Here is a 115,343-nt window from a genome sequence, read left to right on the forward strand (position 1 = left end):
TTCACCACGGCGGGCGGGCTCGCCGCGACCGGGTCCCGCGCCCCGCCGCGGCGGCGTGCTCAGAGCTGCAGCGTCGCCTGCAGGTCGGCCGGGTCCAGGCGCAGGAAGACGTAGAACTCGCCGAACAGGCCGTAGAGGGCGCTGCCCTCGTCGAAGCGCATCTCGTAGACGACGTCGCGGATGCTCTTGAGGTCGCGGGCGAAGAGCGTGACCCCCCACTCCCAGTCGTCGAGGCCGGTGCTGCTGGTGATGAGTTGCAGGACGCGGCCGGCGAACTTGCGGCCGGTGGCGCCGTGGCCCCCCATGAGCCGTTTCCGCTCCTCGAAGGGCAGGGCGTACCAGTTGCGCTGCTCGCCGCGGACCTTGCTCATCGGGTAGAAGCAGATGATCGGCATGTCGGTCGGGAGCTGCGGGTGGACCCGCGCCTCGGCATAGGCGCGCATGCGCGCCGCCATCGCGTCCATGCGCTTCCTGAATTCCGGCGAGTCGGGATCGAGGTGCTGCTGCTCGACCAGCTCCCTGGCCCAGTCGTCGGGGCCGCTCATGTACTCGCTGACCTCGGACATCGAGAGGAAGGCGTGGACCGGCGTCAGGCAGGTACCGAAGGTGGTGGCGGCGAGGGATTGGCCGAGCTGCTGGACGCGGCGCAGGTCCGGGTGCACGGCCATGTAGCCGACGTCCGCCTTGGCAATCCCCGCCAGCGGGACGAATTGGAGCCCCTCCTCGGCGCCGAGGGCGGCGAGGCGGGTGGTGTACTCCTCGATCGCGGCGCGTCGGGCGTCCGGCGTCAGCGCCTGCCAGCGCCGGCGATCGATGCGAAAGAACTGGTGGACGACCGGCCAGCCGACCAGGTCCTGCAGGGGTTCAGCCATGGCGCGGACGATAGCATCGGATTCCCCGTCGCGGCTATCCGATGAGGGTTCCCAAACCCCGGGGGGACAGCCTACTATGCGGCCCGAAAGGAACGATCACGATGCCGCTCTCCGCCGCCGCGCGCCTGTTCTCGCCGACCGACGCCGACATGCGCGCCGCCGCGTTCACCGAGAGCGCCACCAGCGCGCGGCGGTCGCAGCAGATCCTGATCTACGGCATGGGGCTGGCGATCGGCCTGCAGAGCGGTCTGGTGAACTACGCGCTCTGGCACAAGCCGTCGACCGCCCTGTTCATCGTCTTCGCCGCCCTGGTGTTCGCGGCGCTGATGCAGGTGCTCTGGCAGCGGGTGATGCCGCGCTTCTCGCGCCTCGCGCTGGGGCGGCGCATCGCCGCGCAGACGGCGGTGGCGCTGCTCGCCTTCACGGCGTTGTCCCTGGCGCTGATGGAGCTGCGCGGGGCGCTGCTGTCGCAATCGTCGCTGCTCTCGCCCTACAGCGGTCCCGACGTCCACATCACCATCGACGCGGAAACCATCCGCCGCGCGCCGCTGATCTTCGCGATGATTCCGATCCTGCCGGTGGTCCTCATCTGCGTCGTCGGCTTCCATCAGCACTGGTGGCGCATCGTGCGCCTGCAGAATCGGCAGGAGGCGCTGCGCGAGCTGGCGGTGTCGGCGCAATTGGCGGCGCTGCGGGCGCAGGTCAATCCGCATTTCCTCTTCAACTCGCTCAACTCGATCGCCCAGCTCATCGTCACCGAGCCGCGCAAGGCCGAGGCGTGCGTCGAGCGCCTGGCGGAGATCTACCGCTACCTCCTGCACCGGGCCCATACCGACTTCGTGCCGCTCGCCGAGGAGCTGAGCGTCGCCGAGTCGTATCTCGAGATCGAGCGCGCCCGCTTCGGCGACGCGCTGCGCGTCGAGGAGCGCATCGACGACCGCGCCCGCGATCTGCTGCTGCCGAGCCTGATCCTGCAGCCGTTGGTGGAGAACGCGGTCAAGCACGGCATCTCGCCCAAGGTCGGCGGCGGCCGGGTGACCATCGAGGCGCGGATCGACGACGGCGATCTGCGGCTGGCGGTGCGCGATACCGGCGTCGGTCTCGACGACCAGCGCAGCATCTTCGAGCACGGCGTCGGGCTGCGCAACGTGCGCGAGCGGCTGCTGCGCCTGTACGGCGCCGACTACGCGCCGCAGGTGATCAGCCAGCCGGGCGCGGGGACCACCGTCACCCTGCGCATCCCCGTCGTGCAGGGCAGCGCGTGATGCTGCGCACGGTCGTGGTCGACGACGAGAAGCTGGCGCGCGACCGCCTCTGCGGCTTTCTGCGCGCCATCGACGACGTCGAGATCGTCGGCGAGGCCACGAACGGCCCGGAGGCGGTGGCGCTGATCGAGGATCGGCGGCCGGATCTCGTCCTGCTCGACGTGCAGATGCCGGGCATGGACGGCTTCGGCGTCCTGCGCCAGCTCCGGCACCGGCCGGAGGTCGTGTTCGCCACGGCGTACGACGATTACGCCATCAAGGCGTTCGAGGTGCAGGCGGCCGACTACCTCCTGAAGCCGATCTCGCGCGATCGCCTCTGCGAGGCCGTGCGCCGCATCCGCGACCGCCGGGCGCGCGCCCTCGCCGACGGCGATCTGCAGGAGGCGATGCGAGCCCTGCAACAGCGCGACAAGCGCTACGCGACGCAGCTCACGGTGCAGAAGGGGCGCCAGATCCTGCTGCTCGCCACCAACGACGTCTACTGGTTCGAGGTCGAGTACCGGCTCGTCCATGCCCACACCGCCAGCGAGCGCTTCATGAGCAACTACACGCTGAGGGATCTCGAGGCGCGCCTCGATCCGGAGGTCTTCTTCCGCGCCCACAAGTCGCGCCTCGTCAACCTCCACCACGTGAAGGCGATCGTCCCGTGGTTCGCTGGTCGCTACAAGCTGGTGATGCGCAACCCGGCGGCGTCGGAAGTCGAGCTCAGCCGCGCCCAGGCGCGGGTGCTCCGCCGCCGCATGCAGTGGTGACGGGCGCCGATCGCGGGTCGCACCGGCGGCGGATCCGTTCGCCGTCCCCTTTGGGGGACAAGTTTGACCCAAATAGGGCGAACGCGTAAATGCGTTCAGAAGAACGGGAGCCGAGTGAGCCGCGCGGCCAGGCGCCGGCCGTCGACCGCGACGAATGCTGAATGGTGTCATGGCGGGTGAGCGAGCCCGCCGCAGTGGAACGGCCTGGGCGGCGCGCACCGCCGGCTGCCTCGCCAGCCTCGTGCTCCTGATCGCAGCATCCGGCGCGGGTGCCGGCGAATTGCGGGGCGACGCGAACTGCGACGGGCGCGTCGACGCGGCCGATGTCGACGCCATGATCGCCGACCTGTTCGATCCCCGGGTTGTCTGCGCCGGCGTCGATGCCAACGGCGACGGGCGCGTCAGCGCCGCCGACATCGTCGCCGAAATGGAGATCCTGGCCAGCGTGCCGACCGTCACGCCGGGCCCCGCGACCGCCACCGCGACGGTGACGCCGGTGCGCACGGCGACCGTGACGCCGATCGATACCGAGGTGCCGCCCACCGGCACCGACACGCCGCTGCCGCCGACCGCAACCCTCACCGCCACCGCGACGGCGAGCGTGACGCCCACGGAGCCGACGCCGACCGGGACGCTGCCGACCGCGACCATCACGCCGACGCCGTTCGATACGCCGACCCGCACCCTCTCGCCGAGCGCCACGGCGACGCCGAGCGCGACCCAATCGGCCACCGTCACTGCGTCGACCACCACCGCAGGCACCGCGACGGTAGGCGACAGCCCCACCCGCACCCGCACACCGACCATTACGAAGCGCCCGACGCGGGAACCGACCGTCACCGAGACCCCGACCGACACCCGCACGGCGACGCGGACGCCGACCGCGTCGCGCACCCGCACGCCCACCAACACGGCCGAGCCCAGCGCCACCCGGCGCACCACCGGCACCACCACGCCGAGCGCGACGCCGACCGCGACCCGCACCGCCAACGCCACGCCCGCCACGGCGACGGGCACGCCGGCGCCCGGGACCGCGACCAACACCCCGACGGTGACCCGGACCGCGACGCCGGGCACGCCCGAGGCCGGGACGCCGACCCGCACCCCGACGATCACCCGCACCGCGACGCCGACCGTGAGCCCGAGCCGCACCGGCACGGAGACGCGTACGCCCGCCAACACCCAGACGCCGAGCATCACGCGGACGCCGACGGTGACCGCGACGCCGACCGATTCGCGCACGCCGACCCGCACCGTCACCGCCTCCCGCACCGGGACGGCGACGCGGACCGCGACGCTCACCTTCTCGCCGACGGTCACCCGCACGCCGACCCTCACCCGGCCGCCGAGCCCGACGCGCACGGACACGCGGACGCCGACCGTGACGCCCACCCGCACCGTGACCCGCACGCCGACCCCGACCATTCCGCGGCCGTTCGGGCCGGAGCTCACCTTCTTCGGCATCGCCTCGGCGGACAACATCGTGCGCACGCCGAGCGGCCAGACGGATGAAGGGGTGCCGCTCTACGACTGGCCGACGCAGGCGGGGTTCATCGTCGTCGTCGAGGGCCGTCCCGGGACCAGCAATCGACAGATCAACTTCACCTGCGGCATCATGGACACCGCCCCCTGCACCGATCGGGCGCCGCTCCAGGTGATTGCCAATCGCCCGCTGGGCAACGGCAGCGCCGCGGTGTGCGACACGACGCCACCGAACATCGGGGGCGTTCCCGCGGTGCCGGGACTGGCGTTCGGCCCCGATCAGTCGACGACCAACGCCATCAACGATCTGGCCTGCCGGTTCGACTATCATCCCAGCACCGCCCAGGCCTGCACCTTCGACCCGCTGGGCAACTTCAGATTCGTCGACTCCCGGACCACGGCGCAGTTCTGCTCGGTGCCGGCCATCGGGCAGGAGCTGGCGTTCAAATCCGGCATCACTCGCCTCAAGGTGCAGTTGGTGGACGTCGCCGGTAACGTCGGCAGCATGGCGGAGATCGCGATCCGGGTGCCGTGACGCGACCGCACGGAGGATTCCAGATGCGCGCCATCTTCGTCGCCGCGGCGCTCGCCGCGGCCTTCTGCGTCGGCGTCGCCGTCGCCAAGCAGCCCGGTCCGGTGATCCAGGAGCTGGGGCCGGTGGTCCCGACGCCGCAGCCGTCGCCGAAGGCCGAGCGCCACGTGCGCCTGATCAGCTCGCTGACCCTCGGCAACCGGCCGGACGGCGACACCGTCATCGCGTTCGAGGCGACCGACTTCGGCGTGTCGGACGCCGGCGAGGACACCAAGTACCGCACCATCGCCACCGAGCAGTACACGCTGATCGATCCCAAGCCGGAGGCGCGCGAGCTGCGCGACGAGATCATGCGCAAGCTGCGCGAGCTCGAGAGCGACATGCTGCGCTACGTCGAGATCGCGGGCCCGCCGCGCGTGCGCGACACCGTCCAGTCGCTCGGCGCCGGATCCGTGCGGCCCTGAAAGGGCGGCGCCCGCATCCGGCGTGAAGCGGGCGCCGATCGGCCGAGGACAGGTTACGCCGCGGCGCAACCGCCGAGCGCGTTGTTGACCGCCCGCACCAGCTCCTCGATCGTCACCGCGCCGTCGCCGTTCGGGTCGCTGGCGGGACAGGCGCCCGGCTCGTCGTTGGCGAGCGCGATGTTGACCATCTGGATGAGCTCGTTGATGGCGACGGTGCCGTCGGCGTTGCAGTCGCCGACGCAGCCGATGGGCGTGGCGGTGGCGGTCGCTTCCGGCGTCTCGGTCTCGGTGCCCGTCGGCGTCTCGGTGGCGGTGCGGGTCGCCTGACCGGTGAGCGTCGGGGTCGGCGTGCGGGTGTCGGTCGGCGTCGGCGTCGAGGTCACGGTCGGGGCCGGCGTCTGGGCGCCGCCCACGTAGGCGCGGCCGTACTTGAGCAGATTGTCGAGCGCCTTGTTCATCGAGCTCGGCTGCCCCGGCGTGCAGTAGGTCAGCGTGGTCACGATCACCCGGCCGGCGCCGTAGTTGTACTCGATCCACGTCGGCTGGCCGGTGGCGCCCTGCAGCACCGTGGTGACCCCCGCCGGCAGCCCGTTGAGATCACTGAGGAAGCCGAGCGCGGTCGGATTCCACTGCGTGAATGTCGAGTTGGTGAGGGGGTCGCCGCCGTAGCCCTCGCCGGTGACGTAGGGGTGCAGCAGATTGAGAATGGTCTGCGAGTTCACCTGCTGCGAGGGCTGGCTCAGGTTGACGCCGCCGGGCGCGATGTCGGTGCGCACCAGCGAGCCGCCGCCAGCGACGTTGATCACCGCCAGGCCGCCGAGGCTGACGAAGCGGTCGAGGAAGCCGCCCGGCTGCGACATGTTCTGCAGCAGGCCGTAGTCGCTGTCGCTCAGCCCGGGCGCGACGTACACGCTCAGAAACTGGTTGTGCAGCGTCTCCGCTTCGTTTCCCGGGCGTCCCAGCTCGCCGATCTGCCGGCTGGTGGTGCTGAAGAGCAGCTCGCTGGCGCGCTCTTCGGTGCAGGCCGCGGAGTTGGTGCTGGTCACCACCAGGACGTAGTCGCCGCGCGGCGGGAAGGTGTTGGTCGGGGTCGGCGTCGGTCCGGTGGGGGTCGCCGTCGCCGTATGGCTCGGGGTGAGAGTGATCGTCTCGGTCGGCACCGGGGTATCGGTCGGGGTTTCGGTGACCGTCGGGCCCTCGGGGGTGTCGGTGGCGGTGGCGGTGATGGTGCCGGTGGCCGTCACCGTGGCGGTGGCCGTGGCGGTGCCGGTGCTCGACGGCGTCAGCGTGGCGCTCGGCAGCGGCGTCTCGCTTGGCGTGGCGGAGCTGGTCGCGCTCGCGGTCGGGGTCTGCGACACGGTGGCCGTGATCGTCGGCGTGCTGGTGGCGGTGGGGGTGCGGGTCGCGGTGCCGGTCGGCGTGACCGTGAAGGTCGGCGTGGCGGTGGCGGTCGGGCCGACGGGGGTGTCGGTGACGGTCGGCGTCACCGACGGGGTGAGCGTCCGCGTCGGCGTCGCGGTGATGGTCGGGGTCAGGGTGGCGGTGCTGGTCGGCGGCGGGATCGGGGTCGGCGGGTCGCGGTCGTACACCACCTCGAGCACGGCCTGCGAGATGACGGTGCCCTGGGTGTTCATGGCATGGCGGACGCCGAACTCGCTGGCCGCCAGGTCGGTCGGCGACCAGGCGGCGCCGGTGGCCGGGTTCACTTCGTCGAAGCGGCCGAAGCCGGTGAACGACTGGCCCGGATCGAAGGCGACGTCCGGCTGATCGACCCCGCCGGCGGTGCCGCAGCCGCCGGTGCGGATGAACATGCCGGCGGGCGTGGTGATCGCGTCCTCGTCGCGGGCGCCGATGATGGTCTTGACGCCGAGGATCGGGCCGGTGACCCCGCGCGACATCGCGTCCTGCTGGAAGCAGAAGGTCTGGCGCGCGTTCGAGATCGTCGAGCGAACCCCGGCGGCGGCGACCGGCGGGCGCGGCCGGACGCACGGATACTTCCCGGGCCCGGCGCAGTTCTGCGCCTGCCAGGCGCTCCAGAACCCGTCGGTCGTGGGCTCGAAGGCCACCATGCCGAGGTCGCCCGGCCACATGGTGCCGATCGAGAAGGTGTGGTCGTCCCAGCGCAGCCGCGGCGGGTTGCTCGCCGAGTCGTCGGGGCCGATGCGGATGGTCGTCACCGTGTCGCCGACGCTGTGGCTGCCCGAGGCCTCCTGGACGCCGTTGATGCGCAGGGTAGCCATCCCGACCGAGCCCTGCGCCTGCGCCTGGTACTGGACCTCGAGCTTGGTGTACGTCGGACACGGCGACAGCGGCGTCGTGCTGGTGCCGACGGCGCTCCCGCCGACGTTGAGCTGCAGCCGCGCGTCGGGGAGCAGGTAGAGCTCGACCACCGGCAGTTGCGCCGACAGGCCGAACCAGTTGCGGATGCGCCGCGACCCGGGGCCGATGGTGGACGGGAAACAGGCGTAGATGCCGTCGGTGAACACGCTGGTCGGGGCGCTGAGCGACGTGAACACGTAGCGCGCGGCGCCGGACACCGCCGCCTCGAGCGCGTACTCGCCGGTGCGCGGCTCGCCGGCGTTGCTGGTGACCGCGGCGTTGAAGCCCTGCGGCACCACCGTGTAGTCGCCGGCCCAGCCGCCCTCGAAGCCGTTGGCCCGCACCAGCGAGCGCAGGATCGGCGTCAGCGTCGGGGTCGGCGTGTCGGTGCGGGTGGGGGTGTTGGTGACGGTGGCGGTGGCGGTGGCCGTGGAGGTCGGCGTGCGCGTCGCCGTGACGGTGAATGTGAAGGTCGGCGTCGGCGTGACGGTCGGCGTCGCCGTCACCGTCGGCGTGAAGGTCACCGTCGGCGTCGGCGTCACGGTCGGGGTGAAGGTCCGGGTTGGGGTGTCGGTCGGCGTTGGCGTGATCGTCGGCGTCGCCGTCGCGGTGCCGGTCGGCGTGAACGTCGCGGTCGGAGTGAAGGTCGCGGTCGGGGTGAACGTCGCCGTCGGCGTCGCCGTCGGCGTGCTGGTCGGCGTCGGCGAGGCGAAACCGAAGGTGTCGAAGGCGACCTCGCGCACCACCTGCGTGACCCGGGCGACGCTGCCGCCGGTGAAGACGATCGTCGCGGCGGCGTTCGAGAGGTCGGCGACCGACCACGGCAGGCCGGTCACCGGGTTGTCGTAGTCGATGCGGGTGATGCCGCGGTAGGTGGGGGCGAGAGTGGCGCTCGACGGGTCGGCGAGGCCGCCGCCGTTGCCGCCGCAGGCGAGCGCGTTGGTACGCAGCCTGAGATCGACGTCGGCCGAGGCGCCGGTGGTGCGGGCGACGAAGAGATCCTTGGCGGCGATGACGGTGCCGAAGACGCCGCCCTCGCCCGCCTTCTGCAGACAGAACATCTGCGTCGCGTTGACGGTCGCGGTCGAGACGTACGAGGCATCGCCGTCGGGGGGCTGCTCGTTGGTGCAGGCGACGGCGTTGGCGCAGCCGCCGCCGGTGGTCCACTGCGACAGCAGGTTGGGATCGGCGGTGCCGAGCCGTGGCAACAGACCGGCGATGCGCAACGCGGTGGGGAACGTCAGGCCGTCCTCCAGGCCGTGGTCGTCCCACACCAGGGCGACGGCGTCGCTCTGGCCGTCGTCCGGGCCGATGCGGCTGGCGTCGATCAACGCGCTGGCGAAGTGTTGGCCGCTGCGCCGGTTGCCGTCGACCGTCAGCGCCGCCGAGCCGCCGGGGGCCTTCTGGTACTCGACGAACACGGACGAGAAATCGGGACAGGTCGCGACCGGCGTGCTGGCGCTGCCGATCGGAACGCCGTTGACCGTGAGCACGAGCTGGTTGCTCGGCGTCAGCACCAACTGCGCCACCACCGTGCTGCCGCTCAGCCAACTGCGGACGCGTCGCACGCCCATGGTCGGCGGCGTCTGGACGCAGGCCCAGATGCCGTCGGTGAACGTGCCGACGGCGCTGTCGAGCGCCACCTGGACGTACTCGTTGCCGCCGCCCGCGGCCGCGGTCTGCAGGCCGTAGCGACCGGCGGCGTCGGCGCGATGCGTCATCGACCCCACCGGCGAGCCGGCGCCGACCGCGTAGTCGCCGGGGCCGCCGCTCTCGAAGCCGTTGAAGCGCACCAGTTGCGGCGAGCCCTGGCCGACCGTGGTGCGTGCCGCCACCACCACGAGGGCGAGCGCGGCGCCGGCGCCGAGTCCGAGAGCCAGCGAGCGGACGGCCCCGCGCACGGGGCGATGAACGGGGGCTGTTCGCCGAGCCACTGACGTCTCGATCCGCCGCTCCCAAGCCGGCGAGCACCACGATCGTCGGCGCTTCGTTGACTTGGGGTGCTGGACCCTGATACCCGCTGGAGCTTCTTCATTCAAGCGCGCCAACCTGCATGAAAGTCCCGTCAGTCAAAGGTTTTCACGACATCCTGCCGGGCGAATCGGGGCGCTGGGCGGGGCTCGAGGCGACGGCGCGGCGGGTCTTCGCGCAGTACAACTACCACGAGATCCGCATTCCGATCGTCGAGCGCGCCGAGCTCTTCCGGCGCTCCGTCGGCGAGACCTCGGACATCGTCGAGAAGGAGATGTACGCCTTCGCGGATCGCGACGGCACGCCGCTGACCCTGCGACCCGAGGGCACGGCGTCGGTGGTGCGCGCCTACGTCGAGCACGCGCTGCACGCCGCGGAGCCGGTGGCGAAGCTCTACTACTTCGGGCCGATGTTCCGCCGCGAGCGGCCGCAGCGGGGGCGGCTGCGGCAGTTCTCGCAGATCGGCGCCGAGCTCATCGGCCGCGACGATCCGGCCGCCGACGCCGAGGTGCTGCTGCTGCTGCACGACCTGCTGCGCGATGTCGGCGTCGACGGCGCCGCCGTGCACATCAACTCGCTCGGCGACCGCGCCTGTCGGCCGGCCTATCGCGAGGCCCTGGTCGCCTGGGGCGGCGCGCACGTCGACCAGTTGTGCGCCGACTGCCGCCGCCGGCTGGAGCAGAACCCGCTGCGCCTGCTCGATTGCAAGCAGCCGGGGTGCGTCGCCCTGCGCGACCGCGCGCCACGCATGCTCGACCACCTGTGCGATCCCTGTCGCGCCCACTTCGACCGGGTGCTGGCGCTGCTGGCGGCGCACGGCGTGCGGCCGCACCTGCAGCCGTACATGGTGCGCGGGCTGGACTACTACTGCCGCACCGCGTTCGAAGTGGTGGCGGAGGGCCTGGGGGCGCAGAACGCGCTCGGCGGCGGCGGGCGCTACGACGGGCTGGTGAAGGATCTCGGCGGCCCCGACATCGCCGGCGTCGGCTTCGCGCTCGGCGTCGAGCGCCTGGCCATGGTGCTCGGCGACCAATCGGCGCCCGCGGTCCCGGAGTTCGTCATCGCGCCGCTCGGCGCCGCGGCCGAGGTGGCGGCGGCGACGCTGGCGCACCGCCTGCGGCGCGCCGGCGCGCGGGTCGAGGTCGAGCCCGGCGAACGCAGCCTGAAGAGCCAGATGCGCCACGCCGGCAAGCTCGGCGCGCGCTACGTGGTGCTGCTCGGCGAGGACGAGCTGGCCAGCGGTCGGGTGACCGTGCGCGACATGACGGAGCGCCGCGATCTGCGGCAGGTGGCGGCGCTCGACGGGAGCGCCGAGGAACTGCGTGCCGCGCTGGCTGCCGGGGCGGACGCGGGGGGGATGGAACGACACGCATGACGCTCGATCTGCTCGGCGATTGGCAACGGACCTTCTACTGCGGCGTGCCGCGCGCGGCCGACATCGGCCGCGAGGTCACGGTGATGGGGTGGGTGCACTCGCGCCGCGACCACGGCGGCGTGGTCTTCGTCGACCTGCGCGACCGCAGCGGCGTCGTCCAGGTGGTGTGCAGCCCCGAGCACAGCCCGGCGGCGCACGAGCGCGCCGGCGGCCTGCGCAGCGAGTACGTCATCGCCGTGCGCGGCGCCGTGCGGGCGCGGCCGGCCGAGACGCTCAATCCCAACCTCGCCACCGGGGAGATCGAGATCCTCGCTGCCGAGGTGCGGGTGCTGAACGAGTCGGAGACGCCGCCGTTCCAGATCGAGGACGACAACAGCGTCGCCGAGCAGACCCGCCTCAAGTACCGCTATCTCGACCTGCGCCGACCGTCGGCGCAGCAGAACCTCATGCTGCGCCACCGCATCGCCGCCACCGTGCGCGGCCATCTCGACGAGCAGGGCTTCGTCGAGGTCGAGACGCCGATGCTCACCCGCTCGACGCCGGAAGGGGCGCGCGACTATCTGGTGCCGAGCCGCGTCAACCGCGGCAGCTTCTACGCCCTGCCGCAGTCGCCGCAGCTCTTCAAGCAGATCCTCATGATCGGCGGCCTGGACAGGTACTACCAGGTGGCGAAGTGCTTCCGCGACGAGGACCTGCGCGCCGACCGCCAGCCGGAGTTCACGCAGATCGACATCGAGGCGTCGTTCGTCCAGCCGGCGGACATCTACGCCCTGATCGAGGGCATGCTGGCGCGCGTCCTGGCGCTGCGCGGCATCGAGGTGCCGACGCCGTTTCCGCGCCTCACCCATGCCGACGCGATGCGGCGCTTCGGCAGCGACAAGCCGGACACCCGCTTCGGCATGGAGCTGGCCGAGATCACCGATCAGGTGCGCACCGCCGAGCTGCGCGTGTTCCGCGAGGCGGCGGAGAAGGGCGGCCAGGTCAAGGCGCTGTTCGTGCCGGACGAGGGCAGGCTGTCGCGCAAGGATCTCGATTCGCTGCCCGACGCCGTCGCGACGTACGGCGCCAAGGGCGTCGCCTGGGCGCGCATCAATCCCGACGGCTGGCAGTCGCCGATCGCCAAGTTCCTCGACGACGCGCAGCGGCGCGGCATCGAGCAGGCGACCGGCGCCCGGCCCGGCGGCATCATCCTCTTCCTCGCCGACCAGGCGCGGGTGGTGAACGATTCGCTGTCGCACCTGCGCCTCAAGCTCGCGGCGCAACTCGGCCTGATCCCGAGCGGCGCCAACGCGCTGCTGTGGGTGACCGAGTTCCCGCTCTTCGACTACTCGGCGGAGGAGAAGCGGGCGGTGTCGGTGAACCATCCGTTCACGGCGCCGATGGACGAGGACCTGGAGCGGCTCGAGTCGGACCCGTACACGGTGCGCGCCAAGGCCTACGACGTCATCTGGAACGGCATCGAGCTCGGCGGCGGCAGCATCCGTATCCACCGCCCCGACCTGCAGGCGCGGGCGTTCCGCGTCCTCGGCATGAGCGACGAGGAGGCGCGCGGCCGCTTCGGCTTCCTGCTCGACGCGCTCGCCTTCGGCGCGCCGCCGCACGGCGGCATCGCGCTCGGCCTCGACCGTCTGGCGATGCTGCTCTGCGAGGCGCCGTCGCTGCGCGACGTGATCGCCTTCCCGAAGACGCAGCGCGCGGTGTGCCTGATGACCGAGGCGCCGAGCCCCGTCGATCCGCGGCAGTTGCGCGAGCTCGGCGTCAGGGTCGTGGGGTGAGCCGCTCCGCCGCCGTCGCGCTGGCGTCGCTGCTCGCCGTCTGCGGCTGCGCCAGCAAACAGTTGCCGCATCCACCGCTCTTCGCCCGCGTCGTGGCGGTGCTGCCGTTCGAAACCGCTCCCGGCGCCGATCACGGCGAGCGGCGCGGCGAGGCGAAGGCCGGCGACCTGGTGACCGCGCAGGTCTATCGCTACCTCGCCGACCAGACCACCTATCTCGTCGTGCCCGACGTCACCGTCGTCGATACCCTCACCACGCCGGATCTGCGGCGCGCCGTCGGGCAACAGGATCGCGCCATCCAGCTCGGCCGGGCCGTGGGCGCCGACGGCGTCCTCTTCGGCCGCGTCGATCGCTACGACCAGCGCGTCGGCACCGCCTACGGCGCCAGCAAGGGCGCGTCGGTGAAGTTCCGCATCGGTCTGTTGTCGCCCAAGACCGGCGAGGTGGTGTGGGAGGGCGAGTTCGACGAGACGCAGGAGGCGCTGGCCTCGAACTTCTTCGACTGGTGGATCTTCTGGGGCGGCGGGCCGCGCTGGCTGAGCGCCAGCGAGCTCGCCGGGCTGGGCGTCGACCGCCTGCTCGACGAGTGCCGCGCCTCGCTGACCCCTGACCGCGAGGACGGCGCGGACGAATCCGCGGAGCCGGAGGCGGCGAAGCCCGGCGACTGACCGACGCCGAGGCTCCGCCGCGCCGTGGCGTCGATCGGTCTCCGTCGGATCACGGCTGACGCGCGTCCTCCGCCGGTGTGCCGCTCGCCGGCACGGTCCGCGTCGCCTGGCGCAGATCCTCGACGCTGATTCCCGCCAGCGGCCAGGCGACGAGCCCCTGGCCGATCAGGCTGAGGAACTGCACCGCGTTCAGCACCAGCCCATAGGCGAGCGCATCCGGCCGCGGGACGTCGAACAGGCCGAGGGCCAGGATGCAGGCGTACTGGTAGGGGCCGAGCATGCCCGGCACGTTGGGCAGCGCGGTGCCGAAGCCGATGAAGATGAACACCACCACCGCGGCGCTGAACGGCAGTTGCAGCTCGAAGGCGCGCATCATCACGTAACTGGAGAGGATCGGCAGGAACCACAGCAGCACCGAGACGAGGAAGACCGCGAGCACCAGGCGCGGATTGGGCAGCACCTGCATGCCGGCGACGATGGCGCCGGTGACCCGCTTCACGCCGGCGCCGAAGCGCTCGGGGAGGAAGCGCAGCACCGCGCGGTCGACGAACGCCTCGCCGCGCCAGTAGAGCAGGAGCACCAGTCCCACCAGCGCGGCGGCGCCGACCGCCGGCACCCGCGCGCCGGTGCGGACCCAGGCGGGCAGGTTCTCGATCGTCGTCAACCCAACGAGGATGTAGAGCAGCGTGACCACCGCATCCATCGTCTTCTCGACCACCAGGTTGCCGACGACGTTGGAGAACGACACCGAGGAGCGGCGCGACAGCAGCCACGGGCGCACGACCTCGCCGAGCCGCGCCGGCAGCAGGTTGATCGCCATGTAGGCGACCGCCGTCACCACCCAGAGCCGTCCGAACGGGACGCGCTCCAGCGGCCGCAGCTCGAGCTGCCAGCGCCAGGTGCGGAACACCATGATCAGCAGGCTGATGGCGATCGCCACCAGCAGCCAGCCGGCGTGCAGCCGGCGCAGCGCCGCCGCGAGCTCGTCCAGCGGCACGTTGCGAAAGGCGAGGAAGAGAAAGGCGGCGCTGACCACCAGGCTGAGCGCGACCGTGCGGCGTTGGCGACTGTTCATGGACGCGCCGCGCTTCTACCCCGCAGCCACCACCAGGTCCACGCGCGCTCGCCGCCGCGTAGCCAGCGCGCGCCCCGTGACGATCGCGGCCGCGCGCGGTCGCCGGTCAGAGCGGATCGATCAGCACCCCGGGGTTGAGGATGGCGGCGGGATCGAGGGCATGCTTGGCGGCGCGCAGCGCGGTCGCGAAGCCGTCGGGGCGCTGATGGTCGTACCACGGGCGGTGGTCGCGCCCGACGGCGTGGTGGTGGGTGATCGTCCCGCCGTGCGCGATGATCGCGTCCGCGGCCGCGGCCTTGATCTCCGCCCACTGGCCGAGCTGGCTGCCCGGCCGACTGGGCGCGGCCACGCTGTAGTACGGTGCCGGGCCGTCCGGGTAGACGTGCGTGAAGCGGCAGGTGACGCTGCCGCTGCCGCACACCCGCCGCACCGCCGCGTCGGTGGCGCCCATCACCGCCGCGTGGAAGGCCTCGAAACGGTCCCAGGTGATCGCCGTCTCGAAGGTCTCGCTGATCATGCCCATGGCGACCAGGGCGTCGCGCAGGTAGGGCGCGCCGAGGAAGGCCGAACGCCAGGCGCCGGCGGCGCCCTCGCGCGCGCCGGTGCTCTCCTGGCGGGTGGCGCCGGCGCCCTCGGGCACCTGCCCGCCATGGGCCCGCGCCAGCTCGAGGGCGCGCGCCATCCAGGCGTCCGGCGGGTGATCGGCCGACTCGAAGGCGAGCAGCAGCACCGATTCGGCGCCGCTGCCGGCGCCGTTCAGCATCGCCTCGCCGGCGTCGAGCAGGCGGCAGTTGGCCGGAAACAATCCCGCCTGCGCCACGGCGCGGGCGGCGCGGGCGCCGGCGAGGAAGTCGGCGAAGGCGACCGACGCCGCGGCGCGGTACGCCGGCCGGTCCTGCAGGCGCATCCAGGCCTCGGTGATGATGCCGAGGATGCCCTCGGAGCCGATGAACAGGCGATCCGGGCTCGGGCCGGCGCCGGATCCCGGCAGCCGCCGCGATTCGACCACGCCGCGCGGCGTGACGACGCGCAGCGATTCGACGAAGTCGTCGATGTGCGTGTACAGGGTCGCGAAGTGCCCGCCCGAACGGGTGGCGATCCAGCCGCCCAGCGAGGACAGCTCGAACGACTGGGGATAGTGGCGCAGCGTCAGTCCGTGGGGGCGGAGCTGGTCCTCGAGCGCCGGGCCGAGGACGCCGGCCTGGATGCGCGCGGCGCGCGAGACGCGGTCGATCTCCAGCACGCGGTCCAGGTGTCCGAGATCGATCGACACCCAGCCGCGGTAGGCGTCGCCGCTCGGCCCCTCGACGCCGCCGACGACGCTCGAGCCGCCGCCGTAGGGCACCGCGGCGACGTGGGCGTCGGCACACCAGTCGAGCAGCGCGACGACGTCCGCCTCGCGGCGCGGCGACGCCACCAGGTCGGGCGGGTTGGGATAGTCGCGCGCCAGGGCGCGCACCACGTCGCGGAACGATTTGCCGTAGGTGTGGCCGGCGCGCTGCGCCGGATCGTCGCTGCACAGCGCCGCCAGCGTCGGCGGCGGCTGCAGGCGCGGCGGCCGGAGCGCCAGCTCGCCGATGCGCGGCGGCGGCGACGGCGTCGGCGCCGCGATGCCGAAACGCGCGCCCAGCAGGGCGGCGATGCGCGCCTGCTGCTCGGCGCTCGGCCCCTCGCCCTCGTAGCCCCAGCCCCAGAACTTGCGCGTCCGCGTCGTCATCGCGGTGCTCAGGCGCGGCGGCGCACGCGCGGCCGCGCGCTGCGCGCCGCGCGGCGGCGGACCTTCGTGCACACCGTGCCGATCGTCCACATCAGATCGTGCAGGTAGTAGATCTCGGGATAGATGATGGGCTTGCCGCTGGTCATCAGCGCGCCGCTGATCTGCCGCTCGGGGTCCGCCCAGGTGATGATGTTGGTGAAGCCGAGGTGGCCGAAGGCCGCGTCGGTGTCGGGACCATAGAGGCTGAAGGTCTTGGCGCCGAGCATGAACCCCATGCCATAGCGCAGCGGCAGCACCAGGGTGAGGTCGAGCTCGAGGTAGGACTGCTCCTGGACCGCGCGGCGGATGGTGCGCGGCTCGAAGATGGAGACGCCGTCGAGGGCGCCGCCGTCGAGGAGGAGCTGGTAGAAGCGGCTCATCTCGTTGGCGGTGGCGACGACGTTGCCGGCCGGCACCACCGCGGTGAGGAAGCGCGGGTCGTTGCCGACCTGGATCACCTCCTCGATCGGCAGGCCGAGCGCGCGTTCCAGCAGCGTCGAGAGCGGCGGGATCAGCGGCGGACCGGTGAAGTACGTCCGCGCCACCTTGCCGACGTCGCGCGGCGCGACGCCGTAGCTCAGCCAGCGCAGTCCCAGCGGCGCCTGAATGGTCTCGCGCAGCACGCTGCGCAGCGGCTTGCCGGTCACCCGCTTGATGATCTCGCCGAGGATGAAGCCGCCGGTGATCGCGTGATAGGCGAGCCGCCGGCCCGGGCGCCACGTCGGCTCGGTGTCGCACAGGAGCTGCAGGATGGCGTCCTCGTCCTCGAGCATCTCCAGCCGCATCATCTCGCGTGACAGATTGGGGATGCCGGCGCGGTGCGTGAGCACGTGCTGGATGGTGATCCGGTCCTTGCCGTGGGCCGCGAACTCCGGGATGTACTCGCACACGGGATCGTTCAGGTGCAGGAGCCGGCGCTGGTCGAGGAGATGGACCAGCATCGCCGTCACCGCCTTCGAGGCGGAGAAGATGTTGAACGGCGTCGCCGGCGTCACCGGCACCTTGTCGGCCTGGCGGCGGTCGTGCGGTCCGTTGCCGGCGGCGTAGCCGATGGCGCGATCGATCAGCACCTCGCCGTGGCGGCGCACGCAGAGCTGGATCGCCGGGTGGATGCCGCTGGCGTAGAGGCGCTCGACGGCGCGCCAGATGTGGTCGACGCCGTCGGCGGCGACGTCGAGCGCGCGCGGCGCGGCTTCCGCCTCGCGGTTGATCGCGGTGACGGCGGCCAGATCCGTGGGAACCCGGCTGCGGGTGACCAGCGTCGGAAGGCGCATCCAGGCAGCGGATACCAGGGGCGCCGGCAGTATGCGAGCCGCGCCGGCGGCGAAAAACAACGTCGACAAGGGGCGGCCGATGTGGCAGAGCGAAGCGCATGCGGCAGTCGGCGAGGAGGAGGGGCCGCCGCGGCCGTCGCGCGACGTGGCCGCTGGCGGCGGCACTGGCCGCGCTCGTCGCGGTCGCGCTGGCGCCCCGGACGGCCAGCGCGATGTGCTGCGTCTGCCAGGGGTGCGGGGACGGATTCTGCGTCGATGACATCGGCGACACGATCGCCTGCGCGACGTTCTGTGAGGCGGCGAACTGTCCCGACGTCGTCTTCCAGAGCGACGACACCTGTAGCGGCGGCTGCGACGGCAAGCCGGATCTGCCGACCGCGACCGCCAGCGCCAGCCCCAGCGCGACGGCGACGCGGACCGAGGTCCACACGCCCACCGACACCCCGTCGCCAACCGCGCCGCCGACGTTGACGGCGACCGCGTCCGCGACGGCGGTGCCAAGCGAGTTGTCGACGGTCACCGCCACGGCCACCGCAGCGGGCACGGCAACGGCGACGGTCACCGCGACGGCGACGCCAGCCGAGCTGTCGACCGTGACCGCGACGGCCACCGCCACCGGGACGGTGGCGGCGACCGTGACCGCGACGCCGTCGGAGCTGTCGACGGCGACGGCCACGGCGATCCCGACGGGCACCGCGGCGGCGACCGTGACGGCGACCGCGACGCCGTCGGAGCTGTCGACGGTGACGGCCACGGCGACCGCGACGGGCACCGCGGCGGCGACCGTGACGGCGACCGCGACGCCGTCGGAGCTGTCCACGGTGACGGCCACCGCGACCGCCACCGGCACGGCGGCGGCGACGTTGACCGCGACCGCGACGCCCTCCGGGCTGCCCACCGCGACGCCCTCGGAGTTGTCGACCGTGACCGCCACCGCCACCGCGACCGGCACCGCGGCGGCGACGGTGACCGCGACGCCCTCCGGCACCGGCGCGCCGGCGACCGCGACCGCGTCGGGGACGCCCGCCGCCACCGCGACGCCGCCGCCGACCGGCACCGTCACGCCGCCGCCCACGCCATCGGCATCGCCGACACCGACGACCATCCCCGGCGACTGCGCCGGCACCGGCGTCGTCACCATCTCGGACCTGATCACCGGCGTGAACATCGCCCTCGGCAACCTGCCGCTCAGCGCCTGCCCGGCGTTCGATGTCAACGGCGACGGCCGGGTCACGATCGAGGAGCTGATCCTCGCCGTCAACGCGGCCCTCACCTCGCCGCCGCAGTAGCGCGGCTCAGCCGGGCGGCGCGGATCGGTTGCTCGGCGCCACCGGCACGGTGGGGTGCCGGGCGCTACAGGCGCAGGCCGACCGGCAGGGACTCGTCGAGGATGCGCGCCCGCTCCTGGCCCTCGAGGGGGACGACCTCGCTGACCAGGCGCGCGGCGCGTTCACCGTGCGGCAGGGTTCGCAGGTGCGCGGCGAGGCGATGGCGCAGGCCGTCGTCGAGATCGCGCTCGCGGTCGCCGACGCAGCGGGCCATCTGCGCGACGGCGAAGATGGTGCTCGCCGGACGCGGCCACGGCGCGTCGAGCAGGCGCGCCACCCACGCCTCCACCGTGGCGCGCGGCACGACGCAGTTCAGCGGTCCGGAGAATGGCGCGCGCGCCCCCAGTCGTCCGAGCGCCCAGATCTCCGCCTCGGTCGCTTTGCCCTTCGCCACGACCGGCACCAGGGCGGCGCCGAGCTCCGCCTTCGCCTCCGGCGCCAGGCGCTCGCAGCTCGCCAGCAACTGCCAGTACTCGCGCAGCTCCTGCGGACCGACCAGCGATCGCTTCTCCTTGATGCGCGCCTTCAGCCGCGGCAGCAGGAACGGCGCCGTCTGATTGAACAGCTCCTGCTGTTGCGCCCGGCTGAGGCCGCCGGCGATGCGCTTCCACAGCCCCCACCATTCGACGCGGCATTGCACCGCGCGCGGGAAGCGCATGCCCTGTGAATAGAGCTTCCACAGTTGCTGGATGCGCCACTCGTCGAGCGTCTCTCCGAAGCCGGGGCGGAGCAGAAAGCCGCACAGGTTGAGCCAGCGCGCCTCGTGCTCGGGGCTGGCGGCGCGTCCGGCCGCGCCGGCCAGCAGCGCGTCCCACAGGGCGCGGATCGCCGCCAGCGGCCAGGCGTCCTTGCCGGCGTCGAGCGCCGCCTCGAGCTCGCGCACCAGGGTCACCGGGCTGCGCCCGCCGGCGGCGCCCTCGGGCGGGTAGACGCCGGCGAGCAGCGCCGTGGCCGCCGCCATCCGCGCCTCGGGGATCGCCAGCTCGCTCGCCGATTCCGGCGTCGGCTCGGCGTCCGCGGCGGCGGTCGCATCGCGCAGCCCGAACTGCAGGCGCCAGCGATGGTCGGTGGTCAGCGACCGGCACCACATCTCGAGCGTGCCGATCTCGGTCAGGCCGGCGACCACGTGCACCGGCAGCTCGGTCGCCGCCAGCTTCTTGCCGAAGCGCAGCACGGTGCGGATCGGCGGCAGCTCGGTGAGCGTCTCGCGCTCGGCGCGGACGACACTGCCGGCGGCGTCGCCGAGTCGGGTGCTCGAGGCGAAGAGCGGAAAGCTCACCGGCCGGTTGGCGAGGATGGTGAACCCCGGGCTGGTGATCTCGATCGTTTCGCCCTCGTGCTGGCCGCGGGCCACCAGGCACACCGCGTCCACCGCCGTCGCTGGCAGGTCCGGCGCCGGCGCCAGGCCGAGGAAGAAGGCGCGCGGGCTGCCGCCGCCGATGCGCACGCCGAGGCCGCGGCGCACCAGGCCGTAGTAGGCGGCGCCGCGCGACACCGCGAGGTCGAGGCTGTCGCTCTCGAGGACGCCGAGCGGCCGGCCGCCGTTCCACTGCGCCAGTTGCGCGCACAGGCGGTCGCGGATCACCGCCGGGGTCAGCGCGCCGCCGTTGAAGAGCACGGCGTCCGGAGATCCGAGCGCGGCGTCGTCCGCGCCCAGGTGGTCGCCGGCGTGCTGGGCGAGGAACGCGGCGAGGTGGCGCGTGACCTCGGCCTCGGCGGCGAACGGCAGACCCCACTCCTGCAGCCCGGCGCGCGGCGTGCGGCGCGGCCGCGCCTCGGCGCCGACGAGCGGGAAGAAGCCGTCGAGCACCAGGTCGGCGACCTCGTCGCGGGCGAGCGACGCCTGCACGGCGCCGCCGACGACGGCGCGGCCACGGCCGCCGAGGTGGATCGGCACCGCGGCCGGCGGCTCTGCGGCGAGCAGGCGTTCCTTGGCGTCGCGGCAGAGGTTGGTCAGCAGGTGCCAGCGCTGGCTGTCGAGCTTTTCGCCCAGGCGCGGTTCGAGCAGGCGGGCGAGGGCGACGTCGATGTTGTCGCCGCCGAGCAGGATGTGGTCGCCGACCGCGAGCCGCTCCAGCGCCAGGCGCTCGCCGTCGGGGCGGATGCGCACCAGGCTGAAGTCGGTGGTGCCGCCGCCGACGTCGATCACCAGCGCCAGGTGGTACGGCCGCAGCCGCTCCTCCCACTCCGCCGGGTGGGCGCCGATCCAGGCGTAGAACGCGGCCTGCGGTTCCTCGATCAAGGTCACGCGCGGCAGACCGGCCTGCTGGGCGGCGGCGACGCTGAGCTCGCGCGCCACCTCGTCGAACGACGCCGGCACCGTCAGCACGACGTCCTGCGCCGCCAGCGGATCGTCGGGGAAGCGCTGGTCCCACGCCTCGCGCAGGTGCGCCAGGTAGCGCGCCGAGGCGGCGACCGGCGACACCTTGCGCACGCCCTCGGCCGCGGCCCAGGGCAGGATCGGCGCCTCGCGGTCGACGCCGCCATGGCACAGCCACGACTTCGCCGACGACACCAGCCGCCCCGGCACGCGGGCGCCCTGGGCGCGCGCGTATTCGCCGACCGCATAGTCGCGCGCGGCGTCCCAGGGCAGGGCCAGAGCCCCCGGCGCGACGTCGTGCTCGCCGGCGAGATAGAGAAACGAGGGCAGGGTGGGCCGCTCGCCCACCGCTCCCTCGGCCACCAGTTGGGCGACGTCGAACGAGGCGATCGTCCGCCCGCCCGACCGGGTGTCGACGTACGCCACCGCCGAGTTGGTGGTGCCGAGATCGATGCCCACTATGAAGCGCGCCGCCATAGATCCTCTTTCACCACGGAGGCACGGAGACACGGAGCGCCGTTCAGCCTCCGGGTCTCCGCGGTGAAGACTCGCCCTGGGTTCTGACGTTGAATTCCAGCTTCCACCGCTGACCGTCGCGGCCGACGCACCACAGCTCGAGGACGCCGAGCGCGTTGACATCGGCCTCGAGGTGCACCGGGACGACGGCGCCCTCGTGGCCGCTCCAGTCGAGCGTCGCGTGCAGCGGCGGCAGCTCCTCGATCTCGTCGCCGCTCCAGGCGTCGAGCAGCAGCCCGGGATGGTCCTCGCGGCGGGTCGTCGAGCTGAGGAAGCGGAACTCGGTCGGCTCGCCGACCACCAGCGCCAGCTCCTGCGACGGCAGCTCGACGGCGCTGCCCTCCTCGAGCCCGTGCGGCACGACGCACAGCGCCTTGATCGGCGGCCGCATGCCGGGCACGGCGGGCATCGCGGATTCGATGCCGACGTAGAAGGTGCGCGCGATGCCGCCGCGGATGCGCACGCCGCGGCCGCGCCGCGCCAGGCCGTAATAGGCGGCGCCGCGGGCCACCGCGAGCTCGGGGTCGGCGCCGTCGAGCACGCGCACCGCCCTGCCCGGATACCACTGGCCGAGCACCGACAGCAGGCGATCGCGCAGCGCCGTGGCGCGCATCACGCCGCCGTTGAACAGCACCGCCGTCGGGGCGGCGTCGGCGCTGCGGCCGAGGAACGAGGCGAGGTGGCGGGTGATGGCGGCATCGGCGGCGTACGGCAGGCCGAGCTCCTGCAGGCCGGCGCGGCGCGGCGCCTGCGGCCGATCGCCGAGCGCGCAGGGCGGGAAGAAGCCGTCGACCAGGGCGGTCGTCGCGTCGCCGCGGGCGACCTCGACCCGCAGCGCGCCGCCGACCACCTTGCGGCCGCGGCCGAGGATGGCGACGGGCAGGCCCGGCGGCGGCTCGCTGCCGAGCAGGCGCTCCTTCACCTCGCGGCAGCTCGCCACCAGGGCGCGCAGTTGCCAGGCATCGAGCGCCGTGCCGTCGGCGGCGAGGCGCTCGCGCACGGCGTAGGCGAGGGCGAGATCCATGTTGTCGCCGCCGAGCAGGATGTGCTCGCCGACGGCGACCCGCTCGAGCTGCAGGCTGCCGTCCGCGTCGCGCGCCGCGATGAGGCTGAAGTCGGAGGTGCCGCCGCCGACATCGCACACCAGCAGGGAGTCGCCGACCGCGATCTGCCGGCGCCACTCGTCGCCGGCGGCGGCGATCCAGGCGTAGAGCGCCGCCTGCGGCTCCTCCAGCAGCGTGACCGCCGGCAGGCCGGCGTCCGCGGCGGCGCGCAGCGTCAGCTCGCGCGCCGCGGGATCGAACGACGCGGGCACGGTGAGCAGCACGTCCTGCTCGCCGATCGGGTCCTCGGGGAAGGCCGTGTTCCACGCCGCCGCGAGGTGGGCGAGGAAGCGCGCCGACGCGGCCACCGGCGACAGCGCGGGGACGTCGTCCGGGGCGTTCCACGGCAGCCGGATGCCGTCGCGATCGGGGCCGCCGTACGAGAGCCAGGACTTGGCCGAGGCGATCACCCGGTCGGGCACCTCGCTCGCCCGCTGGCGGGCGTAGATGCCGGCGATCGGCTCGCCCGATCCGCCCTCGGCGGCCGCCGGCAGGTAGAGAAACGACGGCAACTGCGGTGCCGCCTCGGTCGTGCCCGGCGCGGTGAGCTGCGGAATCGGCAGGACGCGAATCTCGTCGCTGCCGTCGAGCGGCGCATAGGCGACGACGGAGTTGGTGGTGCCGAGGTCGATGCCGATGACGTAGCGCGTGGTCAATGTCCCGCCGTCCTGGCCGCTCTACTGGACCTCGACCTCGGCCGGCGCCAGGATCGCGGCGTCGACGCCGGCGGTTTTCGGCAGCGCCACGTGGGTGGCCCGCCAGCCGCCGTGCTGCAGCACGCCCTGGAACGGCGGCTGGCCATGGACGTTGCCGGTGAGACGCACGGCGGCGGGTTCGAAGCCCGATGCCACCTCGACCGTCGCGCCGTCGTCCTCGGGATAGATGCGCGTGATCTCCATCCGTTCGTGCAGCGCCTTGCGGCAGCCGGCGTGGATGGCGCGCACGGCCGCGCCGACCTGCGCGTCGGTGTACGGCTGGATGTCCTCCTCGAGGAAGTCCACCAGGCGTCCTTCCTTCTGCAGCAGCGCCAGCAGGCGCAGGGCGCCCTCGGCCGTGCCATCGGCGGCCCCGCCGGCGCCGGCCGCAGGCGTCGGCGTATCGCCGCGCTGCATGCCGGCCAGGAGGGCGAGGATGGCGCCGACCAGCAGCGGCGCGCCGGTGAAGAACCAGACGAATTGCGGCCGCTGTCCGACCGACTGGCCGATCGAGTGCACGGCCTGCTGCAGGAAGCCCCCCTCGATCGGCGGCGTCGTGCCGGTCAGCTCCTGCACCACCAGCGCATGGCAGAGGATGTTGCCGGCGGCCAGCAGGACGGCCGAGAGCAGGATGACGATGATGAGCAGGGTGCGACCGCGCGCGTTCGACATACGGCGACTCCTCCAGTGCCGAGGTGACAAGCGACTGTGTATAGCCAACCCGCCTCGCCATCTCCATACGGCGGGCCGCTCCCGCCTGTTCCCCGTGCCCGCGCGATGGGGCGGGATGCGCGCCGCGGCGTCCGGTTGCGCCGATGGCTCGGAGTTGTCACACACGACGCATGCCGGAACGCATCGGCATCGACCTCGGGGGGACCAAGATCGAAGGCGTCGTGCTCGACGACGCCACCGGCCAGGTTCTCCGGCGCGAGCGCGTGCCCACCGAGAGCGCCCGCGGCTACGACTACGTCGTCGACACGGTGGCGGCGCTGGTCGAACGCCTGCGCGCCGCGCATCCCGACGCGGCGACGATCGGCATCGGCACCCCGGGGGCGATCTCCAGCCGCACCGGACTGATGAAAAACTCGAACACCGCCTGCCTGAACGGCCGCGACCTGGCCGGCGATCTGCGGCGGCGGATCGGCTCGCCGCTGCGGGTGGAGAACGACGCCAACTGCTTCGCCCTCGCCGAGGCCCGGCACGGCGCCGGGCAGGGGGGCCGGCTGGTGTTCGGCGTCATCCTGGGCACCGGCGTCGGCGGTGGGTTGGTCATCGATGGCCGGCTCTGGTCGGGGCCGCAGCACATCGCCGGTGAATGGGGGCATCACGTCATCGATGTCCAGGGACCGCCGTGCTATTGCGGCCAGCGCGGCTGCGTCGAGGCGCTGATCGCCGGGCCCGCCGTCGAGCGTCGCTATCGCGAGCGCGGCGGCGACGCCGCCGCGATGCCGGCGATCGTGGTGCGCGCCCGCGCCGGCGAGGCGCTCGCCCGCGAGGTGCTCGACGAGCTCCTCGCCCACTACGGGCGGGCGATGGCCAACCTGGTGACCATCCTCGACCCCGACGTGGTGGTGCTCGGCGGCGGGTTGTCGCTGATCGACGAGCTCTACGACGCCGGGCGCGAGGCGGTGGCCCGGCGGGTGTTCAACGACGAGCTGCGGACACCGATCCGGCGCCACCAGCTCGGCGACTCCGCCGGCGTGATCGGCGCGGCGCTGCTGGAGTGACGGGCATCGCGCGGACGGACCGCTCGGGTCAGCCTCGATACGACAAAACACCTTCACCACGGAGGCACGGAGCCACGGAGGGTGCAGCGTGGGAATGGCGGGTGGGCGCGATCCCTATGGCCATTGCTGATGGCGTTGGGGATCTCGCCCCCGAACCCTCTCTTGTCCAGGTTACTCCGTGTCTCCGTGCCTCCGTGGTGAAATGTTTTCGTCAGATCAAGGTTCGAGCAGTTCCTTCGTCGACGGCATGCAGAGGAGGTCGGACTTCAGGACGTCGTAGTACTCGATCGCCTGCACGCCCGGCTCGAGCTTGTTGCGGATCTTGATCTTCCTCGGCAGCTTCAGATCCTCACTCGGTCCCGCGCCCTTGTCGGTGCGGATCTTGTAACAGATGAGATGCGCCTCGGGATTCCGCAGCGGCGCCGGCGTGGCGGTGCCGTTGGTGCGCTGCGATGGATTGCACTCGAGGAACGGCTTGAGGGCGACGACGAACTCCTTGCCGAACTGGTCGATGACCCGCACCGTGCGCTTCGCCGGCTTCGGCTTCCCCTCCGTCGTCTTGATCCGGTAGCACTTGTACGGGTCGATGCTCATCGGGACGTCCGGCGTATCGGTCGGCGAGCTGGTGGGCGTGATCGTCGACGTCCGCGTTGGCGTATTGCTCGGCGTGGCGGTGTTGGCCGGCGTCAGGGTGATCGTCGGGCTGACGCAGAAACCGGTGGCGCCGTTGCAGCTCGCGTTGTTCACGAACACGCCGGGCGTGTTGCAGGTGAACGGGGCCACCACCGGGCCGCAGGCCGGGATGGCCTCGTTCTGACAGCACTGCTTGGGCGTCGGCGTGATGGTCGGCGTGTCGGTGACCGTCGGCGTGTTGGTCACCGTGGCGGTGCGCGTCGCCGTCGTCGTGACGCTGGCGGTCGGCGTGTCGGTCGGCGTCGCCGTGGGGGTGCCGGTCGCGGTCGGCGTGCTGCTCGGCGTCGCCGTGGGCAGATCGCCGGCGACGCTGCAGCCGCCCAGGCAGTCGTCGTTCAGGTCGAACACCACGTTCGGACAGCTCGACGCGGTGCACGCCTGCGTGCAGGCCACCGAGCCCGACACGGCGTCGAGGCAGAAGCCGGCGCCGCAGCCACCGCCGCGGCACACGCAGCACATGGCGCCGACCGGCGGCGCGGCGAGTGTCGCCGCGACAACGATCGCGAATCCGACGAACGCCGCGAGCACGCGCACTGGACGGTTCCGCATGTCTGTCCTCCCGAGCTGTCGCCATCGCAGGCGCGCCGTCCCGTTCACCCCAGGCGCGACTGCCCAGCACTCGACGACCACCAACTGCTGCAACCGGTCTAGGGAGCCGGCACCATGCATGTCAAAGTCGTCAGCGCAGATATGCGGCGCAGCGTATCGCCGACGGCTCGTCGACGTCCATTGCGGGAATTCCCGTATGCCGGCGTCGGCGCCGCGGCGGCCCGCGGACCGCTGACGGCGGGTCGAGACATCAGCACCGGCGATTCATTCTGTTCGTTTCACGAATGACCGAATTTCATTCGGCGGAAGTCTTGAATCCGATTCTGGACTCGACTATCCGAGCACGTACACCTTATGAAATTCGATCTGGAACAGCCCGATCTCGACGAGATCGACCTGCGCATCCTGGCGCTGCTGCAGGAGCACTGTAAGACGCCGCTGGCCAAGATCGGCGAGCGGGTGGGGTTGTCGGCGCCGGCGGTGATCGAGCGCATCAAGAAGCTCGAGGAGAGCGGGGTCATCGTCGGCTACCGGGCGCTGATCGACGCGCGCAAGCTGGGGCACGACATCGGCGCCTTCATCGGCGTGCTCACCACCCATCCGCGCGGCATTCGCGACGTCGAGGAGCAGATCGCCAGCCGGCCCGAGGTGCTGGAGTGCCATCACGTCACCGGCGGCTACACGCTGCTCCTGAAGGTGCGGACGGCGGACACCTCGACGTTGGAGGAGCTGATCAGTCACCTGCGCTCGATCGAGGGGGTGACGCGCACCGAGACGATGGTGGTGTTGTCGACCTTCACCGAGCGGCAGTTGGAGGTGCGGCCGGAGGCGCCGCCGGTGAAGAAGCGGGCGCGCAAGTCGGTGAGCAAGGTGCTGCTGCAGGCGAAATCCACCGGGTGAGAAGGAACGGCACATGGAACGAGCGCTGAAGCGACAGGGGTTGTACGACCCGTTCTTCGAGCACGACGCCTGCGGCGTCGGGTTCGTCGCCAACATCGACGGGACGCGGTCGCACGCCATCATCGAGCAGGGACTGACGGTGCTGCGCAATCTCACGCACCGCGGCGCCTGCGGCTGCGACCCGGAGACCGGCGACGGCGCCGGCATCCTGCTGCAGGTGCCGGACGCGTTCCTGCGCAAGGCCTGCGCGGCGATCGACATCGAGCTGCCGCCGGCCGGCGAGTACGGTGTCGGCCTGGTGTTCCTGCCGCGCGACGTCCAGGAGCGGAACCACTGCGAGCGCGCCTTCGCGAAGATCGTCCGCGAGGAGGGGCAGAAGATGCTCGGCTGGCGCACGGTGCCGGTGGACGAGCGTCACTGCGGGTCCCTGGCGCGCCGGAACCTGCCCGAGATCCGCCAGATCTTCATCGGCCGCGGCGCCCGGACGCCGGACCAGGCGGCGCTGGAGCGCAAGCTCTACGTCATCCGCAAGCGCATCGAGCGGCAGATCCGCGAATCGAACCTGAACGACCGCGAGTACTTCTACGTCCCGAGCCTCTCCGCGCGCACCCTGGTCTACAAGGGCCTGCTGCTGCCGGAGCAGATCCCGGCGTTCTATCTCGACCTCGTCGATCCCGACCTCGCCAGCGCGCTCGCCCTGGTGCACCAGCGGTTCTCGACCAACACGCTGCCGTCGTGGGACCGCGCCCACCCGTACCGCTTCATCGCCCACAACGGCGAGATCAACACCCTGCGCGGCAACATCAACTGGATGCGGGCGCGCGAGAGCCAGTTCGCCTCGCCGCTGTTCGGCGACGACATCCGCAAGATCCTGCCGATCATCGAGCCCAACGGGTCCGACTCGGCGATGTTCGACAACGCCCTCGAGCTGCTCACCCACACCGGTCGCTCGCTGCCGCACGCGGTGATGATGATGATTCCGGAGGCGTGGCAGAACCACGAGACCATGAGCGACGCCAAGAAGGCATTCTACGAGTATCACTCGTGTCTCATGGAGCCGTGGGACGGCCCGGCCTCGATCGCCTTCACCGACGGGACGGTGATCGGCGCCGTCCTCGACCGCAACGGCCTGCGGCCGTCGCGCTACGTGGTCACCAAGGACGGCTTCGTCGTCATGGCCTCGGAGGTCGGCGTGCTCGACATCGCGCCGGAGAACGTCCAGCACAAGGACCGCCTACAGCCCGGCCGCATGTTCCTGGTCGACACCGCGCAGAGGCGCATCATCGCCGACGAGGAGCTGAAGGAGGGCATGGCGGCGCGCCATCCCTACCGCACCTGGGTCGACCAGCACCTGCGGCGGCAGGCGCAACTGCCGACCGCCGCCGAGGCGGCGCCGGCCGCGCCGGGCGACGACCTGCTCACCCGCCAGCAGTGCTTCGGCTACACGCTCGAGGACCTGCGCATCCTCATGGCGCCGATGGCGATCAACGGCCAGGAGGCGGTGGGCTCGATGGGCACCGACACGCCGCTGGCGGTGCTGTCGAACAAGCCGCAGTCGTTGTTCAACTACTTCAAGCAGCTCTTCGCGCAGGTGACGAATCCGCCGATCGACCCGATCCGCGAGGACCTGGTGATGTCGGCGGTGACGACGATCGGCGCCGAGCGCAACCTCTTCGACGAGACGCCGGAACACTGCGCCCAGCTCCGCCTCGAGACGCCGATCCTCACCAACGCCCAACTGGCGCAGATCGCCGCCCTGAACGACGGCGCCCTGCGGGCGGCGCGGCTGCCGATCCACTACCCGGTGCGCCAGGGGGGGGAGGGGCTGCGCGCGGCGCTCGACGCGCTGTGCGCCGCGGCGTCGAAGGCGGTGGCCGACGGCGCCACCATCCTGGTGCTCTCCGACCGCGACATCGACGCGGAGCGCGCGCCGATCCCCAGCCTGCTGGCGGTCGGCGCGGTGCACCACCACCTGATCCGCGAGGGCTCGCGCACCCGCTGCGGCCTGGTGCTCGAATCGGGCGATCCGCGCGAGGTCATGCACTTCGCCCTGCTGATCGGCTACGGCTGCGCCGCCATCAATCCCTATCTCGCGTTCGCCACGCTGGTCGACATGATCCGCACCAATGTCCTCAAGGGCGTCGGCGAGGAGGAGGCGATCGAGCACTACGTCAAGGCGGTCACCAAGGGGCTGCTGAAGGTCGCCTCGAAGATGGGCATCTCGACCATCCAGAGCTATCGCGGGGCGCAGATCTTCGAGGCCATCGGCCTCAACACGGAGCTGGTGGACCGCTACTTCACCTGGACGCCGTCGCGCATCGAGGGCGTCGGCCTCGACGTCATCGCGGAGGAGTGCGCCGCCCGCCATCACCACGCCTTCGAGACCTCGCCCGCGCTCGACGGCGATCTCGACGTCGGCGGCCAGTACCAGTGGCGCCGGCGCGGCGAGTTCCACGCCTACAACCCGGAGACGATCGCCAAGCTGCAGCACAGCGTGCGCAAGGGCAGCTACGCGCTGTTCAAGGAGTACACGCGCCTGGTCGACGACAACAGCCGCGAGATCGCCGCGCTGCGCGGCCTGCTGCGCCTGAAGCCGGGCCGCCCGGTGCCGATCGACGAGGTCGAACCGGCGAGCGAGATCGTGAAGCGGTTCAAGACCGGCGCCATGTCGCTCGGTTCGATCAGCCGCGAGGCGCACGAGAACCTCGCCATCGCGATGAACCGGATCGGCGGCAAGTCGAACACCGGCGAGGGCGGCGAGGATCCGGTGCGCTTCACCCCGGACGCCAACGGCGATCTGCGCCGCAGCGCCATCAAGCAGGTGGCGTCGGGCCGCTTCGGCGTCACCAGCTTCTACCTCGTCAATTCCGACGAGCTGCAGATCAAGATGGCGCAGGGGGCCAAACCCGGCGAGGGCGGCCAGCTTCCGGGCCACAAGATCGACGAGTACATCGCCAAGATCCGCTACTCGACCCCGGGCGTGGGGCTGATCTCGCCGCCGCCGCACCACGACATCTACTCGATCGAGGATCTGGCGCAGCTCATCCACGACCTGAAGAACGCCAACAATCGGGCCCGGGTGAGCGTCAAGCTGGTGGCCGAGGTCGGCGTCGGCACGGTCGCCGCCGGCGTCTCGAAGGCCAAGGCGGACGTCGTGCTGATCAGCGGCTACGACGGCGGCACCGGCGCGTCGCCGCTGACCTCGATCAAGCACGCCGGCATCCCCTGGGAGCTCGGTCTCGCCGAGACGCAGCAGGTGCTGGTGATGAACGACCTGCGCGGCCGCATCCGGGTCGAGACCGACGGCCAGCTCAAGACCGGCCGCGACGTGGTCATCGCCACCCTGCTGGGCGCCGAGGAGTACGGCTTCGCCAGCGCCGCGCTGGTGGCGTCGGGCTGCATCATGATGCGCGTCTGCCACCTCAACACCTGTCCGGTCGGCATCGCGACCCAGGATCCGGTGCTGCGCCAGCGCTTCGAGGGCAAGCCCGAGCACGTGGTGAACTTCATGCTCTTCGTCGCCGAGGAGGTGCGCGAGTACATGGCGCAGCTCGGCTTCCGCACCATCGACGAGATGGTCGGGCGGGTGGATCGCCTCGACGCCCGCGACGCGGTCGAGCACTGGAAGGCGCGCGGCATCGACCTGACCCAGATCCTGCACCGCCCCGAGGTGCCGCCCGAGATCGCCACCCACTGCGTGACCACCCAGGATCACGGCCTCGAGCGCGCCCTCGACAACCAACTGCTGGAGCTGGCGGCGCCGGCGCTCGAGCAGGGCACGGCGGTCGAGATCGCGCTGCCGATCCGCAACATCAACCGCACCGTCACCACCATGCTGTCGGCCGAGATCTCGCGCCGCTGGGGCGAGAACGGCCTGCCGGCCGGCACGATCCGCCTCAATCTCACCGGCTCCGCCGGCCAGAGCTTCGGCGCCTTCATGGCCAACGGCATCGACGTGCATCTCGAGGGCGATGCCAACGACTATTTCGGCAAGGGCATGTCCGGCGGCCGCATGGTGGTGGTGCCGCCGTCGACGGCGACGTTCGTGCCGGAGGAGAACATCATCGTCGGCAACGTCTCGCTCTACGGTGCCACCGGCGGCGAGGTCTTCCTGCGCGGCATGGCCGGGGAGCGTTTCGCGGTCCGCAACAGCGGCGCCACGGCGGTGGTCGAGGGCGTCGGCGACCATGGCTGCGAGTACATGACCAAGGGCCTGGTGGTGGTGCTCGGGGGGACGGGCCGCAACTTCGCCGCCGGCATGAGCGGCGGCGTCGCCTACGTGCTCGACGAGGACGGCGACTTCGCCATCCAGTGCAACAAGGGCATGGTCGACCTCGATCCGCTCGAGGAGCGCGACGCCGAGCAGTTGAAGGAGCTCATCCAGCGCCATTACCAGCTCACCCAGAGCGCCGTGGCGTGGCGCATCCTCTCCGGTTGGAAGGAGCACGTCGGCAGGTTCGTCAAGGTGATGCCGACCGAGTACCGGCGCATCCTGGCCAAGGCGCACCTCGACTCCGACGCCGCGAAGCTGGCGAGCATCTGAAGCAGTGATTCGACGCAGAGGACGCTGAAAGCGCAGGGGTGCGCGGAGGATCACGAACCCTCCCGCGAGGCGCCGAGGGGTCCTCGGCGTCTCTGCGGTGAAGAAGGATTGGCAGACCGATGGGGAAGATCACCGGGTTTCTCGAAATTGAACGGGCGCTGCCGCCGCGGCGGCCGGTGGCGGAGCGGCTCAGGGACTGGCGCGAGCTGGAGGGGAAGCTCGACGACGCGTCGCTGCAGGCGCAGGGCGCGCGCTGCATGGATTGCGGCATTCCCTTCTGCCACAAGGGCTGCCCGCTCGGGAACCTGATCCCCGACTGGAACGACCTGATCTACCGCGGCCGCTGGCGGGCGGCGATCGACCGCCTGCACTCGACGAACAACTTCCCCGAGTTCACCGGCCGCGTCTGTCCGGCGCCGTGCGAGGAGGCCTGCGTCCTCAACATCAACAACGATCCGGTCACCATCAAGCAGATCGAGAAGCAGACCATCGACCACGCGCTGAAGGACGGCTGGGTGGTGCCGCAGGCGCCGCCGCAGCGCACCGGCAAGTCGGTCGCGGTCGTCGGCTCCGGTCCCGCCGGGCTCGCCTGCGCCCAGCAACTGGCGCGCGCCGGGCACCTGGTGACCGTGTTCGAGCGCGCCGATCGCATCGGCGGCCTGCTGCGCTACGGCATCCCCGACTTCAAGATGGAGAAGCACCTCATCGACTTCCGCATGCGGCAGATGGAGGCGGAAGGCGTGACGTTCAAGGCCGGAGTGAACGTCGGCGTCGACGTCACCAGCGCCGACCTCAAGGCGGAGTTCGACGCCGTCGTCCTCGCCACCGGCGCCACCAGGCCGCGCGACCTGCCGGTGCCGGGGCGCGAGCTCGACGGCATCCACTTCGCGATGGAATTCCTGCCGCAGCAGAACAAGGTGGTGGCGGGCGACCGCATCCACGACCAGATTCTCGCCACCGGCAAGCACGTCATCATCCTCGGCGGCGGCGACACCGGGTCGGACTGCCTCGGCACCTCGAATCGCCACGGAGCGCTGTCGGTGCACCAGTTCGAGCTCCTGCCGCAGCCGCCGCAGGCGCGCACGCCGGACATGCCGTGGCCCTACTGGCCGATGATCCTGCGCACCTCGAGCTCGCACGAGGAGGGCGTGGTGCGCGATTGGAGCATCAACACCAAGGCCTTCCACGGCACGGGCGGCAGGGTGACCGAGCTGGAGGCGGTGCGGCTCGAATGGGTCACCGGCGAGAACGGCCGGCCGCAGATGAAGGAGGTGCCCGGGAGCGCCTTCCGTCTCAAGGCGGACCTGGTGCTGCTCGCCCTCGGTTTCCTCGGCCCCGAGCACGACGGGCCGGTGCGCGAGCTCGGCCTGAAGACCGACGAGCGCAGCAACGTCGCCGCCGACGAGCGCTACATGACCAGCGCGCCGGGCGTCTTCGCCTGCGGTGACGCCCGCCGCGGCCAGTCGCTGGTGGTGTGGGCGATCTGGGAAGGGCGCGAGTGCGCCCGCGGGGTCGACGAGTTCCTGATGGGCCGCACCGACCTGCCGGCCAGCCCGCAGATGTAGCCGTCCGGCGCCGGCCACCCGGCGCCTCGCGGCGGCGGGGGCGTGCGTCGGCGCGCCCTACGCCCGCACCAGGCCGCGGCCGATCGCCAACGGCACCTGGAGCGCGTCGAGCAGTCCCGGGGCCGCCTGGCAGACGAACGGGATGGCGTTGACGATGCGCGCCGCGGCGGTGGTGTTACCGCCGCCGGCGGCGCTGCCGGTGTCGTCCTCGGGGTCGAAGGTGACCGTCAGGTTGGGGCGGCCGGTGATGGTGACGCCGTGGGCGCCGTCGCCCTTCGGCATCGGCCATTCGGGCGCGATGTCGTTGACGATGCGGGTGACGTGGTCGATCACCAGCAGCGGCCTGCCGCCGACGATCCCCTGGATCTCGAGTCGGAAGGCGCCCATGGTGCCGGCGTCGAATTCGCCGAGCCGCGTCGTGACGGTGCGCGGCAGCGGCCGCTTCTCGACCGTTTCGCGGATGGCGTCGAGGGTGAGGCCGAGGCCGCGCGCCATCAGGCGGATGGGCGCGCCCCAGACCATCGTCGGCACGCCGGGAGCGAGCATCGGCGGCGTCGCGTCCATGGGCTGGCCCAGCCCGACGAGGTTGCGCACCGCCTCCGGCTGGGCATAGCTCGAGTAGTTGAACAGCTCGAAGGCGCGGATTTCGTCGATGCGCTCGCACAGGCCACTGAGCAGCAGCGGGACGACGTCGTTGATGTAGCCGGGATCGACGCCGGAGACGAAGATCGAGGCCTGTCCGGCAGCGCAGGCGTCGGCGATCCGCTCGCGCAGCGCCGCGGGCGCCGACAGCGGATCGTAGAGCGGGTAGATCGCCGTCGAGACCACGTTGAGCCCGGCGCGCAGGCAGCGCTCGACGTCGTCGAGCGCCTCGGTCGGCCGCAGGTCGCCCGAGGCGCAGTAGGCGACGGCGTCGGCGCCGACGGCGAGCGCGGCGGCGACGTCGTCGGTCGCGCGCACGCCGGTGGGCGGCAGGCCGCAGAGCGCGCCCGCGTCCCTGCCGACCTTGGCGGGATTGGAGACGATGACGCCGGCCAGCTCCAGCGCCGGATTGGCGAGCACGATGCGCAGCGCCGGCACGCCGACGTTGCCGGTTCCCCAGACGATCACCCGATGCGGCATGGCGCGCCCCCTCCCCGATTGGTTCATGAATTGGTTACTGCGAGCGCCGACCGCGCGCCAGCGCTGGCCGTGCTCGCGTCTCCCGCCTCGACACACGGGCGAGCGAGTCGAGCCGGGGCGCGCGTCTCGAGCGCCATCGCGGGAGGTGGTGAACCGGAGCCCGGGGACGAGGAAGCCAACCTCGATACGACACAACACCTTCACCACGGAGGCACGGAGCCGCGGAGGGCCCAGCGTCGGAATGGCGGGTGGCTGCGATCCCCGGGGCCATTGCGGATGGCGTTGGGGATCTCGCCCCCGAACCCCCTCTTGCCCAGGTTGCTCCGTGTCTCCGTGCCTCCGCGGTGAAATGTTTTCGTCACAAGGCTAACCGGGATCCTTACCGATGCGCGCTACCCGCTTACCGATCGCCTGCCTATCGTCCGCGCCAAGGAGGTAATCCCATGATTCGGAGAGCGAGCATCTTCGCGTACGGTGTGGCCTGCTATGTCGTGTTCTTCGCCACGTTCCTCTATGCCGTCGGCTTCATCGGCGACTTCGGCGTGCCGCGCACCATCGACGGACCGCCGCAGCGGTCGCTGGCGGCGGCGATCCTGATCAACCTGGGGCTGCTCGGCCTGTTCGCGGTCCAGCACAGCGTCATGGCGCGGCGGGGCTTCAAGCGCTGGCTGAGGCGCGTCATTCCCGAGCCGGCCGAGCGCAGCACCTACGTCCTGGCGTCGAGCGCGGCGCTGCTGCTGCTCTTCTGGCAATGGCAGCCGATCGGCGGCGTGGTGTGGTCGCTGGAGAGCGGGCTGGCGCGGACGCTGGCCTACGGCGTCTTCGCCGTCGGTTGGGCGACCATCCTGTTCTGCACCTTCCTGATCAACCACTTCGATCTGTTCGGCCTGCGCCAGGTCTGGTTGGCGTTGCTCGACCGGCCGTACACGCCGCTGCGATTCAGCACTCCCAGCCTGTACCGGGTCGTCCGCCACCCGCTCTACGTCGGCTGGCTGCTCGCCTTCTGGGCGACGCCGACGATGACCGCCGCCCACCTGCTGTTCGCCCTGGCGACCAGCGCCTACATCCTGATCGCGATCCGCCTCGAGGAGCGGGACCTGGTGTCCGCGCACGGCGCCGCGTACGAGGCCTACCGCGAGCGCGTTCCCATGCTCATCCCGCGCCCCGCCCGCCGGCAGCGGTCGGTTCCGGCGGCGCCGCGCCCCGCCTGATCCAGCCGTGCTCCGCCGCGCCGGTCCCTCCGATGGCGGTCGGAGGGACCGACGCGAACGCGCTCAGGGGACGCAGGGCATGCCGCCGCAGACGTCGACCACGGCGCCGCCCGTTTGCAGGAAGGCCGATTTCTGGTTGCGGCCGATCACCGAGTTGCGCGGATCCGAATGCGGGTCGGCACCGACGCCCGGCGCGACGTTGGTGATCGGCGGCGTGGCGGCGCCGCTGTCCCAGACGATCAGCGCCGAGCCATCGAACGGATAGGACGGGATGGCGGGAATGCCGTAGTACGGGTCGACGTCGGAATGGCGCAACGGCGCGATTGCCGGCGTGTGGATCGAGGCGCCGAGGGTGCGCGCCTCGATCTCGGTGGCGACGTTGGCCACCTGGTGGTCGCCGAAGGCGAGGTGCAGCAGCACCTGGTGCGACGGCGTGTTGGGCAGCGGGTCGTTGGTGACGTGGCGGATGTAGCCGTTCGGTTCGGAGCGATCCCAGAGCATCTGGATCAGCGCCAGGCCGAGCGGGCGGTAGAACTGGTTCGGGTACGCCGGGTAGAAGAAGATCGAGTAGCCGGCGAAGTCAACGCTGCGGGTGAGCAGCAGCGAATAGTTCATCCCCGGCACGCCGAGCACGCCGCGGGTGATGTCCTGGGCGATCGACATCACGGTGCCGCCGAAGATGCCGCCCTGGCTGTTGCCGTCGTAGAAGACCGCGCTGGTGTCGATCACCGGATTCCCCATCGCGTCCTGGAACGCCGGGTCCGACACGAAGCCCTGAGGGTGGATCATCAGGCGGGCGAGGAAGAGCTGGTTCACCATCGCCTGCTGCAGGCGATCGGTGAAGCTCGGGAACTTCGACAGCTCGCCGAGGATGCCGATGGCATTGGCGACGTCCTCGTTGGCCATGCCGATCCACTTCGTGGCGCAGAAGACGAAGTTGTGCTCGTTGGCCATGTCGCGGACGTTCCCCGCTCCGACCTCGGTATTGGTGCCGAGCAGGCCGTGGCCGTAGATCGAGGCGCGGGCCGGCACCGCCGTCGCCATCGCATCGGCCAGCGCGGCGCGGGGGATGATGCAGTCGTAGACCGCCGGCTGCGGGGTCGCCTGATGGGTGGGCAGCCCGTTGGCATCGAGCACGAAGCGCGCCGGGGCGGTCGTGCTGTCGACGTAGCGCTCGACCTGGAAGGTGCCGGTGACGCGGCGGAAGATGCGCGCGTCGATCTCGTCGGTGACGGTGTCGACGGTGAACGCGGGCGCCGCCGGTCCGAGGCGGGCGAAGGCGTCGTCGCGCATGAACAGCAGGCGTTCGGTGGTGTTGCGCGTGCTGGCGACGGTGAAGTCCCAGGCGAGGTAGAGATCGTTGCGGGCGATGCCGGCGGACGCCAGGGTGGCGAAGATCGCCTCCATGTGGGGGCGCCGCGCCTCGAGCGCCGGATTGCCGGTCGGCGTGTTGTCGCGGTAGGCGAGGAAGTCGCCGCTGGCGGGAAGGATCGATCCGCTGCCGTTCTTCAGGTTGCGCAGCGCGACGACGTAGCGCGCGCCCGCCTCGAAGTTGATCGCCGGCCGGATGAGCAGCGCCTGCTGCGCCGGGTTGGTCGCGTTGGCGTCGAGCTCGCTGAAGATCAGGTGCCGCTGCAGGGTGGCGGCGTTGATCACCACGATCGGCTGGGCGGCGTCGAACGAGCGCTCGACGTCGGTGATGGGTACGGCGCCGGTGACGCCGAGATCCACGGTCGGCACGTGCAGCATGAGGCTGGCGCCGGGGCTGAAGCCATCGCTCCGGTTGTAGTCGCCCGGCGCGATCGGCACGTTCGACACGTTGGTCGGCATGGTGGCGACGGCGAAGTGGACGCGCCGGCCGGTGTCGGTGGTCGGATCGGCGACGGTCAGGTAGTCGCTCGGGAAGGGGAAGAGGCACACCGCCTGATCGAGCGAGTCGCACGGGCAGGTGCAGTCGGACTGGCAGAGCGCCGAGCCGCCGCACGAGGAGCCGGGGGCGTCGCACTGCTCGCCGTCGTCGAGGAAGCCGTTGCCGCAGGTGACGCAGGTGCCCTCGCTGGTCGGGTCCTTCACCGCGAACAGCTTCGCGCCCTTGTTCTTCATCGCGCCGTCGCCGAAGCGGACGCTGTAGGAGTTGCCGCCGCCCAACGCCAGCAGCGCGCAGGCGCCGGTGCCGTCATTGGGAGGCAGGACCGACAGGGCGGCGCTCTTGCCGCTCAGCACGGCGGTGATCTGGAAGGTGCCGTCGGGCCCCTTCTTGATCTTCGCCACTTTGACCGGCCCGGCCTCGCCCTTGGCGTCCTTGTACGAGAACCCTTTGGTCGCATCGCCCTTCCAGAAGGGCTTGCCGCCGGCGTTGTTTCCGCCCGGAAGGGTGAACAGTTGGGTGCTGCCGGTCCCGCCGTAGACGCGGAGCTGCAGCGTCGCCCCAGCGGTGACGGGAGTGCCGGAGAGGACGTTGGGGCTGGCGCTCTCCGCCGCCTTGAGCACGATCTTCCGCTTGTCGGGCGTTCCGGGATCCTTCACCAGCAGTTGCTTGCCGAGAATCGCCTGGTCCGCGCCGCGGGCCCCCAACGGGACCGCGAGCGCGACGAGGCCGACGAGAAGCGCACGACCTAGGATCATCCTGTCCTCCTTGGAACGCTGCGGCGAGCCGATCGAGCCAGCGCCACGCTCCGTGGAGCACGGTGGGCCCCCCCAAATCGCCAACCCCCGAGAATCCCGAACGCGCGACGGTAGGCGCCGCCGTTCGCGAAAGTCAATGCGCGGATCGCGGCCCGACGGTCTATGAGATGGCGCTCATCCGCTCGGTGGGGCGACCGGGTCCTGAACGACCGCGGCGAGCCCGTGGCGCTCGAGCGGCGTACGCGCGGCGCCGCCCCAGAGCGACCGCAGGTATGCCGCCGCGGCGAGCGACGATCGCAATGGGCGAGGGCGCGCGCATGGGCGAGCCGGAAGAGGTCGCCCTGCGCGTCGCTGCCGCTTGGCCTGCGGCGACGCGATCACCGATGCCAGAGACCGAGGCCGTCCGGAAACTGCAGGTTGTCGGCGATGGTCTCCGGCGGATTCGGCGTGCCGTCGCGATTGAAGGTGATGCGGCGCAGCGTGCCGAGGTGGTTTCCCGGTCCGGGGCCGGTGGGGCGAATGATGATGCCGATATCAGCGTAGTAGAGCGTGCCGTCCTTGCCCACCGTGATCCCGAGCGGGGTGCCGGTGGCGTACGGTGTGGTGGTGCTGATGCGGTCCCCCGCCGCCGGTCGCAGGACCGTCTGCACGTACTGCCAGTTCGCGTCGTACTCGTTGATCACCCCGCTCAGCACGCTGGCGACGAAGAAGTGGCCATTCGGCCCGGCGGCGATGCCCGAGGGCGTCGCCAGGCCGTGGTCCGGCGCGGCGAGGACGCGCTCCTTGCGGATCGTGTCTGCCAGCGGCGAGCCGAGATTGTCGACGCGGCCGCAGCCGCCGCGGGCGTCGGCCGAGGTCGGATAGGGCGGGCTGTACTTGAAGACGCCGGCCGCGGTGGCGTCGGGTTCGGGGGCCGTGCGGGGCGAATTGAGATAGAGGTTGTCGTGGCGGTCGACGTAGATGCCCTGGCCGGTGGCGAGTTGAACGTCGAGCTTGCAGAACGAGACCGTGTCGCCGTTGAACGGCGGGAACCACATGACCAACTGGCCGTTGGCGGCGCCGCCGGCCTCGTTGCCGATGTCGGTGGTGAGGATGCGGCCGTCCGACAGCACGCCGCAGCCGTAGTTGTCGGGCCCATGGGCCGTGTCCTGGTAGGTCGGCACCAACCGGGCGATGCGGCGCCGCAGCGCCAGCTCGCCGACGCGATTACCGGTGAGCTCGAAGATGCCCCAACCCGCTGGCGGATCGGGCTGGAAGGTGTCCTCGCCGGCAACCAGGTAGTGCCTGCCGCCCGTGCGGAAGGTGCAGACCTCGCCGTTGATGTCCCATCCGGCCGGGTTGCCGGGCGTGCCATCGAAGGTGTGGTAGGCGGCGTTCACCTTCTGCGAGACGAAGGGCGGCGTCGTCTCGTAGGCCCAGAGGTTGTTGCCCTCCGGGCTGAAGAGGATCGGCGCCGCCGACGTCATGGCCGACGACGACGAATCCGAGCCACACCCCGTCAGGGCGATGAGCGCCGCGAGACCACAGCCGAGCAGGGCGCGGCGGCGCGAGAGCGGTGACTGCCAATCGATCGACACCGGACCAGTCCTTTCCGCGGCTGTCGACGTCGCGATCGTTCCCCCCGCCGTCGCCGCACTTGGAGTGCCTGGTCGACGGTTACGCCGGCGCCGCTGGGACAGTCAAATCGAACGGCCGGATGATTGCCGGCCGAGTCGACCGCGGATATCGATCGGTTCCCGAGCGGCCTCAGCGGCGGGGGCTGCGCGGACCGCCCTGGTTGCGGAAGAAGCCGCCGTCGATCTCGGGGCCGCGATTCACCTTCGTGCTCGCCATGGGGGGCGCGGCGAACGTGGCGCGGTCGATGGCGCGCTTCAGGGTGGTGCGGAGGTTCGACTTGCTGATCGTCGACTCCTGCGCCGCCTCGATGTCGCGGGCCGCGATCACCAGGCTCGCCTTGCTCTTGCGCAGCGTGATGGTCGCGTTGACGCCGGGGTCGTCGCCGGTGTGGGCGGTGACGGTCAGGTCGGCTTTGCGGTCGATGCTGCGAACCAGGGTCCACAACAGGTTCCTCGCCTCGTCCAGTGTCAAAGCCATCCTGCCTCCTTGCGCGCCTCGTGGCGCTCTCGTCTGCGCAGGAACGCGCGGCGACGCAGTGAACTTCATACCCTATTCGGAACGCCACCAGAGTCAAGGATGGCCTGTGCGCCGTGGCGCCTGTGCCATGGGCAGGTCGAGGGGGCAGGAGCAGCCGAGCCTGTGGATGCGGCGCCTGGCGGAGACTCCACGGACGTGCGAGCGGCGCGCTGGCGTCGACGGTGGGACGCGGCGTACAGCGAGCCAGCAATTCATCTGCGGCGCGAGGAGGAGGCGATGAGCCGAGCCAGTTGCCTGTGTGGGGCGGTGACGTGGGAGCTCACCGGTCCGTTCGTCTTCATGCACCACTGCCACTGCGGTCGCTGCCGCAAGGCGCACGGGACGCCGTTTGCGACCTACCTCGGTGGGCCGGCGGACGGCTTCCGGTTGGCCGGCGTCGAGCGCGTCGTCACCTGGGCGGCGCAACCCGGCGCGTCGCGATCGTTCTGCGGCCGCTGCGGTTCGGTGGTGCCGGGCGCGCCGTTCAACGGCCTCGTCTTCTCGCCCGCGGGGAACTTTCTGGAGGATCCGGGCGAGCGGCCCGGCGATCACATCTTCGTCGGATCGAAGGCGCCGTGGTACGAGATCGCCGACGACCTGCCGCGCTTCGACGCCTATCCGTCCGGCGTCGACCTGGCGGTGCTGCCGGATCCGCCGCCCAGCGAGCCGCCGCCGGGGACGGTGCGCGGCAGTTGTCTGTGCGGCGCGGTCGCCTTCACGCTCGCGGCGCCGGCGCAGTTCGCGCGCTACTGCCACTGTGGACGCTGCCGGCGGGCGCGCTCCGCCGCGCACGCCGCGAACATGGCGGTGCCGCTCGACGCCGTCCGCTACACGCGCGGCGCCGATCGCGTCGCCTCCTACAAGTTGCCGGAGGCGGACCGGTTCGCGCAGGCGTTCTGTCGAACCTGCGGCTCGCCGATGCCGCAGCCGTATGCGGCGCGCGGCATCGCCGTCGTGCCGATGGGCGCCCTGGACGACCCGCCGGGGGTCCAGCCGTCGGCGCACATCTTCGTCGACTCCAGGGCGCCCTGGTTCACGATCGCCGACGCGCTCCCGCAGCACGCCGCGTATCCGCCGGCGTAGCGGCGGGGCGCGCCGGCCGGGCGGAACGGGCGCGGTGCGGGTCGCGCCCAGCCGCGGCATTCCCTCAGGATGGGGCGAGGGCGGCGCGCAGCGGTTCGGCTCCGGCGCCGTCGCGGGCCGGTTCGAGGGCGTGCTCGAGCACCTGCTCGATGGTGTCGGCGAAGTGGAACTGCATCGCCGACCGCACCTCCTGCGGTACGTCCTCGAGGTCCTTCTCGTTGCGCGTCGGCAGGATCACCGTCCGGATGCCGGCGCGGTGCGCCCCCAGGACCTTCTCCTTGATGCCGCCGACCGGCAGCACCTTGCCGCGCAGCGTGATCTCGCCGGTCATCGCCACGTCATGGCGGACCGGCCGCCCAGTGAGCAGCGAGGTGAGCGCGGTGGCGATCGTGACGCCGGCCGACGGACCGTCCTTCGGCACGGCGCCGGCGGGCACGTGGACGTGGATATCCATGTTCTCGAAGAAGTCGGCCGGGATGCCGAGGCGCGCCGCCCGGGAGCGGATGTGGCTGAGCGCGGCCTGCGCCGACTCCTTCATCACGTCGCCCAGGTTGCCGGTGACGGTCATGCCCTTCCGGCCGGCCATTTTGGTGGCTTCGATGAACACGATGTCACCGCCCATCGGCGTCCATACCAGCCCGACGGCGACGCCGGGTTCGTCGGTCCGCTCGGCGACCTCGGAGAAGTAGCGCTCCGGTCCGAGCAGCGCCCGCACCTTCTCCGGCGTCGCTACCACCACCTCGGTGTTGCCCTCGGTGAGGCCGCGGGCGACCTTGCGGCAGATCGCGCCGATTTCGCGCTCGATGTTCCGCAACCCGGCCTCGCGCGTGTAGCGGTGGATGAGGAACAGCAGCCCCTCGTCGGTGAAGACGATCTGCTCGGCGGAGATGCCGTTCTCGGCCGTCTGCTTCGGAATGAGATGGCGGCGCGCGATCTGCAGCTTGTCGCGATCGGTGTAGCCCGCCAGCTCGATGACCTCCATGCGGTCGCGCAGTGGCCCCGGGATGGGCTCGAGCATGTTGGCCGTGGTGATGAAGAGGACCTTCGACAGATCGACCGGCACGTCGAGGTAGTGATCCTGGAAGGTGTTGTTCTGTTCCGGATCCAGCACCTCGAGCATCGCCGACGCCGGATCGCCGCGGAAGTCGGCGCCGAGCTTGTCGATCTCGTCGAAGATGATGAGCGGATTGTTGGAGCCGGCGGTGCGCAGGCCCTGGATGATGCGGCCGGGCAGGGCGCCGATGTAGGTGCGGCGATGGCCGCGGATCTCGGCTTCATCGCGCATCCCGCCGAGCGAGATGCGGATGAACTTGCGCCCCAGCGCGCGGGCGATCGAGCGGCCGAGCGACGTCTTGCCGGTGCCCGGCGGGCCGACGAAGCAGAGGATCGGGCCCTTGGAGTCGTTCTTCAGCTTGCGCACCGCGAGGAACTCGAGGATGCGGTCCTTGATCTTCTCGAGGTCGTAGTGGTCCTCGTCGAGCACCTGACGGGCGTGATGGATGTCGAGGTTGTCCTCGGTTCCGGTCGACCACGGGAGGTTGACGATCCACTCCAGGTAGGTGCGGACGACGGTGTGCTCGGCCGACTCGACCGGGATCATGCGCAGGCGCTCGAGCTCGGTGTCCGCCACCTTGCGCACCGCGTCCGGCGGGTTGGCCGCCTCGAGCTTCTGCCGCAGCTCGTCGATCTCCGCATCGCGTGGGTCGCCCTCGCCGAGCTCCTTCTGGATCGCCCGCATCTGCTGGCGGAGATAGAAGTCCTTCTGGTTCTTGCTCAGCTCGTCCTGGACCTGGGTCTGGATCTTCTGGCCGAGCTCGAGCAGCTCGATCTCGCGATTGAGGATGCTGGTCAGCCGCTCGAGGCGCTTGCGCACGTCGAGCTGGGTGAGCAGCTCCTGCTTCTCGTCGAGCGAGACGTTGAGGTTGGCGGCGATGAGGTCGGTGACCTTGCCCGGATCCTTGATGTTGGTCGCCACCACCTGCAGCTCGTCCGGCAGGTAGGGGATCATCGAGACGAACTTGGCGAACAGGTTCACCATGTGCGCCTGCATGGCGTCGACCTCGGGCGAGGGTTCCCTGAGGTCGCTGAGCTCGTGGACGCGGGCGGTGTAGAACGGGTCGCTCTGGACGAACTGGTCGAGGTCGATGCGCCGCAATCCCTGCACCAGGATGCGGACGCTCTGGTCGGGGTACTTCAGCATCTTGAGGATGCGGCCCGCGGTGCCGCGCACGTAGAGGTCCTCCGGCTTCGGCTGCTCGTCCTCGGGGCGCTTCTGCGTCACCAGCGCCAGCATGCGGTCGCCGGCGAGCGCGTGTTCGACGACCTTGAGCGAGGTGCCGCGCGAGATGAGCAGCGGCACGATCGCCGACGGAAAGACGACCACGCCGCGCAGCGGCAGCACCGGCAGGACCTCCGGGACGGAGATGCTGCTGAGATCCTCCTCGAAGCCGAAGACGCGATCCTTCGCGCTCGCCTGCTGTTCTTCCTGGTCACTCATGCGTCGTCTCCCCGCAGGGGATCTCGCGCACGGCGACCCGGCGCGCCGCGCGCCGCGGGACGTGCACGGTCAGCAAACCATGGTGCAACCGCGCCGTGATGGCATCGCCGTCGCTCTCCGCCGGCAGCGCGACGAGGCGCTCGAAGGGCCCGTCGTCCATCTCCAATCGCAGCGGATCGGCCGCCGCCGGCCGGGGCGTGCGGCGGGTGCCGGCGATGCGCAGGCGGTTCTGCTCCAGCGTCACCGTGACGTCCTCCTGCTCGACGCCCGGCAGCTCGGCGATGACGGTGATGCCGGTCGCGTCGCCGAAGACGTCGATGCTGGGCCGCCAGCCGTGTTGCAGGCCGTAGCGTGGGACGAAGCCGAGCAGACGGTCGAGCAGATCGTCGAAGGGATCGCCGACGGGGGCGGCCTCCCAACGGGGATGACGGAACGCCATGGGCGTCGAACATAATGCCGACCGACCGGACGTCAACCAGCGGTTGCCCGCCTGGCCGCAAATTGACATGGTGTGCCGCGACACGTCGGGCAGCGGGAGAGCGTTGGTGAGTACGGAACCGCAGTTGTTCACGGTCGAGGAGGCCAACGCGCTGATCCCGCGGCTGGAGCTCATCATGGAGCGCATGCAGCGGCGCGGTATCGAGCTGCGGCAGGCCATCGAGGCGATGCAGCGCGAGACCAACGCGCCGATGTTGAACGTCGAGGTGAGCCAGCTCCTGGAGCGCCGCCCCGAGTTGCGGGCGCTGGTCGAGGAGCTCGAGCACTGCATCGCCGAGATCGACGAGCTGGGCGCGCAGTTCAAGGGCCTGGAGCTCGGCCTGGTGGACTTTCCGAGCGAGATCGACGGCCAGATCGGCCTCCTCTGCTGGCAGTACGGCGAAAAGGAGATCACCCACTGGCACGCGCTGGACAGCGGGTTCGAGCACCGCCAGCCGCTCCCCAGCGCCTCCGGGCGTTCGTTCCTGCAGTAGGAGGGCACCGGCGTGCCCTGGCTCATCCTCCTCCTCTACATCGTGGCGCTCGCCGTCTGGCTCGGCGAAGTCGTGTTCTTCTCGTTCGTCGTCGCGCCGCAAATCTTCGGCAATCTGCCGATCGAGCAGGCGGGCGCGGTCGTCGGCCTCGTTTTCCCCACGTACTACCTGGTCGGCCACCTGTGCGGCGCCGTGCTGCTCGGCTGCGCGCTGCTGCTGCGCAGATGGAGCCGGCCGGCCGGCGGGCCGTGGCTGGTGGCCGCCGCCGTGGCCGGGCTGGCGTTGGTCGCGTCGGTGTATGCCGGCATCGCGGTCCAGCCCCGCGCCAGTGAGCTGCGGCCGCAGCTCCACCAGCCCGGCACGCCCGCCGCGGTCCAGGCCGAGTTCGACGAGCTCCACCGGCTCGCCGTGCAGATCAACGGCGGGATCCTGCTCGCCACCCTGGTGCTCGCGGGGCTGCTCGCCGGGCAGCTCGCGGGTGGGGTGCAGGTGCGGCGCAAGCCGCCGCGCCGCGCCTCGGGCCTGCAGTGGTGACGGTGCGCCACCGCGCCATCGTCTTCGACCTCTTCGGCACGCTGGTTCATTTTCGCGGCCGACCGGACCCGCGGGTCGACTGGCTCCGCGCGCCCTTCGCCGCGGTCGCCGATCCGGCGCGCTTCGACGCCTTCCGCGCCGCCCTGCGCCAGGTGTCGATGGAGATCCTCGCCGAACGGGGGGAGGAGCACCGCGAGGTGCCGTCGCGCGAGCGCTTCGCCCGCGCCCTGGCGCGGGCCGACGCCGACGTGCGCGCCGCCGACGCGCTCTCGGCGGCGCACATGCGCCATCTCGCCGACCTCACCATCATGCCGGGCAGCCACGCCGAGCTCTTGGAGACGCTGGGGCGCCGGTACCGCCTGGCGGTGGTGTCGAACTTCGACCACGCCCCGACGGCGCACGCCGTCCTCGCCCGCCACGGCATCGCCCGCCACTTCGCTGCCGTGCTCATCTCGGCGGAGTTCGGCCGCCGCAAGCCGCACCCGGCGATCTTCCTCGAGGCGCTGCGTCGCCTCGGCGTCGCCCCGGACGAGGCGCTGCACGTCGGCGACACCCATGCCGACGACGTGGTCGGGGCCCTGGCCGCCGGTCTCGACGTCGCCTGGCTGGGACCGGCGGATGCCCTCGCCGACCCGCCGCCGACGCATCGCATCGCCGACCTCCGCGCCCTGGCCGGCATCCTGTGAGCGATGGCGGACGCCGTCGGGCGGCGCGCAGCGGGGAGCGGCGCGCGATCGAGAGTGCGACTGTCCTGATCGCGACTTGACCCCCCCGGAGGCCGTCGGTAACGCTATGCGGTTGAAACGAACGGGGTGACCAATGGACAGAGACGTGCAATCGGTTGCGGCGGCGGTGCAGGATGCCTCCGGCTTCGTCTACGGCCTGCGCGAGGAGATCGCCAAGGTGGTCGTCGGCCAGCGCTACGTCGTCGACCGCCTGTTGATCGGACTTCTGGCCAACGGCCACATCCTGCTCGAGGGCGTGCCCGGGCTGGCCAAGACACTGTCGGTGAAGACCCTGGCGCAGGCGATCGACGCCAGCTTCCATCGCGTCCAGTTCACGCCCGATCTCCTGCCCGCCGACCTGATCGGGACGCTGATCTACAACCCGCGCGAGGGCGTCTTCACCACCCGCCGCGGCCCCATCTTCGCCAACCTGATCCTGGCCGACGAGATCAACCGCGCCCCCGCCAAGGTCCAGAGCGCCCTGCTCGAGGCGATGCAGGAGCGGCAGGTGACGATCGGCGACGAGACCTTCGCGCTGCCGTCGCCGTTCCTGGTGCTCGCCACCCAGAACCCGATCGAGCAGGAGGGGACGTACCCGTTGCCGGAGGCGCAGGTCGACCGCTTCATGCTCAAGCTGTCGGTCGGCTACCCGACCCGGGAGGAGGAGCGGCAGATCCTCGACCGCATGGCGCTCACCACGCCGGACACGCACGTCACGCCGGTCACCACCGTCGCCGACATCGTCCGCATGCGCGCCCTGGTGGACGCCATCTACCTCGACGACAAGGTGAAGGAGTACGTCATCGACCTGGTGGTCGCGACCCGCGAGCCGCAGGCCTTCAAGCTCGACCTGGCGCCGTACATTCAGTACGGCGCCTCGCCGCGCGCGACCCTCTACCTGACGCTGGCCGCCAAGGCGCATGCCTTCATCAATGGCCGCGGCTACGTGACGCCGCAGGACGTGAAGTCGATCGGGGCCGACGTCCTCCGCCATCGGGTCACCATCTCCTACGAGGCCGAAGCCGAGGAGCTCACCGCCGACGCCATCGTGCAGCGCATCTTCGACGGGGTTCCGGTTCCCTGAGCGGGCGCCGGGCGCGGCACTCCGGGGTTCCCGCGCACGCGCCTCGCCCCTCGCCCGCCGTCCCCCATCGTCCAGTCGCCGAACGCCGATGCTGACCCGAGAACAGCTCAAAGCGGTCCGGAAGATCCAGATCCGCACCAGCCACCTCGTCAGCGATCTCTTCGGCGGCGAGTACCACAGCGTCTTCAAGGGCCGCGGCATGGAGTTCGCGGAGGTGCGCCAGTACCAGCCGGGCGACGAGGTGCGCACCATCGACTGGAACGTCACCGCCCGCACGGGCGAGCCGTACGTCAAGCGCTTCACGGAGGAGCGCGAGCTGACGGTGATGCTGCTCGTCGACGCCAGTGGCTCGACCCGCTTCGGCTCGGTGCGCCAGTTCAAGCAGGAGCTCGCCGCCGAGATCGCGGCGCTGCTCGCCTTCTCCGCCATCTCCAACAACGACAAGGTCGGGCTGGTGATCTTCACCGATCGCGTCGAGCTCGCGGTGCCGCCGCGCAAGGGGACGCGGCACGTGCTGCGGGTGATTCGCGAGATCCTCAATCACGCGCCCGTCGGCCGCGGCACCGACATCCCGCTCGCCCTCGACCATCTGGAGAAGGTGGTGCCGCGCCGCTGCGTCGCCTTCGTGCTCTCCGATTTCCTGGCGCCCAATCTGCGCCGCCCGCTGCGCGTCGCCAATCGGCGGCACGATCTGATCGCCGTCGTGCTCGAGGATCCGCGCGAGCTGCAGCTCCCCGATCTCGGCTTGCTGGCGCTCGAGGACAGCGAGAGCGGCGAGTCCTGTGTCGTCGACACCGCCGATCCACGGTTGCGCGCCGAGTTCAGCCGCCGCCAGGCGGCGGCGCGCGCCGACCGCGATCGCTTCCTGCGCGGCCTCGACATCGACGCGGTGACGGTGCGCACCGACCAGCCGTACGCCACGGCGCTGCTGCGGTTCTTCCGCCAGCGGGAGCGCCGGCGATGAGGTCGGTGGTCGGGCGCGCGGCCGCGCTACCGCTGCTGCTGTTCGCGTTCGCCACGGCTGGGGCGCAGGGCGAGCCGGCGGCGCCGGTCACCGCCAAGGGGAGCGTCGAGGCGCGGGTGCTGACCATCGGCACGCCGTTCCGCTACACGATCGAGGTCGGCGCGCCGACCGGGACCGAGGTCGAGCTGCCGCAGATCGGCGCCGCGATCGGCGATCTCCAGGTCGTCGACTTCGGGCAGGAGCCGGATCGCGTGGCTGGCGGACGCACGGTGGCGCGGCGGTGGTACCAACTGGTCACCTACGCGACCGGCGACCAGAACATTCCCGGTCCGATGGTGCGCTACCGCGAGGCGGGCGGCGAGTGGCAGCTCGTGAAGGTGCCCGACGCCGTGGTTGCGGTGCAGAGTCTGCTCGACGCGGCCGGCGCGACCCCGCCCACGGCCGTCCGCGACATCAAGGGGCCGGTCGCCAGGCCGCGCGACTACACGCCGCTCCTCTGGCTGGCGGCGGCGCTGCTCGCCGCGCTGGCGCTGATCGTCTTCGTCGTCCGCCGGCTGCGCCGGCCCGCTGCCGCCGTCGCCGCGCCGCCGCGGCCGCCGCACGAGGTGACGCTGGACGCGCTCGCCGACCTCCAGGCCGCCGGGTTGATCGAGGCCGGCCGCTACGAGGAGTTCTACGTCCGGTTGTCGGCGATCGTCCGCGAGTACATCGAGGCGCGCTTTCGCGTCCGCGCCCCGGAGATGACCACCGAGGAGTTCCTCCAGGCGGCGCAGCGGCGCGCGCAACTGGCGCCGACCCATCGCGCGCTGCTCGGGCACTTCCTCGGCGAGGCCGATCTGGTCAAGTTCGCGCGCCACCACCCGACGGCGGGTGACGCCGAGCGAGCCTTCGCGGCGGGCCGCGATTTCGTCCGCTCGACCGTCCCGGAGGAGCCCCGTGCAGTGGCATGATCCGTGGGTGTTGCTGCTGCTCCTGGCGTTGCCGCTGCTGCTGCGCGGCCGCCGGCGCGGCGCGCCGCCCACCGTCGCGTATCCGATGGTGGAGGCGGTGCGCGCGCTGGGACCGGGCCGACGCGCCCGCTGGCGCTGGCTGCTGCCGGCGCTGCGGCTGGCGGCCCTCGCCCTGTTGATCGTCGGCCTGGCGCGACCGCAACTCGGGCGGGCCGCGACCCAGGTGCGCGCCGAGGGTATCGACATCATGCTCGCCGTCGACCTGTCGGGAAGCATGCTGGCGGAGGATTTCCAGCTCGACGGCGAGCGCGCCAACCGCCTGGCGGCGGTGAAGCGCGTGGTGCGCGAATTCCTCGCCAAGCGGCCGAACGATCGCGTCGGCCTCGTCCTCTTCGCCGCCCGGCCGTACACCCAGTCGCCGCTGACCCTCGACCACGGCTGGCTGCTGAGCAATCTGGACCGCGCCCAGATCGGCATGATCGAGGACGGCACCGCGATCGGCTCGGCGCTGGCGGCCGCGGTCGGGCGCCTCGAGAGCTCCGAGGCGAAGAGCAAGATCGTCATCCTGCTCACCGACGGTCAGAACAATGCCGGGAAGGTGCCGCCGCTCACCGCGGCGGAGAGCGCCAAGGCGCTCGGGTACCGCGTCTACACGATCGGCGCCGGGACCCGTGGCACGGCGCCCTTCCCGCAGGTCGATCCCTTCGGCCGCAAGGTGTACGTCAACATGCCGGTCGACGTCGACGAGGACACGTTGACGGCGATCGCCGAGACCACCGGCGGCAAGTACTTCCGCGCCACCGACACCGACAGCCTGCGCCGCATCTACGAGGACATCGACCAGCTCGAGACCACCTCGCAGGAGGGCCTGCAGTACTCGGACTACGACGAGCTCTACGTCTGGATGGTCGTCGCCGCATTGCTCCTTCTCGCCGGCGAGGCCGTCCTGGCCCAGACCTGGCTGCGGGTGCTGCCATGACGGCGCTTCGCCGCCTGCCGCAATCGCTCGCGTGTCTCCGGCCGGGGCGCGTGCGGACGCACGGGAGGCGATGCTGAATGCTCTGGCGCGCTCCGCTCTGGTTCTGGCTCCTGCCGGCGGTGATCGCCGTCGGCGTCGTGCTGATCGTGCTGCTGCGGCGGCGCGCGGCGGCGCTGGCGGTGTTCGCCGAGGCGCCGCTGGCGGCGCGCCTCACGCCCGACCTCGATCGGCGGCGCTGGACGTGGCGCACCGGGTTGCGCGTGGCGGCGCTCGTGCTCCTGGTGATCGCGCTCGCCGGCCCGAAGTGGGGCTTCCACTGGCAGCAGATGAAGCGCCAGGGCCTCGACATCATCGTCGCCATCGACACGTCGCGCAGCATGCTGGCGACCGACGTGAAGCCCAATCGGCTCGAGCGCGCCAAACTGGCGGTGCTCGACCTGGTGCCGCTGCTGGAGGGCGACCGCATCGGGTTGGTGCCGTTCGCCGGCACGGCGTTTCTCGAATCGCCGCTGACCATGGACTACGCCGCCTTCGAGCGCGCCGTGCGTTCGGTCGAGGTCGGCATCATCCCGCGCGGCGGCACCGCCCTGGCGCGCGCCATCGATACCAGCCTCGAGGGCTTCGACGCCCGCGAGGGGAAGTACGAGGCGCTCATCCTCATCACCGATGGCGAGGACAACGAGGGCGACGTGAAGGCCGCCGCCGAGCGCGCCAAAGCGCAGGGCGTGCAGATCTTCACGGTCGGCATCGGCACCGACGAGGGCGAGCTCCTGCCGCTCGGCGACGGCGGGTTCGTCAAGGACCGCAGCGGCCAGGTGGTGAAGTCGCGGCTCGACGAGGAGACGCTGAAAGAGGTCGCCCTCGCCACCGGCGGCGCCTACGTGCGCGGCATCGGCCCCAGCCTCGGGCTCGACCAGGTCTTCCGCGACCACATCGCGCCGATGGAGCGCCGCGAGGTCGCGAGCGCGCTGCAGCGGCAGTACGAGGAGCGGTTCCAGATCCCGCTCGCGCTGGCGCTGCTGGTGCTGGTGATCGAAGGGCTGGTGCCGCTGCGCCGTTCGCCCCGCGCCGGGGCCCGGCGGCGCTTGCGCCGCGCGGCGGGCGCGGTCACCCTCTGTGTGCCATTCCTGTTCGGCTTCCTCGACCCGCAGGGCGACAGCGCCGCCGCCGGCAATCAGCTCTACGCGGCGGGCAAGTACGACGAGGCGGCGAGCAAGTACGGCGAGGGCCTGATCGACGCCCCGGCCTCGCCGCTGCTGCAGTTCAATCTGGCGACGGCGCTCTACAAGCAGGGCAAGTACGACGAGGCGATCAGCGCCCTGCAGAAGGTGGAGGCCAGCGGTGACACGACCTGGGTCGCCCGCGCCGCCTACAACGCCGGCAACGCGCACTACCAGGTGGGCGCCGGCACGGAGAACAGCAACCCGCAGGCGACGATCAAGAGCTGGACCCAGGCGCTGGTCGATTACCGGCGCGCCATGGTGGCCGATCCGAACGACGTCGACGCGAAGTTCAATCACGAGCTGGTCAACCGCAAGCTCGCCGAGCTGCGCAAGAAGCTCGAGGAAGAGAAGAAGCGGCAGGAGGAGCAGCAGCAGGACCAGGACCAGCAACAGCAGGACCAGGACCAGCAACAGCAGGACCAGGACCAGCAGCAGCAGCAGCAGGACCAGGACCAGAAGCAGCAGGACGAGAAGCAGCAGCAGGACCAGAACCAGCAACAGGACCAGAACGAGCAGCAACAGCAGGAGCAGCAGCAACAGCAGGAGCAGGGAAGCGAGCAGCCGCAGCAACCGCAGCAGGCGTCGGATCAGCAGCAGGATCAGCAGCAGCAGGATCAGCAGGGGCAGCAACAGCAGCGGGAAGAGGAAGCCGCCGAGCCGCAGCCGGAAGCACAGACGCGCGGCGGGCAGCAGGAATCCGAGCCACCCAAGGTCGAGCAGGGGCAGGGAGAGGCCGCCGCGGGAGCGGCCGGCGGGGCGGAGCCCAACTCACCCGAGCAACAGGCGGCGCAGGCGGTGATCGACACGGCGCGCGGCGAGGAGCTCAACCCGTTGGAGATCGACCGCCCGCTCGGCGTTGCCGGCAGCAGTGAGCCCTCGCGCGACTGGTGATGAGGATGGGCATGCTCGGCAGCGCGGGAGCCGCGGCGCGGCGGTGGAGCGGGATGGCGGGGGTCGCGCTGCTGGCGCTCGTCGTCGCTGCCCGCGTCGGGGCGGCGGCGATTTCGGTCAGCGCCTCGGTGGAGAGCACCGACGTCGCCGCCGGCGAGCCGTTCATGCTGACGATCTCCGTCGACGGGGCCCAGAACGTGCCCGTTCCGGTGGTCGAGGTGAAGGGCATGCGCGCCGACTACATCGGGCCGTCGACGCAGGTGTCGTTCGTCAACGGTCGCATGTCGGCATCGGTGACGCACCGCTACCGCATGATCGCCGATGACCCGGGGCAGTACACGCTCGGTCCCTTCGTCATCGGGTACGAGGATCAGCGCTACCAGACGAAGCCGATCAGCATGCGGGTGCGACCGGCGGGAACGCGTCAGGCCGCGGGCGCGGCGACCGGCAATCCGTCGTTGCGCCTGGTGGTGCAGCCCACCCGCTCCGAGGTGTACCTGGGCGAGCGCATCGAGGTGCTGCTGACGCTCTACGTCGGCGAGGTGCGGGTGCGCGACCTGCAATATCCCGTGATCCACGCCGACGGCGTCACGGTGGAGAAGTTCAGCCAACCGGATCAGGGTTCCGAGGTCGTCGACGGCAAGCGCTATACGACGGTCCGGCTGCGCACCCACCTGACGCCGGTGCGCGCCGGCCCGATCGACCTGCGCACCACCATGACGGTCACGGTGCTGGGCAACCGACGCGGGTTCGATTCGTTCTTCGACCAGATCCTGCCCGGCGACGCGAAACAGGTGGAGATCCAGGCCGAGCCGTCGCAGGTGACGGTTCTGCCGCTCCCCGAGGAGGGCCGCCCGGCCGATTTCACCGGCGCCGTCGGCACCTTCCAGTTCGATCTGACCGCCAAGCCGACGGAGGTCCAGGCCGGCGATCCGATCACCTTGCGCATGGAGGTTCGGGGCTCCGGCAACCCGGCGAGCGTCACCCCGCCGGCGCTGCCGGCGACCGCCGGATTCCGCCGCTACGACCCGCAGGCGGTCAAGGACGAGGACGGCGAGGATCGCCGCGTCTTCGAGCAGGTGGTGATCCCGAGCTCGGTCGACATCCGCGAGATTCCCGCCCTGCGCTTCAGCTACTTCGATCCCGACGCGCGCGCCTACGAGACGATCACCCGCGGTCCGCTGCCGATCCAGGTGCGGGCGGCGGCGGCCGGTCGCGCCGCGGTGGTGGACGCGGCCGCGCCGGCGCCGCCGACGCCGATCGCGGAAGCGCCACTCGGGCGGGACATCGTCTACATCAAGGAGGCGCCGGGCACCTTCCACCGCCGCGCCGCCGGCGGGTCGGGCACCTGGTGGGCGTTGCTCCTGGCGTTGCCGGTGGCGATGTTCGCATCCACCCGGGCGTGGGTGCGACGCGGCGAGCGCCTGGCGTCGGACCCGCGCCGGGTGCGCTTCCGCGCCGCGGGCCGTCAGGCGCAGCGGGCGCTGGCTGCGGCGCGCCTTCTCGGCGGGCGGGAGCGGGTCGATGCCAGCAGCGCCGCCCTGACGGCCTATCTGGCCGCCAAGCTCGATCTGCCTCCGGGCGGGGTGGAGCGCGACCGGGTCGTCGAGCGATTGGCGGCCGGCGGCGTCGCGGACGCGGTGCGCGCCGAGGTGGCGCGATTCTTCGCCCTCGCCGAGGAGGCGCGATATGCCGGCGGTGCCGGCGCCGCGGCGGATGGCGTGGTCGACACCGCCGAGCGCATCGTCGCCGCGCTCGAGCGCGAACGCCGGCTGGAGGCGCGCCTCGGCGCCTGGCTGGCGCTGCTGCTCGGCGCTGCGCTGTTGACTACGCCGGCGCGCGCCGACGACGTGCCGGCGACGGCGTTCTACGCCGGCAACGAGGCGTACGCCGCGGGGCGTTACGACGAGGCGATCGCCAGCTACCAGCGGGCACGGGGCGGCGGCGTCGACAGCGGCGCGCTCGAGTTCAATCTCGGCAACGCCTTCATGAAGCGCGGCGACATCGGCCGCGCCATCGCCAGCTACGAGCGGGCGGCGCGTCTGCTGCCGCGCGATCCCGATGTCGGCGCCAACCTGGCCTTCGCGCGTGAACGGGCGAACCTCGAGCCGGCCGGCGCGCCGGTCTGGCAACGGGTCTTCGCGCCGTTCGCCCATCGCGCCACGACGGCGGAGCTGGCGACGATGTTCGCGGCGCTGTGGTGGGGGTTCTGGGCCCTGCTGGTGGCGCGTCTGCTGTGGCCGGCGGGACAGGGGGCGCTGGCGCGCGCGGCCATTGCCGCCGCCGTGCTGGCCGGGATCGTCGCTCTGAGCCTGGTCGTGCGCGTGGGCTGGGTCGAAAGGCCGGGCGCCGCGGTGGTGGTCGCGGCTGGGGACACCCCGGTGCGCTTCGAGCCGACCGCCAACGGCACCGAGCACTTCATCGTCACCGCCGGCGTCGACGTGAGCGTGCGCGAGGAGCGCGACGGCTGGCTGCTGATCGCCCGTGCCGACGGTCGCCGCGGCTGGATTCCGGCCGACGCCGTCGAGCGGGTCGACTGACGGCGCGGCTCCGGCGCGTCAGCGGGCCAGGAAGGCCTGCAGCGCGGCCTTCACCGCCGGCCACTCGCGGTCGACGATGCTGTAGTACACGCTGTCCCGGATCCGGCCGTCGGGCATCACCATGTGGTTGCGGAAGATGCCCTCCTCGACGGCGCCGATCCGTTCCAGGGCGCGGCGCGAGGTCTCGTTCAGGCGGTCGGTCTTGAACTCGACCCGCAGGCAGCCGAGCACTTCGAAGGCATGGCGGAGCATGAGGTACTTCGCCTCGGTGTTCACCGGCGTGCGTTGCCGGGCGGGGGTGACCCAGGTGCCGCCGATCTCCAGGCGACGGTGGGTCGGGTCGGCGGCGAGGTAGCTGCTGGATCCGATCGGCGTCCCGGAGGCGCGGTCGACGGTCGCGAAGCCGAGGCCCTCGCCGTTCGCGTGCACGCGCGCCAGGCGCGCGATGAAGCCCCGCATGTCATCCTCGCTGCGCACCGTGTACGGCTTGAAGCGGTAGATGTCCGCGGTGCTGGCGGCCCACAGCGCCGGCGCGTGCGCCGGCGTCAGCGGCTCGAGGCGCACGACGCGCCCCTCGAGGGTGACCGGCTCGATCCACATGGCGGCAGAGTCGTCGAGGCGGCGGCGGGCGTCAACCGGCGCCGTCCCCACGATCGTCAGCGGGTCGCGGGATCGGCGGCGTCGGGATCGACGGCGAGCTCGCGGATCGCCTCGGTGACCCGTTCGGTCGGGATGCTGCCGCGCCGTGCCAGCTCGGCGAGGGCGGCGACGGTGATCGACGCGGCGTCGATCTCGAAGAAGCGGCGCAGGGCTTCCCGCGTGTCGCTGCGGCCGAAGCCGTCGGTTCCGAGCGGCACCAGTCCGGCCGGCACGAAGCGCGCCACCTGGTCGGGAACGGCCTTCATGTAGTCGCTGACCGCGACCACCGGCCACGGTGCGTCCGCCAGGCAGGCGCTGACGTAGGGCTGGCGCGGCGGCTGCTCGGGGTGCAGGCGGTTCCAGCGCTCGCAGGCCAGGGCGTCGCGGCGCAGCTCGCTGTAGCTGGTGGCGCTCCACACCGCGGCGGCGACGCCGCGCTCGGCGAGCAACGGCTGCGCGGCGAGCGCTTCGCGCAGGACGGCGCCGCTGCCGAAGAGGTGGATGCGCGGCGCACCGGCGAGCGGCGGTGCCGGCGCGATTTGGTAGAGGCCGCGGCGGATGCCGTGTTCGACGCCGGCCGGCATCGCCGGCATCGGATACTGCTCGTTGTAGACGGTCAGGTAGTAGAAGCAGTCCTCGCCGTCGGAGAACATCCGCCGCAGGCCGTCCTGGACGATCACCGCCAGCTCGTAGGCGAACGCCGGGTCGTAGGCGCACAGCGTGGGGACGACGCTCGCCAGGACGTGGCTGTGGCCGTCCTGGTGCTGCAGGCCTTCGCCGGCGAGCGTGGTGCGGCCGGCGGTGGCGCCCACCAGGAAGCCGCGGCCGCGCGCGTCGGCGTTCTGCCAGATGAGATCGCCGATGCGCTGGAAGCCGAACATCGAGTAGAAGAAGTAGAAGGGGATCATCGGCAGCCCGTGCGTCGCATAGGCGGTGCCGGCGGCGGTGAACGACGCCATCGCCCCGGCCTCGGTGATGCCCTCCTCCAACAGTTGTCCGTCGGTGGTCTCGCGGTAGTACAGCACGACGTCGGAATCGGCCGGCTCGTAGCGCTGGCCGAGGTGCGCGTAGATGCCGAACTTGCGGAACAGCGCGTCCATGCCGAAGGTGCGCGCCTCGTCGGGGACGATCGGGACGATGCGGGGGCCGATCTCCTTCTCGTTCATCAGCCGCTGCAGCATGCGGACGATCGCCATGGTGGTCGCCACCTCGCGGTCGCCGGTCTCCACCGTGAATTCCGCGAACCAGTCGGGCGCCGGCGTCGGCAGCGCGACCGCGTGCACGCGGCGCTGGGGGACGAAGCCGCCGAGGGCGCGCCGGCGCTCGAGCAGGTACTCGACCTCCTCGCTGTCGTCGGCCGGCCGGTAGAAGGGCGTCTCCAGGAGGTCGCGGTCGGCGATCGGAATGCCGAAGCGGTCGCGGAAGTCGCGCAGTTCCTTCTCGTTGAGCTTCTTCTGCTGGTGCGTGACGTTGCGGCCCTCGCCGGCCTCGCCGAGGCCATAGCCCTTGATGGTCTTGGCGAGGATCACCGTCGGCGCGCCGACGTGGTCCACGGCGGCGCGATAGGCGGCATGGACCTTCTCGACGTCGTGCCCGCCGCGTCGCAGGCGGCGCAGCTTGGCGTCGGTGAGATCCTCCACCATGGCCAGCAGCTCGGGGTGGGTGCCGAAGAAGTGCTGGCGGATGTAGGCGCCGTCGGACACCGTGTACTTCTGGAACTGGCCGTCGGGGACCTCGCCCATGCGCCGCACCAGCAGGCCGTTGACGTCCTTGGCCAGCAGCGCGTCCCAGTCGTCGCCCCAGACGACCTTGATGACGTTCCAGCCCGCGCCGCGGAACACCGCCTCGAGCTCCTGGATGATCTTGCCGTTGCCGCGCACCGGCCCGTCGAGCCGTTGCAGGTTGCAGTTGATCACCCAGATCAGGTTGTCGAGGTGCTCGCGCGCCGCCAGCGTGATGGCGCCCAGCGATTCCGGCTCGTCGGTCTCCCCGTCGCCGAGAAAGGCCCAGACGTGGCTGCGCGTCGTATCGTGCAGGCCGCGGTCCCGCAGGTAGCGGTTGAAGCGCGCCTGGTAGATGGACGAGATCGGCGACAGCCCCATCGACACCGTCGGGAACTCCCAGAATTCCGGCATCAGCCAGGGATGCGGATACGAGGCGAGGCCGCCGCCCGCGGTCTCGCGCCGGAAGGCGTGCAGTTGCACGGCCGACAGTCGCCCTTCGAGGTAGGCGCGGGCATAGACGCCCGGCGAGGCGTGGCCCTGGAAGTACACGTGATCGCCGGCGACCCCGTTGGCGTGGCTGCGGAAGAAGTGGTTGAAGCCGACCTCGAAGAGCGTCGCGCACGAGGCGTAGGTCGAGATGTGGCCGCCGATGCCGCTGTACAGCCGGTTGGCGCGCACCACCATCGCCATCGCGTTCCAGCGGATCAGGGCGCGGATGCGGCGCTCGAGCTGGGTATCGCCGGGGTAGAGCGGCTGCCGGTCGGCGGGGATGGTGTTGACGTAGGGCGTGTTGGCGCTGAAGGGCAGGGCGACGCCCTTGGCGAATCCGTGCTCGATCAGCCGCCCCAGCAGATACCGGGCGCGCTGCGGGCCTTCGCTGTGCAGGACCGTGTCGAGGGATTCGATCCAGGCCTGGGTATCGGCGGGATCGGTGTCGGCGCGAAACAGGGCATCCATCGCCGGCCACTCTACCACAGCGCCGGGGGGCGGAAACGACGCGCGGCGGCAGGGGGGATCCGCCGCCGCGCGCAGGGGAGCGGTCGCCGAACGGGGACCGCTCGGCGAGTCTACTGGATGGTGACCGGGATCTGTCGCCGGCGACCGCGCTCGCTCTTCGGCAGGCGCAGCTCGAGGACGCCGTGGTGCAGCGTGGCGCTGATCTGGTCGGCGTCGTAGCGGCTCGGCTCGCGCAGCGTGAAGCGGCGACGGAACTCGGTGGCGAACGCACCGTCGCCACGTCGCTCGACGCGCGCGGCGATGCTGAGCACCCCGTCGTCGAGCGAGACGTCGACCTGGCCGGGCTCCACGCCCGGGACGTCGGCGGAGACGAACAATGCCTGGTCGTCCTCGAAGATCTCGACCTCCGGCGTGCGGTGGTACACGCGCTGCTCCGTGTTGGTGTTGGTAACGTCCTGCGAGCTCATTGCGCTTCTCACTCCTCTCGTGGCATCGGCCAGCGTCTGGAATCAGATGACCTTCACTTCGATCTGCCGCGGCCTGGCCTCGGCGCGCTTGGGAATGCGGACGGTCAGAACGCCGTGCTTGGCCTCGGCGGTGATCGCCTCGCCGTCGAGATCGTCCGACAGCCGGAAGGCGTGCGAGAACGAGCCAAAGGCGCGTTCGCGCAGTTGGTAGGCGCCCTTCTCGCGCCTCTCCTCGCGGCGCTCCGCCTTGATGGTCAGGGTGCGACCCTCGACGTTGATCGCGATGGCCGCCGGATCGACCCCGGGCAGCTCGGCACGCACGGTCACGCCGTCGGCGTCGGGCACGATCTCGACCGCCGAGGCGGCTGGGGCAGCAGACAGAAAGTCGAACCCGAAGGCGCGGCGGAACACGTCGTCCACCTCGCGTTGCAGGCTGCGGACGCCACCGGCATGGCGGGGGCGGCGAACATGAACGAGCATCTCGAAACCTCCTTGGCCCGCAAGGGCGGGCAGCGTGTCGTGGGGTGTCGCGGACGGGCAGCAACCTAAGATCGCGCCTCCGCCAGTCAAGGCCGCGGCGCGCCCGCCGTCGCGTCGACACCGCCGTCGCGTCGACTTGTCAGTCGCCGCTCGATCGCGATTGAATGGCCGCGATGACCGCCGCCGATTCCGCGCTGGGCGCCCTGCCGGTCGCGACGTTGCCTGACGAGGCGTGGAGCGATCGCCTGTTCACCGGCGTCGGCCTGGCGTTGGACGCGGTCGTCGTCGAGGCGATGCGGCGGGTCATCGATCGCGTCCTGATGCCGAGCGCCGCGGAACTGCCCGCCCTGCGCGCCGCCGCCGCGCCCTTCCTCAGCGGCCCGCTGCGCGACGATCCGCGCCGCTACTTCGCCTTTCTGCGCGCGCCGGTGGCGGTGGTCGAGCCGGTCACCGACCGGCAGCGGCGGCACGGCGGCGGCGTCATCAGCAGCCGTCGCTTCGCCAGCGCCTATCAGCCGTACGCCGCCGACCCGACGGCGGCGAACGACAGCGTCCTCGTCGAGCACTGGACGCACGAGCCGGGGCCGCCGCGCGGCACGGTGCTGGCGCTGCACGGCTTCAGCATGGGGCAGCCGCGCCTCGACGCCTGGGCGCTCTTCGCCTCGTCCTGGTTCGCGCGCGGCCTGGACGTCGCCCTGCTGACCCTGCCCTACCACGGCGCTCGCACCCCGGCCGGCGCGCGCTTCTCCGGCCAGCGGTTCGCCGACCCCAACCCGGCCACCATGCACGAGGCGGTGCGGCGCGCGGTCTACGAGATCGAGCTGGTGCGCGCCTGGCTGATCGCGTCCGGCGGTGGACCCGTCGGCCTGCTCGGGCTCAGCCTCGGCGGCTACCTCACGGCGCTCGTCGCCGGTCTGGTCGACGACCTGGCGTTCGCGATCCCGATGGTGCCGCCAGTGTGCATCGGCGATCTCGCCTGGCGCTTCCTCGGCGCCCAGCGGCACGGCGCCGCCGCGTACTCGCATGCCGAGCTGCGCGCCATGTACCGGGTGCACTCGCCGCTCACCTTCCCGCTGCGGCTCGAGCGGCGGCGGACGCTGATCATCGCCGGCCGCGGCGACCGCATCGTGCCGCCGGAACACCCGCACGCGCTCTGGGAACACTGGGGCCGCCCCGCCATCCACTGGTTCAGCGGCAGCCACCTGGCGCCGTTCGGACGCGACCGGATCATCGCCGCGGTCTCCGACCACCTGCGGCGGCTCGAGATTCTCTGACGTGGCGGCCCGGCTCAGCGTCAACGCGCTCGGCGTCGCCATCGGGCACTGGACCGATGCCGCCGCCGCCACGGGCTGCACGGTCGTCCTCTGCCCGCGCGGCGCGGTCGGCGCGGTCGCCGTCCGCGGCGGCGCGCCCTGCGCGCGGGAGACCGAGATCCTGGCCCCGACGCGCGGCGTCGCGCCGCGCCTGGTCCATGGCGCCGTCCTCGCCGGCGGCAGCGTCTTCGGCCTGGCGGCCTGTGACGGCGTGGTGCGCTGGCTGAGCGAGCGCGGCATCGGTCTCGCGACCGGCCACGCCTGCATCCCGATCGTGCCCGCGCTCGGCCTCTACGATCTCGGTGTCGGCGATCCGCGCCGCTGGCCGGACGCCGAGGCCGGCCGCGCCGCCTGCGACAACGCCCGCCGCGAACCGCCGGCAGAGGGACGGGTCGGCGCCGGCGCCGGCGCCACGGTCGGCAAGGCGGCCGGCATGGAGCGCTGCAGCCGCGGCGGCCTCGGCATCGCCCGCCGGGCGCTGCCGGGCGGCGGCGCGGTCGAGGCGATCATCGCCGTCAACGCCTTCGGCGAGGTCGTCGATCCGGGCAGTGGCCGCATTCTCGCCGGCGTGCGCGCGATGCGCGGTCGCGGCTGCGAACCGATCGACCGCATCCTCGCCGGGCACGGTTCGACCCCGTTCGGCAACACCACCATCGGCGTCATCGTGACCGACGCGGCGCTGACGCGCGAGGACGCCACGGATCTCGCGTCGCAGGCGCACGACGGCCTGGCCCGTACCATCCGTCCAGTGCACACCCGCGTCGACGGCGACGCGCTGATCGTCCTCGCCACCGGCCGCCGGCGGGCGCGGACGGCGATGGGCGAGCTCATCGCCCTGCAGCATGCCGCGGTGGACGCGGTCGGCGCTGCCGTGTTGCGCGCCGTCGCGCGCTGACGACCCGGGCGCCGGTGCGCGCGCGGCGCGCCAGGCTGCGTGGCGGGGCGTCGCCGCGCGGCTTCACCGCCGGCCGACGGCGAGGCCGATCGCGATGACCAGCACCGCGGCGCCGAGGAGGGCGTGGGCCTCCAGGCGCTCGCCGAGCAGCAGCGCCGCGAAGCCGGTGGCCGATACCACCGCGGTCGCGGCGGCCAGGCTGGCCTCGATCGCGGGGGCGGAGCCGAGGCCGAGATGCAGCAGGAGCTGGCCGGCGACCGAGGTCAGCACGACGGCCAGCAGGACCAGCAGCAACGAGCCGTCGAGCGGCGGTACGCCGTGCCGCAGGGCGGGGGCGGTGAGCAGCGCGCCCACCGCCATGAAGTAGGTGGTGACGAGGTAGGCGCTCTCGACCGCGCGGAGCTGGCGCGCGGTGCTGACCGCGGCGCCGGCGAGCATCGACGCGGCGAGGGCGTAGAGGCTGCCCACCGTGGTCGCCTGCGCCAGGTCGGCGCCCGGACCGACGACGACGGCGATCCCGGCCAGGAAGAGGAGCAGCGCCGCGCCGAGCCGCGCGTCGACCCGCTCGCGCAGCAGGGTGGCCGCGATCACCGTCGTCCAGATCGGATACGTGCAGTGGAGCAGGGTGGCCAGGCCGGCGCCGGCGCTCGCGATGGCGTGGTAGTAGAGAAGGATCGCGCCGCCGCCGAAGAGGCCGCGCAACAGAACCGGCGGCAGGGTGCCGCGCGGTCGCAGGCCGCGGCCGCCGCGCAGGGCGAGCAGGACGAGGAGCGAGCCGAGGAAGCGGACGAAGGCCACCTGGCCGGCGTCCATGGTGCGCGTCGCCACCCGCACCGCGACCGCCATCGCGCCGAGCAGCAGCGAGCTGCAGAGGATGATGCCGATGCCGCGCAGCCGGCGCCGGCGATCGGCGTCGGGCGCGAGCGGGCGGGCGCCGGCGGAGGCCTCCATCGCGAGCAGTCCTAGCCCGGATCATTCATGAGTTCGCTACTGCGAGCGCCGATCGCCCGCCATCGCTGGCCGCGCTCGCTCCGCCCGCCTCGACAGGGGGTCGAGTCTGCCGGCGTCGGTCATCGCGGCGCCGGGCCGGATCTGGCGCCCGCTCGGCGCTCTCGCGACGCGCGCTCATGCATGATCCAGGCGAGCACGCGGCGGCGGACGCGGCGACCGCGTCCGCCGTCCTCAGCGTCGACGATCGTCGCGGCGCGGCCGGTGCCAGTAGGCGTAGACCATGGCCGCGACCGCGGTCAGCACCGTCGCCTGCACCGGAGCCCACCAGCGGTTCCACCAGTCCGGCGGCGCGGTGGCGAATCCCGCGCTGCCGGTGGCGATGTCGCAGAGCGGCACGCCATGCAGGGTCGAGAGGCTGGCGTAGCGCGCCACCAGCAGGACCGTCGGCGGCAGCAGCAGGGCGTGCGGCAGCGCCAGCCAGCGGGTCGGGCGGGCGTGGCGGCGCGCCAGGCCGAGCAGGAGCAACGCGACGACCGCCAGCGGCACGCCGAGCAGCAGGCTGGTCAGCCAGGTGTCGGTGTCGCCCTGCGTGCAGGTGGTCATCTCGACCAGCAACGCCTGCCCGACGGCGAGCCAGGACATCCCCCAGCCGACGCAGGCGAGCAGCGACCAGGTCGATCGGGTCATCGCGCCGCCCTCCGCCGCGCGTAGGCGACCAGCGCCGCGGCGAGCGCCGCGAAGGGCAGCGCGGTGAGCCCTGCTTCCAGCCAGCCGCTCTCGGCCGGTGCGCGCAGCGCCAGCACGCCTCCCCAACCGGCGACGATCAGTCCGGCGAAGAGCACGCCCATGAGGGCGTCGCCGGCGATCAGCCCGGAGGCGAACAGGACGGTGGGGTCGTCGTCGCGGTGGCCGCGCCCCCAGCGCGCCGCGATCAGGCCGCCGAAGATGAGCGACGCGGTGGTGGTGATCGGCAGGTAGAGCCCGATCGCGAACGGCAGGCTGGCGAGGCCGGCGAGCTCGGCGATCGCCGCCAGGGCGACGCCCAGGGCGAGCAGCGCCCACGGCAGATGGCCGTGCATGACGCCCTCGGCGAGCGTCGCCATCAGCCTGGCCTGCGGCGCCGGCAGATCCGCGGAACCGAGCGTGTAGGCGGCGTGCAGCAGCGCCAGCAGCCAGCCGGCGCGCAGCGCGGCGACGGCGACGCCGACCATCTGCGCCAGCTCGAGGGCGCGCGGCGTCGCTCCGACGAGGGCGCCGCACTTGAAGTCCTGGATCGTGTCGCCGGCCAGCGCCGCCGCGGTGCAGACCACCGCGGCGACCGCGAGCGTGGCCGCGGTGCCGGTGCGGCCATCGTAGCCGAGCGCCGCCAGTACCGCCGCGGTGACCAGCAGCGCGGTGATCGTCATGCCGGAGATCGGCTGCGAGGTGGTGCCGATGAGGCCGACGATCTGGCCGGAGACGACGACGAAGAAGAAGCTGAAGACCAGCGCCAGCAGCACCTCGGGCCCGCGCATCTCGTAGGCGGGCACCAGCCACATCGCCAGGCCGAGGGCGGTGGTGGCGCCGATGACCACGAGGGGCGGCAGGTCGCGTTCGGTGCGCGGGCCGCCGGTGCTCGCCGGCGCCCGGGCGGCGGCGAGCAGCGAGGCGCCGGCGCGCCACATCACCGGCGCGGCGCGGGCGATCGACCACACCCCGCCGCAGGCCACGGCGCCAGCGCCGACGAAGCGCACCTGGGTGCTCCAGATCGCCTGCGGTCCCTGCGTCGCGAGGTCGACTGGCAGCCCGAGCAGCGTCCCGGCGGCGGTGCCGGCGACCGCGTCGAACAGCGGAATCAGCACCATCCAGGCCAGCAGGCCGCCGGCCAGCATGATGGCGGCGATGCGGGCGCCGACGAGATAGCCGACGCCGAGAAAGAGCGGCGTCAGCTCGGCGCCGAACGACAGCTTGTGCAGCGAGGCGGCGCTGACGAACAGCGCCTGGTTCCACAGCAGCAGGCCGCGCGAGAGGAACTGGTAGAGTGCGCCGAGCGCGATGCCGACGAACACCGGCTGGGTCGCGGCGCGGCCGCGATCGCCGGCGATCAGCACCGTCGCGCAGGCGGTGCCCTCGGGGAAGGGCAGGCGGTCGTGCTCGGCGATGGTCAGCTCGTGGCGCAGCGGGATGAGCATGACGACACCCAACAGGCCGGCGGTGGCGGCGAGCAGGAAGATGCGGAAGCCGCTCGGATCGTAGCCGAGGAAGATCAGCGCCGGCACGGTGAAGGCGATGCCGGCGGCGAGCGAATCGCCGGACGACGCCGTCGTCTGCACGACGTTGTTCTCGAGAATGGTCCCGCGGCCGAGGATGCCGCGGAGGACGGCCATCGACAGCACCGCGGCGGGAATCGAGGCGGAGGCGGTGAGCCCGACCTTCAGCGCCAGGTAGGCGTTCACCATCCCGAAGGTCGCCGACAACGCCATGCCGAGCAGGATGGCGCGGACACTGAGCTCGGCCGGCGCCAGCGCGGCGCTGACGTAGGGCGCCGGCGCCGGGGATGCGGACTGCCGTCGCGCCGCCGCCATCTCGCGCTGCGCCGGCGCGCTCAGTCGAGCGGCTCGAAGCACTCGGCGCGGACGATGTCGTCCAGCGTCTCGCGCCGCGCCGCCAGGTGCAGGCGGCCGTCCTCGAGCCAGACCTGCGGCACGCGCCCCAGCGAGTTGTAGTGCGAGCTCATCTGCAGGCCGTAGGCGCCGGTGTCGTGCAGGACCAGCAGGTCGCCGACCCGCGGTCGCGGCAGCATCCGTGGGTCGAGCAGCTCGCGGTCGTCGCGGGTGAAGACGTCGCCCGATTCGCACAGGGGCCCGGCGACGACGAGCGGCTCGGGCGGCGTCGCGGCGCCGGCGCCGTGCACCGTGATGTGGTGGTACGAGCCGTACATCGCCGGCCGCACCAGATCGGTGAAGCCGGCGTCGACCATGACGAAGGTGTGGCCGGGCCCCTTGTCGTTGCTCGTCGTCGCCTTGACGTCGGTGACGCGCGCCACCAGCACCGCGCTCGGCGCCACCAGATAGCGGCCGGGCTCGATCTCGACCCGCAGCGCGCGGCCGGCTCGCGCGCTCAGTCGGCGCTGCGCGTCGGCGAGCGCGCGACCGACCGGGGCGAGGTCGATGGTCGGCGCCTCCGGCCGATACGGATGCGGGATCCCCCCGCCCATGTTGACCGCCTCGAGGGCGGGAAAGTCGGCCACCCAGTCGGCGAGGAAGTGCGCCAGCCGCCCCATGTTGGCGGTGAACTCGTCGATCTGCGGGCCGCTGCCGACGTGGGCGTGGAGCAGGACGATCGGCAGCCCGGCGCGCTCCGCGGCGCGCCGCACCGCGTGCAGATCGTCTGCCCAGATGCCGTGCTTGGAGCTCGGGCCGCCGGTGTCGGTCGCCTGCACGTGGCCGTGGCCGAAGCCGGGATTGACGCGGACCCCGATCGGGCCGCGGTAGCCGGCGCGCTGCAGGGCGTCGAGCATGCCCGGCGAGCCGATGTTCGGCAGGACGCGGTGCTCGAGCACGACGTCGAGGGCGTTGTCGCGGAAGACGTCGGCGGTGAGCAGGACCACCGGCGGTTGCGCGCCGGCGGGGAAGCCGGCGGCGAGCGCGCGCAGCACCTCGTTGCCGGAGACGGCGTCGATCCACACGCCGGCGTCGCGCATCACCCGCAGGACGCGGCGCAGCGAGCAGGCCTTCATCGCGTAGCGCGCCTGCACCCCGTCGCCGGGGGCGATCGCCCGCACGTCGGCGATGCGGCGGCGCAGCGTCCCGGCGTCGTAGAGGTAGAAGGGCGTGCCGACACGGCGGGCGATCGCGTCGAGATCGACGGCGGCGAGAAAATCGGCGGGCATCGTGCGGTCCGTAACAAGGCGGGTAGCGCAGGGCAACCGGCGCGCCGCGACGGCATGGCGCCGGCGCCCGCCCGCGGGCGGCGAGCTTTTCCCGCCGCGATCGCTGGGCTAGGAGGTCCGCATGTCGCCGCGGCGCGTCGAGCGAATCGGCCTCATCGGGCTGGGCAAGCACGGGCTGCGCTACGCGCGCCACATCACCGGCGAGCTGCCGGACCTCGCGCTGGTGGCGGTGGCGCGCCGCGACGCGGCGCAGCTCGAGGCGGCGCGCGCCTTCGGGGCGGAGGGGTTCGCCGACTACCGCGCCATGATCGAGCGGGCGCGGCTCGACGCGGTGATCGCGGTGGTGCCGCCGACGCTGCACCTCGACATCGTGCGCGCCGCCGCCGCCGCCGGTCTGCCGCTGCTGCTCGAGAAGCCGGCGGCGCCGACGCTCGCCGACGGCCGCGCCATGCTGGCGTTCCTGCGGTCGCAGCCGATCCCGGTGATGGTCGCGCAGACGCTGCGCTACAACGGCGTCGTGCGCGCCCTGACGGCGGCGCTGCCGCGCGTCGGCCGGGTGCGCTCGTTGAGCTTCACCCAGCGCTTCGAGCCATCGCCGCTCGACTGGCTCGACGACCCGGCGCGGTCGGGCGGCGGGATGACCCTGCACACCGGCGTGCACGCCTTCGATCTGTGCCGCCGGCTGAGCGGTCTGGAGGCCGATCGGGTGAGCTGCCAGATGCAGGCCATCCGCACCCGCCGCACGGAGGACAACTTCGCCGCCACGATCGCGCTCGGCGGCGGCGCGGCGCTCGCCACGGTGGCGTGCGCGCGGGTCGCCGGCGGCCGCAACGGGCACATCGAAGTGGCCGGCGAGAGCGCGACGCTGCTCGGCGATCACGTGCTCGGCACCGCGTCGCTGGTGGTCGGCAACACGGTCGAGCCGCTGCCAGTCGCCGCCGCCGTGGCCACGGTGCGCGAGGTGGTGCGCGACTTCGTCGCCGCGCTGCGCGCCGGCGCCCCACCGCCGATCCCGCTCGCGGAGGGGTTGCGGGCGATCGCGATCGTCGACGCCTGCTACGCGGCGGCGCGCGCCGGCCGCGTCGCGGACGTCGAGCCGCTCGCCGCCTGAGCGCCGCGGCTTGCGTTGCGGGCCGCGCCCAGGTGACATCGGACCATGGCGGGCACGCTCTACGTGGTGGCCACGCCGCTCGGCAACCTCGAGGACATGACGCTGCGGGCGGTGCGGATCCTGAAGGAGGTGGCGCTGATCGCCGCCGAGGACACGCGCCACAGCCGCACGCTGCTGGCGCACTTCGGCATCGAGCGCCCGCTGACCAGCTACTTCGACCACGTCGAACGGGAGCGGGCGCCGAAGCTGGTCGAGCGCCTGCGGCGCGGCGAGGACATCGCGCTGATCTCGGACGCCGGCACGCCCGGCATCGCCGATCCGGGGTACCGCCTGGTGCGGGCAGCGATCGACGCCGGCATCCGCGTCGTGCCGATTCCGGGCCCGTCGGTGGTGACCGCCGGCCTCTCGGTCGCGGGCGTGCCGACCGACCGCTTCGCCTTCGAGGGCTTCGTGCCGGCGAAAGCGACGGCGCGGCGCCACTTCTACGAGGCGGTGGCGCGCGAGGATCGCACCGTGGTCTGCTTCGAATCCGGGCGCCGCCTCGTCGAATCGCTCGCCGACCTCGCGGCCGCGATGCCGGACCGCCAGGTGGTGATCGGCCGCGAGGTGACGAAGCTGTACGAGGATTTCGTCCGCGGCCCGGCGGCCGAGCTGGCGGCGCGCGCCGGCGACCTCGTCGCCCGCGGCGAGGTGACGCTGTTCATCGCGCCGCCGGCGGGCGAGACGCCGACGATGACGGCCGAGGCGCTGCGGGCCGAGATCGCGCGCCGCCGCGCCGCCGGTCTGCACCTGAAGGAGATCGCGCGCGCGCTCGCGGCCGAGAGCGGTTGGCACGCGCGCGACGTCTACCGGCTCGGGCTCGAGCGCGACGGCGACGACTGAGCGCGGCGTGGTTTCCGCGTAGACAAAGACCAGGTCCGCTGGTAGCGATCAGGGGCCATGCAGCGCGCGCAGCCGATCCGCACCCGCCCGGGACGCAAGCCGGGCGAATTGATCGTCACGCTGCCGCCCGGCTGGGAGCTGCGCCTGCGGCGCGTGCTGCGCGAGATGATGGGCGACGCCCTGCCCAACCCGCGCGAGCGCGGCCTGACGCCGCAGCAGCGCGCCGCGCGCCTGCGCGAGCGCCAGCGCCGCATCCGCGAGGCGATGTGCCACTTCCTCAGCGAGCTGCTCACCGCCGACATCGTCGGCAAGGAGGTGGCGCTGTCGAGCCGCAGCCGCCTCGGCGCGCGCAGCGGCTCGCTGCGCGAGCACGTGCAGGCGCTGCTGCGCGAGATCGGCGTCGTCCGTCCCGTCCCCCCGAAGGGCCGGCGCGCGCTCTGACGGACAGCCCAGGCGGCGGCCGCGCCCGCGGGGCCGAGGGGCTACTCGAAGGGCGGCTCCTCCCACCAGGGATAGAAGTCGGGCATGTCGGTGCTGGGGCTGAGGGTGAAGCGCGGTGGCCGCTTGTCGAGGAAGGAGGTGACGCCCTCGCGGGCATCGGCGTTGCGACCGGTCCACTGGACGCCGCGCGAGTCGATGCGGTGCGCCTCCATCGGGTGGGCGGCGCCGAGCATGCGCCACATCATGGCGCGGGTCAGGGCGATCGACACCGCGGAGGTGTGCTCGGCGATCTCGCGCGCCAGCGCGTGGGCGGTGGGCAGCAGGTCGTCGGGCGGCACGACGCGGCTCACCAGGCGGCCGGCCAGCGCCTCCGCGGCGTCGAACACGCGGCCGCTGTACGTCCACTCCAGCGCCTGACCGATGCCGACCACGCGCGGCAGGAACCAGCTCGAGCAGGCCTCGGGGACGATGCCGCGGCGGGCGAACACGAAGCCGAAGCGCGCCGCCGACGAGGCGATGCGGATGTCCATGGGCAGCGTCATGGTGGCGCCGACGCCCACCGCCGCGCCGTTGATGGCGGCGATCAGCGGCTTGCGGCAGTCGAACAGGCGCAGGGCGACCAGCCCGCCGCCGTCGCGGCGCACCGCCGTCGATGCCGCGGCGCCGCCGTAGTCGAAGGCGCCGCCGCCGCCGCTCAGGTCGGCGCCGGCGCAGAAGCCGCGCCCGGCGCCGGTGACGACGATCGCCCGCACCGCGTCGTCGGCGTCGGCGCGGTCGATGGCGGCGATCAGCTCGCCGCACATGCGCTCGGTGAAGGCGTTGAGCTTGTCGGGGCGGTCGAGGGTGAGGGTCAGGACGCGATCGGCGACCGCGTAGCGGATCTCGCGGAACTCCATGGGCGGTGCTCCTCTGGGCTCAGGGCTTCTCCGCCGCCCGCAGCTTGGCGCTGGCGGCGCGCGGATTGGCGGCGATCTCGGCCTCGTCGGCCACGATCGGTTTGCGGTGCAACAGGCGCAGGCGGCCGGCGGCGGCCTGGTCGCGCAGGAAGTGCTTCACCATCCGATCCTCGAGCGAGTGGAAGGCGATGACCACCACGCGCCCGCCCGGGGCGAGCGCGGCGGCCGCCTGTGGCAGCACCTCGGCGATCTGCTCGAGCTCGTCGTTGGCGGCGATGCGCAGCGCCTGGAAGACCCGGGCGGCGTCGCGCGCGGCGCGCCAGCGCGCGCCCGGGGGGAGGGACTGCGCGATCGCCGCCAGCAACTGCCCGGTGGTGGCGATCGGCTGCTCGCGCCGGCGGGCGACGATGGTCCGCGCGATGCGCGAGGCGAAGCGCTCCTCGCCGTAGTCGCGCAGGATGGCCGTCAACTCGTCGGCGTCGCGGCTGGCGAGGATCTCGGCGGCGCTCTCGCTGGCGTCGTCGTTGGGATCGAAGCGCATGTCGAGCGGCTCGTCGCGGCTGTAGGAGAAGCCGCGGCCGCTGGCGTCGAGGTGGAAGGAGCTGAGGCCGAGGTCGAACAGGATGCCGTCGACCGGCGAGAACTGGTGCGCGGCGAGGATGCGGCTCAGGGCGGCGAAGCTGCCCGTGGCGAGGTGCAGGCGGCCGGCGTCGATGGCCGGCGCGCAGCGGCCGGCGAGCGCGGTGAGGATCTCGGGGTCGCGGTCGATGCCGAGCACGCGGCCGTCCGGCGCGCAGGCGTCGAGCACGGCGCGCAGGTGGCCGCCGCCGTTGGCGGTGGCGTCGACGTAGCGGCCGCCAGGGCGCGGCGCCAGGGCGTCGAGCACCTGCCGCAGGAGGACCGGAACGTGGACGGGCGCGCCGGCGGCGGGCATCGGGTCGGGCGCGCTCAGCGCGCCAGCAGGCGGTGGTAGAGCGCCAGATACTCCTGGGCGCGGCGCGTCCAGGAGTGGTCGAGCTGCATGATGGCGCGCATCAGGCGCCGCCAGGCCTGCGGCTGCTGGGTGTGCAGGCGCCAGGCGCGCAGGATCGACTCGGCGAGGTGGGCGGCGTCGAAGGGGGTGAACGAGAAGCCGGAGGCGGTGCCGTCGGCCGCCGTCGCCGGGGTGTAGTCGACCACCGTGTCCCTGAGCCCGCCGGTGGCGTGGACGATCGGCACCGTGCCGTAGCGCTGGCTGTACATCTGGTTGAGGCCGCAGGGCTCGTAGGCGCTCGGCATGAGGAAGGCGTCCGCGCCGCCCTCGATGAGGTGCGCGAGGCCTTCGTCGAAGCCGACGGTGGCGGCGACCTGACGCGGATACTGCGCGGCGAGGGCGCGCACGCCGGCTTCGATGCCCGGGTCGCCGGCGCCGAGGATCACCAGTTGCAGGCGCAGCGGCGCGACGATGTGGAAGGCGTCGCAGATCAGCGGCATGCCCTTCTGCCAGTCGAAGCGGCCGATGGCGGCGAGCAGCATCGCCTGCGGGTCTACCGGCAGGCCGCTGCGCTCCTGGAGCGCCCGCTTGCAGGTCGTCTTGCCGGCCAGGTCGTCGGCGCTGAACGCCGCCGGCAGGTGCGGATCGGCGGCGGGGTTCCAGCGGCTGACGTCGATGCCGTTGAGGATGCCGGACAGCTTGTGGCGGTGGGCGCGCAGGACGCCGTCCAGACCGGCGCCGGCCGATGGCGTCTGGATCTCCTCGGCGTACGAGGGCGAGACGGTGGTGATGGCGTCGGAGAAGAAGAGGCCGCCCTTCATCAGGTTGAGGCCGCCGTGGAATTCGAGCGCCTCGGGGTGGAACCAGCTCCAGCCGAGGCCCGCGGTCAGGACCTCGCTCGCCGGGTAGTGGCCCTGGTAGCCGAGGTTGTGGATGGTGAACACCGAGGGCGTGCCGGGCAGGGCGCCGGCGCGCAGGTAGCAGGGCAACAGGCCGGTCTGCCAGTCGTTGCAGTGGACGAGCGCCGGTGGCGCCTCGAGGACCTGCCCGAGCGCGATGGCGGCGCGGCAGAGGAGGGCGTAGCGGGCGACGTTGTCGGCGTAGTCGGCGCCGTGCTCGTCCACGTACAGCGCCGGCCGGTCATAGAAGCCGTCGTGGACGACGAACGCCATCTGGCAGCCATTGCGCTCGAGGAGGCGGAAGCGCAGCGGGTGGTCGACCGGGCCGATGCGCAGCGGGGGCCCGTCGACGTCATGGAAGGCGAGCCCCTCGCGGGCGATCGCGGCGGCGGCGCTGCGGTAGAGCGGGCTGACGACCGTCACAGTGCAGCCGCTGGCGGCGAGCGCCGCCGGCAGCGACTCGGAGACGTCGCCGAGTCCGCCGGTCTGACTGAACGGCCGGACCTCCGAAGTCACGAAGGTGAGCCGCACCGATCATGCCTCGGAGGTCTCTGGGGTGATCTTCACCGAGCCGGGCTCGTGGATGCGCGGCTGGATGCTGCCGGGCGGCGGCAGCGAGGAGCTCTGGATGATCGGGCCCTCGCGCGGCACGATCGCGCCCTTGGGGATGACGACGACGCCGCCCGGGCTGATGTGGAAGCGCTCCGCGTCGGCCTCCGGGTCCTCGCCGATGACGGTGCCGTCCTCGATGGTCACGTACTTGTCGCAGATCACCCGCCGCAGGCGGGCGCTACGGCCGATGTTGCTGCCCTGCATCAGGATCGACTCGGCGATGTCGCAGAAGCTGTGGACGAAGACGTTGTTGAAGACCACCGAGTCCTGGACCCGGCCGCCGGAGATGATAGCGCCGTTGGCGACGATGCTGTCGACCGCGTGTCCGCAGCGGCCGGCGGCATCGAAGACGAACTTCACCGGTGGGTACTGCAAGAGCACGGAGCGGATCGGCCAGGCGTGGTTGTACAGGTTGAGCATCGGCGAGACGCTGCGCAGGTCCATGTTGGCGTCGAAGTAGGAATCGATGGTGCCGACGTCGCGCCAGTAGCCGCGCTCGCGCTCCCCCTCGCCGGGGACGGTGTTGTCGAGGAAGTTGTAGGCGTACACCGGGTAGCGGCTGATCATCGCCGGCAGCACGTCCTTGCCGAAGTCGTGCGAGGAGTCGGGAGTGGCGTGATCCGCGTGCAGGACCTGCTCGAGCACCTCGGTGTCGAAGATGTAGTTGCCCATCGACACCAGCGCCTTGGTCGGGTCGCTGGGGAGCGGCCTGGGGTCGGCCGGCTTCTCCTCGAAGCCGACGATCCGCCACTGCTCGTCCACCTCGATGATGCCGAACTGGCCGGCGGCCTCCTGGCGGTCGAAGGGCAGCGCCGCGACGGTGCAGGCCGCGTGGTGTTCGCGATGGAAGTCCATCATCTGCCGGACGTCCATCTTGTAGATGTGGTCGCCGCCGAAGACGGCGACGTCCTGCGGCATCTCGTCCTGGACGAGGCTGAGGTTCTGATAGATGGCGTCGGCGGTGCCGATGTACCAGCCCATCTCGCCGACGCCCTGGGCGGCGGGGATCGGATCCACGTAGTGCTCGGCCAGCGAGCCGAAGTTGAAGCCGCGCGCCAGGTGGATGAGCAGCGAATTGCTGCGGTACTGGCTCAGCACCTTGACGCGGAAGAAGCCGCTGTTGATGAAGTTGCTGAGGACGAAGTCGATGATGCGGTAGCGGCCGCCGAAGGGCACCGCCGGCTTGGCGCGGTCGCGGGTGAGGGGATAGAGCCGCTCGCCGCGCCCACCCGCCAGGATCATCACCAGGACATCGATCATCGTTCCGCCGCGCGGTCGGCGTTGCGGGCCACGCGCTGCTCGCTCGGGCTGCCGACCCAGGCGGTTTCGCAGCCGAGCGAGCCGATTTCAAGCCGTCCCGCCGCCGCCGGCAGGGCGAGACGCGAGCGGTCTCGGCTGGCGTCCCTTCGCCGCCGGTCGGGCGCGGCCCACCGGCCGGAGCGCTGGCGCGGAGGACTGCGCTCGCGGCGCCGGTGTCAGGCGGCGCGGCGCGAGCGGCGGCCGGGCGTCTGCACCTGGTGGCGTCCGCGGCCGGCCTGCAGCCGCGGGCGGCGGAAGCCGCGCTGGCGCTCGCGCCAGCCGGCGATCACCTGGCGGACGCGATCGACGTCCAGGCCGAGCACGTCACACAGGGTGCAGAACGCGAACGGCCAACTGCGGCTGTTGCTGGCGAACCAGCGCTCGGCTTCGAGCGCCGCCGTGCCGCGCTCCTCGCCCGTGGCGCTGGCGCCGCAGAGCACGGCGCTGATCGCTTCCTCGAGCACGGCCACCATCAGCCGCCGTTCGGGCTCGGTGCGCGGGTCGTTCAGCGCCGGGAAGAACTGCGCCGGCAGGACGACATCGTCGCCCTCCCCGTCCGGCTGCTCGTGGTCAGCGTATCGTTCAGCAGGTTGCCCCATCTCTAGCTCCGATTTCTCCCAGGTATTCCCTCGTGAAGATGGAATAAACTGGCGGAATCTTCTGCCGCGGGGGCCCGCGAACTGCCTATCCGGTCGGATTGCTGTGTCGACTGGCACGGCGGGCAGCGCCAGTGGGCAGCAAAGACGATCGGCGCGCGGCTATTTCTGGCTCGCGGCGCGGAGCAGCGCGGGGGGCGCGAACCAGTGCAGGATGCCGGCCGACTTCGCCGGCAGGCCGTCCACCTCGATGGCCGCCACGCCCGCCTTCTTGAACGGCAGCGGGATGCGATGGGCCGAGCCGGTGAGGAGGTGGGAGGCGAGCTCGCCGAGACCCGGCTGGTGGCCGACGAGCAGGACCTGGGCGGCGCGCCGCGGCAGGCGCAGGCCACTGGCGATCGCCGCCGCCGCGCTGCCGCCGGCGAGCAGCGGCGTCAGCTCGACCTCGCGATCGGGCGCCAGGACCTTGGCGGCGATCCGCGCCGTTTCCTGGGCCCGCCGCAGCGGGCTGGAGATGATGGCGTCGAGCTGCAGGTCGAGCGCGCGCAGGCCCTCGGCGACCTGGGTCGTCTTGCGGATCCCCTCGTCGGTGAGGGCGCGTTCCGCATCGCTGCCGTCGCGACTCGCGTCCTCGGCGATCCCGTGCCGCATCAGGTAGAGCATCACGGTCATGGCGACGAGCAGATCATCGATCGGCGGTCTTGGCCAGTGGGATCGCGCCGGCGCTACGAGGCCGGCGGCGCGGCGGCCGGCGGGGTGAGCGCCGCGAGCGTTTCGAGCAGGCTGGCGAGGCGGCGGCGGGCGCCCTTCTCGCTGAACCGCTTCCAGGCGCGGTGGAATTGCCCCTGGGCGGCGCCGGCGCGGCGCAGCTCGGCGTCGGCGATCGCGGTCAGCGCGGCGCGGGTTGCCGGTGGCACGGGCGTCGGCAGGGCGTCGCGGTAGCGGCGCACGGTGGCGGCGGCGACGATCGAATCGTTGAAGCGGCCGAGGACGTCCTGCAGGCGGGTGAGCTGCTTGCTGAGCCGGCGCCCGTCGCGTCCGGTGATCGGCTTGAGCGCTTCGAGCGCGTAGCGCAGGCGCTTGGCGCGGATGCGCAGGCGGTGCAGCTCGTCGGCGTGCGGCAGCTCGCCGACGGCATCGCCGAGCCGGCGCAGCTTGCGCGCGGCGCGTTTGATCGCGCGCCGTCCGGCGCTGGCGATCGGTTCGGCGCCGGCGCCGCCGGGCGGGCGCCGGGGCGCTGCCGCGGCGCGCTCGAGCGCCAGCAGCAGGCGCGTGTAGCGGCTCGAGGCGAACGTCTGCTGCAGGGCGGCCAGGGCCTCCAGGCGCTGGCGGCGCAGGGCGCGCCGCAGCCCGTCGAGCGGGCCGCGCGCCGTCGCGGCGAGGCGGGCGCGGTGCCAATCGGCGGTCGCCAGTTGCACGTCGAGGTCGCGCACCTGGCCGAGGACGCCGCCGAGCCATCCGAGCTCGCGCCCGAGCGCCGCGCGCTGGCGCGCCGGCAGGGCGGCCCTGCCGAGGCGCAGCGCGGTCCGCAGGCGGCGGATCGCGACCCGCATCTCGTGCACGGCCTCGGGATCGTCGCCGCGCCGCGCCGCCGGCTGGGCGGCGCGCAGGCGGCCGAGTTGGGTCGCGATGATGGCGCGTGTCGCGCTCGCCAGCGTGTCGGCGGCGCTGATCGGCGGCGGTGGCGCGGCGGCGGTGCCGGCCGGCAGCACGGCGTCCAGACCGCGGGCGAACTTGGTCGCTCGCGAGGGCACGAGGTGGAAGCGGCGGCGGAGGGCGCGGCCGACGGCGACGCAGTCGGCCGCCGCGCCGGCCCGCTGCTCGATCTCGACCTCCCAGTACTCCGGCGCCGCCGGGGTGCCGTCGGGGTGGCAGACCTGCACCCGGTCGAGGGCCAGCTCGGCGAGCGATGCGCCGCCCGCTGTCGGCAGCACGTCGACAAGGCGGCGCTCGACGTTGGTCACCAGCACCGGCTGCAGCGGCCGCCCGAGCAGGTAGGGCTGCAGGGTCTCCTGCAGCGGCCCGTCCGGCAGGCGGAACGGCGCCGCCGGCGGCGCGGCGAGCGGCACCGTCAGCTCCGGTCGGGTGTGCAGGGTGCCGCGGACCCGGCCCGGCCATTTCGCGGTCGCCTCCCAGCGGCGGCCGTGGCGGCGCAGTCGCACGGCGACGCCGGCGCGCGCCAGCGCCAGGGTCGGCGTGTCGAGGTAGGTGGTCTGCAGGGCCGCGACCCGGCGGCGGCGCAGGCGATAGTCGCCGAGCGCGCCGACGCCGGCGATGGCGTCCAGCACGTCGCCGGAGGTCGCTTCGAGCTTGACCTCGATCTCGTCGGGGATGGCGGGGGTTGGCATCGGCGGCCGCGCTCAGGTGGCGGAGCGCACCTCGACCTCGAGCCCGAGCACGTCCTGCAGGAGGCCGCTGCGCTGCTTCGCCTCCCACAGCTCGAGCTGGGCGTCGCCGGACGTGGTGGCGGTGAGCGTCAGGCGGGTGCCGCGCCGGCTGACCGCGATGTCGCGCACGACGCCGTAGTGGGTGCGATCGAGGCCGTCGGCGATGCGCAGCACGCCGCTCAGGGCGCGCACCGCGTGCCGGGCGCGCTGCGGCAGGCGCCGGAACTCGGCGTCCGATGCCTTCGGTACGCCCTTGCGGTGGTAGCGCGCCACCAGGCCCATGATCTCCAGCTCCTCGCGCGAGAAGCCGAACAGCTCGCCGTTGGTGATCAGGTAGTACGAATGCCGGTGGTGGTTGGCGTGGTCGATGTGGTGGCCGACGTCGTGCAGCAGGGCCGCGTACTCGAGCAGCTCGCGCATGCCGTGGTCGACGCGCAGCAGGCTCTCGAGCTGGTCGAAGAGCCGCAGCGCCAGGCGCGCGATGCGTGGCCCGTGCTCGCTGGTCTCGCCGAGATGGCGCGCCAGGCGGGCGACGCTGCGGCCGCGCGGCGTGCTGTAGCGCTCGTTCTCCTCGATGTGCTTGCGGTGCCGGGCGATGAAGTCGAGCAGCACGCCCTCGCGCAACGCCCAGGTGCAGGCGACGAGTTGCTTGGCGCCGATGCGCTGCAGCACGAAGTCGGTCAGCACGGCGCCGGCGACGATGAGGTCGACGCGTTTGCCGTCCAGCCCCTTCAGCTTCAGCCGCTCGTCGCGTCCGAGCCGGCAGAGCTGGCGGCGCACCTTGGCGATCTCGGTCGCGGCGACGGCGAAGTTGTTGAGGTGGAGCTCGGGGGCTTCGCCGCGCTGGTGGCCGGCGAGGGCGATGAGGTTGAGCATGGTGCCGGACGTGCCGACCACGCGCCGCACCTTGTGGGCGCGGAACTCGCTCAACATCGGGTCGAGCTGGTCGGCGAGAAACGCCTCGAGGGCGTCGATCTCCTCGGCGTCGGGTGGATCGTTGGCGAGGAAGCGCTCGCTCAGGCGCGCGACGCCGATCTTGTGGCTTTCGAGCGCCACCGCCTCCTCTTTCTCGGTGAGGATGAACTCGACGCTGCCGCCGCCGATGTCGACGATCAGCGTCGGCTTGTCGCTGAGGTCGATGGCATGCCGGACCCCGAGATAGATGAGGCGCGCCTCCTCGCGGCCGGGGATCACCTTGACGCGCAGGCCGACGTCGGATTCGACGCGCTCGATGAAATCGCCGCCGTTGGCGGCTTCGCGGACGGCGCTGGTCGCCACCGCGGTGATCCGCGACACGCCCTGGCGCTCGGCGAGGGTGCGGAAACCGGCGAGGGTGCGGACGCCCGCTTCGATCGCTTCCGCGGACAGCTTCCCCTTGCTCAGCGTCCGGCGTCCGAGGCGAACCATGTCCTTGGCGCGATCGAGGACGCGGAAGCGGCCATCCGCCTCCACCTGCGCCACGACCATGTGGATGGAGTTGCTCCCGACGTCGACGGCCGCGATTCGCATGTCCGGTCTGGTCTACCGCCTTTTTCGCCGCACCCGCCGCCTCACCACCGGCGGGAGCCCTAGCACAGTTTGCGAATCGCGGAACCTGTGCCGGCTCAACGGCGGCCGGTGAGCGAGACGATCGCGCCGACCACGACCAGCAGGCCGACCATCACGTAGAGCAGGGTGCCGCTGTCATCGGTCATGTTGGTCTCCAGGCGCGCCGCGAGGTCACCGCGGGTCTCGCGGCCCCCGCCGGGCGAACCGCATCACCGGGCGCGCCGAGCTGATGAATCGCGTGGCAGTCCTCATGGCAGGCTGACGATGCAGGAGCAACCAGCCACCCCGCCCCCGCCCTGGGCGCAGCTCAGGACCGTGCAGGCGAGGTCGGCGAGGGTCGGCGCGGCGGCGCCGCCGCAGCGATCGAAGGTCACGGTGAAGAGCTGGCCGAGAGGCGTGTTGCGCGACTCGAGCACTTGCAGCCCGTACTCCAGATCGTTGGGCGTGAACGCCTGCGGGACCGGGGCCGGGGCGACGACGCGCTGGCGCACCGAGGTCGCGGTGCCGGTGCCCGGGATGCTCAGCCGGGTGCTGTTGTAGCCGAGCAGGACGGTCGCCGTGGTGGGTTGGAAGCCGGTCGGCGGCACGAGGTCGACGCGGAAGGCGGCGGTCGGATTGCCGGGGCTGGTGCACGGTCCGACCACGCAGTCGGCGGGGCAGGTGGCGCAGGTTTCGCCCGGCTCGAGGACGCGATTGCCGCAGACCGCGCCGCCGGGCGTCGCGGTGGCGGTGAAGGTCGAGGTGGGCGTCGCCGTCGGCACACCACCGAACGGCGTCTGGGTGGCGGTTGCCGTCGGCCCCGCGGGGGTGGGGGTCGCCGTGCCGGTGACGGTCGCCGTGGCGCTGGCGGTCGGCGTCGGCCGCGGCGCGTCACCGCGATCCTTGAACTGGCGGCCGTCGTTCCTCGTCGCCGGTCCGGAGAAGCGGGACTCCCAACAGCGGCCGCCGGCGAAGGTGTTCTTGAGCTGGACGATGACCTGCGGGTCCTGCGCCAGCGGCAGGGGCGGGGTGTGCAGCCGGTTGCCTCCGCCCGTGACCACGATCTTGGCCTTGCCGGCAGCGCCGGGCTTGAGGACGATCTTCTTGATCCCGTCGGCCGTCGCTCCGGGATCGCGGTAGGTGAAGCCATGGCCGGAGTCGCGCCAGCAGGTCTGTCCGCCGCAGCTCCCCTGCGGCGGCACCATGGCCTGCAGCGCGAGCTGCGCCGTGCCTGCCACCTGGCCATAGACGCACAGGGTGTAGATGGTGTCGCGGCTGGGCGGGTCGCCGAGATCGTCGCGGCTGGTGCTTTCGCCCTTGTTCCACTTCCACGTCAGCGTGTCGCGCGCGCCGTGCTTGAGCACCAGCAGGGCGTGGTTGGCGGTCAGCGGCTGCCGGCACCCCTCGAGCGGCGCCGCCGGGCAATTGGGATCCGGCGTCGGCGTCGAGGTCACGGTCGGCGTGGCGCTCGGCGTGTCCGTGACGCTCGGCGTAGTGGTCACCGTGAAGGTAGGGGTGAAGGTGCGCGTCGGGGTGTGGCTCGCGGTCGCCGTGGCGGTGCTGGTCGGGGCGACGACCTCGAGCACCAGGCGCGGCCGGTTGGTCGCCGCCTCGCGCGACGCGTAGTCGGCGTTGCCGTTCTGGCTCTCCAGGTCCTTGCGGATGACCCAGCCGTAGTTGGGGGTGCCGGCGAGGAACGCGGCGACGTCGGCGGTGACCGTCCAGGAGACGTACTGGTTGACCGTCGCGTTGGACTGCTGCACGGCATCGGTCACCGCGCCCGAGAAGGTGCCGCCGGCCCACTGGCCGACGCAGTCCGGCGAGCCGTTGCTGGGGTTGCTGTCGACGGCGCAGTTCCAGGTGGCGCCGGTTTCGCTCCAATCGCTGGTGAGGCGCTGGGCATTGACCGCCCGTCCGCTGCCCCACTGGGCGCTGGACGTCACGTAGAGCTCGAGCCTGGCGGAGATCAGCACCAGGCCGGAGGTGGCGGCGGCGATCTGCGCCTGGTCGAAGCGCACCAGGGCGCGGTTCGGCGAGGAGTTGATGCGCAGGAAGGTCGCCGTGCCCTCGTTGGCGTTGGCGCCGCCGCTGCGCAGATAGGTATCGGCGCTCGCGGAGAGCACCACCTGCACGGCCGGGGCGGAGCGCGGTGCGAGCACGAGCGTCAGCGTCATCAGCGTCAGGGCGCGGGTCACCGTCATCGCATCCTCCGCGGCGCCGTGCTGCGCGCCGGCCGACGGAGACCCCCCGATCTCGAACACGCACGCGCTTATCAGGCGAAGATGACAACCGCGTTTCCCGGCGATGATTCTTTGGCGCTGAACGGATCGCGGCGGCGGACGCCCCGCCAGTGGGGGCGAAGTTCCCGCAAATGTCACGACTCTGTCATCGACCTGTCAAGGCGACCGAATAGGGTCCGTCTGCGTGCGGACGGCAGGCAAGGAGACCCCCCTTATCTCTAGTCTGTCCAAGCGCGTGGGGAGGGGCCACGCGCGGCCCCTCCTCTTCACCAACACGCGCAATTTTTCCGAGCCGTCATCAGTCCGTAACAGTCCCGTAACATGACGCCGCTAATGGCTGCCCCGGACCTAAAAGGGGGGTCTCCAATGGCAGCAGAGCGACTGGCTCGAGCGGCGGCGCTGGGGTGCATCGTGATCGCGATGTGCGCGGCGCGGGTGCGCGCGGAAGAAAAGCGGGTGGTCGACGAACTGCTCGACATCCTGCGCGCCAACAAGCAGATCAGCGAGCAGCAGTATCGGGCGCTGAAGCAGCGCGCCGAGGACGAGCGGCAGAGCGATCTCCATCGGCAGGCGGTCGAGGCGACGGCGTTGCCAACGCCGACCGCGGTGGTGGCGGAGGCGGCGCCCCCGCCGGCACCGCCGCCGCCCGGCGAGACCATGCGCGCCTATTTCAAGAACGGCTTCAACCTCGAATCGCCCGACGGCGACTTCAAGCTCACCGTCGGCGGCCTGACCCAGGTCGACTGGAACGTGTCGATGATCGGCGATGGGGTGCGGCAGAAGTTCACGCTGCAGGACACGTACAACGGCTGGGAGTTCCGCCGCGCCCGACTCTACATCGCCGGCAACCTGTTCAAGAACATCGACTACAAGTTCGAGTACGACTTCGCGGAGAACTCGGGCGGCCAGCCGGCGTTCAAGGACGTCTACATGGGGATGGGCGGCATCCCGTTCGTGCAGTACGTCCGCGTCGGGTACTTCAAGGAGCCGTTCTCGCTCGAGGAGTTGACGCCGGACTGGATCACGACGTTCCAGGAGCGGGCGACGATGAACGCCTTCGACCAGCCGGATCGCAACACCGGCGTCGCCGTCTACCAGACCTACCTCGACCAGCACATGACCTTCGCGGCGGGCGGCTTCCGCCTGACCAACAACTTCGGCAACGGGTTCGGCAGCAACGCGCCGTACGACATCACCGCCCGCCTCACCGGCCTGCCGGCCTACCAGGCGGGGGACAGTCTGGTCCACCTCGGCCTCTCCTATTCGCACCGCTTCCGCAATTACACGACGAGCGATCCGCAGACCCTGAGCTACGCCTCGCGGCCGGAATCGCATCTGTTCCCGGTCAACCTGGTCAACACCGGCAAGATCAACACCGACGGCGCCGACCTGGTCGATCCCGAGATCGCCCTGGTGCGCGGCCCGCTGTCCATCCAGGGTGAGTACACCTGGAATATCGTGCAGCAGGTCGACCAGCCCAATCCGCTGCTCCAGGGCGGGTACGTCGAGGCGAGCTACTTCATCACCGGCGAGAGTCGCGCCAGCTTCTACCGGCTCGACAAGGGCCACTTCGACCGCGTGATCCCGTTCCAGAATTTCTCGATCGACGGCACCCATTGGGGAGCCTGGCAGGTCGCGGCGCGCTACTCGCGTCTCGACCTCAATTCCCACGCCATCAACGGTGGCGTGCTCGACGATCTCACCGGCGGCGTCAACTGGTATCTCAACCCCGTCACCCGGGTCACCGTCAACTACGTCTGGGCGCACCTGGAGGGCGTCGGCGACAGCAACGTCGTCCAGGGCCGCTTCCAGCTCGCGTTCTGAGTGACGTCAACCCAGCGCCAGCGACCGACCACATAGAGACGCGCTCAACCCAAGGAGGCACCATGCAGCGATCCCCTTCCATCTCCCTGACGCTGGCCGCCGTCGCACTCGCGGTCGCGACTGCCGCCGGGGCGACGCCGGTGCAGGTCGATCCGGCGATCAAGGCCTACAGCAAGGTCGGCGGCATCTCGGGCAACCTGAGCAGCGTCGGCTCCGACACGCTCAACAACGTGATGACGCTGTGGGCCGAGGGCTTCAAGCAGCAGTACCCGAACGTGCGCATCCAGATCGAGGGCAAGGGGTCGTCGACCGCGCCGCCGGCGCTGATCTCCGGCACGGCGCAGCTCGGACCGATGAGCCGCGAGATGAAGCCGAGCGAGCTCGACGAGTTCGAGAAGAAGTTCGGCTACCCGCCGACCAAGGTCCGGGTGGCGATCGACGCCCTGGCGGTGTACGTCAACAAGGACAATCCGCTCGAACACCTCACCCTCGGGCAGGTCGACGCCGTGTTCTCGAAGACTCGTAGCTGCGGTGCTCCCGCCGACCTCGCCACCTGGGGCGCCCTCGGCCTGCAGGGGAGCTGGGCGGAGAAGCCGATCAGCCTGTACGGCCGCAACTCGGCCTCCGGCACCTACGGCTTCTTCAAGGAGCACGCGCTCTGCAACGGCGATTTCAAGGACGCCGTCAAGGAGCAGCCGGGTTCCGCCTCCGTGGTCCAGGGGGTCACCGAGGACATGTACGGCATCGGTTACAGCGGCATCGGCTACAAGACCTCGGGCGTCAAGGCGCTGGCGCTGGCGAAGAAGGACGGCGAACCGTTCATCACCACCGACTCGGAGAACGTCTACGCGGGCAAGTATCCGCTGGCGCGTTTCCTCTACGTCTACGTCAACCAGCCACCCAATCAGCCGGCGGATCCGCTGGTCAAGCAGTTCCTCGCCTACGTGCTGAGTCAGCAGGGGCAGATGGTGGTGGTCAAGGACGGCTACCTGCCGCTGACGGCCAAGATGGTGGCGGAGGAGACCGCGCTGCTGCGCTGAGCGCGGGAGCTCGACCCCGGTGGCCAGCGCGCGCGACATCGCTTCGGCGCTCTCGGACGGCGGCGCCACGCCGTCCGCGGCCTCGGCGTCCGCGGTCGCCGAGGCGCGCCGCGCCCGCCGCCGCGTCTGGCGCGATCGGCTGGCGACCGGAGTGGTGCGCGCCGGCGGCTTCGGCATCATCGCCACGATCCTGGCCATCCTGGTCTTCATCGTCGCCGAGGTGCTGCCGATGCTCGGCGGCGCGGACGTGACGCTGTCGCGTACCGACGCGCTGCCCGGCGCGCCCGTCGGCGCGATGGTCGCGGACGAGCTCGGCACCCACGTCGCCGCGCTCGATGACGGCGGCCGGGTGCGCGTGGTGCGAGTCGCCGACGGCCAGGTGGTGGCGGAGCGCGATCTGACGGGCGACGCCGGGCTCGCCGCGGCGCAGGTGCCGGCGGGGACGAACCTGCTCACCGGCGGCACCGAGGACGGGCGCGTGCTGCTCCTGCCGGTGCGCTGGGACGCGGGCTACACGGATGGACAGCGCGTGGTCACGCCGGCGCTCGGCGACGTCGTCGCGCTCGACGTCGACCCGGCGCGCCGGCCGGTGCTGGTGTACGCGGCGGGGCTCGGCCCCGGCGGCGCCGCCGCCGCGGCGCAGATCGGCGACGACACGCTCGTCGTGGTGCGGCAGACGCGGCAGGAGAACCAGTTCACCGGCGAGGTGACGGAAGCCCAGGAGCGGTTCAGCGCCGCGGTCCCCGCGCGCCTGTCGCGGCTCGTGTTCGACCAGCAGCAACGCAACCTCTTCGGCGCCGATGCGGCCGGCAACCTCGTCTGGTGGCCGTTGTCGGCCGCCGGCATCGGCGCGCCGCAGGTGGTCGCCGCGGGCCCGGCGATCACGGCGCTGAGCCTGCTGCTCGGCGGCCGCTCGCTGGTCGTCGGCCAGGCCGACGGCGCGCTCAGCGTCTGGTTCGTCACGCCGCGCGAGGACGGCAGCCCGCAATTGGCTCGGGTGCGCGACTTCCCGCGTCGCGCCGCGCCGATCGCCGCCATCGCGCCGTCGCAGCGCGACAAGGGCTTTCTCGCCGCCGACGCCCAGGGCGGCTTCGGCCTCTACTACTCGACCTCGAACCGCACGCTGTGGAGCGGCGCGGCGCCATTCCACGCCAGCGCGCTCGCCTTCGGACCGCGCGGCAATGCCGCCTACCTGGCGGGCGATGGACGGTTGGCCGCCTATGCGGTGGACAATCCCCACCCGGAGGTGAGCTTCGAGGCGCTGTTCGGCCGCGTCTGGTACGAGGGCTATTCGCAGCCCGAGTTCGTCTGGCAGTCGAGCAGCGGCAGCGATGATTTCGAGCCGAAGCTGAGCCTGACGCCGCTGCTCTTCGGCACCCTCAAGGGAACGGTCTACTCGCTGCTCATCGCCATCCCGCTGGCGGTGTTCGGCGCCATGTACCTGTCGCAGTTCATGCACCCGCGACTGAAGACGGTGGTGAAACCGGCGGTCGAGATCATGGCGGCGCTGCCGAGCGTCGTCCTCGGCTTCCTCGCCGGCCTGTGGCTGGCGCCGCGCGTGCAGCGCTTCTTCCCGGCGTTGCTGGTGATGATGGTGGCGTTTCCGATCATCTCGCTGCTCGCCGGACTGGCGTGGAACGCCCTGCCGCGGCGCTGGCGCGGGCGGCTGCCGGTGGGCACCGAGATCGTCGCTTTCGTGGTGTTCCTCGCCGGCGGATTGTGGGGCGCGGTGGCGATCAGTCCCGCGGTCGAGGGGGCGGTCTTCGGCGGCAACTTTCAGGCCTGGCTGCTGGCGGTCACCGGCTTCACGTACGACCAGCGCAACGCCATCATCGTCGGCTTGGCGATGGGCTTCGCGGTCATCCCGATCATCTTCGCCATCGCCGAGGACGCGTTCTCCAACGTGCCGCGCGATCTCGTCTCCGGCTCGCTGGCGCTCGGCGCCAACCGCTGGCAGACGGTCACCCGCATCGTGCTGCCGACCGCCAGCCCGGGCATCTTCTCGGCGATCATGGTCGGCTTCGGGCGCGCCGTCGGCGAGACGATGATCGTGCTGATGGCGACCGGCAACACGCCGATCCTCGACTGGAGCCCGTTCAACGGCTTCCGCACCCTGTCCGCCAACATCGCCGTCGAGATCCCCGAGGCGCCGGTGAACGGCACGCTCTTCCGGGTGCTGTTCCTGGCGGCGCTGTTGCTCTTCGTGGTCACCTTCGTCGTCAACACCGCCGCCGAGCTGGTGCGCCAGCGCCTGCGTCGACGCTACGCGCAACTGTGATGCTGCCCTCCGCCGCCCGCCGCCGCGCCGATCGCCTCGGCCAGTCGCTCACCTGGCTGTGCGCCGGCGCCCTCGCGTTCAACCTCCTGCTGGCCCTCGGCCTGCTGCTGCTCATCGCGGTGTCCGGACTGGGCTACTTCTGGCAGCAGCCGCTGGTGCTGCTCACCCTGCGCGACGGCTCGCAGGTCCTCGGCGAGATCCAGGGCCACGAGGAGATTCCGGCGGCGCAGGATGGCAGCGGCGGCGGCATGCGCACGCGCCTGAAGATCGCCAACCGCGATCTCTACGGCCTCGACTTCCGCTGGATCGACGACGACCAGATCGTCGGCCGCGCCGCGCCCGCCGATGCCGTCCTCGTCGAGCGCTTCGAGTGGGGCAATTTCTTCGGCACGATGCGGGCGCTGCGCCGCGGCGACCAGGAGCTGGCCAGCGGTCCCGCGGCGACGTGGGCGGCGTTCGGGCCGCTGCACCGCGAGAAGATGCGGCAGCGGGCGGCGATCAGCGCGCTGGAGAAGGGCGCCATCAGCGACGTGAACTATCAGATCGAGCGCGGCCGCCTGGCGGCGCGGCGGGTGGAGCTCTCATCCCTGCCCGAGGCGGAGCGCGCGGAGCGCCTGGCGGAGATCCATCGCCAGCAGGTCGCGTTGCAGGCGCAGTACGAGGCGCTGGCGGCGCAGCTCTTCGCCGCCCGCGAGGAGCTGGACGCCGAGACGGTGGTGATGGTGTCGGCGGACGGCCGGGAGAAGGCCATCCCGGTGGGCGCGATCGTCATGGCGCTGCAGCCGAACGCGATGAGCACCTGGCAGATGGTCCGCCTCTATGGGCAGCGGCTGTGGGCGTTCGTGGCCGACGATCCGCGCGAGTCGAACACCGAGGGCGGAATCTTTCCGGCCATCTTCGGCACCGTGATGATGGTGTTTCTGATGTCCTTCGTGGTCGCGCCATTCGGGGTCGTGGCGGCGCTCTACCTGCGCGAGTACGCGCGCGAGGGGGCGTTCGTCCGCATGGTGCGCATCGCCGTCAACAATCTCGCCGGCGTGCCCTCGATCGTCTTCGGCGTCTTCGGGCTCGGCTTCTTCGTCTACCTGATCGGCGGCTCGATCGACCGCCTGTTCTACCCCGAGGCGCTGCCCACCCCGACCTTCGGCACCGGCGGCATCCTGTGGGCGAGCCTGACCCTGGCGCTGCTCACCGTTCCCGTGGTCATCGTCGCCACCGAGGAGGGGCTGGCGGCGGTGCCGCGCGTCGTCCGCGAGGGCTCGCTGGCGCTCGGCGCGACGAAGTTCGAGACCACCTGGCGGGTCGTTCTGCCGGCCGCCGCCCCGGGCATCCTCACCGGGATGATCCTGGCCATGGCGCGCGCCGCCGGCGAGGTGGCACCGTTGATGATCGTCGGCATGGTGAAACTCGCGCCGGCGCTGCCGATCGACGGCCACTTCCCGTTCGTCCACCTGGAGCGCAAGTTCATGCACCTCGGGTTCCACATCTACGACGTCGGCTTTCAGAGCCCGAACGTCGAGGCGACCCAGCCGCTGGTCTTCGCCACGGCGCTCCTCCTGGTGCTGGTCGTCGTCGCCATGAACCTCATCGCCGTCGTGGCGCGCAATCGCCTGCGCTCCCGCTACGCCAGCAGCGCGGTGTGAGCGATGGCGGATTCGATGCCGGTGGCGAGAACCGCAGTCGACGGACCGCGGGGGCGCCCGTGAGCACGGAAGGGCGAGGTGGTCGCGTGCAGCGCGAAAACTCGGTATACCGGTCCGCGATGACCGTCCTCTCGCCTCCGCTCGCGCGGACCGGCGACCCGCTCGTCGATGCCGAAGCGGCCGGATTGTCGCCGGCGGCGGCCGGCGCCGCTCCGGTCACGGAGGAGGCGCGCCGCGACGTGCTGCACGTGGACGGCCTGTCGCTCTGGTACGGCGACAGCCGCGCCCTGAACCAGATCAGCCTGGCGGTGCCGGAGAAGCGCGTCACCGCCTTCATCGGCCCCTCGGGCTGCGGCAAGTCGACCCTGCTGCGCTGTTTCAACCGCCTGAACGATCTCGTCGAGGGGATCCGCATCGAGGGCGACATCCGCTTCGACGGCGCCAGCATCTACGACCCGATGCTCGACGTGAACAGCCTGCGCCGCCGCGTCGGCATGGTGTTCCAGAAGTCGAATCCGTTCCCCAAGTCGATCTTCGAGAACGTTGCCTACGGCTGCCGCATCCACGGCATCTCGCGCAAGGACGAGCTCGAGCGCATCGTCGAGCGCAGCCTGCGCGGCGCCGCGCTGTGGGGCGAGGTGAAGGACCGCCTGCACAGCAGCGCGCTCGGGTTGTCGGGCGGCCAGCAGCAGCGGCTGTGCATCGCCCGCGCCATCGCCATCGAGCCGGAAGTGCTGCTGCTCGACGAGCCGTGCTCGGCGCTCGATCCCGTGGCGACCGCCAAGGTCGAGGACCTCATCCACGAGCTGAAGGCGCGCTACACGATCGTCATCGTCACCCACAACATGCAGCAGGCGGCGCGCGTGTCGGATTTCACCGCGTTCCTGTACCTCGGCGAGCTGATCGAGGCGGGCGCCACCGAGCAGATCTTCACCGCGCCCGCCAAGCGCGAGACCGAGGACTACATCACCGGCCGGTTCGGCTGAGGGCAGGCAGGGACGGCATGGCCACACGCGCACACATCGACCGCCACTACGACGAGGAGCTGCAGGAGCTCCGCCACAACCTGCTCGAGATGGGCGGCCTGGTGGAGAAGCAGATCGCGGACGCCGTCCGCGCCCTGGTGGATCGCGACGACGAGTTCGCCCGCCTGATCATCGAGCGCGACCGCACGGTGAACCGCCTGGAGGTGCAGATCGACGATCTGTGCCTGCGCCTGCTGGCGCTGCACCAGCCGGCGGCGCGCGACCTGCGGCTGATCACCACGGCGCTGAAGATCAACACCGACCTCGAGCGCGCCGGCGACATGGCGGAGAACATCTGCGAGCGGGTGATCGAGCTGTGCGGCGAGCCGCAGCTCAAACCGCTCATCGACGTGCCGCGCATGGCCGCGATCGCCCAGGGGATGCTGCGGCAGGCCCTCGACGCCTTCGTGCGCGAGGACGCCGATCTGGCGCTGCAGGTCTGCCACCAGGACGACGAGGTCGACCAGCTCGCCGACCAGCTCCTGCGCGAGCTCCTCACCTTCATGCTCGAGGACCCCCACACCATCTCGCGGGCACTGCGCCTCATTTTCGTGTCCAAGTACCTCGAACGCCTCGCTGACCACGCCACGAACATCGCCGAAATGGTGATCTTCATGGTGAAGGGGAAGAGCATCCGGCACATGGATCGCCCCCCCTCGACCCTGTGAGCGACGCCGCGAAGAAGAAGATCCTCGTCGTCGAGGACGAACCCGACATCCGCGAGCTCGTCCGCTACAACCTCGAGCAGGGCGGCTTCCGCGTCGTCGAGGCCGTGGACGGCGAGGAGGCCCTGCGCACGGTGCAGGAGGAGAGGCCGGCGCTGGTGATCCTCGACCTCATGCTGCCGCAGGGCGACGGCCTCGAGGTGTGCCGCGTGCTGCGCGGCCGGCGCGAGACGGCGCATCTGCCGATCGTCATGCTCACGGCCAAGGCCGCCGAGGTGGACCGGGTCCTCGGTCTCGAGTTCGGCGCCGATGACTACGTCACCAAGCCGTTCAGCCCGCGCGAGCTGGTGGCGCGGGTGCGCGCGGTCCTGCGGCGCGCCGAGAGCTCCGAGGCCGGCGCGCCGACCAACGTGTTCGAGCGCGGGCGGCTGCGCATGGATTTCGACCGTCACGAGGCATGGCTCGACGGCAAGCCGCTCGAGCTCAGCCTGCGCGAGTTCCAGCTTCTGCGCTTCTTCGTCCGCAATCCGAACCGCGTCTACGACCGGCTGACGATTCTCGACCTGGTGTGGGGCAACGATACCTACGTCGAGCCGCGGACCGTCGACGTCCACGTGCGCCGGCTGCGGCTGCTGGTCGAACGCGATGCCTCCAATCCGGAGCTGATCCAGACCGTGCGCGGCGTCGGCTACCGCTTCAACGAGCAGGGGCTCGACGCGTGAGGCGGCGGGTGGGCGCGTGGAGCTGACCGCCCACCTCGTCTGGGGGAGCGCGGCGCTGATCGGGCTGCTCGCCTGGCGGCGCGCGGCGCGCCGGCGTGCCGCCGGCCTCGAGGCGATGCGCCGTTTCGCGCGCGCCGTCGCCGAGGACCTGCCGCTGCCGCCGCTGCCCGAGCCGACGGACGCTGCGGTCGCCGGCGCGCAGGCGGCGCTGGTCGCGGCGCTGGCCCACCAGCAACGACAGCGCGAGGCGGCCGATCGCGAGCGCCGCCGCCTGCAGGGCGTGCTCGGCGGCATGGTCGAGGGCGTGCTGGTGATCGATGCCCAGGGCACCGTGCTGCTGTCGAACCGCGGCGCCGAGGAGCTGCTGCAGCTCCCGCCGGGCGAGAACTACACCGGCCGGCCGCTGATCGAGCTCACCCGCCATCCGGACCTGCACGAGCTGGTGCGCTGGGCGGTGAGCGAGGGCGGCCTGGAGCGCGATTCGACGCTCGAGGTCGGGCTCGGCGGCACCGGGTCCTATGTGCTGCAGGTGACGGCGACTCCAGTCGACGTCGGCCCGGACGCCGGCCGCGCCTTCATCCTCGTCTTCCACGACATCACCCAGCTCAAGCGGCTGGAGCGCATGCGCCGCGACTTCGTCGCCAACGTCTCGCACGAGGTGCGGACGCCCCTGGCGGCGATCGCCGGCTACACGGAGACCCTGCTGGCCGGCGCCGTCGACGATCCGGAACGCGCCCGGCATTTCCTCGGCATCATCGAGCGCCACGCCGAGCGGCTGGGGCGCCTGGTCAACGACCTGTTGACGCTCTCCGATCTCGAGCTCGGCCGCACCGAGCTGCACCGCACGGCGGTGGACGCGGGCACCATCGTGCAGGCGGCGTTCGAAGTGCTGCACGGACGCGCCGAGCAGGGCGGCGTGAGCCTGGTCGAGGAGATCGCCCCCGACATGCCGGCGCTCGATGCCGACCAGGATCGGCTGGAGCAGGCAGTGCTCAATCTGGTCGACAACGCCATCAAGTACACGCCGCCCGGCGGGCAGGTGACGGTGCGCACGCGCCCCCTGGCGCTGCGCGACGTGCCGGAGGTGCTGCGCCGCGACGATCGCACCAGCTTCTGCGAGCTGGTGGTTGCCGATACCGGCGTCGGCGTGCCGCCCGAGGACCTGCCGCGCCTGACCGAGCGCTTCTATCGCGTCGACAAGGCGCGGTCGCGCCAGCTCGGCGGCACCGGTCTCGGGCTCGCCATCGTCAAGCACATCATCCAGGCCCACGGCGGCACGCTGCAGATCAGCAGCGAGCTGCATCACGGCACGACGGTGCGCCTGGTCCTGCCGGCGCACGACGCCCAGCGCGTCGAGCTCTCCGAACGAGCGCTCCGCTCGGCGTAGCTCCCGCTCCCCGCCTGCCCGCGCCCTCGGCCCTGGCGGCGAGGGCGCAAGGGCGAGGGCGGGGCGAGAGGCAGCAGCGATTACGGCAGGCGGACCGTGCAGGTGCAGCCGGCCACGCCGCCGCCGCCCTGGGCGCAGCTCAGAACGGCGCAGGAGACGTCGGCGAGCGTCGGCGCCGGGGATCCGCTGCAGCGATCGAAGGTGGCGGTGAAGAGCTGGCCGAGTGGCGTGTTGCGCGAGATCAGCACCTGCACCGCGTAGTCCTTGTCATTGGGGGTGAAGGCCTGCGGCACCGGCGCTGGCGCGACGATGCGCTGGCGGACGGTGGTCGCGGTGCCGGTCCCGGGCAGGCTCAGCTTGGTGCTGTTGTACCCCAGCAGCACGGTCGCGGTGGTGGGCTGGAAGCCGGTCGGCTGCACCAGGTCGACGATGAACGCCTCGGTCGGCGATCCCGGGGCGTTGCACGGTCCGATGACGCAGTCGGCGGCGCAGCTCTCGCAGGTCTCGCCGGGTTCGAGGACGCGGTTGCCGCAGACGGCGCCGCTGCCGCCGGTCGGCGTCGCGGTGGCGGTGAAGGTGGCGCTCGGCAGGCCGGTGGCGGTGAAGGTGGTCGTCGGTGTCGCGCTGGCGGCCGCCGGCGACGTGGGCAGCGCGGTTGGGGTGAAGACCGGCGAGGCGGTGAACGTGGCGGTGATCGCGATCGTGTCGGTCGGGATGGCGGTCGCGGTGTGGGAGGCGGTGGCTGGCGCGGTCGCGGTGTGGGAGGCGGTCGCGGCCGCGGTGGACGTGTTGGTTGCCGGCGGCGTGACGGTCGCGGTCGGGGGAATCGCTGTCGCGGTGGACGTCAGCGTCGGGATGACCGCTGTGGTGGTCGCCGTGCGGGTGGGTGGGCTGGTCGGGGTGCGGGTCGCCGTGGGCGGCGACGACGCGGTGTTCGTGGGCGCCGCGGTGCCGGTCGCCGTCGGCGCGCTGGTGCGCGTCGCGCTGGCCAACGGGGGCGCGGTCGCCGTCGCGGTCGGTGCCGCCGCGGCGGGCGTGCGGGTGCGGGGGATGTAGACGCTGATCGACGAGTCGCCGCCGCAGGCGGCGGCGAGCAGCGCCAGCGCCACGAGTCCGACCGCGCCGGTGGCGCGGCTCCCTTGCCATTGCATTCGCATGTGTCCCCCTCGTGACGTCCCTCAGGGCAGCGCGACGGCGCAGGTGCAGCCGCGCAGACGTCCGCCACCCTCGGCGCAGGCTTCGACGCGGCAGCTCAGGTCGCCGAGCTGCGGCGCCGGGGCGCCGGCGCAGGTATCGAGCTCGACGTCCAGCAGCGGGCCAGCCGGCAGGCCGCCCTGCCGCGAGACGACGACGCGCAGGCCATAGCCGAGGTCGTTGACGAAGACCTGGGCGTCCGCCTGTCGCGGCTTCACCCGGGCGCGCACGGAGGGCGCGTCCTTCTCTCCGGGGAGACCGAGCACGTTCTGGCGCGCGGTGACCAGCACGGTGACGGCGCCGACGCTCTCGAAGCCGGATTGAGGAGTCAGGTCCACGGTGACGGTGCGCCGTCCCGTCCGCTCGCATGGGAACGGCTGGCAGTCGGCCGCGCAGGTGTCGCAGGTTTCGTCGGCGCCGAGCAGGTGATCGCCGCACGCCGATCGCGGCGTGGCGGATGCGCCGCCGTTGGCGGCGGCCGGCAGCGCGCCGGTCGCGGCAGGCGCCGGTCCACCGGCGGCGAGAAGGGTGAGCACCGCGGCGACGGACAACAACGCGGGGCGCGGGTTCGTGGGGATCATGGACGTCCTCGTGAGATCATGGCTGGGCGGTGACGAGGCAGCGGCAATCGCCGATCGTTCCGCTGGCATCGGCGCAGCGGACGATGATGCACGACAGGTCGTCGACCGTCGGGGCCGGCGCGTCGCTGCATCCGTCGAAGCGGGCCGTGGCGAAGGGGCTGGGGGCCGCTGGCAGGCCGCTGGCCCGCACGCTGCCGATGTCGACGGCGTAGTCGCGGTCGTTGACGATGAACGTGGTCGGCGGCGGCGGCGCGAAGCGGACGCGCTGGCGGACGCTGACGTCGTTGCCGCTACCGGGGATGCTGATGACGCTACTGCGGTACGCGAGCTCGACCGCCGCATCGGTCGGCGCCCGGCTGCCGGCGAAGGCGATCGCGAAGGTGAAGGTCGCGCCGCTCGGCGTGCAGGCGGCGACCTCGCAGTCGGCCGGGCACGCGGCGCAGGTCTCGCCCGGTTGCAGGAGGCCGTTGCCGCAGCTCGACGGCGGCAGGGTCGCGGTCGGCGACGCGGTGGGGGTGTTGGTCGGCGTCCGCGTCGCGGTCATCGTCGGCACGACCGGCGTCGGGGTGAAGGCGGGACCGCAGCGGGAGAGGTCGAAGGCGTCGCAGGTGCTGGCGCAGCCGGGGAAGCCGTTGCTGCCGGGTGCGTAGCCGAGGTTGTCGCAGTTGGCGAAGCCGATGTTGGTGCCGTCGCACACCTCGACCCCGGCCTCGATCGCGCCATCGCCGCAGCGCGCAAACCGACAGACGCCGGTGCAGGCATCGGTGTCGATGGTGTTGCCGTCGTCGCACTGTTCGCCGGGATCGATGCGGCCGTTGCCGCACAGGGCGAGATCCTGCGACGAGCCGCCGCCGCAGGCGGCGATCAGCGCGGCGAGCAACAGCGGTGCAGCCCAGGTGACGGACGGGCGGAGCGAGCGTGGCAGCGGCGTCGGCATACGGGTGTCTTTGCGGGCGGGGGCGCTGCCCCCGCCCGCCGGGATCATTGGGCCAGGGACAGCGTGCAGGCGATCTTGTCCGCCGGGACGACGTTGAAGTCGGCGTCGCCGCCCTCGCGGACCTTGCAGGTGAAGCTGCTGAGCGGCGGCGCCTGGGTGGCGGCGTCGCAGAGCCGGAACTCGATGGTCGCGGCGACCCCATCGCTGTAACCGACCAGCGTCGGGTCCTCGAGCAGCAGGTTCAGGCCGTAATTGAAGTCCCGTGGCGTGGTCGCGAAGATGTCGGAGGTGATCGCGGCCAGGACCGCCGGGTCGTCGTTCGTCCCCGGCACGTCGACGGTGCCGTCCTTGTAGCGGATGAAGAGGTTGAGCGAGGTGAGGTACACGTCGGGGTCGACGGCGGCGAAGTTGACGTTCAGCCGCAGGGGGCGATTCTGCATCAGCGTGCACGGGGTGACGCAGCAGTTGCTCGGACAGCCGTCGTCGTCGATGCGGTTGCCGTCGTCGCAGGTCTCCGTCTTGGTCAGCACGTCGGGGACGCCGTCGCCGCAGGTGGTCGACGGCCGGGCGCAGATCTCGGAGGTCGGCACCGGAGTGACCGCGCCGGTCGGCGACGTGCTGGGGGTGGGCGTCGGCGTCACCGCGGTGCAACTGCCGAGCGCGTTGTTGACGGCGGCGATGAGCTCGTTGATCGCCACCGTGCCGTCGCCGTTGCCGTCGAACGACGGGCAGGCGGAGACCGGGCTGGAGCCGAGGGCGATGTTGACGCCGGTGATCAGCTCGTTGATCGCCACCGTGCCGTCGCCGTTGCAGTCGCCGGCGCACTGCGCGCCGGCGGGCGCGGCCAGGGCCGTCAGCAGCAGCGCGCCGATGGCGAGCGCCGCCGTAGCAGGGAATCGTGTCGCTGTCGTCATGGGATACCTCCTCGCCATGTGCGTGATCAGAATGAGTACTGGATGCCGGTCGTGAAGGTGACGCCGGTGCGGTAGCGGTTGGTGATCCGCGAGCCCTGCGTCTCCTCGAACACGTCGTTGAGAATGTTCTCGATCCCGAACTTGGTGGAGAACGGGGTGTTGAAGAGGGTCACGTCGCTGAGCCAGACGAAATCGAGCTGGTCGCGGCGCGACGTCTCGATGTCGGGCAGCGGCTTCGAGGGGCCGAACTTCGTCCCCTTGGCGACGATCGCCGAGCCGACGGTGTTGTAGAGCAGGCGGAAGAGGCCCCAGCGGGTGTTGGTGTACTCGAGGGCGGCGTTGACGACGAACGGCGGCTGCGCGACCAGGGGCCCGGAGCCGGGCGCCGGGGCGACGGTCGTGATGTAGCTGGGCGGCGGGGTGTAGCCGCCGCCGTTCTCGGTGATCTTCGCCGTCTGCGACTGATTGATCGCGACGTTGACCAGCAACTGCACGTCGCCGAGGTGCGGCGCCGTCGGGGCCAGCCACGACACCTCGCGCGCCCAGGGCTCGAGGAAGTCGAAGGTCTTCCGTCCCTCGAGCTCGAAGCCGTAGAGCGTGGCGCTGTCGAAATTGACGTAGACGTCGGATACCGAGCCGCCGGCGTCGCGGCCGGTCATCAGCTCGATCGGATTGGTGAGGTCCTTGTAGAAGAAGCCCACCGAGGCGAGCTCCAGCGGGGTGAAGAACCACTCCCAGCGCAGTTCCCAGTTGGTGATGTTGGCGGTCTGCAGGGTCGGGTTGCCGCGCAGCGAGCGTTCGCCGGGCAGGGTGGTGAAGTTGACCGGCGTGAGCTCGCGGAACTCCGGCCGCGACAGCGTCTGGCTGAAGGCGGCGCGGAGGTTCATGTCCTCGCGCGGCGTGTAGACGACGCTGACGCCGGGCAGCGGGTCGACGTTGTTGAGGGAGCTCGCCACCGTCCCGTGGCCGCGCAGGAAGCCGTCGGTGGCGATGTGCGAGTACTCGAGACGCACGCCGCCGATGAAACGCAGGCGATCCTTCACCAGCGGCACGTCGACCATGCCGTAGCCGGCGGCGATCTCCTGGTTGGCATCGAACGGCTCGTAGCTGAGACGGGCGAAGCGCAGCGGGCCGCTGGTCGAGTAGTTCTTCGGCACCATGATCGAATCGGGCGGCTGCGTCAGGTCGAGGCGCTCGGGGTGCAGGCCGGTCCCGGTGGTGTAGAACACCTGGTACAGGAACGTCCGGTCGCGCAGGGCGTAGTTGAGACCGGCCTTGAGCTTGCCGTCGAGACCGCGCCACGCGTCGGTGAAGGGCAGGGCGGTTTTGAACGGGACGATGCCGTCGACGTAGTAGTCCTGCAGGAACTCGTCCAGGGACGTCCAGACGCGCTGCGGGCTGAGCGAGACGCGGATCACCTCGAGCCGCGGCGGCTGCGGCGGGATGCTGTTGTAGTCGTAGTACTTGGCGTCCGGGATCTGCTGCGACGACGGCGCCCACGAGGCGCGCCAGTCGAGGTCGATCCAGGAGAAGTGGTGCAGGCCCTCGAGGGCGCCGAAGCCGAGCTGATTGGCGGTGTAGCTGCTCGAGGTGGCGAACTGCTTGACGCCGGCGAGGTCGTGGATGTCCTCGCCCATGCCGGTCTGCACCTCGTTGGTCGCCTGCCGGTTGACCAGGCCGCGGGCGAGGATGCGGTGGTTGGCGTCGATGGTGTACTGCGACGAGAGCAGGGCGCCGAGCTCGGTTTTGAAGTCGCTGACGTCGTACGTGAAGATGTTGCCGGTGTTGTCCTCGATCTGGTCGTCGGAGGTGTAGGAGTTGTTGACCTGATTGCGGTGCACGCTGAAGTCCCAGCCGTAGGTGCCGGCCAGCGCGAAGCCGAAGGGCCCCCAGGTGTCGCCGATCGATCCGTCGAAGCTGAAGTTCGGCGGTGCCGTGCCGGAGGTGATGTTCCAGTTGTCCGCCAGGCTGCCGATGACCGACCGCATCTGGGTCGTGGTCAGGACCGGCGGCGGCTGCGGGTTGGGATTGTTGGGGAAGACGCTGAACGTGCCCGGCTGCTGGCGCGGGCCGTCGCCGAAGGTCAGCCAGTCGACCGGATACCCGTCGTAGGTGTCGTAGCTCTGGAAGGTGGTCTCGGTGTTGAACTTCAAGGAGGTGTTCAGCGACCACTCGAATTCCTCGGGCGGTTTCGCGAGCTTGATGTCGACCAGGCCGCCGGCGAAGTCGCCGGGCAGATCGGGCGTGTAGGTCTTGATGATGTTCAGCGCCTCGATGAAGTCGGCGGGGAAGATGTCGAGCGGGACGATGCGGCGGTTGGGATCGGTGCTGGGCAGGCGGCTCCCGTTCAGCAGCGCCGCGCTGTAGCGTTCGGTGAGGCCGCGGACGACGATGTACTTGTTGTCGCGCGTGGTGACCGACGGCGCGCGGGTGACCACCTCGGCGGCGCTGGAGTCGGTGGTCTTGGAGATCGCCTCGTGGCCGAGGCTGTCGCCGACCGTCGTCGCGTCCTTGCGCTGCTGGAGCTGGGTCGCCTCGCTGGCCTCCTTGACCACCCCGGTGACCTCGACGAGCTGTTTCGACGGCGTCGTCGCTTCCTCCTTGGGGCGCAGCTTGGCGGTGGCGCCGATCGCCTTGCCGGCGACGACGGTCAGCTTCTGGATCGTGACCGGCTCGTGCTTGTCCGCGGTCGCCTTCACGGCATGGGTCCCCGGCTCGACGTCCAGCCGCGCCTTGCCCTCGGCGTTGGTCTCCGCCTTGATGTGCGGCTGGCCCACGATCTCGACGGTGGCGCCGCGGAGCGGCGCGCCGCTGGTCTCATCGACCACCTTGACGATGATGGCGCCGCGCCCGCGCGCATGTTCCGCCGCGACCGGCTCGGCGCCGACGGCGCGGGATGCCATCAGCACCAGCATCAGGACGACCGCGCACCGCGCCCACCACGCACCTTCCCCCCAGCCGCGCTGCATTCGGATCGTGGTCTCCTGATCGGGACAAGCGAATAGTGCGTGCGTCGTCGCCGCGACCCGGCCGGTGAGTCCCCCTTATTGAATGGCCGCGCCGCGGTGGAACAGATCGTTCCGTTGATCGTCGTGGGCGGTCTTCTAGTGCGCCCACTGTTTTCCGCCCGTGACGCGTTCGTGAAGGTTCGATGACAAGGCGGGCGCGGCGTGGCGGCGCCCGCCATCACACAGACATCACGCCCGGGTAAACGTCCCGTAATCTTGGCTCGCTAAGCACCGTGGCGCGGCGCAGCAGAGGCGCCGCCCACACGCGACAGCGAAGCTGCCTTGAATCTTTCACACGCGGGAAAACGGTTCGTCACGCGGCGCCGGCTAGGCTCGCGCCCGTGACGTGGAGCACGCGAGATGCCGCGCGCCGGGCGAGCCCGCGCGCGCGACCACGCCAATCGGAACGGGGGGCCGAACGGACCATGCCGGCGCGGCCGGAGAAAGGAGGGGGGCGGCGACCAGACCCACCGGTCGTCGACGTCACTGGAGGAGTAGAGGCCTGAACACCCTGGTCAAGGCCCACCGCGCATCCGGTTCGGAGCCAGCGATGCGCGGCGGGGTCCCCAACCGCGCAGTCGCCCGCGCTGAGGGCGGCTGCGGAGAGCGGAAGGAGATCGCGAGATGTACCAAATCACCATGTTCCGTCAAACGCGGATCGCGGCGCTGGCCGCGGCCGTCGTGGCGCTGGGCGCGACGGTCGCCGGCGCCCAGAACGTTCCGAAGTGCCAGGGCGCCATCGTCAAGGGCGCCCAGGGCTACGCCAGCGCCCGCGTCAAGGCGCTGCAGAAGTGCGAAGAGGGCCGGCTGACCGGCAAGATCACCACCACCTGTGCCGCGGATGCGAAGACGCAGGCCGGCATCAGCAAGGCGGCCGACAAGCTGTCGGCGGCGATCAGCAAGGCCTGCACCGGCGTCACCGTGTCCGACCTCGGCCTGGCGAACAAGGTCAACCGCTGCAGCGGCGGCCTGTTCGACGGCGACTACTGCGCGACCGATTCGCAGTGTCCCGGCGAGTGCGTCGGCGGCTCCAAGGACGGCGAGTGGTGCACCAGCAACGGCAACTGCCCTGGCGGCGCCTGCAGCGGCCCCACCCCGGGGACCTGCGCGCAGGTCAGCCTCTGCCCGGCCTTCCTCAACGACAAGCTGCCTGGGAACTGTGCCGCGGCGCTGACCTCGCCGGCCGACGTCGGCACCTGCCTGACCTGCACGACGGCGCAGAAGATCGACGCCGTGATCGGCACCTTCTACGGCTCGCTGCTGCCGGCCAGCGCCGACAAGGCGGTGCTGAAGTGCCAGAAGGACATCGGCAAGCGGACGGCCGCCTACTTCGACGCCGTCGAGAAGGCGCTGTCGAAGTGCCAGCAGGCGGTGATCAAGGCCGGCTCCGGGAGCTGCCCGGACGGCAAGACCAGCGCCGCGATCAGCAAGGCGGCGGACAAGCTCGATGCCGCCCTCGCCAAGAGCTGCGCCGATGCGGCGAAGATCAGCGGCGGCGCGCGTCCGAGCCAGATCCTGGGCCAGTCGCCGCGCTTCGGCGCCTGCCCGCTGGCCAACACCCAGACCTCGGCCGGCCTCTCGGGCACGCTCGCCTGCCTGGCGACCAACGCCGCCACCTGCGACGTCGGCCTGAGCGTCGGCGACGTGTCGTGCTCGACCGCGCTCTGCGGCAACGGCCAGATCGACGCCGGCGAGACCTGTGACGACGGCAACACGGTGGCCGACGCCGGCGTCGGCCCCGATGACATCTGCCCGCCGGATTGCAGCGTCGCCGCCTGCTCGCCGAGCGGCACGCAGTCGGTCACGGTCCAGCTCACCACCAGCACGCCGCTGGTCAGCGCCCTGGTGCTGGTCGGCTACGACGACGCCAAGGTCAGCATCCCCGGCATCGGCGACGGCCCGGCGGTGCTCGCCAGCGTCACCTCGGGCGTGTTCGCCACCAGCCCGCGCGACACCGACACGGCGGTGCGCATCAACCTCGAGGACCCGACCCTCACCGGCGTCGGCTCGGGCGCCGCGGCGACGGTGACGTTCACCAAGTGCACCGGCACGCCGGTCACGGCGGCCGATTTCAACTGCATCGTGGTCAGCGCCGGCGACGCGAATTTCGCCGAGGTCTTCGGCGCGACCTGCGCCGTCACCGTTCCGTGATCCGACGAGAAGGCAAGGAGACCTGAGATGAAGCAATTCACCAAGGTGATCGTCCTCGCCAGCCTGGCGCTGGCGACCGCCGGCGCCCGGTCCGCCTTCGCGGCCGCCGCCTGCGGCAACCTCAACAACGACGCGTCGGGGGTGACCTCGACCGACGTCACCATCCTCGGCCAGTGCGCCGCCGGCTCGTGCCCGACCATCAGCGGCGCCGGCATCTGCGGCACCGGCAACGCGCTCGACTGCGGCGACATCGTCAAGGACGGCGTCGTCGACGCCCTCGACGTCGACGCCCTGCGCATCCACGTCACCGGCGGCGATCCGTTGTACGACATCTGCAACGGCCCCGGGCCCAACATCTCCTGCCCGGGTGGCACCGTGACGCTCGGCTCCCCGAACCCGCAGGCCATCACCAGCAGCCAGACCTGGCCGAAGACCTGCAAGGTCATCCTCGGCGGCCTGGTGACGATCGAGACCCCGCCGGGCGCTCCGGCCACCGTCCTCACCATCGAGCCCGGCAGCGTGGTGCGTGGCGCGCTCGGCACCACCACCGCCAACCCGTCGGCGCTGATCTTCGAGCAGGGCTCGCGCATCGACGCCAACGGCGACCCCGCCAACCCGATCATCTTCACCAGCAATGGCACGCCGACGACGCGCCTGAAGGGTGACTGGGGCGGCGTGGTCTTCAACGGCCGCGGCACGGTCAATGGCCCGGGGTGCAACTTCACTTCCGAAGGCCTGCCGTTCAGCTTCGGCGGCTGCGAGGCGGACTACAATGCCGGCCGCGCCACCTACATCCGCGTCGAGTTCGCCGGCCTGACCTTCACGCCGAACAACGAGCTGAACCTGTGGACGATGAACGGCCTCGGCACCCAGACCCGCATGTCCTACATGGAGGCGGTCAACGGCTCCGACGACTGCTTCGAGTGGTTCGGCGGCACCTCCAACCATGACCACCTGGTCACCGCCGCCTGCGCCGACGATGCCCTCGACTACCAGCTCGGCTTCACCGGCACCGTCCAGCACGCCGTGTACATCCAGAACGGCATCCAGACAGACACCGGCGCCGATTCGCGCGGCATCGAGGCCGACAACAGCGAGTTCGACAACCTGGCGACGCCGATCTCCAATCCGGCCTTCTGCAACGTCACCCTGGTCGGCGCCCAGAACCAGGCCGGCCGCAACGACGGCTCGGATTCCGGCGTCTTCCTTCGCCGCGGCACCTACGGCCAGTTCGCCAACTTCCTGGTGACCGCCTTCGCCGACAACTGCACCGAGCTGCGCGACACGGCGACCACCAATGGCGCCTGCGTCGACGCCAACGCCGACGGCATTCCCGAGGCGCTCACCGGCAACCTGGTGATCCGCAACAGCGTCATGTACGGCTGCGGCTCCTGTGCCGACTCGGGCGGCGCGCCGTACGAGATCGCCAAGGACGGGGATCCGGGGAACACCGGCGACGCGAACGCCGGCGTCTGCAACGAGACCCTGGCGGCCACCCCGGGGAAGAACTGCGACACCGAGAGCTGGTACGCGCTCCTCCCCGGCAACGCCAATGTGAACGGCGTCCCGCCGACCACGACCTTCAACAACGCGGCGGCCAACATCGACCAGTACCCGGCGATCGACAACACCGGCTGCACGGCGGCGGGCGTGCCCTTCACCTGCTGCAGCGGCGCCGGGACCGGCTCGTGCCGCGCCCTGTGGGATCCGCGGCCCGTGTTCGCGGGGCCGGTGCCGGCGGCCTATGCGTGCCCCAGTCTCAACGCGGTCATGGTGCCGACCACGTATCTGGGCGGCGTGAACCCCGCGGCGTCCTGCACCACGACCGGCGCCTCGCCGGCGTGCGACTGGATGAGCAAGCCGTGGATTGAGTTCAACATCAACTGATCGAGCGCGTTCGGTCGCGCGCGTCTCACCGGAGGGGGTGGCTGCCGCAGCCACCCCCTCCGCCATTTGTCGGCGACCAACCAAGGAGATCCCCGTGTTCCATCGTCATCGTATCGTCCGAGCCGTCGCGGCCTGTTGCCTGCTCGCCGCGCCATCGCTGCTGCACGCCGCCGAGGTGCCGACGCCGAGCCCGGCGCCGGTGCCGACGGTGTGGAGCGGCGAGCGGCCGCCGTTCGGGTTCACGGGCGGCGCCGAGTCGACGGAGGCGCTCCTCGATCAGTTCCTCGCCGCGATCACCGCCGGGGATCTCGAGGCGTTGCACCGCCTGCGGGTCACCAAGGAGGAATACGGCGCCATCATCGTGCCGGGCATGACGCCGAAGGGGCAGCCGCCGCGCACGACGTTCGAGAAGGTCAACACGGTCTTCTTCGGCATGCTCGACAGCCGCAGCCGCTACGCGGCGAAGGCCCTGGTCGATCGCTTCCAGGGCAAGCGCATCGTCAGCCGTCAGGTGACGTTCAGCAAGCCGACGCAGGAGTGGGCGTGGTACACCGCCCGCGGCGAGCTGCGGCTCGTCGTGGTCGACGATCAGGGCGAGTCCTACGAGTTGAAGAGCGGCTGGATCGCCGACGTCGACGGGCGCTACAAGTTCATCGCCTTCAACTGGGACAACTGAGCCGCGCCAGGCGGCGCGGCCGCCGTCCCGCGCTGGCGGTGGCGGGGGATCTCCGCTAGTCGGTGCGCTCACGAGGGGAATTCGCGGTGAGCCGATCCGTGCGCTGGCGTCGTTGGGTGTTGTTGGGTGGGCTCGTGCTCGCCGTCGGAATTCTCGCCGGCCGCCATTGGCTGAGCGGGCGTGGGGTGGCGGCCGACAGTTGGGTGCTGCTCGACCTGGAGGGCGGCTATGCGGAGGAGGTGACCGACGCGCCGCTCGCCCGGCTGCTCGGCGAGCCGTCGATGTCGCTGCTCGATCTGCTGCTGACGATTCGCGACGCCGGCGAGGATCCGCGCGTCGCCGGCCTGGTGGTGCGCATTCGCCCCCTCGCCATCGGCTGGGGCAAGGCGCAGGAGATCCGCGCCGCGCTCGACAAGTTCCGGACGTCGGGCAAGCCGCTGCACGCCTACCTCGAGCTCGAGCTGAGCGGCGGCTCGATGGAGTACTACGTCGCCAGCGTCGCCGACCGCATCCACGTCCCGCCGGGCGCCGCGGCGCCGGTCACCGGCCTGCTGGCGCAGTACGTCTTCCTCGGCGGGGTCTGGGAGAAGCTCGACGTCGACATGCAGGTGCTGAAGATCCGCGAGTACAAGACCGCCGGCGACATGCTCTCCGAGAAGACCATGACGCCGTGGCACCGCGAGATGGCCAACTCGCTGCTCGACAGCATGTACGAGCAGTTGGTCACCGCGATCGCCGAGAGTCGCAAGCTCGAGCCGGCGGCGGTGCGGACGATCATTGACGGCGGTCCGGCGACCCCTGGCGAGCTGCGCGATGCCGGGCTGGTCGACGATGCCCAGTTTCTCGACGAGCTGCGGCTGGCCCTGGTCGGCGCCGACGGCAAGTGGCTGGCGGGCGACGACTATGCCGCGGCCCGCCGCCCCTTGCCCGGGGCGCCGTCGGTGCGCCAACGCATGGCGGTCATCTACGGCGTCGGCACCGTCACCAGCGGCGAGAGCGAGACGCGGCCCGGCGGCGGCGACGGGACGATGGGCGCCGACACCCTGATCGAGGCCTTTCGCGATGCCGCCGAGGACGACGCCGTGTCGGCTATCATCTTCCGCATCGACAGCCCCGGCGGCTCGGCGCTGGCCGCCGATCTGATCTGGCAGGCGGCGCACGCGGCGCGCGAGAAGAAACCGGTGATCGTGTCGATGTCCGACGTCGCCGCCTCCGGCGGCTACTACGTCGCGGCGCCGGCGACCCGCGTCCTCGCCGATCCTGGAACGATCACCGGCTCGATCGGCGTCGTCCTGGCGAAGCCCAACATCCGCGGCCTGCTCGGCAAGCTGGGGATCAACACCGTCGAGCTGCAGCGCGGCGAGATGGCGTCGATGCTGTCGCTCACCGAGAGCTTCACGCCCGCGCAGCTCGCCCGGCTCAACGCCACCATGGAGGCCGTCTACGACCTGTTTCTCGACCGCGTCGCCAGCGGCCGGGCGTTGGAGAAGGCGCAGGTGAACGAGATCGGCCGCGGTCGCGTGTGGACCGGCGCGCAGGCGCTGGAGCGCGGCCTGGTGGACGAGCTCGGCGGCTTCTTCGGCGCCATCAACGCGGCCAAGAAGGCGGCCGGCATCCCGGTCGACGAGCGCGTCGCGTTGACGTTCTACCCGGCGCAGAAGTCGATTCTGACCCGTCTCGCCAAGGCGCTCGGCGGCCGTCTGCTGGCGCAGGCGCCGCCGTGGTGGCGGCAGATCGAGCGCGCCACCGTCGCCTGGCAGTTTCCCGCCGGCAGTGTCCTGACGCTGATGCCGGAGCAGATCACCATCCACTGAGGAGGAGTCCCATGACGCTGCGACGTGCCCTGGCCCAGGGACTGATCCTGCTCGGTAGCTGGTTGCTGGTGCAGGTGCCGGCGAAGGACGAGCACCTCGACGACCCCGGGAGCAACCTGCCGCCGATCGCGAGCTTCACGGTCGTGAAGCAGTTCGATTCGGCCGGCGATTGCGAAGCCTACCGCGACTTCACCCTGCAGGACGGCGCCTACGCGGGGTCGGATGCGATGATGGATCAGGCGTCGCAGCTCCGCTGCGTGGCCGCCACCTCGCTGACGCCGGGCGCCGACCCCACCCCGTCGGCGGCGACGCCGAAGCCCTGAGCCCGCTCGCGCGGCCGGCCGTGCGGGCCAGCCGCGCTCGCGCTCACTCGACCGTCACCCCCCGCCAGAAGGCGACGTAGCCGGCGATCTGCGACGCCGCCTGCTTCGGGGTCGGGTAGTACCACGCGGCGTCCGCGTTCACCTGGCCGTCGACGACGACGTCGTAGTAGCTGGCCACGCCCTTCCAGCCACAGACGGTGTGGGTCTGGCTCGGCCGCAGGTATTCGTGGTGGATCGCGTCGGGCGGGAAGTACTGGTTGCCCTCGACCACCAGGCAGCGGTCGCTCTCGGCGAGGATGGCGCCGTTCCAGATCGCGCGTGGCATGACGACCTCCTGATGATCAACAGCCTACCCGTGATCGCCGACCCGGAACACCACCGCGCCGGGCTCAGGCGTCGGCGATGCCGAGCCGCTTCATCATCCGGTAGAGCGTCGTGCGCTCGATGCCGAGCGCCTGGGCGGCGGCGGCGCGGTTGCGGCCGGCAGCGGCGAGGGCGGCGCGGATGCGAGCCGCGGCGGCGCGGTCGAGGCACTCCTGCAGCGTGCCGTCGGCGGCGGTGAGCGGGGTGGCGCGGGCGGGCGCGTCCTCGAGGAGCAGGTCCTCGGGCATGATCTCCTCGCCGCGGGCCAGCACGACGGCGCGTTCGACGGCGTTCTCGAGCTCGCGCACGTTGCCCGGCCAGCGGTGCGCGGCGAGCGCTGCCAGGGCGTCGGGCCCGAAGCGCAGGGTGCGGCCCGCCTCGCCCGCGAAGCGCTCCAGGAAACGCTCGGCGAGCGGCAGCACGTCCTCGCGCCGCTCGCGCAGCGGCGCGAGGGGCACGGGGATGACGTTGAGGCGGAAGAACAGGTCCTCGCGGAAACGGCCGGCGGCGACCTCGTCGCGCAGGGCGCGATTGGTGGCGGCGACGATGCGGACGTCGAAGCGCCGCGGCGTCGTGCCGCCGACCCGCAACACCTCGCTCTCCTGCAGGACGCGCAGCAACTTGGCCTGGAAGTCGAGGCTGACCTCGCCGATCTCGTCGAGGAAGAGCGTGCCGCCGTCGGCGCGCTCGAAACAGCCGGCGCGTGCCGTCACCGCGCCCGTGAAGGCGCCCTTCTCGTGCCCGAACAGCTCGCTCTCCAGCACCCCCTCGGCGAATGCCTTGCAGTTCACGGCGACGAACGGCCGGGCGACGCGCTCGCTCCAGAAGTGGAGGAGGCGCGCCACCAGCTCCTTGCCGGTACCGCTCTCGCCCTGCACCAGCACGGTGGCGCGGCTGGGCGCGACGCGGCGGATCAGCGCCAGCAGCTCGCGGCTGCGCGGACTCTCGGCGACCATGCCGTCCGGCGCATACCGGCTGCCGACCGCCTGCCGCAGCCAGCGGTTCTCGCGCGTCAGGCGGGAGAGGTCGAGGGCGCGGGCGACCAGCGCCCGCAGCTCGTCGTTGTCGAAGGGCTTGGTCACGTAGTCGAACGCGCCGTCGCGCATCGCCGCCACCGCCGAGGGCACGCTGCCGTGGGCGGTCAGGAGGATCACCGGCAGGTCGGGGCGGGCGGCGTGCAGGCGGCGCAGCAGCTCCAGTCCGTCCATGTCGGGCATGCGGAGGTCGCTGACGACGACGTCGGCGCCGCCGGATTCGACCGCCGCCAGCGCCTCGGCCGCGCTGCCGCACTGCGCGCAGACGTGGCCGTCGCGCTCGAGCGCCATGGCGACCACCGCCGCCATGCGCGGCTCGTCATCGACGATCACGATGCGCGCGGCCATGGCTCGGTTTACCCGTCCGGCCGCCACGATGCCACGCATCGCCATCGAGTGGCGGCGCTTATGTGCCCAATTGGCTGGCCCGTGCCCAGATTCTGAGCAGCAGCGTCATCAGCGGTCCGTCGCGGTGCTCGGCGAACGCAGTCCGCTCCGGAGTCGTCCGCGAGTGGCATTCCCGTTGCTCAGACGCCTGCCATCAGCGCCTCGCGTCGCGGCCGCACGCCGACGCGCGTCGCAATCAAAAGAGGAGGGGTTCCATTGTCACGACTCGCGGCGCGGGGGCGCCGGTCGAGGCTCGTTCGATGGGGAGACATGCCATGAAGAAGGAGCGGCGATGAAGAAGGTCGAGGCGATCGTCAAGCCTTTCAAGCTCGACGAGGTGAAGGAAGCCCTGGGCCGACAAGGCATTCAGGGCATGACCGTGTCCGAGGTGAAGGGCTTCGGGCGGCAGAAGGGGCACACGGAGCTGTACCGCGGCGCCGAATACGTCGTGGACTTCCTGCCCAAGATCAAGATCGAGCTCCTCGTGGATGACAAGGACGCCACCCGGGCGTGCCAGATCATCGAGGAGACCTGCAAGACGGGACGCATCGGTGACGGCAAGATCTTCATCCTGCCGATCGAAGAGGTGATCCGCATTCGCACCGGCGAGCGCGGGTCCGAGGCGGTGTGACATGGCGGCGATGCCACGCACCATCCAACCACCACGCGAGGGGAGGAGCATGGTGAACACCATCAATCATCGGGTACTCACGGTCCTGCGGCCGGCTCTACGGATCGGCGCCTGGGCGGGGCTGGCGTTGCTGTTGTTGCATGCGCTGCCGGCCGGCGCGCAGGAAGGCGAGGCGGCGGATCCGATCGCCGAATTGCTGGCGACGCCGAAGGTCATCACCGACACGCTGTGGGTGATGATCACCGCCATGCTGGTCTTCTTCATGAACCTCGGCTTCGCCATGGTCGAGAGCGGCCTCTGCCGCGCCAAGAACGCGGTCAACATCCTGGCCAAGAACTTCATCGTCTTCGGCGTGTCCTCGTTGGCCTTCCTGATCATCGGCTGGGGGCTGATGTTCGGTGACGGCAACAGCTTCGTCGGCACCAGCGGCCTGTTCTTCGTCGGGGGCGCGGACAACAGCCCGGCGAGCGCCGACGCCTACTCGGGAGTCTACTCGTCGATCTCGTGGGCGACCGTGCCGCTGTGGTGCAAGTTCTTCTTCCAGCTCGTCTTCGCCGGCACCGCCGCCACGATCGTCTCCGGCGCGGTGGCGGAACGGATCAAGTTCCTCTCGTTCACGGTGTTCTGCTTCGTGATCGTCGGCCTGATCTACCCGGTGACGGGGCACTGGATCTGGGGCGGCGGCTGGCTCGCCGGCATGGGCTTCTGGGACTTCGCCGGCTCGACCGTCGTCCACTCGGTGGGCGGCTGGGCGGCGCTGGCCGGCATCCTGTTGCTCGGCCCCCGGATCGGCAAGTACTCGAAGGACGGCAAGACGCTGCCGATCCCGGGCCACAACATGACCTCGGCGACCATCGGCGTGTTCGTCCTCTGGCTGGGCTGGTTCGGGTTCAACCCCGGCTCGACGATGGCGGCCGACGCCCGCGCCATCGCCCACATCGCGGTGACGACCAACACCGCCGCCGCGGCGGCGTCCCTGAGCGCGTTGGTCGCCTCGATCGTCCTGCTCGGCAAGCCGGACCTGTCGATGATCCTCAACGGCTGCCTGGCCGGCCTGGTGGCGATCACCGCCCCCTGCGCCTGGGTGAGCGTCGGCAGCTCGCTGATCATCGGCGTGATCGCCGGCGTCCTGGTCGTGGGCGCGGTGCTCTTCTTCGATCGCGTGCATCTCGACGACCCGGTCGGCGCGCTGTCGGTCCACCTCGTCAACGGCGTCTTCGGCACGCTCGCCGTCGGACTGTTCGCCGATGCGGCGGCGGCGCCGGTGACCGGTCCGGCCAACGGCCTCTTCTTCGGCGGCGGATTCGCCCAGCTCTGGGCGCAGATCGTCGGGGTGGCCACGGTCGGCGGGTACACCCTGGGGGTCTCGCTGGTGGCCTTCGCGGTGATCAAGGCGGTGATGGGTCTGCGGGTCTCGGCGGAGGAGGAGATCGAGGGCCTGGATGTGGGCGAGCACGGCAACAGCGCCTACCCCGACTTCCAGACGGTCACCGTCGGCAGCGGTCTCATCCCGTCCTCCGGTTCCATGCGTCCGCCGGGCGGCGAGGCGGTCTATGCCCATGCGGCGGCCAAGCTGACCACCTCCTGATCCATCCCCAGACCGTCGCACGCGGAGGTGCGGTGGCGGTGGTTGCGCGGCGGGCCCGGCGCGTCGATGAGACGCGCCGGGCTCTTTTTTTTCGCCGCCCCGCGGCGTCGCCAACCTGGGCGCGTGGCGGAGGCGACAGGTGGCGCGGCGCGTGACCGCACCACCCGACGCCAACGCTGAACAGAAGCTGAGCACCGGCGCCTCGCGCCGGATCGATCCGCGCGCCAGCGTGTCCGACTCCGCTGCTGGCACAGGGCGTGCATCACGATGCGCGATCTGGAGGGAGGCGGTGATGGGCGACGATGCATTCTACGAACGGTTGTCGGCGCTGGATCAGACGTTCCTGGCATTCGAGACGGCGAACGCGCCGATGCACGTGGCGCTGACCGGGATCTTCGATCCCGGCTCGCTCGCCACCGACGACGGCGGCGTCGACATCGGTCGCATCCGTCGCCACATCGCCTCGCGCCTGCGCTTCATCCCGCGCTACCGCCAGCGGGTGGTCACGCTGCCGCTGCTCAACGACGTCGTCTGGATCGACGACGACCGCTTCGACCTCGGCTACCACGTGCGCCACGCCAGCCTGCCGCGGCCCGGCGGCAAGCGGCAGTTGCAGCGGCGCTGCGCCGAGATCCTCGAGCGTCCCCTCGATCGCCGGCGGCCGCTGTGGGAGCTGTGGATCATCGAAGGGCTGGAGGGGGGCGGCTTCGCCATGGTGGCGAAGGTGCACCACTGCATGGTCGACGGCATCGCCGGCATCGATCTGCTGGCGGCGCTGCTCGGCACCGAGCCGTGCGAACGGATCGAGCCGGCCGAGCCGTGGCAGCCGCGACCGGCGCCGCGCGAGCGCGACGTCGTGGTCGACGAGCTGCGGCGGCGCGCCAGCACCTCGCTCGGCGCGGTGCGCCGGCTCGGCGACTGGCTGCGCGCCCCGCGCGAGACGGGACGCGCCGCCGGCGCCGGCGCGTCCGCGTTCATCCGCTTGCTCGGCAAGCTGGGCGGCGCCCCGGCGACCCCGTTCAACCAGCCGATCGGCCCGCACCGCCGCATCGACTGGTTCTCGATCAGCCTCGCCGAGGTGAAGGCCATCCGCGGCCGCCTGGGCGGGACGCTGAACGACATCGTGCTGACCACGGTGGCGGGCGCGATCGGCCGCTTCCTCGCCAAGCGGCGCGTCTACCCCAGCGGCGAGCTCCGCACCGTCGTGCCGGTCAGCGTTCGCGCCACCGACGAGCGCGGCGCCACCGGCAACCGCGTCTCGGTGTGGCTGACGACCCTGCCGATCACCGAGCGCGATCCGCTGCGCCGATTGGCCACGGTCAGCGCCGCCACCGCGGCGCTGAAGGAGGATCAGGACGCGATGGGGGCGGCGCTGCTGACACAGGCGGCGGAGCTCACCACCGGCAACGTCGTCAACCTGATCGCGCGCCTGATCAACAGCGCCCGACGCTTCAACCTGATCGTCACCAACGTCCCCGGACCGCCGCTGCCGTTCTACCTGCTGGGCGCGCGCATGGTGGCGGCCTACCCGCACCTGCCGCTGTTCGAGAACCAGGGGCTCGGGGTGGCGCTGCTCAGTTATGCCGGCACGCTGTCGTGGGGGATCGGCGCCGATTGGCACCAGATGCCGGACCTCGCGGACTTCATGACCATGCTCGAGGCGTCCTTCGCCGAGCTGCGCGAGGCGGCGGGCGTCGCCGCCCCGGCGGCCGGGGAGCCGCAGCTCATCGTCCACCAGGGCGGGGCGGCGGCTACCCCGACAGCAGCGCCGGCAGGCGCTCGAGGCACAGTCGCACGAAGGCGCGTAGGGTTTGCGGCTGGTGGTCCTCGGCGCGCAGTCCCAGGCCCCAGGCTCGAGCGAGGCCGCTCTTCCCGATCGTGAGGCCGGCGAGCCGGTCGGCGGCCAGGTCGTCGGCGACCGCCCAGCGCGGCACGATGGCCAGGCCGAGACCGGCCCGCACCATGCTCGCCACCGCGCCGAGGTGGTCGAGCTCCATGACGATGCGCGGGAAGATGCTGGCTTCCAGCAACGCCCGCTCGACGAGCCGGAAGGTCGCGCTGCGGCGCTCGTAGACCAGCAGCGGCTGTCCGGCGAGCTCGCGCAGCTCGAGCCGCTTGCGCGACGCGAAGGCGTGGCTCGGGGCGGTGATCACCACCAGCTCGTCGCGGCCGATCTCGAAGATCCGCAGCTTGGGCTCGCCGACCGGCAGCGACAGCAGGCCGACGTCGAGGTCGCCCTCGAGCAGGCGTTCGATGGAGGTCGGCGATGGTCCGCTCTGCACGCGCAACTCGACGCGCGGGAACTCGGCATGGAAGGCCTGCAGGATCGGCGGCAGCAGGTGTTCGCAGGCGGCGCCGCCGGCGCCGATCCGCAGCACGCTCGCGCCGGTGGCGTCGTAGACGGTGAGCATGCGCTGCGCTTCGTCCACCTTGGCGAGGATCTGGCGCGCGTAGTGGAGCAGGAGCTCGCCCGCCGGGGTCGGCCGGACGCCGGTGCCCGAGCGCACCAGCAGTTTGACGCCGAGCTGCCGCTCCTGGGCGGCGATCTGTTGGCTGATCGCCGACTGGCTGAGCCCCAGGCGGCGTCCGGCGCGGGTGAAGCTGCGCACGTCGACGATGGTGACGAAGGTGCGCAACAGGCGGGCGTCGAGCTCGGGACGCCGGCGTTCGATCGCGGCGCGGGCGGGGGCGTCGGCAGCGTCGTCGAGGGGGCGCTGCGGAATCTGTTTCGAGGCTCTCATGGGATGTGACTCCATCCGCGTTGGCGGCGCGGCTCAGTGGTCGGCGATCCGGTCATCAGCGCCATGGATGGACGGCGGTCGCGCCGTTGATGCGGACTGCGCTGCCCAAGGTCAGGGCAGCGTGGGCGCGACGCAGGCAGCGGGCCGCCCCCGCCGGGGTCGGAACGGCCACGCGGTCGCTGCAAGAGAGCCCTTGTGCCACAAGGGCTGACGGCATCGTGTCCCCTCCCTGGATGGCGCCGCCGACGGCATGTCCGCGGCGCGTGGGGAGGATCAGCACAAGCGATGCCAGCGCCGGCACGCCGCGCCACGGGTGTCTGGCTGCTCACGTCGAAGGCGCATGCCCACGCGATGGGCACGCGCGGACGGACACGGCGGACTTCGCGCATCACCGGCGCGCCGCTGCGGCGCTGGCATGCGCAATGCTCTCATCTGAGGCCAGACGCACGATCCTCGCGTCTGGAACGCAACGCGGGGAGCCACAGACGCTGCCCACGGATGTGGCTCCCCGCCCCCCCTTCTGCAACGAGGCTGGCGTGGCGCGGAGAGCCCTGATCGTGGACGACGACCGATCCGTCCGCTTCGTCATCCGCGAGGCGCTGCGCGGCCAGGGTTGGGAGGTCGAGGAAGCGGACGACGGCGCGCTGGTCGAGGAGCGGTTGGAGTCGGCGCGCTACGACCTGTTGCTGCTCGACCTCTACATGCCGGGGATGAACGGTTACGAGGTGCTGCGCCGCATCCGCCAGCCGCATGGCGGGGTGCTGCCGGTGTGGAAGACCCGACCCGACGTGCGCATCGTGGTGCTCTCCGGCGCCGCCGGGCAGGGCGGCCTCGACTTCGCGGAACGCCTCGGCGCCGACACCTGCCTGCGCAAGCCGTTTGACGTCGCCGACATCCTCGCCGCGGCGCGCGGCCGTTGACGACGCCTGCCTGGCGCCGTCCTCCAGGGGGCGGTCGCGGGGCGATCGCTCAGGGGGCGGGGTCGGGCGCGCCGGCGGCGGGCGCGCCGAGCGGTTGCGTCAGCGTCGCGATGGTGACCGCGCCGCCGGCGCGGGCCGCGTCCATGGTCTGCATGGCGTCGGCGAACGGGACGTCGTCGGCGGCGTCGAAGAACAACACGTGGTCGGTGCGCGCCGCGAACATGCGGCGCAGGCGGTCGGGCAGCTCGTCGCGGGTCAGGGTGACGCCATTGACCGTGATGACGCCATCGGCGGCGAGGCTGAGCACCAGCGGCGGCTGCGGCTCGGCGGCGGGCTGCTCGACCTCTTCCTTCTCCTGCTTCGGGGTGTGGACGTAGAAGCGCCGCGCCGCCACCGGTGTCATCGCCATGAAGATGATGAGCAGCACCAGCACGACGTCGATCAACGGCGTCACGTTCATGTCCGGCGCCGGCCGCTTGCTCCCCCGACCGGCTCCCAGATCCATCGCCATCGGCTCAGCCTCCGGTGGTGCTGCCGTCGGCGGCGCCGGGCTCGCGCCGGTCGATCACGTTGACCCCGAAGGCCATGCCCTGAAAGCCGATCTCGCGCAGCCGGTTCTGCAGCTCGCGGGTATCGCCGTAGCGCATGGTGGCGTCGGCGCGGACGACGAGGCGGCGGGTGGGATTGGCGGCGTGCTCGGCCTCGAGCACGTCGATCAGGCCGTCGAGGTCGTACGCCTGGTTGTGGAAGTGGTACTCGCCCTTCTGTTTCACGTGCACCTTGAAGGGCTCGCCGTTCTGGGTCTCGGGGTCCGGGTTGAAGATGCTCGGCAGATCGATCTGGACGTCCTGGTCGAGCTGCGGAATCACGACCATGAAGATGATGAGCAGCACCAGCACGACGTCGACCAGCGGCGTGACGTTGATGGTGGGCCGCACGCCGCTGTCGGGCGAGCGGCGACCGATGCTGGCGCCTTTCACGCGCGCGCCCCGGCGATCGCGGTTTCGAGGCGCACCGGCTTGGCGGCGGCCGGTTCCGGCGTGGCGCGGCGCTCCGGCGTCGCCCCGCTCGGCGCCGCGGCGCGGCGCTCCTCCCAGTCGTCGATGGTGTCGAGCAGCTCGCCCGCCGAGTGCTGCAGCAGCAGCTCTTCGCGGGCGATCACGTTCGACAGGTAGTTGAACACCAGCACCGCCGGGATGGCGACGGCGAGACCGAGCGCGGTCTCGATCAGCGCCTCCGAGATGCCGGCCGAGACCGCCGACAGGCCGCCGGAGCCGGTGGCGGCGATGCCCTGGAAGGCGGAGATGATGCCGACCACGGTGCCGAGCAGGCCGATGAACGGCGCCGTCGAGCCGACCGAGGCGAGCACGCTGGTGCCGCGGCGCAGGTCGGTGCCGACCTCCTCCATGAAGCGCTCCAGGTGGCGGCGGCTGCGCTCGGCCGGCGGCAGGCCGCCGATGTCGGCGGTCTCCAGCGCATGCTGATAGGCCTGCAGCGCCGAGCGCACGATGTGCGCCAGGTGGGCGTGCTTGTAGGCCGGCGTGGCGGCGCGGGCGATGATGGCGTCGATCCGCGCCGCCTTCACGTCGGCGCCGACCGCCGCCGCGAACTGGCGCGAGGCGGCGCGCGAGCGGCGCAGGGTGAACATGCGCTCGACGAAGACGGTCAGCGAGGCCAGGCCGAAGGTCATCAGCACGCCGGCGATGATCATCGCCGGCACGCCCATGTGGGCCCAGATATCCGCGAAGTTGAACGACATCACGACACTCCTTCTCGGCGACGGGCGCCGCTCATGCCTTGAGGCGGAAGCGGATCTCGATGGTGTGCCGCACCGAGATCGCCTGCCCCTGGTACTGCCCCGGTTCGTAGCGCCATTTCTTCAGCTCCTTCTCGACGAAGGTGCGGAAGGGCTCGTCGCCCTGGGCGATCGTCACCTCGTCGAGATAGCCGTCGGCGCGCACCACGCACTTCACGATCACGACCCCGGCGATCTTGTCGGCGAGCGCCTTGGGTGGGTACTCGGGCTTCTTGTTCTGGCGCCGCGGCTTCGGCGCGATGGCGCCCTTCGGCAGCCCCTCGAAGACGCCGACCATGTCGCCCGCGGCGTCCCCCCATCCCCCCTCGAGGCCGGCGGGGTCGCCGGTCCCGGGCTCGCCGTAGACGGCCACGCCCTGATCGAGGCTGGGATCGGCTTCCGCCGGCGCCTCGAGCGGCATCTCGCGTGGCGCCTCCAGCGCCTTCGGCGGCGGCGGCGCGTCGAGGCGGCGCACCTTCATGTTCTTCGGCACCGCCGCCGCGGCCGCGGGCGCCTGCTGGCGGGGCTTCGCCTCGACTTTGGGCGGTTCCGGCTTCGGCGGCGGCGCGACCTCGGGTTTGACCACCTTCTCGACGAATTTCACTTCCACCGGCTCCGGCTCGACGATCATCTTCTTGGTGAAGCTGGCGATCACCAGCACCGCCACGCCGAGCAGGACGTAGAGAATGGACGAGGTGAAGAGCGCCGCCGCCCAGTTGCCGGAGACGTGCTCGATCTCGCCGTAGTGGCCGAATGCCGACGGCTGCTCGCTCTCGTCAGCCATCCCGCCCCTCAGCGGTGCGCGCCAGCCGCATCTCTCTCGCCGGGATCCGTCCCCGGAGCGCCGAGATCACCCCTGTGCCTCCAATGCCAATCCGTCGCGCGCTGGACGCACGCCAAGCCCGCACGACCCGAAGGTCTGAATGCGGCGGACGCTACTCGGCGGAGGTTACGGGAGTGTTACGAGCGGGTGAAAACTGTCGTCAGGCGGGTGCGACCAGCCCGTCGACGGCGCGCCGCAGGGATTCGGGGCAGGGGGCGTCGGGCCAGCGCCAGGTGCTGCGGGCGTGCAGCGATCGCTGGCCGCGGAGACTGAGCTGGCAGTCGGTCTCGAAGCGATCGGCGTCGATGGCGGTGACCCAGACCGCGCCGTCGAGCGCGTCGCCGTAGCGGGCGGCTTCGAAGTATTCGAGGTCGTGCGCCAGCAGCCGCGGCCGAGCGGCGGCCGGCGCGGGATCGAGCGTCCAGCCGCGCGCCGCCAGCGCGTCCCAGACGAACTGCTCGACGAAGACGCTGTACTGGGCATTGTTGACGTGGCTGACGGTGTCGAGGTCGGCGAGCTCGACGCGCCGCGTGCCGCGCGCGGCGGCCGCCGGCGGCGCCACCGCCAGGCTGGGGAGCCGCGGCTGGCTGGCGACGCCACCGGGCATCAGCGCGCGCTGCATCTCGACCGGCGGTTGGACCAGGGCGCCGCGCGCCAGGTCGACGTACACCCAGTCGGTGGTGGCGCTGGCGACGGGGCGGTCGTCGCCGTTGCGCACCTCGTACCGGCGCTGCGAGCGGACGCGGCGGATGTCGGCCACCCACGTGCGCACGGTGAGCGC

Annotated in this window: 89 protein-coding genes (1 of these 89 running past the window's edge); 44 read left to right on the top strand and 45 right to left on the bottom strand. The window is 71.7% G+C overall.

The window, feature by feature from the left end:
• Positions 1-59: 59 nt before the first annotated feature.
• A complete protein-coding gene (locus KF840_26240) occupies positions 60-872 on the bottom strand; it encodes a chlorite dismutase family protein (GenBank protein ID MBX3028408.1) in 813 nt (270 codons plus the stop codon).
• A gap of 101 nt (positions 873-973) precedes the next feature.
• On the opposite strand from KF840_26240, the gene KF840_26245 reads away from it, so the two are divergent.
• The 4 genes from KF840_26245 to KF840_26260 all read left to right on the top strand — a co-directional run bounded on the left by KF840_26245 (position 974) and on the right by KF840_26260 (position 5,367).
• Entirely contained in the window at positions 974-2,137 is a 1,164-nt protein-coding gene (locus KF840_26245; GenBank protein MBX3028409.1) for a histidine kinase, read from the top strand.
• Positions 2,137-2,889, top strand: coding sequence for a response regulator transcription factor (locus tag KF840_26250; protein ID MBX3028410.1), 753 nt, complete (start codon positions 2,137-2,139; stop codon positions 2,887-2,889). The genes KF840_26245 and KF840_26250 overlap by 1 nt, the downstream gene beginning before the upstream one ends.
• Before the next feature lie 169 nt (positions 2,890-3,058).
• Positions 3,059-4,906 (top strand): dockerin type I repeat-containing protein, encoded by a 1,848-nt coding sequence (locus KF840_26255; protein ID MBX3028411.1) that lies wholly within the window; start codon positions 3,059-3,061, stop codon positions 4,904-4,906.
• Between the two features lie 23 nt (positions 4,907-4,929).
• Complete coding sequence (locus KF840_26260) at positions 4,930-5,367, top strand: hypothetical protein (protein ID MBX3028412.1); 438 nt, start codon at positions 4,930-4,932, stop codon at positions 5,365-5,367.
• A gap of 53 nt (positions 5,368-5,420) precedes the next feature.
• On the opposite strand, the gene KF840_26265 is transcribed toward KF840_26260, so the two are convergent.
• Complete coding sequence (locus tag KF840_26265) at positions 5,421-9,587, bottom strand: hypothetical protein (protein ID MBX3028413.1); 4,167 nt, start codon at positions 9,585-9,587, stop codon at positions 5,421-5,423.
• Positions 9,588-9,739: 152 nt separating this feature from the next.
• Between KF840_26265 and hisS the strand changes: the two genes are divergently transcribed.
• Genes hisS through KF840_26280 form a run of 3 tightly spaced genes read left to right on the top strand, consistent with a single transcriptional unit; the run spans position 9,740 to position 13,475 of the window.
• Complete coding sequence (gene hisS / locus KF840_26270) at positions 9,740-11,032, top strand: histidine--tRNA ligase (GenBank protein MBX3028414.1); 1,293 nt, start codon at positions 9,740-9,742, stop codon at positions 11,030-11,032.
• A complete protein-coding gene (aspS, locus tag KF840_26275; GenBank protein ID MBX3028415.1) occupies positions 11,029-12,807 on the top strand; it encodes an aspartate--tRNA ligase in 1,779 nt (592 codons plus the stop codon). Before hisS ends, aspS begins: the two co-directional genes overlap by 4 nt.
• Positions 12,804-13,475 (top strand): hypothetical protein, encoded by a 672-nt coding sequence (locus tag KF840_26280; GenBank protein ID MBX3028416.1) that lies wholly within the window; start codon positions 12,804-12,806, stop codon positions 13,473-13,475. The genes aspS and KF840_26280 overlap by 4 nt, the downstream gene beginning before the upstream one ends.
• Before the next feature lie 49 nt (positions 13,476-13,524).
• Here the strand turns inward: KF840_26280 and KF840_26285 are convergent, their stop codons facing one another.
• From KF840_26285 to KF840_26295, 3 genes are all read right to left on the bottom strand, one after another.
• Positions 13,525-14,550, bottom strand: coding sequence for a flippase-like domain-containing protein (locus tag KF840_26285; GenBank protein MBX3028417.1), 1,026 nt, complete (start codon positions 14,548-14,550; stop codon positions 13,525-13,527).
• A gap of 106 nt (positions 14,551-14,656) precedes the next feature.
• Complete coding sequence (locus KF840_26290; GenBank protein ID MBX3028418.1) at positions 14,657-16,267, bottom strand: FAD-binding oxidoreductase; 1,611 nt, start codon at positions 16,265-16,267, stop codon at positions 14,657-14,659.
• An 8-nt stretch (positions 16,268-16,275) separates the two neighbouring features.
• Positions 16,276-17,580, bottom strand: coding sequence for a beta-lactamase family protein (locus KF840_26295; GenBank protein ID MBX3028419.1), 1,305 nt, complete (start codon positions 17,578-17,580; stop codon positions 16,276-16,278).
• A gap of 98 nt (positions 17,581-17,678) precedes the next feature.
• Between KF840_26295 and KF840_26300 the strand changes: the two genes are divergently transcribed.
• The gene (locus KF840_26300) at positions 17,679-18,869 is read left to right on the top strand and encodes a hypothetical protein (protein MBX3028420.1); all 1,191 of its coding nucleotides are present in this window, start codon (positions 17,679-17,681) and stop codon (positions 18,867-18,869) included.
• Positions 18,870-18,933: 64 nt separating this feature from the next.
• On the opposite strand, the gene KF840_26305 is transcribed toward KF840_26300, so the two are convergent.
• The 3 genes from KF840_26305 to KF840_26315 are packed head-to-tail and all read right to left on the bottom strand — an operon-like array spanning position 18,934 to position 24,214.
• On the bottom strand, positions 18,934-21,867 hold the full coding sequence (locus tag KF840_26305; GenBank protein MBX3028421.1) for a hsp70 family protein: 2,934 nt from the start codon (positions 21,865-21,867) through the stop codon (positions 18,934-18,936).
• Entirely contained in the window at positions 21,749-23,503 is a 1,755-nt protein-coding gene (locus tag KF840_26310) for an Hsp70 family protein (protein ID MBX3028422.1), read from the bottom strand. The genes KF840_26305 and KF840_26310 overlap by 119 nt, the downstream gene beginning before the upstream one ends.
• Before the next feature lie 21 nt (positions 23,504-23,524).
• Positions 23,525-24,214, bottom strand: coding sequence for a DUF2760 domain-containing protein (locus tag KF840_26315; protein ID MBX3028423.1), 690 nt, complete (start codon positions 24,212-24,214; stop codon positions 23,525-23,527).
• A 170-nt stretch (positions 24,215-24,384) separates the two neighbouring features.
• Between KF840_26315 and KF840_26320 the strand changes: the two genes are divergently transcribed.
• Complete coding sequence (locus tag KF840_26320) at positions 24,385-25,269, top strand: ROK family protein (protein ID MBX3028424.1); 885 nt, start codon at positions 24,385-24,387, stop codon at positions 25,267-25,269.
• 216 nt (positions 25,270-25,485) lie between these two features.
• On the opposite strand, the gene KF840_26325 is transcribed toward KF840_26320, so the two are convergent.
• Positions 25,486-26,511, bottom strand: coding sequence for a hypothetical protein (locus KF840_26325; protein MBX3028425.1), 1,026 nt, complete (start codon positions 26,509-26,511; stop codon positions 25,486-25,488).
• Between the two features lie 354 nt (positions 26,512-26,865).
• Here KF840_26325 and KF840_26330 point away from each other — a divergent pair, with 354 nt between their 5' ends.
• From KF840_26330 to KF840_26340, 3 genes are all read left to right on the top strand, one after another.
• A complete protein-coding gene (locus KF840_26330) occupies positions 26,866-27,411 on the top strand; it encodes an Lrp/AsnC family transcriptional regulator (protein ID MBX3028426.1) in 546 nt (181 codons plus the stop codon).
• A gap of 13 nt (positions 27,412-27,424) precedes the next feature.
• A complete protein-coding gene (gltB, locus tag KF840_26335) occupies positions 27,425-31,954 on the top strand; it encodes a glutamate synthase large subunit (GenBank protein ID MBX3028427.1) in 4,530 nt (1,509 codons plus the stop codon).
• Positions 31,955-32,073: 119 nt separating this feature from the next.
• Positions 32,074-33,519, top strand: coding sequence for a glutamate synthase subunit beta (locus KF840_26340; GenBank protein MBX3028428.1), 1,446 nt, complete (start codon positions 32,074-32,076; stop codon positions 33,517-33,519).
• A 57-nt stretch (positions 33,520-33,576) separates the two neighbouring features.
• On the opposite strand, the gene KF840_26345 is transcribed toward KF840_26340, so the two are convergent.
• Positions 33,577-34,641, bottom strand: coding sequence for a dihydrodipicolinate reductase (locus tag KF840_26345; protein ID MBX3028429.1), 1,065 nt, complete (start codon positions 34,639-34,641; stop codon positions 33,577-33,579).
• 443 nt (positions 34,642-35,084) lie between these two features.
• Between KF840_26345 and KF840_26350 the strand changes: the two genes are divergently transcribed.
• Entirely contained in the window at positions 35,085-35,852 is a 768-nt protein-coding gene (locus KF840_26350; GenBank protein MBX3028430.1) for an isoprenylcysteine carboxylmethyltransferase family protein, read from the top strand.
• Between the two features lie 63 nt (positions 35,853-35,915).
• Here the strand turns inward: KF840_26350 and KF840_26355 are convergent, their stop codons facing one another.
• Positions 35,916-38,477, bottom strand: a complete 2,562-nt coding sequence (locus tag KF840_26355) for a hypothetical protein (protein ID MBX3028431.1) — start codon at positions 38,475-38,477, stop codon at positions 35,916-35,918.
• 377 nt (positions 38,478-38,854) lie between these two features.
• Positions 38,855-40,054, bottom strand: a complete 1,200-nt coding sequence (locus tag KF840_26360; GenBank protein ID MBX3028432.1) for a hypothetical protein — start codon at positions 40,052-40,054, stop codon at positions 38,855-38,857.
• Between KF840_26360 and KF840_26365 the strand changes: the two genes are divergently transcribed.
• Complete coding sequence (locus tag KF840_26365; protein ID MBX3028433.1) at positions 39,942-41,693, top strand: GFA family protein; 1,752 nt, start codon at positions 39,942-39,944, stop codon at positions 41,691-41,693. The two genes, KF840_26360 and KF840_26365, sit on opposite strands and share 113 nt — an antisense overlap.
• 64 nt (positions 41,694-41,757) lie before the next feature.
• Here the strand turns inward: KF840_26365 and lon are convergent, their stop codons facing one another.
• A complete protein-coding gene (gene lon / locus KF840_26370) occupies positions 41,758-44,190 on the bottom strand; it encodes an endopeptidase La (GenBank protein MBX3028434.1) in 2,433 nt (810 codons plus the stop codon).
• Entirely contained in the window at positions 44,183-44,629 is a 447-nt protein-coding gene (locus KF840_26375; GenBank protein MBX3028435.1) for an Hsp20/alpha crystallin family protein, read from the bottom strand. The genes lon and KF840_26375 overlap by 8 nt, the downstream gene beginning before the upstream one ends.
• A 106-nt stretch (positions 44,630-44,735) precedes the next feature.
• Between KF840_26375 and KF840_26380 the strand changes: the two genes are divergently transcribed.
• The 9 genes from KF840_26380 to KF840_26420 all read left to right on the top strand — a co-directional run bounded on the left by KF840_26380 (position 44,736) and on the right by KF840_26420 (position 55,051).
• A complete protein-coding gene (locus KF840_26380; protein MBX3028436.1) occupies positions 44,736-45,161 on the top strand; it encodes a DUF2203 domain-containing protein in 426 nt (141 codons plus the stop codon).
• A gap of 12 nt (positions 45,162-45,173) precedes the next feature.
• Positions 45,174-45,695: a DUF4149 domain-containing protein gene (locus KF840_26385; GenBank protein MBX3028437.1), complete on the top strand. Its 522-nt coding sequence runs from the start codon at positions 45,174-45,176 to the stop codon at positions 45,693-45,695.
• On the top strand, positions 45,692-46,381 hold the full coding sequence (locus KF840_26390; GenBank protein MBX3028438.1) for an HAD family hydrolase: 690 nt from the start codon (positions 45,692-45,694) through the stop codon (positions 46,379-46,381). The genes KF840_26385 and KF840_26390 overlap by 4 nt, the downstream gene beginning before the upstream one ends.
• Positions 46,382-46,514: 133 nt before the next feature.
• Complete coding sequence (locus tag KF840_26395) at positions 46,515-47,504, top strand: MoxR family ATPase (GenBank protein MBX3028439.1); 990 nt, start codon at positions 46,515-46,517, stop codon at positions 47,502-47,504.
• An 88-nt stretch (positions 47,505-47,592) separates the two neighbouring features.
• Positions 47,593-48,468, top strand: a complete 876-nt coding sequence (locus KF840_26400) for a DUF58 domain-containing protein (GenBank protein MBX3028440.1) — start codon at positions 47,593-47,595, stop codon at positions 48,466-48,468.
• Positions 48,465-49,418: a hypothetical protein gene (locus tag KF840_26405; GenBank protein ID MBX3028441.1), complete on the top strand. Its 954-nt coding sequence runs from the start codon at positions 48,465-48,467 to the stop codon at positions 49,416-49,418. Before KF840_26400 ends, KF840_26405 begins: the two co-directional genes overlap by 4 nt.
• Complete coding sequence (locus tag KF840_26410) at positions 49,405-50,397, top strand: VWA domain-containing protein (protein ID MBX3028442.1); 993 nt, start codon at positions 49,405-49,407, stop codon at positions 50,395-50,397. Before KF840_26405 ends, KF840_26410 begins: the two co-directional genes overlap by 14 nt.
• Before the next feature lie 77 nt (positions 50,398-50,474).
• Positions 50,475-52,511 carry a VWA domain-containing protein gene (locus KF840_26415; protein MBX3028443.1) on the top strand — a complete coding sequence of 679 codons (2,037 nt, stop codon included), beginning with the start codon at positions 50,475-50,477 and terminating at the stop codon, positions 52,509-52,511.
• 53 nt (positions 52,512-52,564) lie between these two features.
• Complete coding sequence (locus KF840_26420; protein MBX3028444.1) at positions 52,565-55,051, top strand: BatD family protein; 2,487 nt, start codon at positions 52,565-52,567, stop codon at positions 55,049-55,051.
• Positions 55,052-55,069: 18 nt separating this feature from the next.
• On the opposite strand, the gene KF840_26425 is transcribed toward KF840_26420, so the two are convergent.
• From KF840_26425 to KF840_26440, 4 genes are all read right to left on the bottom strand, one after another.
• On the bottom strand, positions 55,070-55,651 hold the full coding sequence (locus tag KF840_26425) for a GNAT family N-acetyltransferase (GenBank protein MBX3028445.1): 582 nt from the start codon (positions 55,649-55,651) through the stop codon (positions 55,070-55,072).
• A gap of 56 nt (positions 55,652-55,707) precedes the next feature.
• Entirely contained in the window at positions 55,708-58,371 is a 2,664-nt protein-coding gene (gene aceE / locus KF840_26430) for a pyruvate dehydrogenase (acetyl-transferring), homodimeric type (GenBank protein MBX3028446.1), read from the bottom strand.
• Between the two features lie 110 nt (positions 58,372-58,481).
• The gene (locus KF840_26435) at positions 58,482-58,838 is read right to left on the bottom strand and encodes an Hsp20/alpha crystallin family protein (protein ID MBX3028447.1); all 357 of its coding nucleotides are present in this window, start codon (positions 58,836-58,838) and stop codon (positions 58,482-58,484) included.
• A gap of 42 nt (positions 58,839-58,880) precedes the next feature.
• Positions 58,881-59,318, bottom strand: a complete 438-nt coding sequence (locus KF840_26440) for an Hsp20/alpha crystallin family protein (protein ID MBX3028448.1) — start codon at positions 59,316-59,318, stop codon at positions 58,881-58,883.
• 164 nt (positions 59,319-59,482) lie between these two features.
• Here KF840_26440 and KF840_26445 point away from each other — a divergent pair, with 164 nt between their 5' ends.
• Both KF840_26445 and KF840_26450 read left to right on the top strand, forming a co-directional pair.
• Entirely contained in the window at positions 59,483-60,592 is a 1,110-nt protein-coding gene (locus tag KF840_26445; protein ID MBX3028449.1) for an alpha/beta hydrolase family protein, read from the top strand.
• 1 nt (position 60,593) lies between these two features.
• Positions 60,594-61,526 carry a P1 family peptidase gene (locus KF840_26450; GenBank protein MBX3028450.1) on the top strand — a complete coding sequence of 311 codons (933 nt, stop codon included), beginning with the start codon at positions 60,594-60,596 and terminating at the stop codon, positions 61,524-61,526.
• Between the two features lie 63 nt (positions 61,527-61,589).
• On the opposite strand, the gene KF840_26455 is transcribed toward KF840_26450, so the two are convergent.
• The 4 genes from KF840_26455 to lysA all read right to left on the bottom strand — a co-directional run bounded on the left by KF840_26455 (position 61,590) and on the right by lysA (position 66,348).
• Positions 61,590-62,477, bottom strand: coding sequence for a DMT family transporter (locus KF840_26455; GenBank protein ID MBX3028451.1), 888 nt, complete (start codon positions 62,475-62,477; stop codon positions 61,590-61,592).
• Positions 62,478-62,708: 231 nt separating this feature from the next.
• On the bottom strand, positions 62,709-63,164 hold the full coding sequence (locus KF840_26460) for a hypothetical protein (GenBank protein ID MBX3028452.1): 456 nt from the start codon (positions 63,162-63,164) through the stop codon (positions 62,709-62,711).
• Positions 63,161-65,083, bottom strand: a complete 1,923-nt coding sequence (locus KF840_26465; GenBank protein MBX3028453.1) for an oligopeptide transporter, OPT family — start codon at positions 65,081-65,083, stop codon at positions 63,161-63,163. The genes KF840_26460 and KF840_26465 overlap by 4 nt, the downstream gene beginning before the upstream one ends.
• Entirely contained in the window at positions 65,062-66,348 is a 1,287-nt protein-coding gene (lysA, locus tag KF840_26470; protein MBX3028454.1) for a diaminopimelate decarboxylase, read from the bottom strand. The genes KF840_26465 and lysA overlap by 22 nt, the downstream gene beginning before the upstream one ends.
• Positions 66,349-66,469: 121 nt before the next feature.
• On the opposite strand from lysA, the gene KF840_26475 reads away from it, so the two are divergent.
• The 3 genes from KF840_26475 to KF840_26485 are packed head-to-tail and all read left to right on the top strand — an operon-like array spanning position 66,470 to position 68,782.
• Positions 66,470-67,459: a Gfo/Idh/MocA family oxidoreductase gene (locus KF840_26475; GenBank protein MBX3028455.1), complete on the top strand. Its 990-nt coding sequence runs from the start codon at positions 66,470-66,472 to the stop codon at positions 67,457-67,459.
• A gap of 45 nt (positions 67,460-67,504) precedes the next feature.
• Entirely contained in the window at positions 67,505-68,341 is an 837-nt protein-coding gene (rsmI, locus tag KF840_26480; protein MBX3028456.1) for a 16S rRNA (cytidine(1402)-2'-O)-methyltransferase, read from the top strand.
• Positions 68,342-68,398: 57 nt separating this feature from the next.
• A complete protein-coding gene (locus KF840_26485; protein ID MBX3028457.1) occupies positions 68,399-68,782 on the top strand; it encodes a hypothetical protein in 384 nt (127 codons plus the stop codon).
• 41 nt (positions 68,783-68,823) lie between these two features.
• On the opposite strand, the gene KF840_26490 is transcribed toward KF840_26485, so the two are convergent.
• The 10 genes from KF840_26490 to KF840_26535 all read right to left on the bottom strand — a co-directional run bounded on the left by KF840_26490 (position 68,824) and on the right by KF840_26535 (position 80,172).
• Positions 68,824-69,678, bottom strand: coding sequence for a crotonase/enoyl-CoA hydratase family protein (locus KF840_26490; protein MBX3028458.1), 855 nt, complete (start codon positions 69,676-69,678; stop codon positions 68,824-68,826).
• A gap of 19 nt (positions 69,679-69,697) precedes the next feature.
• Complete coding sequence (rsmH, locus tag KF840_26495; GenBank protein ID MBX3028459.1) at positions 69,698-70,612, bottom strand: 16S rRNA (cytosine(1402)-N(4))-methyltransferase RsmH; 915 nt, start codon at positions 70,610-70,612, stop codon at positions 69,698-69,700.
• Between the two features lie 14 nt (positions 70,613-70,626).
• Positions 70,627-72,081, bottom strand: a complete 1,455-nt coding sequence (glgA, locus tag KF840_26500) for a glycogen synthase GlgA (protein ID MBX3028460.1) — start codon at positions 72,079-72,081, stop codon at positions 70,627-70,629.
• 3 nt (positions 72,082-72,084) lie between these two features.
• Complete coding sequence (glgC, locus tag KF840_26505) at positions 72,085-73,422, bottom strand: glucose-1-phosphate adenylyltransferase (protein MBX3028461.1); 1,338 nt, start codon at positions 73,420-73,422, stop codon at positions 72,085-72,087.
• A 215-nt stretch (positions 73,423-73,637) separates the two neighbouring features.
• On the bottom strand, positions 73,638-74,060 hold the full coding sequence (locus tag KF840_26510; GenBank protein MBX3028462.1) for a hypothetical protein: 423 nt from the start codon (positions 74,058-74,060) through the stop codon (positions 73,638-73,640).
• 159 nt (positions 74,061-74,219) lie between these two features.
• Entirely contained in the window at positions 74,220-74,729 is a 510-nt protein-coding gene (gene sixA, locus KF840_26515) for a phosphohistidine phosphatase SixA (protein MBX3028463.1), read from the bottom strand.
• A 53-nt stretch (positions 74,730-74,782) separates the two neighbouring features.
• Positions 74,783-76,405 (bottom strand): CHAD domain-containing protein, encoded by a 1,623-nt coding sequence (locus KF840_26520; GenBank protein ID MBX3028464.1) that lies wholly within the window; start codon positions 76,403-76,405, stop codon positions 74,783-74,785.
• Positions 76,406-76,417: 12 nt separating this feature from the next.
• The gene (locus KF840_26525; protein ID MBX3028465.1) at positions 76,418-77,953 is read right to left on the bottom strand and encodes a Ppx/GppA family phosphatase; all 1,536 of its coding nucleotides are present in this window, start codon (positions 77,951-77,953) and stop codon (positions 76,418-76,420) included.
• Positions 77,954-78,048: 95 nt separating this feature from the next.
• Entirely contained in the window at positions 78,049-78,138 is a 90-nt protein-coding gene (locus tag KF840_26530; protein MBX3028466.1) for an LPXTG cell wall anchor domain-containing protein, read from the bottom strand.
• Positions 78,139-78,240: 102 nt separating this feature from the next.
• The gene (locus KF840_26535; protein ID MBX3028467.1) at positions 78,241-80,172 is read right to left on the bottom strand and encodes a DNRLRE domain-containing protein; all 1,932 of its coding nucleotides are present in this window, start codon (positions 80,170-80,172) and stop codon (positions 78,241-78,243) included.
• Positions 80,173-80,577: 405 nt separating this feature from the next.
• On the opposite strand from KF840_26535, the gene KF840_26540 reads away from it, so the two are divergent.
• From KF840_26540 to KF840_26575, 8 genes are all read left to right on the top strand, one after another.
• A complete protein-coding gene (locus KF840_26540) occupies positions 80,578-82,035 on the top strand; it encodes a hypothetical protein (protein ID MBX3028468.1) in 1,458 nt (485 codons plus the stop codon).
• A gap of 62 nt (positions 82,036-82,097) precedes the next feature.
• Positions 82,098-83,075, top strand: coding sequence for a phosphate ABC transporter substrate-binding protein (locus KF840_26545; GenBank protein ID MBX3028469.1), 978 nt, complete (start codon positions 82,098-82,100; stop codon positions 83,073-83,075).
• Between the two features lie 19 nt (positions 83,076-83,094).
• Positions 83,095-85,353: an ABC transporter permease subunit gene (locus tag KF840_26550; protein ID MBX3028470.1), complete on the top strand. Its 2,259-nt coding sequence runs from the start codon at positions 83,095-83,097 to the stop codon at positions 85,351-85,353.
• Positions 85,353-86,996 (top strand): phosphate ABC transporter permease PstA, encoded by a 1,644-nt coding sequence (gene pstA, locus KF840_26555; protein ID MBX3028471.1) that lies wholly within the window; start codon positions 85,353-85,355, stop codon positions 86,994-86,996. Before KF840_26550 ends, pstA begins: the two co-directional genes overlap by 1 nt.
• 119 nt (positions 86,997-87,115) lie before the next feature.
• Positions 87,116-87,982 (top strand): phosphate ABC transporter ATP-binding protein, encoded by an 867-nt coding sequence (locus KF840_26560; GenBank protein ID MBX3028472.1) that lies wholly within the window; start codon positions 87,116-87,118, stop codon positions 87,980-87,982.
• Positions 87,983-87,999: 17 nt separating this feature from the next.
• A complete protein-coding gene (gene phoU / locus KF840_26565) occupies positions 88,000-88,689 on the top strand; it encodes a phosphate signaling complex protein PhoU (protein MBX3028473.1) in 690 nt (229 codons plus the stop codon).
• A complete protein-coding gene (locus tag KF840_26570) occupies positions 88,686-89,408 on the top strand; it encodes a response regulator (GenBank protein ID MBX3028474.1) in 723 nt (240 codons plus the stop codon). The genes phoU and KF840_26570 overlap by 4 nt, the downstream gene beginning before the upstream one ends.
• A 16-nt stretch (positions 89,409-89,424) precedes the next feature.
• The gene (locus KF840_26575) at positions 89,425-90,795 is read left to right on the top strand and encodes a PAS domain-containing protein (GenBank protein MBX3028475.1); all 1,371 of its coding nucleotides are present in this window, start codon (positions 89,425-89,427) and stop codon (positions 90,793-90,795) included.
• 80 nt (positions 90,796-90,875) lie between these two features.
• Here the strand turns inward: KF840_26575 and KF840_26580 are convergent, their stop codons facing one another.
• The 5 genes from KF840_26580 to KF840_26600 all read right to left on the bottom strand — a co-directional run bounded on the left by KF840_26580 (position 90,876) and on the right by KF840_26600 (position 97,390).
• Positions 90,876-91,946, bottom strand: coding sequence for a hypothetical protein (locus KF840_26580; protein ID MBX3028476.1), 1,071 nt, complete (start codon positions 91,944-91,946; stop codon positions 90,876-90,878).
• A 27-nt stretch (positions 91,947-91,973) separates the two neighbouring features.
• Positions 91,974-92,570: a hypothetical protein gene (locus KF840_26585; protein MBX3028477.1), complete on the bottom strand. Its 597-nt coding sequence runs from the start codon at positions 92,568-92,570 to the stop codon at positions 91,974-91,976.
• 16 nt (positions 92,571-92,586) lie between these two features.
• Entirely contained in the window at positions 92,587-93,555 is a 969-nt protein-coding gene (locus KF840_26590; GenBank protein ID MBX3028478.1) for a hypothetical protein, read from the bottom strand.
• A complete protein-coding gene (locus KF840_26595; GenBank protein MBX3028479.1) occupies positions 93,552-94,379 on the bottom strand; it encodes a hypothetical protein in 828 nt (275 codons plus the stop codon). The genes KF840_26590 and KF840_26595 overlap by 4 nt, the downstream gene beginning before the upstream one ends.
• 68 nt (positions 94,380-94,447) lie before the next feature.
• Entirely contained in the window at positions 94,448-97,390 is a 2,943-nt protein-coding gene (locus KF840_26600) for a TonB-dependent receptor (protein MBX3028480.1), read from the bottom strand.
• 663 nt (positions 97,391-98,053) lie between these two features.
• Here KF840_26600 and KF840_26605 point away from each other — a divergent pair.
• The 5 genes from KF840_26605 to KF840_26625 all read left to right on the top strand — a co-directional run bounded on the left by KF840_26605 (position 98,054) and on the right by KF840_26625 (position 104,280).
• The gene (locus tag KF840_26605) at positions 98,054-99,580 is read left to right on the top strand and encodes a hypothetical protein (protein ID MBX3028481.1); all 1,527 of its coding nucleotides are present in this window, start codon (positions 98,054-98,056) and stop codon (positions 99,578-99,580) included.
• 27 nt (positions 99,581-99,607) lie between these two features.
• Positions 99,608-101,467, top strand: a complete 1,860-nt coding sequence (locus KF840_26610; GenBank protein ID MBX3028482.1) for a hypothetical protein — start codon at positions 99,608-99,610, stop codon at positions 101,465-101,467.
• A gap of 94 nt (positions 101,468-101,561) precedes the next feature.
• A complete protein-coding gene (locus tag KF840_26615; GenBank protein MBX3028483.1) occupies positions 101,562-102,143 on the top strand; it encodes a hypothetical protein in 582 nt (193 codons plus the stop codon).
• 86 nt (positions 102,144-102,229) lie between these two features.
• On the top strand, positions 102,230-103,957 hold the full coding sequence (sppA, locus tag KF840_26620) for a signal peptide peptidase SppA (protein MBX3028484.1): 1,728 nt from the start codon (positions 102,230-102,232) through the stop codon (positions 103,955-103,957).
• Positions 103,958-103,968: 11 nt separating this feature from the next.
• The gene (locus KF840_26625) at positions 103,969-104,280 is read left to right on the top strand and encodes a hypothetical protein (protein MBX3028485.1); all 312 of its coding nucleotides are present in this window, start codon (positions 103,969-103,971) and stop codon (positions 104,278-104,280) included.
• Between the two features lie 43 nt (positions 104,281-104,323).
• Here KF840_26625 and KF840_26630 read toward each other — a convergent pair whose 3' ends face one another.
• Positions 104,324-104,605: a DUF427 domain-containing protein gene (locus KF840_26630; protein MBX3028486.1), complete on the bottom strand. Its 282-nt coding sequence runs from the start codon at positions 104,603-104,605 to the stop codon at positions 104,324-104,326.
• A 64-nt stretch (positions 104,606-104,669) separates the two neighbouring features.
• Positions 104,670-106,025 (bottom strand): sigma-54-dependent Fis family transcriptional regulator, encoded by a 1,356-nt coding sequence (locus KF840_26635; protein MBX3028487.1) that lies wholly within the window; start codon positions 106,023-106,025, stop codon positions 104,670-104,672.
• A 331-nt stretch (positions 106,026-106,356) separates the two neighbouring features.
• On the opposite strand from KF840_26635, the gene KF840_26640 reads away from it, so the two are divergent.
• Both KF840_26640 and amt read left to right on the top strand, forming a co-directional pair.
• On the top strand, positions 106,357-106,695 hold the full coding sequence (locus KF840_26640) for a P-II family nitrogen regulator (GenBank protein ID MBX3028488.1): 339 nt from the start codon (positions 106,357-106,359) through the stop codon (positions 106,693-106,695).
• A gap of 49 nt (positions 106,696-106,744) precedes the next feature.
• Positions 106,745-108,283: an ammonium transporter gene (amt, locus tag KF840_26645; protein MBX3028489.1), complete on the top strand. Its 1,539-nt coding sequence runs from the start codon at positions 106,745-106,747 to the stop codon at positions 108,281-108,283.
• A 1,751-nt stretch (positions 108,284-110,034) separates the two neighbouring features.
• Here amt and KF840_26650 read toward each other — a convergent pair.
• Complete coding sequence (locus KF840_26650) at positions 110,035-111,024, bottom strand: LysR family transcriptional regulator (GenBank protein ID MBX3028490.1); 990 nt, start codon at positions 111,022-111,024, stop codon at positions 110,035-110,037.
• Positions 111,025-111,560: 536 nt separating this feature from the next.
• Here KF840_26650 and KF840_26655 point away from each other — a divergent pair.
• Positions 111,561-111,944: a response regulator gene (locus tag KF840_26655; GenBank protein MBX3028491.1), complete on the top strand. Its 384-nt coding sequence runs from the start codon at positions 111,561-111,563 to the stop codon at positions 111,942-111,944.
• A gap of 49 nt (positions 111,945-111,993) precedes the next feature.
• On the opposite strand, the gene KF840_26660 is transcribed toward KF840_26655, so the two are convergent.
• From KF840_26660 to KF840_26680, 5 genes are all read right to left on the bottom strand, one after another.
• Positions 111,994-112,455, bottom strand: coding sequence for a biopolymer transporter ExbD (locus KF840_26660; GenBank protein MBX3028492.1), 462 nt, complete (start codon positions 112,453-112,455; stop codon positions 111,994-111,996).
• Positions 112,456-112,459: 4 nt separating this feature from the next.
• On the bottom strand, positions 112,460-112,924 hold the full coding sequence (locus KF840_26665; GenBank protein ID MBX3028493.1) for a biopolymer transporter ExbD: 465 nt from the start codon (positions 112,922-112,924) through the stop codon (positions 112,460-112,462).
• Positions 112,921-113,706: a MotA/TolQ/ExbB proton channel family protein gene (locus KF840_26670; GenBank protein ID MBX3028494.1), complete on the bottom strand. Its 786-nt coding sequence runs from the start codon at positions 113,704-113,706 to the stop codon at positions 112,921-112,923. Before KF840_26670 ends, KF840_26665 begins: the two co-directional genes overlap by 4 nt.
• Positions 113,707-113,734: 28 nt before the next feature.
• Positions 113,735-114,523 (bottom strand): TonB family protein, encoded by a 789-nt coding sequence (locus tag KF840_26675; protein ID MBX3028495.1) that lies wholly within the window; start codon positions 114,521-114,523, stop codon positions 113,735-113,737.
• A 199-nt stretch (positions 114,524-114,722) separates the two neighbouring features.
• Positions 114,723-115,343 carry the 3' portion of a hypothetical protein gene (locus KF840_26680; GenBank protein ID MBX3028496.1) on the bottom strand. It continues 210 nt past the right edge of the window, so only the last 621 of its 831 coding nucleotides appear in the window; its start codon lies beyond the right edge, outside the window; it ends in the stop codon at positions 114,723-114,725.

It is taken from the genome of bacterium, assembly GCA_019637795.1.
Taxonomy (GTDB): Bacteria; Desulfobacterota; Binatia; order HRBIN30; family CADEER01; genus JAHBUY01.

Coding starts and splice junctions, on each gene's coding strand:
- KF840_26240 (MBX3028408.1), bottom strand. CDS start 872: ATGGCTGAACCCCTGCAGGACCTGGTCGGCTGGCCGGTCGTCCACCAG.
- KF840_26245 (MBX3028409.1), top strand. CDS start 974: ATGCCGCTCTCCGCCGCCGCGCGCCTGTTCTCGCCGACCGACGCCGAC.
- KF840_26250 (MBX3028410.1), top strand. CDS start 2,137: ATGCTGCGCACGGTCGTGGTCGACGACGAGAAGCTGGCGCGCGACCGC.
- KF840_26255 (MBX3028411.1), top strand. CDS start 3,059: ATGGCGGGTGAGCGAGCCCGCCGCAGTGGAACGGCCTGGGCGGCGCGC.
- KF840_26260 (MBX3028412.1), top strand. CDS start 4,930: ATGCGCGCCATCTTCGTCGCCGCGGCGCTCGCCGCGGCCTTCTGCGTC.
- hisS (MBX3028414.1), top strand. CDS start 9,740: ATGAAAGTCCCGTCAGTCAAAGGTTTTCACGACATCCTGCCGGGCGAA.
- aspS (MBX3028415.1), top strand. CDS start 11,029: ATGACGCTCGATCTGCTCGGCGATTGGCAACGGACCTTCTACTGCGGC.
- KF840_26285 (MBX3028417.1), bottom strand. CDS start 14,550: ATGAACAGTCGCCAACGCCGCACGGTCGCGCTCAGCCTGGTGGTCAGC.
- KF840_26290 (MBX3028418.1), bottom strand. CDS start 16,267: ATGACGACGCGGACGCGCAAGTTCTGGGGCTGGGGCTACGAGGGCGAG.
- KF840_26295 (MBX3028419.1), bottom strand. CDS start 17,580: ATGCGCCTTCCGACGCTGGTCACCCGCAGCCGGGTTCCCACGGATCTG.
- KF840_26300 (MBX3028420.1), top strand. CDS start 17,679: ATGCGGCAGTCGGCGAGGAGGAGGGGCCGCCGCGGCCGTCGCGCGACG.
- KF840_26305 (MBX3028421.1), bottom strand. CDS start 21,867: ATGTCAACGCGCTCGGCGTCCTCGAGCTGTGGTGCGTCGGCCGCGACG.
- KF840_26315 (MBX3028423.1), bottom strand. CDS start 24,214: ATGTCGAACGCGCGCGGTCGCACCCTGCTCATCATCGTCATCCTGCTC.
- KF840_26320 (MBX3028424.1), top strand. CDS start 24,385: ATGCCGGAACGCATCGGCATCGACCTCGGGGGGACCAAGATCGAAGGC.
- KF840_26325 (MBX3028425.1), bottom strand. CDS start 26,511: ATGCGGAACCGTCCAGTGCGCGTGCTCGCGGCGTTCGTCGGATTCGCG.
- KF840_26330 (MBX3028426.1), top strand. CDS start 26,866: ATGAAATTCGATCTGGAACAGCCCGATCTCGACGAGATCGACCTGCGC.
- gltB (MBX3028427.1), top strand. CDS start 27,425: ATGGAACGAGCGCTGAAGCGACAGGGGTTGTACGACCCGTTCTTCGAG.
- KF840_26340 (MBX3028428.1), top strand. CDS start 32,074: ATGGGGAAGATCACCGGGTTTCTCGAAATTGAACGGGCGCTGCCGCCG.
- KF840_26345 (MBX3028429.1), bottom strand. CDS start 34,641: ATGCCGCATCGGGTGATCGTCTGGGGAACCGGCAACGTCGGCGTGCCG.
- KF840_26350 (MBX3028430.1), top strand. CDS start 35,085: ATGATTCGGAGAGCGAGCATCTTCGCGTACGGTGTGGCCTGCTATGTC.
- KF840_26355 (MBX3028431.1), bottom strand. CDS start 38,477: ATGATCCTAGGTCGTGCGCTTCTCGTCGGCCTCGTCGCGCTCGCGGTC.
- KF840_26365 (MBX3028433.1), top strand. CDS start 39,942: ATGGCCGACGACGACGAATCCGAGCCACACCCCGTCAGGGCGATGAGC.
- lon (MBX3028434.1), bottom strand. CDS start 44,190: ATGAGTGACCAGGAAGAACAGCAGGCGAGCGCGAAGGATCGCGTCTTC.
- KF840_26375 (MBX3028435.1), bottom strand. CDS start 44,629: ATGGCGTTCCGTCATCCCCGTTGGGAGGCCGCCCCCGTCGGCGATCCC.
- KF840_26395 (MBX3028439.1), top strand. CDS start 46,515: ATGGACAGAGACGTGCAATCGGTTGCGGCGGCGGTGCAGGATGCCTCC.
- KF840_26400 (MBX3028440.1), top strand. CDS start 47,593: ATGCTGACCCGAGAACAGCTCAAAGCGGTCCGGAAGATCCAGATCCGC.
- KF840_26405 (MBX3028441.1), top strand. CDS start 48,465: ATGAGGTCGGTGGTCGGGCGCGCGGCCGCGCTACCGCTGCTGCTGTTC.
- KF840_26415 (MBX3028443.1), top strand. CDS start 50,475: ATGCTCTGGCGCGCTCCGCTCTGGTTCTGGCTCCTGCCGGCGGTGATC.
- KF840_26420 (MBX3028444.1), top strand. CDS start 52,565: ATGGCGGGGGTCGCGCTGCTGGCGCTCGTCGTCGCTGCCCGCGTCGGG.
- KF840_26425 (MBX3028445.1), bottom strand. CDS start 55,651: ATGTGGATCGAGCCGGTCACCCTCGAGGGGCGCGTCGTGCGCCTCGAG.
- aceE (MBX3028446.1), bottom strand. CDS start 58,371: ATGGATGCCCTGTTTCGCGCCGACACCGATCCCGCCGATACCCAGGCC.
- KF840_26435 (MBX3028447.1), bottom strand. CDS start 58,838: ATGAGCTCGCAGGACGTTACCAACACCAACACGGAGCAGCGCGTGTAC.
- KF840_26440 (MBX3028448.1), bottom strand. CDS start 59,318: ATGCTCGTTCATGTTCGCCGCCCCCGCCATGCCGGTGGCGTCCGCAGC.
- KF840_26445 (MBX3028449.1), top strand. CDS start 59,483: ATGGCCGCGATGACCGCCGCCGATTCCGCGCTGGGCGCCCTGCCGGTC.
- KF840_26455 (MBX3028451.1), bottom strand. CDS start 62,477: ATGGAGGCCTCCGCCGGCGCCCGCCCGCTCGCGCCCGACGCCGATCGC.
- KF840_26460 (MBX3028452.1), bottom strand. CDS start 63,164: ATGACCCGATCGACCTGGTCGCTGCTCGCCTGCGTCGGCTGGGGGATG.
- lysA (MBX3028454.1), bottom strand. CDS start 66,348: ATGCCCGCCGATTTTCTCGCCGCCGTCGATCTCGACGCGATCGCCCGC.
- KF840_26475 (MBX3028455.1), top strand. CDS start 66,470: ATGTCGCCGCGGCGCGTCGAGCGAATCGGCCTCATCGGGCTGGGCAAG.
- rsmI (MBX3028456.1), top strand. CDS start 67,505: ATGGCGGGCACGCTCTACGTGGTGGCCACGCCGCTCGGCAACCTCGAG.
- KF840_26485 (MBX3028457.1), top strand. CDS start 68,399: ATGCAGCGCGCGCAGCCGATCCGCACCCGCCCGGGACGCAAGCCGGGC.
- KF840_26490 (MBX3028458.1), bottom strand. CDS start 69,678: ATGGAGTTCCGCGAGATCCGCTACGCGGTCGCCGATCGCGTCCTGACC.
- rsmH (MBX3028459.1), bottom strand. CDS start 70,612: ATGCCCGCCGCCGGCGCGCCCGTCCACGTTCCGGTCCTCCTGCGGCAG.
- glgC (MBX3028461.1), bottom strand. CDS start 73,422: ATGATCGATGTCCTGGTGATGATCCTGGCGGGTGGGCGCGGCGAGCGG.
- KF840_26510 (MBX3028462.1), bottom strand. CDS start 74,060: ATGGGGCAACCTGCTGAACGATACGCTGACCACGAGCAGCCGGACGGG.
- sixA (MBX3028463.1), bottom strand. CDS start 74,729: ATGACCGTGATGCTCTACCTGATGCGGCACGGGATCGCCGAGGACGCG.
- KF840_26520 (MBX3028464.1), bottom strand. CDS start 76,405: ATGCCAACCCCCGCCATCCCCGACGAGATCGAGGTCAAGCTCGAAGCG.
- KF840_26525 (MBX3028465.1), bottom strand. CDS start 77,953: ATGCGAATCGCGGCCGTCGACGTCGGGAGCAACTCCATCCACATGGTC.
- KF840_26530 (MBX3028466.1), bottom strand. CDS start 78,138: ATGACCGATGACAGCGGCACCCTGCTCTACGTGATGGTCGGCCTGCTG.
- KF840_26535 (MBX3028467.1), bottom strand. CDS start 80,172: ATGACGGTGACCCGCGCCCTGACGCTGATGACGCTGACGCTCGTGCTC.
- KF840_26540 (MBX3028468.1), top strand. CDS start 80,578: ATGGCAGCAGAGCGACTGGCTCGAGCGGCGGCGCTGGGGTGCATCGTG.
- KF840_26545 (MBX3028469.1), top strand. CDS start 82,098: ATGCAGCGATCCCCTTCCATCTCCCTGACGCTGGCCGCCGTCGCACTC.
- pstA (MBX3028471.1), top strand. CDS start 85,353: ATGCTGCCCTCCGCCGCCCGCCGCCGCGCCGATCGCCTCGGCCAGTCG.
- KF840_26560 (MBX3028472.1), top strand. CDS start 87,116: ATGACCGTCCTCTCGCCTCCGCTCGCGCGGACCGGCGACCCGCTCGTC.
- phoU (MBX3028473.1), top strand. CDS start 88,000: ATGGCCACACGCGCACACATCGACCGCCACTACGACGAGGAGCTGCAG.
- KF840_26580 (MBX3028476.1), bottom strand. CDS start 91,946: ATGCAATGGCAAGGGAGCCGCGCCACCGGCGCGGTCGGACTCGTGGCG.
- KF840_26585 (MBX3028477.1), bottom strand. CDS start 92,570: ATGATCCCCACGAACCCGCGCCCCGCGTTGTTGTCCGTCGCCGCGGTG.
- KF840_26590 (MBX3028478.1), bottom strand. CDS start 93,555: ATGATCCCGGCGGGCGGGGGCAGCGCCCCCGCCCGCAAAGACACCCGT.
- KF840_26600 (MBX3028480.1), bottom strand. CDS start 97,390: ATGCAGCGCGGCTGGGGGGAAGGTGCGTGGTGGGCGCGGTGCGCGGTC.
- KF840_26605 (MBX3028481.1), top strand. CDS start 98,054: ATGTACCAAATCACCATGTTCCGTCAAACGCGGATCGCGGCGCTGGCC.
- KF840_26610 (MBX3028482.1), top strand. CDS start 99,608: ATGAAGCAATTCACCAAGGTGATCGTCCTCGCCAGCCTGGCGCTGGCG.
- KF840_26625 (MBX3028485.1), top strand. CDS start 103,969: ATGACGCTGCGACGTGCCCTGGCCCAGGGACTGATCCTGCTCGGTAGC.
- KF840_26630 (MBX3028486.1), bottom strand. CDS start 104,605: ATGCCACGCGCGATCTGGAACGGCGCCATCCTCGCCGAGAGCGACCGC.
- KF840_26635 (MBX3028487.1), bottom strand. CDS start 106,025: ATGGCCGCGCGCATCGTGATCGTCGATGACGAGCCGCGCATGGCGGCG.
- KF840_26640 (MBX3028488.1), top strand. CDS start 106,357: ATGAAGAAGGTCGAGGCGATCGTCAAGCCTTTCAAGCTCGACGAGGTG.
- amt (MBX3028489.1), top strand. CDS start 106,745: ATGGTGAACACCATCAATCATCGGGTACTCACGGTCCTGCGGCCGGCT.
- KF840_26650 (MBX3028490.1), bottom strand. CDS start 111,024: ATGAGAGCCTCGAAACAGATTCCGCAGCGCCCCCTCGACGACGCTGCC.
- KF840_26660 (MBX3028492.1), bottom strand. CDS start 112,455: ATGGCGATGGATCTGGGAGCCGGTCGGGGGAGCAAGCGGCCGGCGCCG.
- KF840_26675 (MBX3028495.1), bottom strand. CDS start 114,523: ATGGCTGACGAGAGCGAGCAGCCGTCGGCATTCGGCCACTACGGCGAG.